Below are 115,343 nucleotides of genomic sequence, written 5' to 3'. Positions count from 1 at the left end.
CACGCGCCACGCGTCCATAGATCTAGAGCGCGCGATTGGGTTGATGAGCATCCTGGCCGAGCAGACCGGAATGCCCAATGGCATATGCGCGGGACAGGGCTGGGAAAGTGAACAGAAAATAGATTTGCGTGCCTATCACAGAGCAAAAACTGGCGCCCTTTTCGTTGCAGCAACACAAATGGGTGCAATTGCAGCTGGCCAAGATGGCGGGCAATGGGATGAGCTGGGATCGCGCATTGGCGAAGCCTTTCAGGTGGCCGATGACCTACGCGATGCTCTTTATAGTGAGGCCGAATTGGGCAAGCCCGCCGGGCAAGACGACCTGCATGGCCGGCCAAACGCGGTTGCAGAATATGGCATCGAAGGTGCGATTTCACATATGAAAAATATTTTAGGCGGCGCAATCTCTTCGATACCATGCTGCCCCGGCGAAGCCATGTTGGCCAAAATGGTCAATGCTCAGGCTGAGATGCTAACGCCAGTGAAATGGCGCAACAAACACTCAAATCTTCACCCTGGTGAGTGATGCGCGGTGAGCGTAAGGCTGGCGCGTGGTATGGGATTTCCAGCTGGTCAAACCGTCTGATTGCTTCGCGCAGATTCCAAAAATGGGCAGCGAAAAACTTCTTGACTCGTCGGATGGTGCGACGTGAAGGCGCTGCCTTGTTTAATCTTTTAGCGGGGTTTTGCCATTCACAAGTGCTCATGGCACTGGTGCAATTCGACATCTTCAACCTCCTGTTAAAGAGCCCGAAAACACTTGAAGAGCTCGCTGAGACTTGCATGGTGCCACAGGATCGGATGACGATTTTGCTGCGGGCGGCTGTAGCCTTAAAACTGCTGCGCTCGCAGCGCGGCGGGCGCTTTGCGCTCAGCAAGACCAGCGCAGCCTTACTCGGAGTTCCAGGCCTAAGTGATATGATCCGGCACCACGATGTCCTCTATCGCGATCTGCGTGATCCAGCGGCCTTTTTCAGAGGCGATACGCAGACAGAGCTGGCCGTTTTTTGGCCTTATGTTTTTGGTGGCGAGATGGAACCGCAAACGGCCAAAACCTATTCTGACTTGATGGCTCGCAGCCAAGAATTGGTCGCAGAAGATACGATGCGCAGCCTTGATCTCTCCACCGTGGGTACCTTGCTTGATGTGGGCGGCGGCTCTGGCGCTTTTCTGGAGCAGGTCGGCCAGGCGCATCCACATGTGAAATTGATGTTGTTTGACCTGGAGCAGGTCGCACCTACCGCCGCACCGAGATTCGCAGCCGCCGGCATGGACGACCGAGCGCAGATCACCTGTGGATCATTCAAAACTGACCCAATTCCCAAAGGGGCCGATTCTATCAGCCTGATCCGAGTTTTGTACGACCACACCGATGAGACGGTGGCGATGCTTTTGGCAAAATGTTGGGACAGCCTGCCTTTGGCTGGGCGACTGTTAATCTCTGAACCCATGTCAGGGGGCGCTCACCCAGAACCGGCGGGAGATGTCTATTTCGCCCTGTATACATTGGCGATGCGCACCGGAAAAACGCGCTCAATTCAGGAAATTTCGTCGCTTTGTCGTCAAGCCGGCTTTGAGGTGACCCAGACTCCGAAACCGGCTCGCCCCTTCGTCACGCGCTGTTTAGAGGCCCGCAAGCTTGCCTTTCCATAGTTGTCAATATTAGTTGACAGTTAAATGTGTCAGTTTTAAAGTACAGTATATGAGAAATTTCAGACTGGCATGTGCCCCGTCATGAAATCCAAAGGGAGTTTTATTGTGCAGACAACTGCTGTCGTCTTAAATGGGCCCAGAGACATCCGTCTCGATACGCTCACTGTGGCTGCGCCACAGGCGAGAGATTTGGTTGTGCAAATTAAGCATTCCGGCATCTCCACAGGAACTGAAAAACTGTTTTGGTCCGGGCAAATGCCACCTTTCCCAGGCATGGGATATCCCCTTGTGCCAGGATATGAGGCAACTGGAGAAGTGGTTGAAGCGCCGCAATCCAGCGCCTTTAAAGCCGGGGATACGGTCTTTGTGCCGGGCGCCAACTGCTATGATGGCGCTTTCGGACTTTTTGGCGGTGCCGCACGTTATCTGGTCAGCAATGAAGATCGCGTTACAAAATTGGACGGGGCTATGGGCGCCGAAGGGGCTTTATTGGCCCTAGCTGCCACTGCCCGGCACGCTATGGCTGGACCTGGAAAATCCGTACCAGACTTAATCATAGGTCACGGGGTCCTAGGGCGGTTATTGGCCCGCCTCACCGTCGCCGCTGGCGCACCGCCACCAACAGTTTGGGAAATTGACCCTGCCCGCCGCATGGGCGCCAAGGGCTATAAGGTCGTGGCACCAGAAGATGATCCAAGAAAAGATTACAAATCTATCTATGATGCGTCCGGTTCCACTGATGTCCTGGCTCAATTGATTGGACGCCTGTCCAAAGGTGGCGAGATTGTCCTGGCTGGCTTTTACACCGACCCTATAAGCTTTGCCTTTCCACCAGCCTTTATGAAAGAAGCCAAATTTCGCGTGACCGCAGAATGGGACCGCGATGACCTAACCGCAACGCGTGCATTGGTTGAGAGCGGCGCTCTGAGCCTCGGCGGGTTGATCACGCATTCATCATCAGCAGCCGATGCGCCAGAGGCCTATCAATCAGCCTTTCAGGATTCGTCATGTTTGAAAATGATGCTCAATTGGGAGAAACCGTCGTGAAAGATGAAGTGCCAAATCTAAAGAATTTCGATCAGCGTTTACGAGATGAGGCCCATGAAGATATCTCTCTTGAGGTGCCTCAGGGCGAACCTACTAGCAAAACTCAAATTATCGCCATCTACGGAAAAGGCGGCATCGGCAAATCTTTCACCCTCGCCAATTTGAGCCATATGATGGCCGAGCAAGGCAAGCGGGTATTGCTGATTGGATGCGATCCGAAATCAGACACAACATCCCTGCTCTTCGGCGGTAAGGCCTGTCCTACGATCATTGAAACCTCCGGCCAAAAGAAGATTGCCGGTGAAGAAGTGAAAATTGGCGACGTGTGCTTCAAACGTGGCGGCGTGTTTGCCATGGAACTCGGCGGCCCAGAAGTTGGGCGCGGATGCGGCGGCCGAGGGATTATTCACGGATTCGAATTACTGGAAAAATTGGGGTTCCACGATTGGGACTTCGACTATGTTCTACTCGATTTCTTGGGCGACGTTGTCTGTGGCGGATTCGGCCTGCCCATCGCCCGCGATATGGCACAAAAGGTCATCCTGGTGGCATCCAATGACCTGCAATCTCTTTACGTGGCCAATAACGTTTGCTCAGCGGTTGAATATTTCCGCAAACTTGGCGGAAACGTCGGTGTCGCTGGGTTGGTTATCAACAAGGATGATGGCAGCGGTGAAGCCGCGGCCTTTGCAAAAGCCGTCGATATCCCGATTTTGGCAGCGATTCCCCAGGATGATGATCTGCGTAAAAAATCGGCAAACTATCAGATTGTCGGAACCGCTGAATCGCAATGGGGTGGCTTGTTTGGCCAGTTGGGAGAGGCCGTTGGCCTTGCGCCGCCCGTGCGCCCAACTCCTCTGGATCAAGATGGTCTTTTGAGCCTGTTTGACGCCAAAGATACGGGTGGCGATTACCAATTGGTACCCGCAACAGACATGGATATGCGCGGAAAAAAAGCCGCGCCTCGCGCTAGTTTAGAAGTGGTCTATGATGATGTCTGAGGCCGATCGCCAGGGGTTTGACGTCAGTTTCGATGCCTCCGGCACACTGCAAGTCATTGAAGCCAGCGCAGCGTCCAAGGCTGTGGCGGCCGAGGGCGGATGCTCCGCTGGGGTAGATACGCTTCAGGCGGCTGCGCGCGCAGCCGGCAAATCAGAAATTCTCGACCAATACGCTAAAGATTACCCACAGGGACCTCACGAAAAACCACAAAGCATGTGCCCTGCCTTCGGGTCACTGCGGGTCGGCCTGCGCATGAAACGCACGTCAACAATATTAAGCGGATCAGCCTGCTGCGTTTATGGTTTGACATTTGTGTCACATTTCTATGGGGCACGGCGCTCAGTGGGCTATGTGCCGTTCAATTCGGAAACTCTGGTCACAGGCAAGCTGTTTGAAGACATTCGAGAGGCGGTGCATGACATCGCAGATCCCGAAAAGCTTGATGCAATCATTGTCACGAATTTATGTGTACCGACTGCCTCTGGTGTGCCATTACGTCTCTTACCAGAACAGATCAATGGCGTGCGCATTGTTGGCATTGATGTGCCAGGCTTTGGCATTCCAACCCATGCAGAGGCAAAGGATGTGCTGTCTGGTGCTATGCTGAACTATGCCCGCAAAGAGATTGCAGCTGGGCCCGTGCCGATGCCTGCCATGGGCAAATCGGATCGACCCACGGTAAGCCTGCTGGGTGAAATGTTCCCAGCTGATCCTATGGTCATTGGACAAATGCTGGCGCCGCTCGGTCTGGCCGCAGGCACTGTTGTTCCATGTCGCGAATGGCGCGAACTTTATTCCGCTTTGGACTGCGGGGCGGTGGCGGCCATTCACCCATTTTACACCGCTAGCATCCGTGAATTTGAAGCCGCAGGTCGCCCTATTATAGGCTCAGCACCCGTCGGCACCGAAGGCACAGCTGCCTGGCTGGCGGCGATTGGCGCAGCTTTTGCGCTGCCAGCGGATGTCATTGCAGCGGCACAAAACCAATTTGTGCCTCAAATTCGCCAAGCCCTAAAACAAGCACAGATCAAAGGCACAATAACCCTATCAGGCTATGAGGGCAGTGAGCTTTTGGTGGCCCGCCTGCTGATCGAAAGCGGCGCAGATGTTCCCTATGTGGGCACGGCCTGTCCAAAAACACCTTGGTCGGCACAGGATGCCGAATGGCTGGAATCACACGGGGTAAAAGTCAAATTCCGCGCCTCATTGGAAGATGATTGCGCCGCCATGGAAGCCATTCATCCAGACCTGGCCATTGGCACAACTCCGGTTGTCCAGAAGGGTAAGGAGCTGGGAATACCCTCGCTTTATTTCACAAATTTGATTTCTGCACGCCCCTTGATGGGTGCTGCAGGCGCGGGCTCATTGGCGCAGGTGATCAATGCAGCCATGGGGAACAAAGCGCGTATGGATCACATGCGTTCCTTCTTTGAGGGTGTGGGCCGAGGCGATACCAGCGGAATTTGGGAAGGCAAACCCAACCTGCAACCTAATTTCCGAGCGGTGAATCTCAAAAAGCTTGAGAAAAAAGCCCGTGCGGCCAAAGCGGCGGAGATGATTTAATGCTGGTGCAAGATCATGACCGTGCAGGAGGCTATTGGGGCGCTGTTTATGCGTTCTGCGCCACCAAAGGCTTGCAAGTCATCATCGATGGCCCGGTCGGTTGTGAAAACCTACCTGTCACCTCAGTTCTTCATTACACTGACGGACTGCCCCCACATGAATTGCCCATCGTCGTCACTGGATTGGGCGAGGAAGAAATGGGGTCAGGGACCGAAGACTCCATGAAGCGCGCTTGGGATGTGCTGGATCCAGCCTTACCTGCAGTGGTGGTCACCGGCTCAATTTCGGAGATGATTGGCGGCGGAGTCACACCGCAAGGCACCAATATTCAAAGGTTCCTTCCCCGCACGATTGATGAAGATCAATGGCAAACAGCCGATCGTGCGATGACATGGATTTTTAGCGAATTTGGTATGACAAAAGGCCGAATGCCACCCGAGAAAAAGCGCGAGGAAGGTGCGGCGCCAAGGGTCAATATCTTAGGGCCCATGTATGGTGCATTTAATATGCCATCAGATCTTGCTGAGATAAGGCGCTTGGTCGAAGGAATTGGTGCAGAGATCAATATGGTAATGCCACTTGGTGCACATATCGCCGAAATGCGCGGTCTGGTAAATGCCGATGTAAATATTTGCATGTACAGGGAATTTGGCCGAGGGCTTTGTGAGGTGCTCAACAAACCCTATCTTCAAGCCCCTATCGGAATTGAGTCTACCACGAAATTTCTGCGCAGCTTGGGGGAACTTCTGGAGCTGGATCCGGAACCCTTTATAGAGCAGGAAAAGCATTCCACCATCAAGCCAGTTTGGGACCTATGGCGCTCGGTGACACAGGACTTTTTCGCCACCGCCTCTTTCGCCATTGTGGCCAATGACACCTATACACGCGGCATTCAAAACTATCTTGAAACCGATCTTGGCTTGCCCTGCGCCTTTGCCGTCTCGCGACAGCGCGGCCAGAAGACAGATAATGACTCAGTGCGCGCCCTTATGCATGAGAAAAAACCCCTGCTGGTTTTGGGCTCGATCAATGAGAAAATGTATCTGGCCGAAATGAAGGCCGGCTTTGGTCCTGCGCCTTCGTTCATTCCCGCCTCTTTTCCAGGCGCGGCCATTCGCCGGGCAACTGGCACACCTTTTATGGGTTATGCCGGTGCGACCTATCTGTTGCAGGAAGTTTGCAACAGCCTGTTTGATGCCTTGTTTCACATCCTGCCTCTGGGCACAGAAATGGATGCCACGCCGGCCACACCCACCACGCTGCGCCGCGATTTCCCATGGGATGCGGATGCGCAGTCGGCCTTGGACGCGATTGTTGCCTCACACCCAATACTTACAAGAATTTCCGCCGCCAAAACTCTGCGAGATGCTGCCGAAAAGAGCGCCCTCGAAAATGGTGAAGAGCGGGTTTTACTGGAGACCGTAAAAAGCCTTCAGCCAATTTCAGGAGGAATATCATGACTGACTTTGCAAATGAAATGTCTGGACTGTCAAAGCAATCCAGACGTCTTCGGCACTCAAAAAATGAATACCGCGTCTATCTTGCGTTGATTTTTTTGGCCGCTTTGCCGTTTTGCACCGTGATTTGGGCCTATCGCCTGATCCGGCACATGACGCTGCCCACGCTGGGTCCGGTTCAAAGCGCGATCAGCGAAGCGCGCACCATCACACCACGTATTTTCCAAACGTAGGTAAGAGATTCTCCGCGCCCAACGGCCCGGGGTCAAAGATCCGCTCTTCCGCATGGGGCAGTGGAATTAAGGCAGGGGGTGTGCCCTTGTTGTAACCCGGCTGCAGGGGCCTTGCAGCGTCAGTACATATTTTCAGGAGAAGAAAATGGCTGATAAAAATGACCTAAGTTTCACAGGTCTTACAGATGAACAAGCGCAGGAATTGCACTCAGTTTATATGAGCGGATTAACGATCTTCGCGACCGTTGCTATCGTAGCTCACGTGCTGACGTACATAAAACTGCCTTGGTTTGCTTGGTAAAGGGAGAGTATAGAACATGGCACAGTTTTACAAAATCTGGCTGATATTCGACCCGCGTCGCGTCTTCGTGGCTCAGGGTGTTTTCCTTTTCTTGCTCGCAGCAATGATTCACCTCGTTCTGCTTAGCAACGATGCAACCAACTGGTTTAGCCTCGCTTTTGGCGGCTAACGGGCTGTTCAAAATAACGCTTTGGGCGGCGTGTTTATCCCTCCGGCCAAAGCAAACAGATGAGATTGAAACATAGCTGCGCATCTAAGGCAGCCCAAATGTTTAAGAGGGAGAAAGAAGATGGCATTGCTCAGCTTCGAAAGAAAATACCGCGTTCGAGGTGGAACGCTGGTTGGGGGTGATCTGTTCGATTTCTGGATTGGTCCCTTCTATGTCGGCTTTTTCGGTGTCACGACGATCTTTTTCGCCGCGCTTGGCACATTGTTGATATTTTATAGTGCCGCTTTGGGAGACACATGGAATCCTTGGTTGATTTCAGTCAATCCACCCGCCATTGAAGTTGGCCTGGGCGTCGCACCTTTGGCAGAAGGCGGCCTTTGGCAAGCAATCACCATCTGCGCGACATTTGCTTTTCTGAGCTGGATGATGCGAGAAGTAGAAATCTGCCGCAAACTAGGCATGGGCTTGCATGTGCCTTTCGCCTTTGGTGTTGCCATCCTTGCCTATGTTACTCTGGTGATCATTCGGCCTGTGCTCTTGGGCGCTTGGGGCCATGGATTTCCCTATGGCATCTTTAGCCATCTCGATTGGGTTAATAACGTAGGATACGCCTATGGCAACTTCCACTATAACCCCGCGCACATGATTGCGATCACCTTCTTTTTCACCACCTGCTTTGCTTTGGCACTGCATGGCTCGCTAGTCCTATCGGCTGTAAACCCTGGCAAGGGCAAAACAATTGGCACGCCTGATCACGAAGACACCTACTTCCGCGATTTAATTGGCTACTCCATTGGGCCCTTAGGCATTCACCGCCTTGGTCTTTTGCTGGCACTCAGTGCTGTTATTTGGAGCGCAATCTGCATCGTAATTTCCGGCACGATTTGGTTTGATAGCTGGAGCTCATGGTGGGATTGGTACGCTGAATTGCCCTGGTGGGCGGATCTTTAAGGGGGACTGAAACATGGAATATCAAAATATTTTCACACAGGTTCAAGTGCAAGGTCCTCCCGAAATGGGCATGGACCCTACAGGAGACATCGCTCGTGAACGAACAAAAAAGGCTAGTTTTTCGAAATTAGCTGGCATTTTGGGCAATGCGCAATTGGGTCCACTGCATCTGGGCATGTTCGGCGTGGTATCACTGGCGACCGGTCTGCTTTGGTTCTTTATTGTTGGCCTGAATTTCTGGGCACAAGCGGATTATTCTCCGGCTGTCTTCATTCGCGATCTGTTCTGGTTCTCACTTGAACCACCTTCAGAAGAATATGGTCTTGGCATGGCGCCTTTGAATGAAGGTGGCTGGTGGTTAATTTCCTCCTTCTTCTTGCTGGTCTCAGTCATCTCTTGGTGGATCCGCACCTATCTGCGCGCCGAAGAGCTGGGCCTTGGGAAACATGTCAGCTGGGCCTTTGCCTCTGCCATCTGGCTGTTTTTGGTTCTAGGTCTGATCCGCCCGCTTATGATGGGTTCTTGGTCAGAAGCGGTGCCTTATGGGATCTTCTCACATCTCGATTGGACAAACCTATTTTCACTGACCTATGGCAACCTGTTCTATAACCCATTCCACGCACTCTCGATCGCCTTTCTATACGGCTCTGCCCTATTGTTCGCCATGCATGGCGCCACAATCTTGGCCGTATCACGTTACGGCGGCGAGCGGGAAATTGAACAAATCGTGGATCGGGGTACTGCCTCAGAACGCGCGGCGCTCTTCTGGCGCTGGACCATGGGCTTCAACGCGACCATGGAAGGTATTCACCGCTGGGCGTGGTGGTTTGCAGTCCTGACAACTTTAACAGGCGGTATTGGTATTTTGCTCACAGGTACCGTGGTCGACAATTGGTATGTCTGGGCACAAGACCACGGCTATGCGCCGCTGGATTGATCTTAAGCATAGGGGAAACGGATTATGAGTGATCATCAAGACTATCTCGGAACTGGGAGTGACACAAAATTTCGGCTGCGCGCAGATGTGCTGATGCTGATGTTGAAAGGCGCAGGATACGCAGCTGTGTTTTGTCTGGTGCTCTGGTTTGGACTTATGGTGCTGTATTGGATCGGCCAAGCCTTGCCAGAAGAATCGCGCGACACGCCCGATCCTGGCCAGGCATTTTTGCAACAGCCGTATATCCACACCAAACAAGTATAAGAATTTCCCCAAGCGCTCCGGCGCTTGGGGATCCGAATTCCAGATATCTCAGTCCCTGAATATCTGGAAGCATCGGGATGCAGCATCCTGATATTTCCTGTTGGCTACAGGGGGCAGGTGACTTCTGAACTCAGAGTCGCCTGCACCTGGCCAACAGGGCCAACACGCCAAGATAAGGATCAACCATGCCCTCTTTGCTTGACGAGATAACAACGCCCTCAGATCTCAAGACCCTGAGCGACCAACAACTGGCACAGCTGGCAGATGAATTGAGAGTTGATGTGATCGAAGCCGTATCACGCACTGGCGGACATCTGGGGTCGTCGCTCGGCGTGGTCGAGCTGACCGTGGCGCTGCATGCCGTATTCGACACCCCACAGGACAAGTTGATCTGGGACGTGGGACATCAATGCTATCCCCATAAAGTTTTAACAGGCCGCCGCGCAGGCATGAAAACTCTGCGCCAAGAAGGTGGGCTATCAGGCTTCACCAAACGGAGCGAGTCGCCCTATGATCCCTTTGGCGCCGCCCATTCCTCGACCTCCATCTCTGCCGCTCACGGCTTCACCGTAGCCCGTGATCTTGGACAAGATACCGGCGACGCCATCGCCGTCATTGGCGATGGGTCGATCAGCGCTGGCATGGCCTATGAAGCGCTCAATAACGCCGGGGCTGAAGGCCGGCGGATGTTTGTTATCCTCAATGATAATGAAATGAGCATCGCGCCTCCGGTAGGGGCTATGTCAAAGTATATGTCGGGACTGGCGGACACTGCGCTCGCGCAGCTCAATGCCTTTGGCCAGGACATCGAAACCGTTCTGCCGGGCCCTATGCGTGATCACGCACGTCGCGCCCGCCAATTGGTGACTGGTGCAGCCGCATCACAGGGCACAATATTTGAGAAACTAGGTTTTGAATACATCGGCCCCATTGATGGCCATGATATGAGTCAACTTCTATCCGTTTTGCGAGCTGCAAGAACCCGCGCCAAAGGTCCAGTTTTGATTCATTGCTGTACAGTGAAGGGCAAGGGTTATGCGCCAGCAGAAACCTCTGCTGATAAATATCACGGGGTGGCAAAGTTTGACGTTGCCAGCGGCGCACAAATGAAATCAGGTGCCAATGCCCCCAGCTATACCACTGTCTTCGGTCAAACTCTGACTAAATTGGCACAAAAAGACTCCAAAATTGTTGGCATCACGGCAGCAATGCCCTCCGGTACGGGCCTCGATATTTTTGCCCAGCATTTTGCAGACCGCATGTTTGATGTGGGGATTGCCGAGCAACATGGTGTCACCTTCGCTGCTGGTTTGGCTGCCAGTGGCCTCAAACCCTTTTGCGCAATCTATTCAACCTTTTTGCAGCGCGGCTATGATCAAATTGTCCATGACGTCGCGCTCCAAAATTTACCCGTGCGCTTTGCCATAGACCGAGCAGGATTGGTCGGTGCGGATGGGGCGACTCATGCCGGCGCCTTTGATATCGGCTTTTTGACGGCCTTGCCTAATATGGTGGTTATGGCAGCAGCTGATGAGGCGGAGCTGGTGCATATGATTACAACCGCCGCCGCCCATGACACGGGTCCCATCGCCTTTCGCTACCCCCGCGGCACAGGCACGGGCGTCAGCATTCCAGAAAAAGGTGAACTGCTGCAAATTGGTAGAGGACGCATTGTTCGCCCGGGTGCAGATATCGCTTTACTGTCCTTCGGCGGGCATCTGGCTGAGGCACTGAAAGCAGCAGACCTAATCTCGGCACAGGGCATCAATGCGACAGTAGCGGATGCGAGGTTCGCAAAACCCTTAGATCACGCGCTGATTTCCAAATTGGCCAAAACCCATAAGGTGCTCATCACCATTGAACAGGGCGCGCAGGGCGGTTTTGGGGCCATGGTGCTGCACTATCTAGCCGATACCGGCCTGCTCGACGGGCCATTGGCCGTGCGCAGCATGACATTGCCAGATCGGTTTATTGATCAGGCCGCTCCAGATGCGATGTATGCGGATGCAGGATTAACCGCGACAGATATCGCAGCCACGGCCTTACAGGCCCTCAGACGCACGCCTATCTCAGTCTGATTATGAAGGGCTGTAGGCCTATGTATCAAAAATTAGATCACTGTGTTGCGTCATGTAAATATGCAGCCATGGGGTAAATGCGGTCGGATTGCGATCCAGCTCTTGGCGCAAATCTTGGCGGGTCACCCATTTCACCGCCTGAACCTCACTCGGGTTGAGTGCTATTGGCAGTGAAAAATTGGCTTGGGCCACATAGACTTGCACCACTTCATGTTCAATCAAGCCATTCCCGACCTCCGCACGGTATTCCACCTCCCCACGGGGCTCGAGATCAAGGCCTGTAATGCCCAATTCCTCATTCAATCGCCGCCGCGCGCAGATCAGCGGATCTTCTTCCCAATGTGGATGGGTGCAACAGCTATTCGCCCACATACCAGGTGTGTGATATTTGCCTAAGGCCCGCTGCTGGATCAAAATGTGATCCTCTGCCATTACAAAAATAGACACCGCCCGATGTTTAAGTCCCATTTTATGGGCCATCAATTTTTCAACCGGTTGCAGCGCACCATCTTGCCATGCAGGGATCATGATCGTCATCAGACACGATCTTCCGAAATAAGCCGGGTCAAATGCGCCAAATTTTTCAAACCAATCTTCAAATGCGCCATGGGTCGGGCCGCAACCAAGCGTTTGTTCATATAGGCTTCAAATGTCAGTTTTTGCACATCTATATCGTGGCACAGGGACACAAAACGCTCACGGCGCTCATCGCTGCGATAGTAGGCATTTTGCATGGCGCCTAAGACTTTGAAGACGCTTTTATGTTCGCGCATAAACAGCTTGCGCGCCAATTGCAGATCTTTTGCCCGCCCGGTGGTCAAAAAGGCGCTGGCGGCCGTAGCGGCCACCCGACCGCCAACCATTGCGTAATAGATGCCCTCACCGGAAGACGGCGCAACCACCCCGGCCGCATCCCCAGCCAAAACCACATCAGCGCCATTGTCCCAACGATCTAAAGGACGCAAAGGAATGGGCGCTCCCTCACGCCTGATCGTCTTGCAATCGCTCAATCCGTGCGCAGCACGCAGCTCCGCTGTGGCCTGTTTCAAATCCACACCCTCAATACCGGTGCCCATTCCAACACTGGCAGATTTTCCATGGGGAAAGACCCACCCGTAGAAATCGGGGGATATAGCCCCGTCATAGATAACGTCGCATCTTGTCGGATTATAAGTCAGGCCCTCAAGCGGGGCTTCGATGATTTCGTGATAGGCGATTACATAGGGAATCTTATCACCATTGGGGACTTCTGACTTGGCCACTTTTGAGCGCGCGCCGTCGGCACCAATGATGATTTTGCACGCCAAAGACCGCTCCTCACCACTGTCCTTATCGCGATAGATCACAGAGGGATGGTCCGCATTTCGCTCAATACGCAAAAAGGTGCCGGTCAACCAAATTGCCCCAGCCCCTTGCGCTCGGTGGCGCAGAAACGGGTCAAAATGCTCGCGATCAACCATGCCAACAAAACCATTCTCAATGGGAATATCGACCCTGCGCTGCGTTGGAGAGATCATCCGTGCGGTATTGATTCGCGCTACAATTTGCGAGCTGGGAATTAAGAAGTCCTCAATGAGGCGCGGTGGTATTGCGCCGCCACAGGGCTTAATGCGACCTTCACGATCCAACAAAGCGACCTTATGACCTGAGCGCGCCAAATCTTCAGCCGCTGTTGCCCCTGACGGGCCTCCACCGATCACAACAACATCAAACATAGTTATTCTCCTGCGACTAAATTGGGGGGCAAAGGCTGCCCTTTGTGCTCAATAACCCGCATCGCCATGAGGGCGGCGGCAAAAAACAGAGCGGCTTCGAAGATGAAAACCGCACCAAAAGCGGGACCATCCGCAAAAAAGCTGCGCGTGATATCAACCAAGACTGCGCCCGTAAGACCGCCGAAACCTGCGGCAATAGCCTGCGCCGCACCCCACAGCCCCATGCGGGTGCCCTCACGTTGACCGCGGCCCTCTGAACTGGAGGCAAGTGCCATCATGGCACTGATGGCCGATACAGCGAACATGCCGTTAAAGAACCCAAGGGCCACCACAAGATACGTAAAATTCAGCACTTTCGACATCAGTCCTGACAAACAAATCAGCAGCAAAACCGCGCCCGACCCGTAGCATCCACTCATGACCCATCTGCGCAGCGATCCAATTTTGAAACCCGTGGCCATGATGCCAACGGTGAGCATCCCAACAAAGACCCCACCGTTTTGCGCGCCACTGAGAGATGTTGACTGTCCCGGTGTGAAGCCAAAAACCAATCCCGCGTAAGGCTCAAGGATCAATTCCTGCATGAAATACGCATTCATAGACAAAAAGACGAAAATTGTAAAATTCCGCGTTTTGGATTCGGCCCACAACTCTCGCAAAGCTTCTTGAAACGTATTATTCGGTTCTGAGGCTCGTGAACTGACCGCACGCTCGATGTTCCAAATGGCCAGAACCGTCACCAAAATGGCCAGTAGGGCGATCACGGATACGACCGTCATGAGCCGCTGAGGGGAATAGGGATCCAAGAACTGCCCCGCCACACCTGCCGTAAGCGCTATGCCAAAAATCATCATCAGCCAAGTGATCGTCGCCGCAGCCGCGCGTCGATCTGCAGCCGTTGCAGTGGCCAGAAGAGCCAATAGCGATGTACCCGAAGCTCCAACACCGATGCCGATCAGCCCATAGGACACAATCGAGGCGATAAGCGCGAGCCAATAGTGCACAGCAAATAAGGTCACGGCATAAGTGGCGCCAACGCCGCCCAGCGCCAGGGTCATCATTCCGCCAATAATCCAACGAGTCCGATTGCCGCCCACATCCGACCGGAATCCCCAACGCGGGCGCGACAATTGAATTCCATAATGCAAGCCGACCAAAGCACCCGGCAACAGCGCTGGCAGCGAAAATTCAACCACCATTAAGCGATTGAGTGTGGAAGTGGTCAGAACTACGATGGACCCCAGGGCCATTTGCACCAATCCTAAGCGGAAAATTTGGCTCCAAGACAGGCTCATAGCAAACCTCGCACGGCGATGGCGCTGATCATCATGCCCGAGACATACATAGACACGCCAGTAGCGTTATACCATGGCGCACGCGCCTTCGGATCTGTCAGCATAACCCGCATCGCCCAGAATTGCGCCGCAAGCAGCACCGCAATGATTGCCGCGAACACAGGCCGTTCCCACAAGATCAACAGAGCAATTATGGCCCCTTGGGGCCCGCCCATAATCCAACAGGCCAGCCGCGCGGCGCGGTCGGAACCCAACGTCACCGGCAATGAGTTAATGCCCAATTGGCGGTCCCCTTCGGTTGCCTTAAAGTCGTTCAATGTCATGATCCCATGGGCACCCAACGCATAAAGTCCTGCTAGAAGAATAATCCGCCAATCGGGAGCGCCAGCCGATAAAACCGCCGCTCCAGTAAACCAAGGCAATCCCTCATAGCAAAGCCCCACCAAACCGGGCCCCCACCAGCCAGAAGTTTTAAGCCGCAGGGGCTCTGCAGAATAGGCCCAAGCTGCAAGCACGCCAAAGACGGTGGCCAAGAATCCCCAAGGCCCCAATTGATATCCAACCAAAAGTGACAGCACGGACATCGCCCAAGCGATCCACAATCCCCATTTTCCCGGAATGCGGCCGGACGGGATGGGACGATCGGGTTCATTGATGGCGTCTACATGCCGATCACACCAATCATTTGCCGCCTGACTCATGCCGCAAACAATAGGACCCGCAAGAATAAGGCCCAAAACGATCAAAACCCAATGGCCCGAAAAAGAGGTGCCAGAAGAGACAACTCCACATAAGAAAGCCCACATCGGCGGGAACCAGGTGATAGGCTTGAGCAAGCGCAACATGGCCATCGGCTCAGGCAGTCGCCGTGGCTCTATGGGAATATATTCTGTCATAGTGTAATTTTAGACTTACACTTAACTCCACATCAAGTGTAAAGTTATATTTACGGACGCGGGTTTCTGTTTCGTTAAATACTCGCGACAAATGGTCTTTACCCAAACTAGAAGCACACTAGGTATTTGTTGAGAAAAGGAGTGAGAACGAATGAAAACAATGAAAATGGCCCTACTGGGATTGTTGATGACAGCCGGTCCAGCGCTTGCGGGCGGCCACGCATCCGGGGACGCTGCTGCGGGTGAAACGGTTTTTAAGAAATGCAAAGCATGTCACGCGATCGTCGCAGATGATGGAACAGTGATTGTCAAAGGCGGAAGGAACGCGCCTAACCTATATGGCATCTATGACCGCCAGGCAGCCGTGCATCCTGATTTCAAAAAGTACGGCAAATCATTGGTCGCCGCTGGCGCTCAAGGCCTGATTTGGAATGAAGCCGACTTTGTCGCCTACGTTGCAGATCCCAAAAAGTTTCTAAAGACATATTTAGACGACAAAAAAGCGAAGTCCAAAATGGCCTTCAAGCTGAAAGATGCAGACGATCAGGCCAATGTTTGGGCCTATCTTGTGTCAGTCGCAGAATAGCCTGACCTAATTTCCAGAATGACTTGAGGCCCTTCAACATTGAAGGGCCTTTTTGTTACATGGACCGCACGGTATCTATCATCAATTGAACATTGTCCGGATCCGCATCCGGGGTGATACCATGGCCCAAATTAAAGATATGCGGGCCCTTGGATAGGGCGCCTGCAATACGTTTGGTTTCGGCGACCAGCGCCGCCCCACCCGTCACCATGTGTGAGGAGGCAAGATTGCCCTGCACGCAGCCCGCAGATTGCAAATTATCTGCAACCCATTGAGCGTCGATACCATCGTCAAAAGCAATACAATCTGCACCAATCAAGCGATGCAGACCTGCATATTTCTCACCGGCACCTCGCGGAAAGGCTATGATTGGAACATTGGGGAATTTGGCCTTTAATGTGGCCGTGATACGACGCATGGGCTCGATGGAATATTTCATGAAATCTTCGCCCTTGAGCGATCCGGCCCAGCTGTCAAAGAGTTTTACAACTTCCGCACCCGCATCAATCTGCGCGCTGAGGTAGTGGATTGTGCCCTCGGTGATCAAATCAATCAACGCCACAAAAACAGCTGGATTTTCAGTCTTCAAACGATGCGCCGGTCCTTGGTCTGGTGTGCCTTGCCCCGCAATCATATAGGTCGCCACCGTCCAGGGTGACCCAGCAAATCCTATCAATGTAGTGGCCTCTGGCAATTCTTCAGACAAAATTTTCACTGTCTTATAAATCGGTGCCAGATGTGCGTGAATGTCAGTTGCCGGTTTCAATTTTGCATAATCTTCTTGCGTGGTCACGGTCGACAAACGCGGGCCTTCCCCTGTTACAAACCACAGGTCCGCACCCAGAGCCTGGGGCAGCAACAAAATATCCGCAAACAATATCGCGGCGTCAAAACCGTAGCGCCGTATAGGTTGAAGAGTGACCTCCGCTGCCAATTCTGAGTTGTAGCACAGCGAAAGAAAATCGCCGGCTTGCGCGCGGGTTGCACGATATTCGGGAAGATAGCGGCCCGCTTGGCGCATCATCCAAATAGGAGCCGTTGGAAGTGTTTCTCCTGCCAGAGCGCGCAAGATTACTTTCCTTGATGTCATAGTCGTATTCCCAGATATTTCTTTGCAACATTATGCACAGCATCAGTTCATAGAAGCAAGAGTTGTCAGGCCAAGTTTACATGTTTAGGGATAGGACATGACTTATACATTACCCACTCCGAAGACCCCGCTCAATATCGGCACCCGAGGCTCCCCCTTGGCGCTGGCCCAAGCCTATGAAACACGCGCACGTCTGGCCAAGGCTTTTGACCTGCCACTGGACGCCTTTGAGATTGTCGTCATCATGACCACGGGAGATCGAATCACCGATCGTCCACTGAAGGAAATTGGTGGTAAAGGGCTATTCACGCGCGAAATCGAGCAAGCCATGCTGGATGGATCCATCGACATCGCCGTGCATTCCATGAAAGATATGCCGGTTCAGCAACCAGAAGGTCTGGTGTTGGACACCTATTTGCCACGCGAAGATGTACGCGATGCCTTTATTTCCCTGTCAGGCGGCGCATTGCGCGATTTATCTGCCGGTGCAGTGGTGGGCACCTCGAGCCTGAGACGTCAGGCACAACTCAAATTGCGGCGCCCAGATCTGCAGATCGTAGAATTTCGTGGCAACTTGCAAACACGGCTCAAGAAGCTTGAAAATCAAGTGGCAGAAGCAACCTTTCTCGCCATGGCCGGGCTCAAGCGATTGAAAATGGAAGAGGTGCCACGCCAAGCGATTGAAGTGGACGACATGTTGCCCGCCGTGGCGCAGGGAGCCATTGGCATTGAGCGGCGCATCAATGACATGCGCATGGCCGATATGCTCGCCGCTATTCATGACCACGAGACCGGACAGCGTTTGGCTGCGGAGCGCGCATTTCTTGCAGCATTGGACGGCTCTTGTGAGACACCAATTGCCGGGCTTTCTGAACTTCAGGGCACCACGATGAGGCTGCGTGGCGAAGTGCTTCGGCCCGATGGTTCCGATGCCATTCAGGACGATATGATCATGCCAATCGAAGATGGCGCGCAAGCCGGGCAAGAAATGGCGGCAAAGCTCCTTGAGCGAGCGGGTGAGGGATTCTTTGACTGGCGAGAGAGTTAAACCCACTCCAAACGTCTTGCTCTTCGGCGCGACAGGCACGGCGGGACAAGGGGTGTGCCGCGCGCTGCATCGCGCAGGATATATGGTCACCTGCGTTCTGCGTGACGGCCAGAGTTCGCCCAATGCGGCACAGTCTTTGCATGCCGATATTACCCAGCCTATGCCGCAAATACTTGGCCAGTTCGATGCCGTCATCTCCTGCGTTGCCTCCCGCAGTGGCGGCCGCGCAGATGCCTGGGCAATTGACCACACCGCACAGATGAACATTCTAGAGGTGGCGCAAAGGTTGCAAGCGAAGCAATTTATTTTGCTCTCGGCAATATGCGTCCAAAATCCAAAACTGCCATTTCAATTCGCCAAGCTCACCTTCGAAAAAGCATTGATGGCCTCGGGTCTCACCTATTCCATCGTACGACCGACGGCTTTCTTCAAATCTCTCTCTGGTCAAATCCCGCGGCTGCGCAATGGGAAGGCATTTTTGGTCTTTGGGAATGGTAAGCTCACCGCCTGCAAACCCATCAGCGACGATGATCTGGGCAATTTCATGGTCGATTGCATCACCAACCCGGCCAAACACAATAAAATCCTGCCCATCGGCGGCCCCGGCCCTGCCATCACGCCGCGCGATCAAGCACAGGCCCTGTTTGGTTTACTGGGGCGACCTGTAAAATTACGCCGGGTGCCAGTTGCCCTGTTGCGTATCATCAGCGGCGGGTTGCGCCTAGCTGGTGTCTTGATTCCAGTCGCACAGCGAAAGGCCGATCTCGCCGAAATCGGGCTATATTACGCAACCGAATCAATGCTGGTCTGGAACGGCCCAGAGCAGGGCTATTCGGAAGAGAACACGGCCTCAACCGGAACAGAACATTTGTTTGATCACTATGCAAAAGTCATGCGCTCTGGCGCCGACGTTCCTCGAGGAGACCACTCGGTCTTTTAAGCAACCGCATGGGCAATCGCGCATTGCTTCCATAACGATTCAAGTGCCTCAACCAAATAGGCAATATCAGCGTCTGAATGAAGCGGTGATGGGGTGAAGCGCAAACGTTCCGTGCCTTTTGGAACGGTTGGATAATTGATCGGCTGCACGTAGATGCCCCATTCATCCATTAAATAATCTGCGAGCATTTTGGTCTTCACCGGATCTTTAATCATCACCGGCACAATGTGGCTTTGATTTTCTAAATGTGGAATGCCAGCACGACTCAAGCCAGCCCGCAGTTTAGCAACCTGTTGACGTTGACGCTGACGCTCATTGTTGGATGTCTTCAAATGCTTGATAGACACCCGCGCCGCTGCTGCAACAGCCGGGGGCAAAGCTGTCGTAAAGATGAAACCAGAAGCAAAACTGCGAATGAAATCACACAAGACAGATGATCCGGTGATATATCCCCCAACCACGCCATAGGCTTTTCCCAAAGTGCCCTCGATCAGTGTAATCCGATCCATCAAACCTTCTTGCTCGGCGATCCCTCCGCCCCGTGGTCCATAAAGCCCGACCGCATGGACCTCATCAAGATAGGTCATTGCGCCATATTTCTCCGCCACTTCAACAATCTGACGTATTGGTGCAATGTCCCCATCCATCGAATAGACCGACTCAAAGGCCACTATTTTTGGCGCATCTGCCGGAAGCGCCGCCAATTTGGCCTCAAGATCTTTCACATCATTATGGTTCCAAATGACCTTTTGAGCACGCGAATGGCGAATGCCCTCAATCATCGAGGCGTGATTGCCGGCGTCGCTCAAAATGATACAACCCTCAAGCCGGCTCCCCAGCGTGCTCAACGCCGCCCAATTGGAGACGTAGCCAGAGGTGAACAGCAAGGCTGCTTCTTTGTTATGCAGATCTGCCAATTCCCGCTCAAGCAATAGGTGATCATGATTTGTCCCTGAAATATTGCGTGTGCCGCCGGCGCCGGTGCCGCTGCGCGTGACAGCCTCGCACATCGCCTCAATCACCACCGGATTTTGTCCCATGCCGAGGTAATCATTGGAGCACCAGACCGTCACGTCTTGCACCTTGCCACCGTGGTGACTGGCTGCATGAGGAAACTTGCCGCATTTGCGCTCTAATTCGGCAAAATAGCGATAATTGCCTTCAGATTTCAACGTGTCGATTTGAGCTTGAAAAAGGGCGTTAAAGTTCATGGGATTGTCCTGTCTTAGTGTTCGTAGAAAGTGCGGGAAGCATCCAGCGCCAAAGCTTTGCATCGGGCAATGGAATGACCATCAACCAATGTTCCAGCGTGGCCAAAGCACACAGTGCAAAGAGCAAAGCATGTCCAATCTGTGCCTCCACCGTGCTGGCGGAAAACAGCGCTAAACCGAGGGCAGCAGTGACCAGACTAAGCCCAGTTATCCCAAGACCAAAAACCATGGTCACCGGGCCTTGCTTGAAATATGATGTGAGGTGCAGCAGCGGTTGGGGGATGAATTCAAGATTGATGCGCGGCACGCCAAAAAACAAATTAAGTTTGGCGGAAATGCGCGCTGCAAAAAGGATAAAATAGGCCCAAAATCCAAGCGGATTTGCTGCATCAAACGCGATGAACGCCATGAGAACCAGGCCGCTGAGCAAAAGGGCTTCGTGGTGGCTGACGGTCTGCCAGGCCCTCCGGAATCTGGCCCAGCCCCGAAGCGATTTCGGGCAAGAGTTCCGCAAGGGGCCAGTGATGACCCCAGATAAAAACGCCAGCTCAATCCAACCCCAAATGAGCAAGACTGAGAAAAATGAGATATAGATATTTGCCACGGTCAAAGAGGCGGCGGAGATCACCGCTCCGAAAATGCCCAGCGCTAAGAGTGGCACGCCCCATACGACAGACGCCCCATGGGCCGTCGCACCAGCCACGTCCTTGCGCCGCACAATCAGCAAAATAATCCCGGTGAAGAACCACCAGGAAAAAATTGCGATGAGCGCTGCTATCCAGGGCGATCCGATCATCAGTAAGTCGGCTCCATCCGCGTGCTGGTCGGAACCCTATGGGTCTTAGCGGGGATGGTGAATACGGAGACAAAAGCCGTCGCAGCCTTAACCATTCCGCCCAATCGGCTCATCATACCACCCAGGCCCCCACGAGCTTTTGCGGCGGCAATTTGCCGAGATGCTGCCTCCATCCGATCGAGGTTTTTACGCCAGCGCGGGTGATCGATATCTAATGTCATTGGAAAAATTTGTTTGGATATCTCAGAGGTTTTGCGAAACACCTCTTGGCCGTACCAGGTGACATCGACGCCCAGAGCCTCATGAAACAACGGCCGCTGATGGTCCCGCACCCACATGGTGGAATAAACCGCGGTGAGGAAAAACTTGATCCACAGTTTATTGCCAAAACTTTCAGTCAATTTAGGATCAGATTTCATCAAAAGCGCAAAGGCTTCCCCATGGCTAAACTCATCGTTGCACCACTCGCGAAACCATTTGAAAATAGGATGAAACCGCAGTTCCGGGTTCTCTTCGAGGTGCCGGTAGATGGTTATATAGCGGGCATAGCCAATCTTCTCCGATAAATAGGTAGCGTAATAGATAAATTTTGGGCGGAAATACGTGTATTTCTTCTGCTGAGTCAAAAAGCCCAAATTTACCCGAACCCCGGCTTCACGCAGTGCATCATTGATAAATCCAGCATGGCGCGCCTCATCCCGTGCCATCAATTGAAACAGGGTTGTGATGTCCTCATTCGAACCGCGACGCTTCATCTCTTTGTACAAAACGCAGCCAGAGAATTCGGCGGTGCAAGATGAAATAAGAAAATCGATGAACTCCGCCTTCAGCGCCGGCTCCATCCCCTCCCAATCAACAGTGTCCCACTCTTCATTCTTTTTGAAATGCCCCTTGTTCGGATCGGATTTCATTTGCGTAATCAAGCGGTCCCAGTCTTCACGCACCGAGCTGACATCAACCGCATCCATTTCGGCAAAGTCAGTTGTGTAAAAGCGCGGCGTGAGCAGCGTGTTTTGCATTGCCACCTCTGTGGCTTTTTCAGATGTCATTGGATCATCAAGCGCATCTTGTGCGGCAATTGCCTCTTCAGCGGTATTGGCAAAAGCAGAATGTGTTGGCGCATTCATGACAATACTCCCTCCGAAAAAGAAAATTCGCACAGCTCCATAAATTCAAAATCGCCCGTCGAGCGCGTCCAGAGCCGTTCAATTTTTGAGGCCCGGGTGATCGTAGCGATGCGTTGTTCCTCAACGCAGACACCATAGGGCGCCATGATTTCTGGCCCTTCCACTTGAACGCTGTCTCCTGGATGCACCACGGCACCATTGTTAAATTTCACATGAGCAGAAAGCTCCTCAAACCGATGTGAAATCGTCACGGTGCAGGGTGCGGTCTCTTTTGATCTCGTAAATAATCCCATCTTCTGTCCCCTTGGTTCAGTCGATCAGCTTGGCGAAAGCTGCGACATTGTCTTGGCCATATCCGATCAATTCGATCGACCAGCCGGTTGTGTCGTCAAGAATGGCCACATGCCCATTTGCTCTGCGCACCAAGCGCAGGGGCGCTTGCGTATCTGCGTTGTGCACAATGCGTTCGCGCGTGGTGGTGACCCAAATCACATCGATAAACCCAGATTTATGATCATTGGAATGGGCAATCTGTCTGCCCGTCGCGTCCAAAACCGCCACGCCATCACTCCTATTACCCACCAAAGTGATCGGAATTTCCGCCACGATATCGCTGTGTGGGGCCACGCCAATAACAGGACGGTCCGTAAGCCGGGCATAAGCGACAAGAACGACTGCGGCGATCATCAAAGTGAACATCGCTTGAACCAAGACCTTGGGCACCATGTCCCGATCTCGGTGTTTCATTTGAGCGGCAAGTGAGTTGGTGGTGGGCATGAGCTTTACTCCGCAGCGATGCTGTCTGTTTTGGTATAGTCGCGCTGAGCGACCTTCGGCATTGACACTCGTGTCTCGGCGGCCTCTGCAAAAAGGGCTGCGACCCGTTCAGCATCTGGTATGGATCGGAAGGCCGGTTGGGTGCGGCTCATGTGCCATGGGCGCACATGCGGCCAGGTCATTAGATACGACAAGCGAGTCTCACCGATGAGCTCAAAAGTGATTGTGCCCAAACCCGACTTTCTCAAGGCCACTTGTGCATTTCCGATACACACATATGGCAGGTTCAATGTCATCGTCAGCGCAGCACCGATGCGCAGACATGCACGTTTATTGGTAAGCGTATATACCGTGCTTCGAGCTTGTACCGTTGCCACCCCAAATAAGATTAAGGCCGTCAACGCGCCAGCCACTAGAAACGGAATGCCCTGCGCCATAGCAGACGTCAGGCTCATCATATCCGATACGGTAATAACTCGGATCACCGCCAGGGCGATGAAATACCCAACCACCCAGTTGAGGCCCCAAGCATCCTTGGCCAGCCGCAGGCTGTTAGGCCGCCCTTGCCAGAGGATATGTTCGTCAGCGGGCAATGCTTCAGGCAATCCGCGGATCGGTTCGAAATTAAAATCGTCGTGGCTCATGTCTTTAGTCCCCTATCGTCTGAACGCTGGGCCGTGGCTGCGGCCCAGCGTTGGTCGTTTACAGTTTTGGCTCTGAGCGTTCAGGATCGGCATAAAGTGTGCCGCCGCCGTAATAAGCCATGATCTTTTCTTCCTCGAGCAAGCTGACTTCTGAAGTCGACTTGTGCTGAGGCACTCCTGCAAAATTGGCGCTATAAATTGAACGAACCGTCACCCGGTCTTCGCTAATTTTGCAAAAATTGATTGGGATTAGGCGGGCCTGGCCCGTGCCCTCTGGATTGAGATCCACAGTTAGGTAACGCACCATCTGTTCTGGCACATCAATCCACATATCATTGATACGGCCGATCACCTCGCCGTCGCCCGCCACCACAGGTTTACCCCGTGGATCACGGCCAGCTGAAACATGGAAATCATCGAGCTGTGACATGGGCTTGATCTTGGCATGACCATGCGCGTCCAACTCGGCGTGATCCTGACGCGGAGCCCATGCGCCTGGCCCAACACCAGCGAGCATCGGGTCGCCGATTGGTACAAAAGGCGAGCCAGTCGCATCAGAGGTGGCTTCAAGTGCTAAATCTGAACGATCCCCACGTTGACCGGAGGGAACAGTCACGTCACCGCGCCCATGGGGCAGGTGAAACGTCTTGTCACCAGGCAGGGAAAAAAGGCCGCGATGGGCAGATCCAGAGGGATCATCGGCCTCCAGCGGATATCCTTCGCGCATGTTCTCTGTTTGAAGATAATAAACAAGCAAAGCAAAAAAGATCCAGAACATCCAGATCGCAGCGCTTGCGAGATCAAAATTACCGAAAAATTCATTGCCTACCATGGTCGTCTCCTTTGACTATCAAGTCGGAAAATCCGTCAGCTCCAAGCGCTGCGGTGTGTTTGCACTGATGCCTTTGGTCCGTAGAATCGGGCCAAGGGCGATGAGGGTAATGAAGAGTAGAGCGATCTCAATTTGATAAACGACCGAATACCCAACAACCGGGGTGTTAAGGGCGTCGCCCAAAATGCCGCTATGCGCCGCTTGCGTGATCATATCGCGAATAGCGCCACCTAAAAAAATGGACAGGCCTGCGCCTGTGGCCTGCGCAGCGCCCCAAACGCCCAGCGCCAATCCACGCCCAGCCGCTCCAGGCACATTGATGGTCATGGCGGCAGTCAGGGTCGCCACTGCAAAGGTACCGCCACCCAGCCCAATCAAAAAGGCACCTGAAAAAAACAAAAATGGCGAGCCAAAAACAGAGGATAAAAGAACTGCCGCAAAAGCGAAGATGCCGACAACAACTCCCCGGCCCGCAATACGAATGGGATCAATTGATCGCGACAGCCATCGCGCCGACAGGCCCAAACCGATCAAAGCGCCCAAAGACCACATGGCGGTAAGCTGCGTTGTCGCCGAAACGGAAAGGCCAAGAATTTCGCCGCCATAGGGTTCGAGCAGCACATCTTGCATATTAAAAGCAACCGTGCCGGCGAAAATTGTGAATATTAGCCGCCGCACCGTCGTTTGACCGGTAAAGTCCGCCCAAGCGGTCTGAAAACTGGCCTTCGGCGCCTGGCGTGCAGCCTGGCTCATCGGCGCCATTTTTTCCTGCTTCCAAAGAGCAATAACATTCAAAACCATGGTGAACACCGCCGCGCCTTGCACCACTTGAACCAACAGTAACGAGGAGTAATCATGCAGCAACGTACCAATGATAACGGCTGAAACCCCCATTCCCACAAGATACATAACGTAGAGCATTGAAACGACTTTTGCGCGAGTCTGTTCGGTTGCGCGATCAGCGGCCAAAGCCAGCCCTGCGGTTTGCGTCATATGCATTCCAAGCCCAGTCAAAAGAAACGCCAGCGCTGCGGCAATCTCGCCAAACAGTCCCGCATCAATTGCTGAGTCTCCGGCCAAAACCAAAAGAGCCATCGGCATGATCGCCAATCCGCCAAACTGCCAGAGGCTGCCAAACCACAAATAGGGCACGCGTTTCCAACCGATTGCGGAGCGGTAATTGTCAGACTTAAACCCAAGAAGCGCACGAAAAGGCGCGATCAGCACGGGAATTGCAATCATCGTCGCCACGATAAAGGCCGGCACCGACAGCTCAACAATCATCACCCGGTTTAAGGTGCCAAGCAACATCACCGCTGCCATGCCCACAGAAATTTGAAACAAGGATAGACGCAACAATTGCCCAAGCGGCAGCTCATCGCTGGCCGCATCGGCGAAAGGCAACATCCTTAAGGTCAGGGTTTTGACAGCACTCTTTGGGATCATGGGCGGAATTCCAAAGCTTGGCTGATGTAAAATCCAGACGTCACCCGATCAATGTCACTGATCTTACCCACGGTAGACTTGGCAATTTGTGCCGCTTGGTGTGGAACCATCATGGGCGAGCGATCGCCACGAGGGAAAAATTTGCCAATCCGCCACATCGCCATAAGAAGCGGCGTGCGCGGCGCAACCGTGAAGACCATATTTGTCAATATACGGCTACTCACCCGATCGAGGGTCGCGCCAATATCTTCAGCTGAATAATAGATCAAACTGTCCATTGCCACGATATGATCGAAATGCCCTAGGCCCGGATCAAACATATCGCCAGCCATCAGCCTAAGCGAGCCGCTGACTTCGGCGGGTTGGCGCTGCTTGGCTATCGTGATGAGCTTTGGCGAGATATCCACCGCCACAACATCTGCGCCAGCCTGGGCCAATTGAAAGGCCAAAGCCCCTGTGCCGCAGCCCGCATCTAACACGCGCGCCCCGCGCAAATCCGCAGGCAATTGCGACAGCAAGAGCTGCCGCATCCGGTTACGCCCCGCGCGCACAGTGGCGCGAATGCCCGACACAGGCGCGTCAGAGGTCAATCGCTCCCAGGTCTTTGTCGCCGTGCGATCAAAGTAAGTTTCAACCGTGTTGCGGGTCGATTCGTAGGTCATCAATCAAATCCCAGCAGTTCAAAGATTTCGCGATCAGGCAATGGCGCCGGTGCAAGTGGCAGCGTGCCGTTCCAAAGCGTTTCGGCCAGACGCAAATATTCTTTGCGGACCTGGACGATTTCTTCATCATCGGGCATTTCAAACAGAGTCTTCTTTTTCAGCCGAGACCGGCGGATCGCGTCGAGATCTGGCATATGGGCAATTCGGTTGAACCCCACAGTCTTGCAATACCTGTCCACCTCATCCGTATCTTTCGACCGATTGGCGACACAGCCGGCAAGCCTCACTTTGTAATTGGCAGATTTCGCCTGAACCGCAGCAATTATCCGGTTCATCGCATAGATGCTGTCGAAGTCATTGGCGGTGACAATCAAAGCTCGATCGGCATGCTGCAACGGCGCTGCAAACCCGCCGCAAACGACATCCCCGAGGACATCGAAAATCACAACATCCGTGTCTTCAAGCATATGGTGTTGCTTAAGCAGCTTCACCGTTTGCCCAACCACATAGCCGCCGCAGCCAGTTCCCGCGGGCGGCCCGCCAGCTTCTACGCATTTCACACCATTATATCCCGTTGCAACATAATCTTCTGGGCGCAGTTCTTCGGAGTGAAAATCCACGCTTTTGAGAATATCAATCACCGTGGGTTGCAGCGTGCCGGTTAAAGTAAAGGTGCTGTCATGCTTGGGATCACAACCAATTTGCAGCACGCGCTTTCCCATTTTAGAAAAGGCCGCCGAAAGGTTTGACGAGGTGGTTGACTTGCCAATGCCCCCCTTACCGTAGACGCTGAATACTTTTGCACCATCAATTTTCGCGGTTTCGTCCTGATGCACCTGCACCGATCCTTCGCCGTCACCGGTCAAATTGGGAATGTTTCTATCAAGTGGGCTCATGTCTGTAGTCCCTTCCTATAACTGCGTTTTGGGTCATTCGGCTGCAATGCCCTCAAGTTGATCTTCAATGGCATCCGCGGCACTTTGCAGCGCGGCCAAAGTGGTTTCGTCTGGTTTCCAATAGGCACGATCTGACGCCTCTAGCAGGCGATTTGCCATGCGCATGGAGGCTTGTGGGTTCAAGGCGGACAGGCGTTTGCGCATGTCTTCATCCAAAACAAATGTTTCAGACAGCTCTTGATACACCCATTCATCCACCTTCCCTGTCGTCGCAGACCAACCGACGGTATTGGTGATATGCGCCTCAATGGCACGCACGCCTTCATGACCATGCTGCAAGAGCGGTTCATAAAATTTTGGGTTTAAACTGCGGGCGCGAGTTTCCAACGCCACCTGTTCACGCAGGGTCCGTACCTGCGCGCCACCGCGGGTTTGATCTCCGATGTAGACGGGTGTTTCGACACCGCCCTTGGCGCGTTTCACAGCCGCTGCAATGCCGCCGAGTGTATCAAAATAATGATCCACAGTGGTGACCCCAAGCTCAACGGATTCGAGGTTCTGATAGGCAAGTTCCACATTCTTTAACGTGTCTTGTAGCAATTGCGATTGCTGACTGGCCTCGCCATCCTTGCCATAGGCAAAACTTTTACGCGCCTGGTAGGCATCTGCAAAGTCGCTGTCGTCTTTAAAAGCGGAGCTGTCGACCAATTGGTTCACGTTTGAACCATAGGCGCCTTCGGAATTAGAAAAGACCCGCAGCGCTGCTATTTCTAGGCTACAGTTTTGTGCCTGGGCAAACTCGAGAGCATGGGCGCGAATGGGATTCATCTCTAAAGGCTCATCGGCCATCGCACATTGCAAGGCGGCATCAGCCAGCATTTTAGTTTGCAGCGGCAATAGATCCCGGAAAATTCCCGAGAGGGTGATGACCACATCAATCCGCGCCCGCCCCAGCTGCTCAAGAGAGATCAGATCAGCGCCACAAAGACGGCCATTTGCATCAAAGCGCGGCTTGGCGCCCATCAAAGACAGCGCCTGTGCGATCGGCCCACCGTTAGATTTAATATTGTCAGATCCCCAGAGCACCAATGCAACAGTCTTGGGCAACCCCTCATGAGTTCGCAGCAACTCTTCCGCCTGCTGCGCGCCGTCTTGCATGGCAAAAGCTGTCGGCATTCGGAAGGGGTCAAAGGCATGAATATTCCGACCCGTCGGCAGGATATCTGGCGCACGGATCACATCTCCGCCAGGAACCGGCTTGATGAATTGGCCGTTTAAGCCCCGCATCAATCCATCCAGCTCGTCGCTGCCTTGCAAATGCGATTTGGCGATCTGGCGCGCTTGTGGGGTGTCAAAGCACATCAAATCCAACAGAGCTTCGATTTTATGCTCAGGCAATTTTTGACCAATGATGTGCAACCCGTCGGGGATCAAAGCATCTTCTGTTTCCAAAAGAGTGATCCAAAGCCGGTTCAAATCTGTGCCATCCAGATGCACAATCTCAGCCTGAGCCGCAATCAACGCCTCCAAGGGCTTGGCAGCTGCATCGCCCGGCGGCAACGCTCGCCACTTGCTGAGACTGTCTTTCAAATCAGCAAGACCGCGATAAAGACCGGAAGCCTGCAACGGCGGCGTCAGATGGGTTATGGTAATCGCATTGCTGCGGCGCTTCGCCAAAGTGGCCTCTGACGGATTATTGGCTGCGTAAAGATAAATATTGGGCATATTGCCAATCAACCGATCTGGCCAATCTTTGCCACCGCAGCCGTTTTGCTTGCCCGGCATAAATTCCAACGCCCCGTGCATGCCAAAATGCAATAGCACATCGGCTTTATACTGATGCTTCATGAATTGATAAAACGCGCTGAACGCATGGGTAGGCGCAAACCCGCGCTCAAAGAGAAGGCGCATGGGATCGCCCTCATAACCAAAGGTTGGCTGTACGCCGACGAAAACTTTTCCAAACTGAGCACCGAGAATGAAAAGGTCGCTGCCATTGGACTGAATGCGCCCTGGCGCGGGACCCCAAATCTCTTCGATCTCGTTTAACCAAGGCGTATGCGTTACGATATAATCGGCCGAAACCTTGGCCGCGACGTTGGCCTCCTGCCCATAGATCGATGCATTCCCTTGCAAAATGACCTTGCGCAGGTCGTCAACAGTTTCGGGTGGGGTCACATCGTAACCGTTTTCAGCCATTGTCTGCAAAGTATTATGTAAACTTTCAAACACCGAGAGATAGGCCGCTGTACCAATCGCGCCTGCATTGGGCGGAAAGCCGAAAAGCACGATTCCAACATTTTTTTCAGAATTTTCTTTGCGGCGCAAAACCGCAAGATTTCGAGTTTTTTCCACCAAAGCATCAATACGCTCTGGGCAGGGCGCCATGGCTTTTACGGTGCCCGCCGCTGCGCAGGCATAAGCGCATCCGTCACAGCCATCCGGCCCGTGCCGACCTGCAAACACTGTTGGGTTTGTGGCGCCATCAATTTCGGGCAAAGCCACTAGGATTGTCGCCTCAATCGGGCTCAACCCCTGGCCACCATTGGCCCATTGCGACAGGGTTTGAAATTCCAAAGGTTGCGCCGCAATATAGGGAACGTCGAGCCCGCTGAGGGTTTCAACCGCCGCTTCGCTGTCATTATAGGCGGGTCCGCCAACCAGAGAAAATCCGGTCAGAGAGACCAAAGCGTCGATCTTGCCCATGTGATAGGCTTCGATTGCTGGTCGACTGTCGAGCCCACCAGCAAAGGCCGGTATGACCCGCATTCCCGCGGCTTCAAAGCGCCGAATGACATAGTCAAAATGCGCCGTGTCTCCGGCCAAAATGTAACTGCGCAACATGGCCAGCCCAATGGTTGGGCCAGTACCCGCTTGTGGCAGATCAGCTATATCTGTGGTGATATGGTGGCCGGGCAGGTCTGGATGATAAAGACCCACTTCAGGGTATTCAACCGGAGCCGGAGCCGCAACACCACGCCATTCCAGCCGAGATGCGTAGCGCGAAATCAAAAAGCGCACGAGGCTTTCGATATTATCATCAGATCCGCCGAGCCAATATTGCATGGTCAAGAACCACGCCCGCAGATCCTGACTCTTACCAGGAATAAGCTTTAAAATTTTGGGAATTCGGCGCAGCATCTTGGCCTGGCCTTCGCCTGTGCTGGTAGATTTCTTCGCTGGTTTCAGCTTCTTCAAAAACCCCATGACGCCAGAAGCGGGCCGCATCATGTCGAGGTCGCCCATTTTGGTCAGCTGCACAATGTCCTGATCGGCAATTATGCCCACCAAAGCATCACAAGCAGCACGCCGCGCTTTTAGATCGGGCAAGATAGCCTGCACATGATCTTCAAGAAATAGAACGGAGGACACAATCAAATGCGCCGTCTCGATATCAGCTTTAGCACTGGCCAAGGCCGCTGGATCTTTGGCCCATTCCGCGGCGGCATGTATTTTAAGCTGCAAGCCTGGAAAATCCGCCGCCAGCTTGGGCAAAGCCCGCGCTGCTGGACCAGCCGCGTGGCGGTCCAATGTCATTAGCACGACATTATACGAAGGATATATCAGCTCATCGCGCATAAAAGGCCTTCGCTTCATACAGGGTATCAACAGAGATTTCCGACAACCCTTGCGAGGTCGCATAGGTCTCGGTGTTGCGGCGGGCCTTGCCCCGGACGAAAAAAGGTATTTTTTTCAACTCTTTTTCCGCTTCCGCCAACCATATCGCCACATCGCCGCCGGTACTTAGAACAGCAGACTGCTCTTCCGTCGCTGCCACGCGCAATTGGTTCGATCCGATCCCTGCAGGTTGGTGCCCACCATGATGGCTGGGACCCGCAGCGTCATTGAATTCAAAGTCTTCACGAAACATGTGCAGCAAATGCTCTTCAAGACCCATCACCAGTGGATGAATCCAAGTGTCAAAGATTACATTTGCCCCCTCAAACCCCATTTGCGGCGAATAGCGGGCAGGAAAATCTTGGACGTGGACCGGGGCAGAAATAACTGCGCAAGGTATACCCAGCCGCTTTCCAATATGGCGCTCCATTTGCGTGCCTAAAATCATTTCTGGCTGTAGCGCTTCGATGGTTTTTTCGACCAACAAATAGTCATCTGTGATCAAGGCTTCGACACCGAACTCTTTGGCAATTGTCCGAATGTCGCGTGCGTATTCACGGTTATAGCATCCCAGCCCCGCAACCTCGAAGCCCATCTCATCCCGCGCAATCCGCGCGGCGGCTTTGACATGGGTGCCATCGCCAAAAATGAAAACCCGCTTGCCTGTCAAATAGGTGCTATCGACTGAGCGCGACCACCAAGTTTGCCGCAAAGCTTGACTGTCAAGCGGAGCAGTGCTTCCGCTGAGCGCACGGATCTCAGCAATGAAATCTTGCGTCGCGCCGGCCCCGATAGGCACGGTTTTCGTGTAGGGCTGATCGAATTCTTTTTCACAATAACGCGCCGCAGTTTCACCAGTTTCCGGATACAACAGCACATTGAAATGCGCCTTTCCCATTTGCACGATATCGCTGGGTGTAGAGCCCATCGGCGCTGTGACATTCACCTCAATACCAAGCTCGAACAAAAGATTTGTGATCTCAGCCACATCATCCCGATGCCGAAAACCCAAGGCAGTAGGGCCAATAATATTGCAGCTGACACGCTCTGTTTTAGCTTGTGGCTTTGCCAAATGTTTGACCAATTGGAAAAAGGTCTCATCCGCGCCAAAGTTCTCTTTGCGTTGATAACTGGGCAACTCAAGCGGAATGACCGGAATGGGAAGCCCCATGGTTTCTGCAAGACCGCCAGGATCGTCTTGAATCAATTCAGCAGTGCAAGACGCTCCAACGATAATGGCCTCCGGTTGGAACCGGTCATATGCATCTTGGCAGGCTTGTTTGAACAGGCCCGCCGTATCCGCGCCTAAGTCCCGCGCCTGAAATGTGGTATAGGTCACCGGCGGCCGGTGATCGCGCCGCTCAATCATCGTGAACAATAGATCGGCATAGGTATCGCCCTGCGGCGCATGAAGAACATAGTGAAGCTTTTTCATGCCAGTGGCGACACGCATCGCACCGACATGAGGCGGGCCTTCATATGTCCAAACAGTAAGTTTCATTCTGCGGCCACCTTCAAAATCGATTTGCGGCGCAGAGGTCGGGCGAACAGAGCGGCAAGATCACCGGCTTGCTCGTAAAAATGCACGGGCGTGAAAACCAACTCAATCGCCCATTTTGTGGCGAAACCTTCCGCTTCAAGCGGATTGGCCAAACCCAAGCCACAGACGGTCAAATCCGGATGCGCCGCGCGGCAGCGATCCAGCTGGAGATCGACATCTTGGCCTTCAGAAATTTGAGGCCCCGCTGGCAATAGATCCAAATCCGGGCCGTGCAAGGCGTCGTGGATGTAAGGCGAGCCAACTTCCAGCGCGGTCATCCCACATTCCCGGCTCAAGAAACGCGCCAAGGGAATTTCCAATTGACTATCCGGAAAGAAAAATACGGATTTATCATTGAGCGGTGCAGCGGCTTGGCCGATCGCGTGCCGGGCCCGACGACGGGGCGCCTCAGTCACGCGATCAAAGACCTCGCAGGAAATATTGAACTCTTCAGCAATGGCCGACAACCAGGCTGTGGTTCCCTCTTCACCAAAGGGGAAAGGCGCCGCGATATGGCGAGCACCTCGGCGGCTTAAGGCCGCATGGGTGTCGCCCAAGAATGGTTGTGTCAGGGCAAAAACCGTATTGGGGCCAACGGCAATTTCATCTTCGATTGTCCGGGCCGGCAAAATACGCAATGGACCAATGCCAAGATCAGTTAAAAGCGCAACCATCTGATCTTCGACCACATCTGGCAATGCGCCAACGACAATCAATTCCCGCGCATCGGTTTTCGGCAGAACGGGCACCATGGCCGCCAAACAGGCATCTTCCCCTTGGGTAAAGGTCGTTTCGATTCCAGAGCCAGAATATTCCAATACTCGGACTTTCGGGGCATAGGTCTGGGTCAATCGCTCGGCGGCGCGGTTCAGATCAAGCTTGATAACCTCGGAAGGACATGACCCCACAAGAAAGAGTTGCCGAATGTCCGGCCGCCGGGCCAGAAGCTCTTCGACCGTGCGGTCCAACTCCGCTTGTGCGTCTTTTAGCCCCGCTAAATCTGCCTCTTCCAGAATCGCTGTCCCGAATCGTGGCTCAGCAAAAATCATGACTCCGGCTGCCGACTGCAACAGATGCGCGCATGTGCGCGATCCAACAACAAGGAAGAAGGCATCTTGGATCTTTCGATGCAGCCAAATAATACCGGTCAAGCCACAAAACACTTCGCGCTGACCACGCTGCTTCAACACCGGAGAGGTTCGACATCCCGTAGCGGGCGGTGGCGGCATAAGTTCAGTCATGAGGCGCCCTCCATCTGGAGGCGCGCGACGCGCAGTTTCCACAGGAACTGTCCAGCATTGACCACATAAGAGGCATAGGCCGCCAAGATGATCCACACCAAAGTATCCGCAGGGATGCTCCCTTGAATTAATCCATAAATATAAAGGCTATGCAGCGCGATGACGCCAAAACTGACCACGTCTTCCCAAAAGAATGCTGGTGCAAAGAGCCATTGTCCAAAAACAACTTTTTCCCAAATCGCACCAGTGATCATTATGAGATAAAGCAGCAAGGTTTTTGCAATGATTGAAAGGGTCATAATTTCATACCCCAGGCCGGTGATCATGTAACGGATCACCAAAAAGAGAGAGACCAAAAAGACCAGGAATTGCAAAGGCGCAAGAGCGCCTTGCACCACCGTCCAAGCCGTTGCGTCACGCCGACTGCGCTGGTCCTGTGTATAAAGGCCAGAGGGTTGCAGATTTTGTGACGAGGTCATTGTCATACGGTTTTCCAATTCGCCAATAGGCTGGTCAAAATTTGGCAGGCGCGGCGCAGTCTGTCAACTTTGATTTACACTTATTGTCAGAAATTCTGTCTAATTATTTTTACTTTTCTCAAAAATTTGCGGAATCTATCGAAGTTTTCCCACAAAATGTAACAAATTATTGACATTTAGGCCGCGATACCCGAGCATCTCTGTCATCTTTGATAAGCACTGAGGTCATCGTGGCCTGCTGGCAGTATTCGGAAGGTCATTGTGACTCATCACCAACACACAGATCTCGTGAGTATAGGGGATGAAGCTGCCCAGGTCGCTCAAGTTGCTATCAAGGTTCTGGCGCGCAATTTAAGTCAAGCCAGCAGGCTGGGCGGGCTTGCGCCCTTGGTTCCTGCAATCAGCGCAAGCCAAGCGGCCCAACGTTTGGTCGATGCTTCTCTTGATCCGAAAAGATCAGCCGTTTCTATTGCCATTCATGAGCTACAGACCGTGGGCTTTTCAGACTTTATCCTATTTTCAGAGATTATACCCGCTGCAGTCCGACAATTGGGCGTCGCTTGGGAAGAAGATGACCTGTCCTTCTTCTCCATGACGCTCAGCGCAAGTCGCCTACAGATCGCGGTGCACGGTCTTTCTGAAACAGAGGTTCCGGCCGGCATAAGTCGGCTGCGTAAGGAATTGAGTTTGTTAATTATCGTTCCGGAAGGAACACAACATACATTAGGTGCGATTATCCTAGGCAAGATACTAAGATGTCTTGGCGCGCGCGTTAAGCTGGAGATGGATGTCACAGCCAGTCGAGTTCATCAGGTGGGGGCAATTGAGCAATTCGACGGCGTGTTTATTTCTGCGTCAGCAGACAGCAGTACCGAAAAATTATCTGAAATAATTTCAAATGTTAGATGTAATTGGAGCACAGCAAAGGTTATTTTGGGGGGCGGCATTCTAAGCGCTCAAATTAACATTGATGCGGTTACGGGAGCAGATTACATATCCAACGATTGGAAAGCCGCGGTTGCTCAATGCTTTTGAAAGTTAAATTCCAGGTATTTGACAGTACGATTGCCACGTGGGTGCATCTAGAAATGCAAATCGAACGAAGGGCTTTTGCAAATGACGTCGCTTGGTAAAACAGAATGGTCCGAGCGCCTTATCCCAAATTTGGATCAGGCTGCCACTGCGGACGTAATTTCGCGGCTGTGCGATTTTGCTTTTGTCATCTCCCGCGATGGCGAGATCACCCACACCATGTCCAGCCCTTTTTTGGCGCCCAGATTGGATTTGGCTACGTGGCATGGTCAGCAATTTAAAGACACGCTGACCAAAGAGTCTGTACCAAAGTTTGAGGCCCGGCTCGCAGAATTCAAAGAGGGCCAACAAGAAACGCGCCCCGTCGAGTTGAACCATCGCGCCACCGATCAGCAAGCCGAATTGCCCGTCCGATACACCTATCATTGCGCCGCAGCAAACGGGTCTACATTGCTTTTAGGATCGGATTTACGGCCCGTCGCAGAAATGCAGCAACAGCTGGTAGAAGCACAAATTGCTCTTGAGAACGATTATGACGCCCGTCGGGATCATGAAATCAGACTAAGGGTATTGATGGAATCATCAGACGTCGCAACAGTGTTCATCGCACTTGAAACGGGCCTGATTTCATCTTGCAATAGCGCCGCGGAGGTTCTGCTCGGACGGTCCCGCAATGAATTTATTGATGCGGCTTTCGCTTTGGAGTTTGAAGACGAAGGTCTTACGGGGCTGATCGACCGAATGGTGACCGCCGCCTCGGATTCCTCGATGACTGCCATTTTGGCCAAATCAGCGCTGGGTGGCCAGTCCTACCGTCTCAATCCAACTTTGTTTCGCGGCGCAACCTCGCAAATGTTGCTTTGTAAAATTGAGCCCGAGGATTCGACCCTAGAGCCCGTTGATTTACTCGCAACCCATTTGGTCAGTTTTTTCCACAAGGGGGTCGACCCAATTGTGTTTGTAAATATGTCAGGCCAGATAATGAGTGCGAATGAGGCCTTTGTCTCCTTGGCCAATGTGACTCATCCGCAAACACTGAGTGGGCGCAGCATGTCCGAATTCTTTTCCCGTGGGTCAGTCGATCTCAATGTAATTTTAGAAAGCGCGCGCCGCACTGGTAAGATGCGGCTTTATTCGACAAAGATTTTAAACGAACATGGCGACGAGCGCCCCGTCGACATTTCGACCACACAAGTCCGCACAGAACGTGAACCAATTTGTGTGCTGCTCCTGCGCAATGCCCGTCGTGTCGAGGCGGTCTCGACGTCCTCCAGTCAAATGTCAAAAGAAGAGATTAACTCCGTTGTTGAACTAATTGGCAGCCAATCACTCAAGGATATTGTCGCGCGCAGCACCGATGTGGTTGAAAAAATGTGTATAGAAACCGCGATTGGCATGACCTCGAACAACCGCGTCGCCGCAGCCGAGATGCTCGGATTGTCACGGCAATCACTCTATGTAAAATTACGGAAATACGACCTGGTGTGAGAGATTAAATTACCCCTCAGCCTGTGACAACCGCGTGAAATGCAGCCTTGCCTCTTCTATGGTTGCGGCGATCCCATCGACACCCATGAGGTCCAAAATAGCGCGAAACTCTTCGGCCTCATGGCCACAAACCACAATTGACAGATGCGGCGCGCAAATGTGAAGCGCGACAATCAGCTGTGACAGCGCTTCAAGCGAATGTTCACCGCTGAATGAAAGACCTATGATGTGGCTGGAAATCTGAGAGATTTCAGCAAGCAGATCATCATGGGAAAGGCCCACCAGTAGAGAAATATTCCATCCATCATTTCGGAAAAAATCTGCTGCCATACGAACCCCAAGCGTGTGAGTCTCGCCCGGCACAGAGGCGAAAATAACCTCCGGCTCATCGGGTAGGGCAGCAGTTTTAAACATGTGCCGCATTGATCGCATAATCGCAAAAATGCGACCGGAGCCAACCGTCACCTGCGCAAATGTGATGTGATCGCTGTTCCACATATCGCCCAATTGTCGCGCAGCTGGCGCCAAGAAATTGACGTAGATGTCCTCCACCGGACGACCAGCTTTGCGTTCCGCAGCAATGATCTTTGCGGCGCTTTTGGGACTGTCGGACGCGAGCGCCGTGCTGAATGCCAGCAACGCCTCTTGCGTCACTGGGCGCGCGGCCGCGCCGGCAGCTACAGTCCTTGATGCCACGCGCAAAATTACCTCTCGCGCCAGGCTGGCAACTAGGTCTTCCGGCAGCTTTTTGCTGAGTTCAAATATATTTGTTTCGCTATTGTGATACACTTCCCATTCGAAGGCATCTGTCGACTGCACTCCTGAAGCGGAGCCTTGTTGTTTCGACATTCATGTGTCCCCTATCACTCGTTACCCACATGGAGACCGGTACTCACGCTGCATCAGATTACGAAATGACGGTTACCTTGGCGAGAGGGCCGCTCATTTCAAATCAATTGGGGGCTACAATCCTTTGTAGCAATACTCCCATACAGCAGGTTCCATGTTAAAACTCGATTTCATCCTCCAAAAAATCACGTTATCGTATAAACTCAGGCTGAAGGCCAAATCATAAGGCTTTCATTTATTAAGTAGAAGCTCGTATTCTTTGCCAATGTCCGAGCAAACGCATCGACACCGACAAAATCTTTAGAGCACAGAACGGACTGTGGCATAATTAGGGAAAGTACTTAGGTAATTATACTTAGTTTCTGCCCTTAACCAAACATTCGGACCAAATCTACAATCCGGCGTGCCTGTGTCTTTTCGCGTATGCGGGCACGATGCGCTTCGATTGTGCGCTGGCTCACATTTAGGTCCACAGCGATCTCTTTGTTCAGCTTTCCTTTAAGGAGATGTTCTAAAACCTCGCGCTCGCGCTCCGTCAAGGAACGCAAACGCTGTGCAATGATTTGCTGCGAAAGACGGTTTGGCTCTCTGTCAAATATGAGCTCCGAAGCAGTGCCGATGGCCTCCAATAATCGAGAGTCAGGCGCCGGCTTTTCGATAAAATCTACAGCTCCAGCCCGCAGAGCTTTCACCGCGAGGGGCACGTCGCCATGAGCTGTTAGTATCACGATTGGAATATCCAGCCCGTTGGAGGCTAGATAATCCTGCAGCTCGCTGCCCGACATTCCAGGCAACCGCAGCTCCATAACCACACAGGCTTTACTTTCTATATCAAACAGTTTCAAAAATTGCTCAGCAGAGTTGCAGGGAAACGTGGTATGACCCGCTGCGCTCAACACTGCTGTGTGGGTTTCCAACGCCCATGAATCGCCATCAACAACATAGATCGAAATCCGCTCATGCGGCATGCGCCAACCCCACCGATATGACCGATAAAAATGAGCCGCAAAATGCAAGGAATGGCGATAAATCCATCACAAGGTTAATCCGCTGACAGGTCTCGGGGTGCAACCGTGGGATTCAGCTGTGCAACCCGGTAGTTTAATGCAGCAGCTACGGTGACCCAGATCATATAGGGCAAAAATGCCAGGCCAGCGGCCCAATCCAGCTCAAACATAGCTAGGGTCGCTCCGAATACCGATAGCCACAGTGGCAACATCACCAATAGCGCACCACGCAATCGCCGCAGCCCAAAAAACACCGGTGTCCATAGGGTCGAGAACCCTGCCTGCATAGCCCAAAAGGCTAGGGCAACAGCGTTGCCCTGCATATCTGCCACGCGAGCGCCCGCGAAGGAAACGGAAAAATAGATGGTCGTCCATGCCAACGGAAAAGCCCAGTTGGGCGGAGTCCAGACAGGTTTGCTGAGCGCCTGATACCAGCTTCCAGGTTGAAACAATGCCCCAGTTGCGCCAGCGGCAAAACATGTGCCCAACAAAATAACAAACACGAGAACGTCCATTCTTAATACATAGGGAGCAATTCGCCGAGTGACCAGCGAATTCATTGGCTGGGCAATAGGCCTTATCGCGCCGTACCGACTGGTGTGAGCCCATCCTGCGAAAGAGTGTAATTTTACGCTTGTATATTATCAATCGTTTATATATGAAAATTGGAATATCAAATATGGCATAACAAGGGGCCAATTATGGAAACCGAGTTCACACCACTTCTGTCACTTTTGGGAGGCGGCCTTATCGGTGCTTCAGCAGTCTTATTGATGGCGACCCATGGTCGTATTGCTGGGATCAGCGGCATCCTCTCACGCATGCTGCCCCCCGCCAGCAAAGATCAATCACTCCCGCAGGGTCTGATCTTTATAATCGGTCTCTTACTCGCCGCACCCCTTTGGATCACAATCAACGGTCAAGCCCCGCTACAAACTGTTTCAAATAACCTGCCGCTTTTGGCCCTGGCCGGCGTTCTGGTCGGTTTTGGATCGGTCTGGGGCAATGGCTGCACAAGTGGCCACGGGGTATGCGGCATTTCTCGTCTTTCCAGTCGCTCCATTTTTGCAACATTAACCTTCATGAGCACCGGCTTTGTTGCCGTTTTGTTGCTTCGTCATGTTTTTGAGAGCTAGGACCATGAAAAATCTCCTTACACTCATTTCCGGTCTTTTGTTTGGCTTCGGTCTCTTGCTATCGGGCATGGCCGATCCAGCTAAGGTCCAAAATTTCCTTGACCTCTTCGGCACATGGGATCCAAGCCTTGCCTTCGTTATGGGCGGCGCGATTGCTGTCACCATGCCTGGATTTTGGTTGGTCATCCGCCGCAATAAGCCATTTTTCAACAACGTCTTCCATCTGCCCAGCCGCACCGATTTGGACGCACGTTTAATTACAGGTTCTGCGATATTCGGTGTGGGTTGGGGCTTGGGCGGATTCTGCCCCGGTCCAGCAATGACTGCGCTGCCACTGGCCGCTGAAGGCACATTGATCTTTGTCGCCACAATGTTGACAGGGATGGCCGCATCCAAATACGTTCTTCAACGGCGAGACAGCCGCGTTTAAACTTTGCGATTACAGGTTATCCAGAAAGGCGATCCAATGTCTGATACAAAACCGAGCACCCTGGACCAGCCGGAGGTTACGGCCTTCTTTGATGCGCAGACCAACACCATCAGCTATATTGTAAAGGAGCCGAGCGGCAATGCCTGCGCCGTCATCGATTCCGTCATGAATATGGATTATGCGGCTGGCCGGATCACCTTTGAAAGCGCCGATGACATCATCAAAACGATCAAAGATCGTGGTCTAGAGCTCCAGTGGATCATCGAAACCCATGTGCACGCCGATCACCTTTCCGCTGCGCCCTATTTGCAAGAGAAGTTGGGCGGCAAAATAGGGATCAGTGAGAAAATCATTCAGGTGCAGGAGACCTTTGGTAAGATCTTCAATGAAGGAACCGCTTTCCAACGTGATGGATCACAATTTGATGCGCTGTTTGAAGATGGGGACAGCTATCACGTGGGACAAATGCAAGCCAGCGTCATCGCCACGCCCGGACATACCCCAGCTTGTATGGTGCATGTCATGGGGGATACAGCTTTCGTTGGCGACACATTATTCATGCCTGATGGGGGGTCTGCGCGCGCGGATTTTCCCGGTGGTGATGCGGGGATCTTATATGATTCCATCCAAAAAGTGTTGAGCCTGCCAGATGAAACGCGCTTGTTTATGTGTCACGACTATGGGCCCAATGGGCGCGATATTCAGTGGGAAACCACCGTGGCAGAAGAACGCGCCTTCAACATCCATGTTGGTGGCGGTGCAACCCGCGATGCCTTTGTGAAAATGCGCACCGAGCGCGACGCCACCTTGGTAATGCCGAAGCTGATCATTCCAGCCCTGCAAGTCAACATGCGAGCGGGCGAAGTTCCTACAGATGACGAAGGGCGCCCGAGCCTGAAAGTTCCAATCAACTCTTTGTAAAACCGCCGCTCACTTTTGAAACACAATTGCCCGATTAACAATCGCGGCAAAAGGATAAGCCATGTCTATGAAAAAGCTCTCGGATCAGTTCTATGTTGGACCCCAGATTGAAATTGATGATATCGAAGATCTTCAAATCTCTGGCATCAAATCAGTTATTTGTCTGCGCCCTGATGGCGAGGGGGCCGGTCAACCGGCATTTGAAGCCCTGAAAACGCAGGCCACGTCTTTGGAGATTGCAGCGCATTATCTGCCCATCGTTCCCGGTCAAATTTCTGACGCGCAAATCGCGGAATTTGCGGATATGGTCACAAAAAGCCCAAGTCCCATTTTCGCCTATTGCCGCAGCGGCATGCGCGCAACCGCCCTTTGGGCTTTGCATCAAGCCCAATTTGGGCAATCCGTGGATGATATTCTTGCAGTCGCAAAATCTGCTGGACATGATCTGACCGCACTCACCCCAAGGCTCTCCGCGGCCGCCCTTTAGAGCAGCGTTCTCACCGTAAAACCGGTTGCGCGCAAAAATCGTGACATGCGCCAACCACCCGCCGATCATGACCGGAACACTGACATGAAACTCACAGCGATATTCACCCAATATCTGCCAATTCTGACTTGGGGCAAAACATACAATCGCGCGTCATTTACCAATGATCTCTCCGCGGCGGTGATTGTGACCATCATGTTAATTCCGCAGTCCTTGGCCTATGCTATGCTCGCAGGCCTGCCACCGCAAATGGGTCTTTACGCATCCATCATGCCCATCACACTTTATGCAGTATTCGGCACAAGCCGATCTTTAGCCGTCGGCCCGGTGGCCGTCGTGTCCTTGCTGACCGCAGCCTCAATCTCACGCATCGCCGCTCCAGGCAGTGAAGACTATATCTTTGCCGCCATCGCCCTGGCCTTTTTGTCAGGCATCTTCTTGGTCGCAATGGGGGTATTTCGCCTGGGTTTCATGGCGAACTTCCTGTCACATCCTGTCATCGCTGGGTTTATCACAGCCTCCGGGCTGATCATTGCTGCCAGTCAACTAAAGGCCATTTTCGGCATTCAGGCCGAGGGCCATAATCTGTTGCAATTGGCAGAGTCTCTTTGGGCATATCGACAGGACATCAATTGGATCACCACCCTGATTGGAGGCCTTACAACAGCCTTTCTATTCTGGGTCCGCAAAGGTTTGCTGCCGCTCTTAGTGATGCTGGGCCTCGCCGAGCCTGTGGCCAAAATCATGGCAAAGACGGGGCCAGTTGCCGCAATTGTCGCCACCACCGCAGTGGTGTGGCTGCTCGACCTGCAAAGCTTGGGCGTAAATATTGTAGGCGCGGTCCCACAGGGTTTGCCGCCCCTCACATTGCCAAAATTTTCACTTGATCTCTGGAGCAGCCTTCTGACGTCAGCCATATTGATTTCTGTCATTGGTTTCGTAGAATCCATCTCCGTAGCGCAAACTCTAGCGGCAAAAAAACGCCAACGTATTGATCCAGATCAAGAGCTGATCGGCCTTGGCGCCGCCAATATTGGTGCGTCCCTTACATCTGGCTTTCCCGTAACGGGCGGTTTTTCGAGATCGGTCGTCAATTACGATGCAGGCGCCGAAACACCAGCGGCCGGAGTCTATACGGCAGTGGGCCTGATCTTTGCCTCCCTATTTCTAACACCCCTCATCTTCTTTCTGCCCAAAGCCACTTTAGCCGCAACGATCATCGTCGCCGTGCTCTCTTTGGTGGATTTTAAGATCTTGGGGAAAGCCTGGCGTTATTCAAAGGCAGATTTCACTGCCGTTGCAGCCACTATGGCTGGAACGCTAGCTGTGGGCGTTGAAACTGGGGTGATCACGGGCGTCTTGGTTTCGATCTTGATCCATCTCTACAAATCCTCACGACCCCATATCGCAACCGTGGGGCAAGTGCCAAATTCGGAACACTACCGAAATATTCTGCGCTACGATGTCATCACCCAACCTCATATTTTATCAATTCGCGTGGATGAAAGCCTCTATTTCGCCAATGCGCGCTTCTTGGAAGATCACCTGTTTGCACGCGCCACACAGCAGCCACAATTGCGGCATGTGGTTTTAATGTGTTCCGCTATCAATGACATTGATATGAGCGCGCTAGACTCCTTAGAAGTGGTAAATGCGCGGCTTCGAGATATGGGCGTGTCCTTCCATCTGTCAGAGGTGAAGGGGCCGGTCATGGACCGATTAACGGGAACGGAGTTTCTTGCGCAGCTCACGGGAGACATTTTTTTGAGCCAAAAACGGGCTATGGACCAACTTATCCCTTTGACTTTAGCCATCTCCACCTATGATGCAGTCATTAAGCTATCACGTTAAGGGTGCATATAATGACATCAGATCCGTTATTCACTGGGCCAGAACTTTGTGGACTTGAAGCCCATGAAATTGTCAACCTGCTGAAAGCCAAAAAAATTTCCTCGGCAGAACTGATAGATGCGGCTGTGGCGCGTATTGACCAGACTGGCCCAATGATCAATGCCACACCCACCCTGTGTGAGGCGCGCGCGCGGGCTGTGGATTTATCAAACCAAGACACCGCCCCGGCCGGTTGTCTGGCGGGCTTGCCGATCACGATCAAAGACCTCAGCGCCGTCGCCAATGTCCGCACAACTTTCGGAACCAAAGGGCTGACGGAATTTATACCGCAACACAATGATCCTTTGGTGGATCAATTGGAACGGCACGGGGCAGTGATTTTGGGCAAAACCAACACGCCCGAATTCGGCGCAGGCGGCAATACATTCAATGATGTCTTCGGACAAACCCGAAACCCTTGGAATACCGCACTCAATCCAGGCGGATCATCAGGCGGCGCGGCAGCCTCTTTGGCCGCAGGGGAAATTTGGCTGAGCCAAGGGTCCGATCACGGCGGCAGCCTGCGCACCCCAGCCGCCTATTGCGGCATCGTAGGTTTGCGCCCAAGTCCAGGCATTGCCGGCGGACCAGGACAGGACACGGCTTTCATTATTGAAGGGGTGCAGGGCCCGATGGCCCGTTCCGTAAGAGATTGCGCATTGTTTTTAGATGCAATGGCAGGTTTTGATCCACAGATCGCGATTTCCTATCCTGCGCCTGAAATTCCCTATCAGGAGGCTGTCATTCGCGCCGAGGGGAAGCTGAAAATTGCCTTTGCCCCGGATTTGGGAGGCTTTGGACAGGTCGATCCCGAAATGGCCCTGCACCTTGCGGCAGTGATGCGACAACTTGAGAAAAATGGCGCCCGCATCGAAGAGACCTGCCCAGATCTTGCTCATCTTGAGCGCAGCTATCACACGCTGCGCGGACTTATGTGGGCCACAGCAGCAAAACGTCTCCCCCCAGAGGTCCAGGCACATTTCAAATCTACCCTGGCTGAAAACACTGCCTTTGGACAGGCGTTGACTATCGAAGATATTATCGCCGCCAATCTGAATCGCTCCATCCTGTTCAACAATATGCTAAGTTTGTTTGAGACATTCGACGTGCTTGCTTGCCCAACGGTGGGTTGCATGCCGCATTTGGCCTCTGAAGAGTGGGTGCGCCATGTGGGCGGTGTTGAGCTGACCAACTATATGGATTGGTTGCGCTTTGCCTTTCTGGCTACAACCACCAGCCTGCCGGCAATATCCGTGCCCGTAGGACGCGGCCCACGCGGCCTGCCGGTGGGGCTGCAACTGATCGGGAAGCCGCGGGGCGAAGCCACGCTTTTGGCCGCAGCGCGCCAGGTCGAATTAACATGCGGCGGCCCACTTGGCCCGATCGATCCCATAATTCCTTCGTAAATTAAAAAAACGCATGTTTTACTGGTCAATGCCGCATTAAGATTTGTATAAAATCACACCAATCGCTGCTCTAGATTCGTCTAGTATATTTTAAATTTTGCAATTTATTTAATGGAATGCCGCCATGTGGCTCGAAGACCCCATAACACAACTTGAGAAAGCCGCCCATGCAGCCTGGCCAGGTGTTTTGGAGGAGGCTCAGCTGCCTATTGTGCGCTGCTCTTATGTGTTGCTGTCAAAACATGAAGAGAAAGATCGGGCCCGTATTTCTTATTTGGTCGAGCACCCAAACCACGGGCTGTTCAAATATCGGCTGCAACTGCGACCCCCGCGCACAGGCCGCCTTTGCCGCGCATTATCTGCGGTTGGGAAAAGCATCTCGCGCCTTTCAACGCACTGGGCGCGTGTCTCTAATCAAACCCATGTGTTTGGATATCGCCAAGCAGCTTGAACTGTTGCAAATGGCTGGAGAATGGTTGGATACTTATCATCGAACCAAAGTCTCTGAGATCCGCATTTTTCAGCCAAAGCATGCGGTGAATTACTACCATGATCTGGGAGAAAAATTCAGTCTGGAGACCTGAAAGTTGTCGCCAAACCTCTTATTTTGAACGGGGTTGAACGGCTATCTGAGCTCGCGGTAAAATATTCCAATTAACAGACTGTATCTGCGGTTCAATATGGCAATTTTCATATGCGCAATCTCATCTTTGATGGCACCTGTTTGACCGGAACCAATATATCAAAAAACCAACCAGCGCCCGTGGGTCATGACATCGCCTGACTGTTGCTTGATTATAAAGCTATTCTTCGCAGCTCCGAAGATCTTGAGAACGGGCAAATCATTCCTGCTGATGCCATAGAGGCCTTTTTTCGGTGGCTATAGGCTTGTAGGCCCCGATGATCCAAGTGTTCAGTTTTTGTCCTATACAAAAATTTTGGGCTCCTTCGTCAGTGTCCCACAGCGACGCAATGATCGCTCCAAAGCCAAACAAAAAATTCTAGAGCGGATGCGCCCTATTGCGCAGGTGGCCTTCGCTTAAACTGATGCACTCGGAATTTTGATCAAGAAGTCAGTGCTCAAGCTATTATTTTGTTGATAGAATCAGTGAAAACCACGACAGTGAGACCTTAAAGTTGCTTGGGTTGACCTCATTTGCATCGTATTTTGAGCATAGGGCTATGGGCTGCGGCCTGCTTTTTCGGGAGCATCGGCACGGCGTTCGCGGATCCCGTCGAGCTGGTTTTGCGCGATGGTTCTTTTTCAGTTTCTGGCACGCTGACCTCATTCGATGGGGAAATCTATCAAATTCAATCCGAGTTTGGGCCATTAACCTTAGCGGCTGAAATGGTGGTCTGCCGAGGGGCGACCTGTCCCACCTTGAGAGCATCACCCGAAAACGTCACATTCTCGGGTGACGGTTCATTGAATTCCGCGCTGCTCCTGCCGCTTATTCAATCCTTTGCAGAACATCAGGGCTATACCTATCAGCTGTCTCAAGAATTGGCGGGCCAAATCACCTTATTTGATCCAAATAATGACGAGGCACATGCGGTTTTTACGCTGTCTGATCGCAATAGCGGGGATGCGATTTTAGATATTTTAAATGACCAGGCTCATTTTGCGTTGATGCTGCGCGACGCGACGCCAGAAGAGCAAGCTGCCCTCAAAAAAGATATGTTCGGTGCCTTGGACCATCCGCAAAACTCTCTGGTTGTAGGGTGGCAAGATCTGTATTTATATTCCCAGCCCAGCAATCCCAACAGGATCATCACCATGAGCCAATTGGTAGCGATGTTAGGTGAGAAGCCCAGGCTTTGGCCACTTGCCGCAGGCAGGCAGTACCCAGCCATTCTCACAGGACAAGAGGATCAAACTTTGGCGCTCAAGCAACTCTTGAGAGTTGTTGATGACATCCGGCCGATGCCGCCCAAGGGCGTACACACCCCCGGTCGCTTAACGGTAAGCACCGATCAGGTGACACAGGACACATTGGTCCAAGTGAGCGTGGGATGCGGTCCACAGGCGATGCCCGCCGAAGTCCAAACCCACGCGCATCCTTTGCAAACGCCGATCTACCTGATCGCCGCACCCAAGAAGATGCAAAACTTCACCCGCGCCTTTTGGGCCTTTTTGCTGACGCCAGAGGCGCAAGACGCGGTGCAGAGGCTGGGTTTCACCAGCCGCAGCCCCGAAAAGACCGAGATTCATGGGCAATCCGGCCTCTTGATTAATGCAATTTTAAACACGGATATGGACATGCGCACTGAGGACTTGCGCCAAGCTGTGCTCAACCTGAATGGCTATGAGCGAATGTCTCTCACCTTCCGCTTTTTAGAGGGTACGCAGATCATGGACGCTGGCTCGCAATCCAACTTCCAGTTCCTCAAACGATTGTTTGTGAATGGATATTTTGAAGGTCGCAAGATCTTGTTTGTTGGTTTCAGCGACAGCCAAGGAAGTGCGGATGGCAATGTGCAAATTTCTCTCGACCGCGCCCGCGCTGTGCGCGCCACCATCGCCACACTGCTAGATGATGCCCAGCTCAGTGACGAGTTTGAGGTTCTCGGATTAGGGGAGGGCTTGCCACTGGCCTGCAATGATACCGCCTGGGGTCAAAATCAAAACCGCCGGGTTGAGATTTGGGTCAAATAAAAGCCCAGCGCTACTCTTATCAAACGCTAGGCTTTGCACTTTATTCTTGACCCTTAACCCCATCCCAAAACCGTTTGACCTTTTTAAAAAAGCCTTGGCTCTCGGGGCTGTTGTCACTTGAGAGCGCTTCAAACTCTTTCAGAATTTCTTTTTGACGCGCTGTCAAATTTACTGGCGTTTCTACCTGTAGCTCAATGAACATGTCGCCCACGCCACCGCCACGCACAGAGGGCATGCCCTTAGAACGCAACCGCATTTGCCGGCCGGATTGGCTACCACTTGGGATCTTAACCCGGCTGCGGCCCCCGTCGATATTAGGCACTTCGATATCGCCGCCCAATGCAGCAGAGGTCATCGACACGGGTACGTTGCAAAACAGATTGTTGCCCTCGCGCTCAAAAATCTGGTGATCTGCCACCTCAATGAAAATATAAAGATCACCTTGAGGTCCTCCGCGTGCACCCGCCTCGCCTTCGCCCGACAGGCGAATGCGCGTGCCAGTTTCGACACCCGCTGGGATATTGACGGACAGCGCCCGGTCTTTTTCAACCCGCCCAGCGCCATGGCAGCTCGAGCATGGGTTTTTGATCACCTGTCCTGCGCCAGAACAGCTGGGGCAGGTACGCTCAACAGTGAAAAATCCTTGTTGCGCGCGTACTTTACCCATGCCCGAGCAGGTGCCACAGGTCGCTGGTTCGCTACCAGAAGCCGCGCCTGTCCCCGAACAATTTGCACAGGACACAGCCGTTGGCACATTAATGGTTTTTTGTAACCCGCCAAACGCCTCTTCGAGGGTAACGCGCATATTATAACGCAAGTCCGCACCACGCGCCGCACGTTGCCGGCCACCGCCACCACGTCCACCCATGAAATCGCCAAAAAGATCGTCGAAGACATCGGAAAAGGCACTAGAGAAATCTCCTTGTCCGCCAGGCCGGCCACCACCGCCGCCGCCCATGCCGTCTTCGAACGCCGCATGACCGTAACGATCGTAGGCGGCCTTTTTATTGCTGTCTTTGAGAACTTCATAAGCCTCATTCGCCTCTTTGAAGAGATCCTCAGAGGCTGGATTATCTGCGTTGCGATCTGGATGAAGCTCCTTCGCCTTGCGACGATAGGCTTTTTTAATTTCCTCCGCCGTGGCCCCTTTCGAGATCCCGAGCGTTTCGTAGTAATCGCGTTTTGACATCTAAACTATCCCCTCTGGAACGGAAAAACCGGCCGACAAAATCGCTGGCCGGTTTAGACTGATCCTTACTTGGCGTTAGGTGCGTTTGTCGCCGTCCAGATCTTCGAAATCTGCATCCAAGATGTCATCATCCGCAACAGGACCATCGTCAACATCGCCATTAGCTTCGGCTTCTTGGCTGGCTTTATAAATCGCTTCCCCAAGCTTCATCGCCGCCTCAGTTACGTTTTGGATGCCAGCTTTGATTTTACCCGCATCTTCTGATTCCAGATCATCGCGCAATGCCGCCATAGCCAATTCAATCGCTTCGATTGTAGTTGGGTCGACCTTGTCGTTGTGCTCTTCCATCGCTTTTTCAGTGGAATGAATCAGGCTTTCCGCCTGGTTCTTAGCTTCCACGAGCTCGCGGCGGTCTTTATCTGCATCCGCGTTGGCTTCCGCATCTTTAACCATAGCCTCGATATCTGTATCTGACAGACCACCCGAAGCTTGGATGGTGATTTTTTGCTCCTTGCCGGTGCCCTTGTCCGTCGCACCAACCGATACGATCCCATTGGCATCAATGTCGAATGTCACCTCAATTTGCGGCATACCGCGCGGCGCGGGTGGAATGCTTTCCAGATTGAACTGACCAAGGATCTTATTGTCAGCTGCCATTTCCCGCTCACCCTGGAACACACGAATGGTCACTGCGTTTTGATTGTCTTCTGCAGTGGAGAACACTTGTGATTTCTTGGTTGGGATGGTGGTGTTGCGGTCGATTAAGCGTGTGAACACACCGCCCAAAGTTTCGATACCCAAGGACAAAGGTGTGACGTCGAGCAAAACAACGTCTTTCACATCACCTTGCAAAACACCGGCTTGAATGGCCGCGCCCATGGCAACAACTTCATCAGGATTCACGCCTTTGTTTGGCTCTTTGCCAAAGAATTTGGTCACTTCCTCAATCACTTTTGGCATGCGGGTCATCCCACCAACCAAAACGATTTCGTCGATATCGCTCGTAGACAGGCCGGCGTCTTTCAGCGCTGCTTGACAGGGCTTCAAAGACGCTTTGATGAGATCGCCCACCAAGCTTTCCAATTTGGCCCGTGTAAGTTTCACGACCAGGTGCAAAGGCTGACCAGATGCCCCGTCCATTGAGATGAATGGCTGATTAATTTCTGTTTGGCTGGAAGAGGACAATTCAATTTTTGCCTTTTCCGCCGCTTCTTTTAAGCGCTGCAAAGCCATTTTATCTTTGGTCAGATCAACGCCATTTTCCTTTTGGAATTCTTCCGCAAGGTAGTTAACGATACGCATGTCAAAGTCTTCCCCGCCAAGGAAGGTATCTCCATTGGTAGATTTGACTTCAAACAGGCCGTCGTCGATTTCCAAGATGGTGACATCGAATGTCCCACCGCCAAGGTCATAGACGGCAATGATTTGCGATTCTTTTTTGTCCAAACCATAGGCTAGGGCCGCAGCCGTTGGCTCGTTTATAATGCGCAGAACTTCAAGGCCAGCAATCTTGCCTGCATCTTTCGTCGCTTGGCGCTGCGCATCATTGAAATAGGCCGGCACGGTGATGACCGCTTGTGAAACATCTTCGCCAAGATAGCTCTCGGCTGTTTCTTTCATTTTTTGCAAAATGAATGCCGAAATTTGAGACGGGGAGAATTGATCGCCCTGTGCTTCAACCCAAGCGTCCCCATTGCTACCACTAAAGACCTTGAAAGGAAGGTTTTTTCTATCTTTTTTCAGATGAGCATCGTCATACCGACGGCCAACCAAGCGCTTTACGCCAAAGACCGTGTTTTCTGGGTTGGTAACAGCCTGGCGTTTTGCAGGTTGGCCCACAAGGCGCTCATTTTCGGTAAAGGCAACAATTGACGGCGTGGTTCGTGCGCCCTCTGCATTTTCAATTACCCGCGGTTGCGATCCGTCCATGATCGACAAGCAGCTGTTTGTTGTTCCAAGGTCAATTCCAATGACTTTAGCCATTTCTTAGCATCCCTTCGCTCTGGCGACACCGAGGCTTTCGGCCCGCAGTACGGCGCCTGTGCCCCAATTAATTCAGCAGTTCATCTAAACTACCAGCTCATCGCGCTATATAGGTGTGTCAAACACCCCCTGCAACCACTTGGAGGCAATGAAATTTGGATTTCATAAAGTTAAATAGGCAAACCACACCAAGCCACACCCTAAGTGTGGGGGGAATATCTGTTTTTAAAGAATTTTTACCCTCAAGCGATCAATTACGGCTAGTCGAGGAGCTACGAGCGGTGGCCGCTCAAGCACCCGTTTTTTCGCCAAAAACAAAATCTGGGAAACCGATGTCTGTACGACTAACGGCCGCTGGTGACTTTGGCTGGTTTTCAGATCAGCGTGGATATCGATATGAAAAGCACCACCCGTCTGGCGTGAATTGGCCAGCAATTCCAGACTCGATCATGGCCATCTGGCGGGCAGTCGCAGGAGAGGTTCCAGACCCAGAATGCTGCTTGATCAATTTCTATGGCGAAGGCGCGCGCATGGGGCTGCATCAAGATCGGGATGAAGCCAATTTTGATTGGCCCGTTGTGTCCATATCTTTGGGGGATGATGCCCTGTTTCGCGTGGGCGGCACCGAGCGCGGCGACAAAACGGAATCAATTTGGCTACAGTCCGGCGATGTTGCGGTGATGGGCGGTCCCGCAAGGCTCAACTATCACGGCATTGACCGGATCAAATTCGGCAGCTCATCTCTTCTAAAAGAGGGGGGACGGCTCAATATCACTCTGCGCGTGGTGCGTTGACGTCCTTATCGAGTCGATCCCCAGCTCATAGAGGCACGTTTTCGGGTAAAAAATTCGCCCATAAGACCCTGGACCACAACAACCAAAGCCACCTTCAATGAATAAGATAAATTGGAGTGCATCGGTGAATAATTGATGAACATCATACCGCGCACTTGGTCCACGCAGTGAAACAAAGGGTTCCAGTCGAACATGACCAACATGAAAGATAGTAATGTATTGGCAACGAATATTTTCCCTGATGCCAGCATATTCACTCGGCGATAGACCATCAAAAGAATATTAACGAGTGGCTGGTGCCAGGGCGTTAAGGCCAAAAACACCATACCAATGGCCACGCCAGTAAACCAGCAAAGCAAAAACACACCGACCAAGCCTATTGAGTTAAAAATATCCACTGGGTTGAAAGCAAGATGGTAAATTAGAAGGATTGTTCCGATGGTAATGGTTTGTTGATATAGACTTTGCAGCGCTGCCGAACATACAGCAATCATCGTATTCATTGGCGCATGTTGCATCATGCCAGAGGTCGGCCCTTCCGCCTTGGACACAGATTGCACAGCTGTATTATTTGTCATGAACATGGCGATGTCTGAAATAATATAGAGCATATAATCGCCCTTGATTGGCGACGTCCTGACCCCCATCAGCTGAAACATAAAATAGAAGGCCATAACAAACACAACCGTCTGAGCCATGGACCCAATCAATCCGAGCACAGCGTTCCAGCCACTGGATTTGCCCATGCTGCGCACTGTGCCAAAATAGACCTGCTCGAAAAAAGTAAGGGTTCCCGATATATCGGAGCGTGTATGGCGAGGTTTAGCAAACATTTGTAGTTTTTCAAAAATATAAAAAAAGTCGAATTGCAACTTTGACGAATGCGCCGTAAGTTACAAGAAAATATGAATTAATTCAACAATCGGGCAAGGAACGTTTAAGTTTTGGATTTTACCGCATTACAACAGGTCATGCGCAGGCTTGCCCTTGAAGCGGGCTGCGCGATCATGGAGATTTATAATGGCCCAGATTTTGAGGTCAAAACCAAATCAGATTCCAGCCCGGTGACCGCCGCCGATGAAGCTGCGGATGCGATTATTTCCGATGGTTTGCAGGCCGCCTTTCCAGATGTCGCCTTAATCACAGAGGAGCAAGCGGACAGCCATTCTTTAAAAGGCACGGAGTTTTTTATCGTCGATCCTTTGGATGGCACAAAGGAGTTTGTCCATCGCCGCGGAGATTTTACAGTAAATATTGCCTATGTGGTCGACGGCACCCCCATTCGGGGCATCGTCTATGCCCCTGCAAAACACAGGTTGTTTTATACAGATGCCCAAGGGCAATCTCGTGAGGAAACTGGCCCATTCGAGTTGGAAAAAATCGGCACCTGCCAAAATATCTCCGTGGCCGTTCCGAACCCTGATGGTTTGCGCGTTGTCGCCTCGAAATCACACAGAGACCCAGCAACAGATGCCTATATTGCAAAATACCCAGTATCCGACTTAAAAAGCGCGGGTTCGTCACTCAAGTTTTGCCTAATCGCAACCGGTGAAGCTGATCTTTACCCACGCGCAGGCCGCACCATGGAATGGGACACAGCAGCTGGGCATGCCGTTTTGAACGGGGCCGGCGGCGGTGTTGTGCGGCTTGATGACCTGACGCCTATGACCTACGGCAAGCATGGCTATGAAAACCCATATTTTATTGCCTTTGCCAAGGGGATAACCTTACAAAAACCATGAGCTCAAAACAAAGACCACATGTGCAGAAGCCACGAGATTCAAAAGATAAAAGTTTACACAACCCTAGGGTGTTGATCCTACGGAAAGCGAGACAATTTAGAAACGTATATATAGTTTTCTTAGATAATTTTAATCTTTCGCCAAAATTTCGGGCGGCTCGACCATAGTAGAAAAATATTTAGAAAAAATGAAACATAAAGTTACCAAAGCTATTTTCCCAGCCGCCGGCCACGGCAGGCGGTTTTTGCCTGCAACAAAATCCATACCAAAAGAAGTTATGAGGTTAGTGGATCGACCACTCGTGCAATATGCGATTGATGAAGCGAGAGCGGCCGGGATCAAAGAATTCATTTTTGTGACCTCACGCGGCAAAGGTGCTTTAAAAGATTATTTTGATGAAGCCCCAGAACTCGAGCGATCCCGTGCATAACCTCCCTCTTCCCGAGCACCCAGATGATCCACCCTTATCACCCACGCAAACTCGCCTATGCTTCGACGAATTCCTGAAATTTCTGAAATTCAATTTAGTTGGTCAAACCGCGTTGCGGGTTGATGGCGCCTGGGCCAGTCAAACACAAATTATCCAAGTTTTTGCAAATTCGCAGCGCCACATATGATCGTGCGCGCAGACACTTTGGAAGAGGATTTGGAACTATTAACCCAGCAGGCGGGGCTAACCTGGCAAAACCCGCCTACCGCACCCCTGCCGCAAAGCCCGGCGCTCTCGGAAATCTATGTTACGGAGCTCGAGGCTTTGACCCGCGAGGACTATGCTGCGGATTATTCCAATTTTGGCTTTAAACCATTAGAGTTTTAGGCCGCGACCGAGCTTGGGCCTTCCTGCAAGATCGCGAGCAAGGTGCTGGCGCTCTCGTTGTTGCGCAGTTTCATGCAAACATCAGAATCACGCAGCGTCCGCGAGACCAGGGCCAAAGCCTTCAGATGCTCCACACCGCTATTCAACGGGGCAAAGAGGGCAAACACCAAATCGACCGGCTGACGGTCTACGGCGCCAAAATCAATCGGTCGATCCAATTTAATAAAACAGCCCACTATGCGATCAAGATTTTCAAGACGTGCATGGGGCAGGGCGACACCGCGCCCTACGCCAGTTGGACCCAAATTTTCGCGCTCCAGCAGGGCCGCGACCACTCCATCACAATCCATATCATAGACCTGCGCTGCCATGGTGGAGAGGTCGTGGAACAAACGTTTTTTGCTGCCCACAGATTGCGCGCAACGCACGGCGTCGGGATGAATAATTTCAAGTAGATCCATTAATAATCCTAGTTGTATTTTAGCTTAAGTCGGGTCGACCCATCCAATATTGCCATCGTCACGGCGGTATACAACATTCACTCCATTATGACCTTCGTTTTTAAAGACGAGAACCGGCGCCCCCGCGAGTTCCATCTGCATAACGGCCTCTCCTACAGACAGGGATTGGATTTTTTGTTCCATCTCCGCCACAATTAGAGGTTGCAGACTTTCCGGTTCGTTATCGGTCGAATCGTCCTGTTGAGCGAGGATATACGAGGATGCTTCCGAGAATTCAACGGGCTGCGCGCGTTCTTTATGATGATCTTTCAATCTGCGCTTATATCTGCGTAATTGTTTCTCCATTTTGTCAGCAGCAGAGTCAAAAGCGGCATATATTTCATGATCATGCGCTTTGGCTTGCGCCGTTAACCCGGTCGACAAATGTACACTGACCTCACAGACAAATTCATTGGAGCTGCGCGAGAATATAACCGACGCATCCGTTGGTCGCTCTGCGTATTTTGAGGCTATGGCGTCCACAACAGATTTTACATGAGCCTGAAGTGCAGCGCCAATGTCGATTTGTTTTCCGGAAATTTGATATAGCATTTGGTCTCCTTTTTGTCAGCCTCAATATGACCAGCCAGGGGCGCGTTGGGCCATATCAATCACGCCTCACGATCCCATACATGGTCGCAAGCTGCAGCGAGCAGTTTGTTTGAATTGGCTGAATATTATGACAACATGTCACAACTCTATTTGGCCAAATATCCAGGGCAATTGTCAACTCAAAATTGAAAATTAGCTCAATCTGAAATTTTCGCCCAGATAAACACGCCGAACATTTTCGTCCTCAACGATTTCTTTCGCAGTGCCGCTGCGCAGAACCACGCCGTCATGCAGAATATATGCGCGATCGACGATATCGAGCGTTTCTCGGACATTATGATCGGTGATCAACACCCCAAGACCGCGCTTTTTCAGATCTGATACCAAATTGCGAATTTCCCCAACCGCGATTGGATCTACCCCGGCAAAAGGCTCATCTAACAGCAAATATTTTGGGTTTGCCGCCAAGCATCTCGCAATTTCAACCCGTCGGCGTTGACCGCCTGACAGCGCAAGCGCTGGGGACCGACGCAGATGTTCAATAGAAAATTCATTGAGCAATTCTTCCAAGCGCTCTGAGCGTCGATCTCGGTCTTTCACGCTCAATTCCAGGACTGCGCGAATATTGTCCTCAACATTCATGCCGCGAAAAATCGATATTTCTTGCGGTAGATACCCAATGCCAAACCGGGCCCGCCGATACATGGGCAGGCGCGTGACATCGCGGCCATCAATGCTCACCCGCCCCCCCTCGGGCGTGACCAGCCCAGCGATGGAATAAAAACAGGTGGTTTTGCCCGAGCCATTTGGCCCCAAAAGCGCCACAACTTCACCACGGTGCAAATGCATGCTCACGTCACTGATGACCAACCGTTTACGGTAGCTCTTTCGCAGCGACTCTATTTTGAGGCCACCCTTGCCATCTGAAATTTCAAACTGCGGATACGGCATTATTTGGATCCACTTGGCAGCACAGTACGCACGCGACCCTCCATCACGGCGCCCCCCGTATCAAGATCAATTGTCAGAAGATCGGCGGATAGGCTTACAGGGCCCTGGTTGAGCAAAACAGCACCTCGCATCCGCAATTCGCGCCCGGTAAGATCATAATTCGCGCTGTCCGCTTGGGCTGACTCCGTCGGTGACACCAAAAGAACACTTCCGCTGGCAGACAGCCGCGCGATCCCGCCAGCCTCCAGATAGGTGACATCCACAAGATCTGCGGATAGGCGCATATCCCCCTGAGCAATCACAACATTGCCCTCAAACCGCGCGGCGCCATTTGTTTGGCTGACCGTGAGCCTGTCGGCCAAAATTTCAACAGAAGCCTCTGGATCACTTTGAAACCCATCCAAGGACAGGGCGGTTTGCGCCGAAACGGCAAAGGCCCCGCAAGCTGTCGAGAGCAGAAATGTAATGAGCAGCAAAATGTGGCGCACGGATAACCTCAATCAATAAGTTTTGGAGAGTATACCAGCCGCACATCATTTATGAAAACGATTTGCTGATCGTCGGCGGCCATTTGCAGATGCATTTCCCCCGCAGTGATCGCGCCCACGGCGGTCACCCCCTGAAATCCACCTTTGGCAGACGCCACACCCTGCTTGAGATTCATGTCCAAGACCTCGGTTGTCAGCCAAAAATCTGGCAGCGCTGCAATATGAACATTCTTTGAGATCTGCGCGGTTTGCGTTGCCGAGTCCAAAGCGCCCCGCCCCGCGGTAACTTGGACACTATGGTCATTGGTGGATCTGAGCACGACAGATAGATCGGTGATCTCAAGAATTTTTGCATTTTCAACCTGCGGTGAGGCATAGGCCGCAGAGAGGGCAATTTCTATGCCATTGCTGGCGATGCCGGTGAAATACGGCTGTGTAATACGCTGTTCGCGGATAATTTCAGCAACGTTATGTTCGGCATAGGGCAAGGATTGGGTCACGTCCACTTTTCCAGAAAACAGAAAAATCGTCGACAACAGGCCCAGCGCAACGATGGGCAACAGGGTTTTAAGCCATGCTACAAGCGCCGAATAACCGTCGTCGAAGGAAAAATGCATAGGTCTCTCCGCTATCGAATCTCAGCCTAAGAATGGGCAAAGATATCGCTGTCTGGCCAACCTGCGAGATCTAGCTCTGCCCGCGTGGGTAAAAAGTCAAAGCAAGATTGCGCCAACTCCATGCGCCCCTCACGGATCAGCATCTCATTCAGCCGCTCATGCAATTCATGCAGGTAAAGCACATCGGACGCTGCATATTCCACTTGCGCCTTAGACAAATGCGCCACGCCCCAATCGGAAGACTGCTGTTGTTTGGAAATATCCACGCTGAGCAATTCTTGCAGCAGGTTTTTCAACCCATGCCGATCCGTGTAAGTTCGGGTCATGCGACTGGCAATCTTTGTGCAATAGACCGGCGCAGTCAAAGCCCCAAAAGCCTCCTTCATGGCTGCGATATCAAATCGGCCAAAGTGAAATAGTTTGAGAACACTGGGATCTTCCAGCATCCGGCATAGATTAGGCGCCGAAGTTTGCCCCTTAGCCACTTGCACCAAATGCGCATGGCCATCACCGCTGGACAGCTGCACCACACAAAGACGGTCGCGCTTAGGGTTCAGCCCCATAGTCTCACAATCAATGGCCACAATTTGGCCTAGATCCAAGCCTTCCGGCAAATCGCCTTTATAAACATGATTCGTCATTGTGATCCCTTGTATTTGAGCCGGTCCTATCGCCTGCCTGCCCCTCTAGAGCCTTGCTGTCAATTCAATATAGACCCCGAAACGTCGCGCGTCACCCTTCGCCCTTCGCTTTGATATAGCCACTGCCTAAAAAACGATTTATCTGCAGTTTACCAATTCATGCCATCACACGATCAGGAGCCTGAAAATGCGCAACACTGGAAAGACAATTGTTAATAGCTGGAATGAATGGGACCCGCTGCGCCATGTCATAGTTGGCCGGGCGGACGATTGCCATATTCCAGCGGAAGAGCCCGCTCTAGACGCTAAGGTACCAGAAGATAGCGATATGCGTGGCCAATGGGGACGCAGGCCACAAGAAACGATTGATCGCGCCAATGAGTTGCTCGATAATTTCGCCAGTCAGTTGGAAAAACGTGGCATTCGTGTGGATCGTCCCACATCAATTGATCACTCTGTGCCAGTGCAGACGCCAGATTTCTCAACCCAGAGCCAATTTGGCTGCATGCCGCCGCGCGACGTCTTGCTGACCGTCGGATCCGAAATGCTCGAAGCAACCATGTCTTATCGCTGTCGCTGGTTTGAGTACTTGAACTACCGCCCCTTGATGCAAAAGTATTTTGAAGAAGACCCGAATTTTCGTCATGAATCTGCGCCCAAGCCTCGGTTGACGGATGCGGATTATCATCCCGATTACCTATCTGAAAAAATTGGTGTTGAGAAACGGCTAAAATGGACGGCTGAGAAATTCTTTGTCACCACCGAGGAGGAGCCATTGTTCGACGCCGCCGATGTTCTCCGGTTTGGCCGCGATTTGGTGGTTCAACATGGGTTTACCACCAACCTTAAAGGAATCGAGTGGCTGCGCCGCCACTTCCCAGAACATAGGGTGCATGCGGTGAATTTCCCAGGTGACCCCTACCCCATTCACATTGACGCAACATTCACCCCCTTGCGGCCCGGGCTCATCTTGAACAATCCACAGCGCCGCCTGCCTGATGACCAGCGCGAGATGTTCCAAAAGAACGATTGGCAGATTGTCGATTCCGCCCAACCGGCCCATAATGCACCGCCACCTCTATGCTATTCCTCCACATGGCTGAGCATGAATGTTCTCGTCCTAGACCCAAAAACTGTTTGTGTCGAAAAATCTGAGGTCTATCAGGCGGAACAAATGGACAAGCTGGGCATGGAAGTGGTCGAGGTCGACCTACGAGATGCCTATGCCTTTGGCGGCGGGCTGCATTGTTGTACTGCAGATGTTTACCGCGAAGGCGTCTGTGAGGACTACTTTACAAAGGTCTGAACCGGCTCTTTAAGCGCACAACTCGATAGGCCCTTTTCCATTTTGGGGAAGGCCTTTTTGGTGAAACAGTCGTATTTTCAGTTGCACCCAGCTCACAAAAGCCCTGCCCTGCTTTGAAGGCAGCACCGATACATTATGCCTCAATGTACATTGGCAACGTCGGTGATCACATCCGCGCCAGAAGCTCTGCATGTTTCGCCGTAAAGTCTTGCCGCACCTCCAGAGGGGGGCGCAAATGGAGGGTTAAGCTGCCAGCAAGATTGGCGTCCACCCTGCCGAACAGCCGATCCGCTTCCGCCCGCGAAAACCCTGCCAGCTGGGTGGCTTCCAACCATGCACTAATCTTGTCAGCTTTTTTAATCTGCTTTTTTAATGTCGAGGCCGTGACGGCCGGCAGTCCAAAACGGATATGAATGGCAGCGGTCAACCGTTTGTCGAGATCATCATATCCTGGTCCGACCGATGCCTTTACAGGAGAGATCATATCTCCAATAACATATTCTGGCGCATCGTGCAGAAGCGCGGTTAATCGATGCGCAGGCGAGGCCTTAGGATGAAGGCACAAAAAAATCTGTTCAACCAACAAAGAGTGTTCCGCCACAGAATAGGCAAAATTACCAACGGTTTGGCCGTTCCAGCGCGCCACAAAGGCCAACCCATGAGCGATATCTTCCACCTCAATATCAACCGGTGTCGGATCCAGCAAATCCAGCCGACGACCAGAGAGCATCCTTTGCCATGCGCGGGGTTGTTTCATAAGTGCCTGCCCTTTTTCGCGATAGGTTAACTTGCGCCCTGCCCTATTGTCGAGAGAGCAACGCAATGTTATGGCGGCACAAATCTTGAATCCCATAGACAATAGAACCCCATGAGGACCGTTAAATGGCACATGACTATATCGTAAAAGACATCTCTCTGGCTGCATTCGGTCGTAAGGAATTGGATATCGCCGAAACTGAAATGCCAGGGCTAATGGCGTTGCGGAAAGAATATGGGGCCTCCAAGCCTTTGAAAGGCGCACGCATTGTTGGCTCATTGCATATGACCATCCAAACCGCTGTCCTGATTGAAACACTCGTTGATCTTGGTGCAGATGTGCGCTGGGCCTCTTGCAACATTTTCTCCACCCAGGATCACGCCGCAGCAGCAATCGCCGCAGGCGGCACGCCAGTGTTTGCGATTAAAGGCCAGTCCTTGGAAGAGCATTGGGATTATCTCGACCGGTCTTTCATGTTCCCAGAAGGTGCAAACATGATCCTTGATGATGGCGGCGATGCGACGCTCTATGTGCTGTTGGGTGCACGGGTGGAAGAAGGTGAAACCGATCTTATCGAGGTGCCAAAATCCGAAGAGGAAGCGGCCATCTTCGCTCAGATCAAAAAACGCATGTCCGAAACACCCGGTTGGTTCACAAAAACCCGTGCCGCAATCCAAGGTGTGTCCGAAGAAACCACCACAGGCGTGCACCGCCTGTACGAATTGGTCAAACAAGGCCAGCTCCCCTTCCCCGCCATCAACGTGAACGATTCAGTCACCAAGTCAAAATTCGACAATAAATATGGCTGTAAAGAATCACTGGTCGATGGCATCCGCCGCGCCACTGATACGATGATGGCTGGTAAAGTGGCTGTCGTTTTGGGTTATGGCGATGTGGGCAAAGGCTCTGCTGCCTCCTTGCGCGGTGCCGGTGCGCGTGTGAAGGTCACGGAAGTCGACCCCATCTGTGCATTGCAAGCCGCCATGGATGGCTTTGAGGTTATACTGCTTGAAGATGTTGTGTCCAGCGCAGATATCTTCATCACCACAACAGGCAACAAGGATGTCATCCGCATCGAACATATGCGTGACATGAAAGATATGGCGATCGTCGGCAACATCGGTCACTTCGACAATGAAATTCAGGTCGCCAGCCTCAAGAACCACAAATGGACCAATATCAAAGAGCAGGTAGACATGATCGAAATGCCAAATGGCAATCGTTTAATCCTGCTTTCGGAAGGTCGATTGTTGAACCTCGGCAATGCCACTGGCCACCCCTCATTTGTGATGTCCGCCTCCTTTACAAACCAAGTCTTGGCACAAATTGAGCTTTGGACCAAAGGAAATGACTACAAAAATGACGTATACATCCTGCCCAAACATTTGGACGAAAAGGTGGCCCGTCTGCACTTGGATCGTATTGGAGTGAAGTTGTCGAAGCTCAATAACGAGCAAGCCGCCTACATTGGTGTGAGCTCCGAAGGCCCATTCAAGCCAGAGCATTATCGCTACTAAAACACTAAAACAGCCCGGCTTAAATCGCTGGGCTGTTTTTTTGCGTAAAACTTATATTTCAAAAACAGCCCACGGCGTCACTAACGCGGGCTACGTTTTGCCAAGATACGCTGCAGTGTCCGGCGATGCATGGACAGGCGCCGCGCTGTTTCACTGACGTTGCGGTCGCACAGCTCAAACACCCTCTGAATATGCTCCCAGCGTACACGATCCGCGGACATTGGATTCTCTGGGGGCGGGGGCAATTCATCCCCAGTGGCTAGAAGGGCATTCGTGATATCTTTGGCGTCGGCTGGCTTGGACAGATAATCCGTCGCACCAATCTTCACAGCCGCAACTGCCGTCGCAATCGCTCCATAGCCGGTCAAAACCACAACCCGGGAGTCAGGACGCTTCGCGCGCAGGACTTCCACAACATCCAGACCGTTGCCATCTTCCAGCCGCAAATCCACGACCGCGAATGCCGGAGGGCGCGCTGTGGCAATCGCCCGACCTGCGGCGACAGAACCGGCTTGCTCAACCGAAAATCCGCGTTTTTCCATCGCTTTTGCCAAACGCTTTAGAAACGGCTCATCATCATCTACCAAAAGCAAAGATTTATCTTCACCAATGTCCCGCGGCTCATTTGCCATGATCTGATCCTTCCGATTTTCTTTAAGTTAACAAGATGGTTCGAATATGGCTAGTATCAAGGGGCCCTCAAAACACAGGCCAAGCGATCCGCAACCACCTCTGGGGAAAGATCACTGCGCAAGAAGTCAACAAAGCCGACATCTGGAACCATAAAATAAGAAAAACTTGAGTGGTCCATAAGGTAATAGTCCTCACTTTCGCTCGGTTGCTTGCGGTAATAAGCCTTATAAGCTCGAGCTGCTTTCGCAATCTGCTCTGCGGTGCCAGTTAAACCCACCATTTCGGGATGGTTATTGACAACAAAATCTGCCAAATATTCAACTGTATCCCGCGCTGGATCAATTGTGATAAACACTGGCTTCACCTTAAGGCCCGCATCAGCCAAAATTTCGACCGCTACCACATTGCGCGCCACATCCATGGGGCAGACGTCCGGACAAAAAGTGTAACCAAAATAAACCAAAGCGGGTTGATCGAGAACCTGGGCATCCGTCACCATTTGCCCCCTATGATCCATGAGCTCAAACGGCCCACCAATATTGCCACCCGCAACTGAGCCTTCAATACAATCCTCAAATCGCTGTGCAGGCAACATGATCTGGGTCATCGCAAAGGTCACCGCCAGCGTCACAACAACCGCGGAACCAGCAAAGGCTGCGAATTTCGTCACTGACATCATGGCCCCCTTATGGTTTCTAAGATACTCCTATGACATATCTTACAAAGATGCAGCCTCAGATCGTCACGGGAACATAAAATGTCACAGTCCAGAATCGGCTATATCGACCAAAATGCTCGCAGCAATTGGATGCGCTTGCGTACGCTCGTGACCGTGCGTTGGGTGGCAATTACTGGGCAAATATTAGCACTGGCTGTTGGGCAAGAGCTTTATGGCCTCTCTTTGCCGCTGGGCCCCTGCGCTGCAGTGATTGGCCTATCAATCATTGCCAATATTTTTGCGGGTCTCATCTTCCCCGACAATCGCCGCCTGTCTGAAGCTGAAACGGTTTTCACCCTGCTGTTCGACACGCTGCAACTGTCCTTGCTCCTGGCTTTCACCGGAGGACTCAACAACCCATTTGCCCTGCTGATTTTGGCCCCAGTCACAATCGCCGCTACAGTGCTTCCCACCCGCTCAACGCTTCTTTTAGCCTCTTGTGCAGTGGCCATTACCACCGCCGTCGCTTTGGTTCACCTGCCCCTGCGCGCTGCGGATGGGGGGGTACTTGAAATGCCAATGGTTTTTGTATTCGGCTTTTGGGTGGCTATTGTCACAGGCATCATCTTTATCTCGATCTATACCCGTCGCGTGACTGCTGAAATGACCTCGATGTCAGAGGCGCTTTTGGCTACGCAAATGGCCTTGGCGCGGGAGCAAAAACTGACCGACCTCGGCGGCGTTGTGGCCGCCACAGCACATGAATTGGGCACGCCCCTCGCAACGATAAAATTGGTCAGTGCAGAATTGATGGAAGAGCTGAAAGATACCGAACCCCTACATGCCGACGCCCAGCTTATCAAAGAACAAGCCGAACGATGTGGCGCAATCCTTCGCTCCATGGGACGCGCTGGAAAAGAAGATCTGCACCTGCGCACCACATTGTGGTCCGCTCTGGTACAAGAAGCAGCGGAGCCGCACCTTGACCGCGGTAAAACTGTCACCTTCGCTTTTGAAGCCAATCTGGAAACCGACCCCGATCAACCGCTCACCTTCCGCAAGCCCGAGGTGATCCACGGCTTACGCAATTTAATTCAAAACGCGGTGGATTTTTCCCAATCCGAAGTGCGGGTGGATATTCGCTGGAACAAAGACACTTTGGTCGTAACAATTTCCGACGATGGGCGTGGATATGCACCGCAAGTCATCAATCGCATCGGCGATCCCTTTGTCCGCCGCCGCAATCGATCCTCTGCGGAGGGCGCCCGCCCCGGATATGATGGCATGGGGCTTGGACTATTCATCGCAAAAACCCTACTCGAAAGATCTGGCGCGCAGCTGGAGTTTTCCAATGGAACACGGAAAGATCCACTTCGTGGTGCTATCGTGACCAGCACTTGGCCACGCCACAAGCTGGAAGCCAAAAATGGGCCTGTTGGTAAAAACCAACAAATAAAAATTGGTTGAGCGATTAATTCGGTATTAAGACCCTTGCGCCACACTGCGCCCGAAAGGGTCTTAATGTATTGGGAATCGTTGAACAAAATTTGTTGATCTCGGGCTTGGTGTTTCTTGCAACGCTGGTAGCCATGTCTTCGGGATATGCCTTGCTACGCAAGAACCTGAGCGAAGCAGCCCGGGCCCTGCGGGCCGACCATTCGCATCGAAGCACCGGCCAAACTGCCGGGGATTCATATGACCACAGGCCAAATGCAGCTGAGCTGCATCCATATCCCATCTGGATTACCAGCCATGACCGGCGCGTCACATGGGGCAATAAAACAGCTCTGAAAAATCCCTTTCGGGCTGTCTTCAGCTTTGGCAAAAACAGATGTTGCCACATGACGCCTGGAACAAAATGCGCGGAACAGTCTTGAGCCGTGGCGATCGAAAATGTTGGAAGGCTGTTTTATCCTCAAAAAAGGGTCAGCCATTCGCCTTGCAATGTACCCCACAGGCCAATCGTCTCACGTTGATTGAACTTGGCCCGGGCAACCAACCTGCTAGCGTCACCCATCAGCAATCAGTGGCCTAATTTTCGCTTGCAGCATCGGGTGCCCGCCGTATTGTACCCCCATGCACGCCCCGCCCTTGTCTTCCCAACCCAACGTCACGCACAATGGTTCGATCGCGAGCTCTGTTGGCCAACGGCGTAAAGCCACGAGGACGGAGACGTTGGCATGAATCGCAGCGCTGATATTGACGCCTTCCTACAAGCCGCCGGTTGGGACATGGCACAGCGCGCGCCATTGGCGGGAGATGCTGGCAATCGAAAATATGAACGTTTGATCCACCCAAAAAAGGGCCCCGCCATATTAATGGATGCCGACCCAATCAGCGGCGAAGATATCCAGCCCTTTCTTAATATTGCCGCGCATCTGAAAGGATGTGGCCTATCTGCGCCTGAGATTTATGCCGCAAATCACTCTCTTGGGCTGATCCTTTTGGAGGATTTCGGCGATCAGCTGCTTTTTGATGTCGCCAACACCACCCCTGAGCTCGAATACCCACTCTACCAACTGTGCCTCGACGCTCTGAACCAGTTGCACCAAAAGCCGCCGCCGCCGAAGGTCGGATCCTATTTTCCGCAAGCTATGGCGCAGGCTGCTGAGATTACCCTACAGTGGTATTGCAGCCCAGACATCGCAGCGGCCATTGCAACGGAGCTGCGCCAACACTTGGACAGCCTCGACTGGACACATCCCGTTCTCGTCCTGCGCGACTACCATGCGCAAAATGTCGTCTATCGACCTGAGCAATCCGGACTGGCGCAAATTGGGCTCTTGGACTTTCAAGACGCCGAACTCGGCCACCCGCTGTATGACGCCGCTTCACTCATCCACGACGCCCGCCGCAGCTTACATCCCGATGTTGAGCGGTGGCTTAAGGATACGCTGGACCAAACCTACGCCGGCTCAGATGATTTTCACCGTGCATTGTCCACCCTGAGCGCCCAGCGCAACCTCAGAGTTCTTGCCCTATTCGCAAGGCTATGTCTCAGAGATGGCAAGCCCGGATACCTTAAATTGATGCCACATGTTTGGAACAACCTTTGGCGTGATTTATCCCACCCAGATCTGTCCGATCTGTTCCGGCTCTGCCAATCCCTTCCCGAACCCACGCCGGAACTACAATCAGAATTGAGAGCCAAATGCGCCAGCCGCCCGATGAGCTAATGCTATTTGCTGCCGGTTTTGGCAGTCGCATGCAGCCACTCACCGTTGATCTCCCCAAACCGCTGATCCCCGTGGCTGAGGAAAGCCTGCTTGATCGAACATTGACGCTCGCGACAGCGGGCGGAATTACCAAAACTGTGGTCAACACCCATTATCTAGGCGATAAAATCGCAAAACATTTGGAAAATTACCCAGCTCAGGTTGTGCATGAACCCAATATCCTGGACACCGGCGGTGGGCTCAAAAATGCCAGTAAGTTCTTTAACGGGCCAGTAATTTTTACCAGCAACAGCGATGCCATATGGTCTGGGCCCAATCCCTTTTCCTATCTATTTCAAAATTGGCGCGACGACTGCGATGCATTGCTCCTCTGTGCGCCCATAAGCCAAGTCAGCGGCCGCACAGGACCGGGAGATTTCTCCATTTCTCAAGACGGCGGGGTTACCCGGGTTGGGAGTTTTGTATATCTCGGTGTACAGATTATTCGACTGGACACAGTGCAAAACGTTCGAGAAACACAGTTTTCGCTCAATATCATTTGGGATGAATTAATGGCAAAAAACACTCTGCGCGCGTGCCTCTATCCGGGGCAATGGTGCGACATCGGCAGACCCGAAAATATTGCCCTTGGTGAAAAATTGCTGGGTACAAACCATGTTTGATGATCGGCCAAAATTTCGCGTTTTTGGCACCTATTCAGGTCAAGCCTTCCCAGACACATTGCTCGATGGGTTAACCACACGTCTGCAAGAGGGGCCTCCGGAACACTGGGCGCGGGTTGAAGTCTATGTCAACACGCAACGCATGCAGAGGCGATTAGCCGAGTTATTTTTGCAAGGCCCCGCGCGCTTGATGCCAAGGTTTACTTTGGTCACAGATTTGGCGCATGACCCACTTCTGACGGATCTTCCAATGCCAGTCCCAACTCTGAAGCGCAGGCTGGAAATTGCACAGCTGGTGCGCCTATTGATCCAACGCGTTGAGGGGCTGGCGCCGGCAAGCGCTATCTTTGATTTGGCCAATAGCCTGGCAAGTTTGATGGATGAAATGCAAGGGGAAGGCATCGCACCCGCTGTCATTGAAAGTCTTGACATTTCCGATTTCTCAGGCCATTGGGAGCGCGCACTACAATTTATCGCCATCGTGCAACGCTATTTTGAAGGTGGTGAAGCGCCAGATCAAGAAGCCCGCCAGCGGGCCAGCGTTTTGGCCCTTACTCTGCGTTGGCAAGAAAACCCGCCAGACCATCCGATCTTACTGGCCGGCTCAACCGGATCCCGCGGCACAACTTTTCATCTGATGAAAGCGGTCGCAGGGTTGCCGCAAGGTGCCGTGATTTTGCCAGGATTTGATTTTGACATGCCGTGCCGGGTTTGGGCCGAGCTGTCAGATCCAAAAACCAGCGAAGACCATCCACAATATCGATTTTCGCGCCTGCTGAATGCCTTGGATCTTACGCCGGATCAAGTCATACCCTGGACCGAAGCGGCACCGCAGGCGGCGGCTCGCAATCGATTGGTATCCTTGGCTTTGCGCCCAGCGCCAGTGACCCATCACTGGCGGCAGGAGGGGCCATATCTGACAGAGCTTGACCGAGCCACTCAGGATATCACCTGGCTAGAAGCGCCGAACCAAAGAGTCGAGGCAAAAGCTATTGCGCTGCAGCTGCGGCACGCCGCGGGACTGGGGCAAACAGCTGCGGTGATAACCCCCGATCGTAATTTGACCCGGCGCATAGCAACAGCGCTGGCTGCATGGGATATCACCCCCGATGACAGCGCCGGAATTCCCTTGAGCCTGACAGCACCGGGTCGGTTTTTGTTGCATGTCTTAGATCTGGCACAGCCACAGCTCACCTCTGAAACCCTATTGGTCTTGTTGAAACATCCGCTCACCCATTCTGGCGAAGGCCGTGGTCAACACCTACGCAACGCCCGCGAGCTCGAGCTTTATCTACGCCGCCGCGGTCCGGCCTTCCTAACACCACAGACCCTCTTAAAATGGGCTGAGGCCCAAGATCATTATCGCCCATGGGTAGATTGGATCAATGCCAACATCTTTGATCAATGGCCGGAGGGATCTCAGCCGCTGGAGGATTGGATCGCGCATCACCGCAAGCTCGCAGAGCAATTGTCAGCGGGTCTCTTTGGGCAGGATGGCGAGCTGTGGGAACAAGCTCCCGGGCGCGACACGAAAACGGAGATCGAGAACCTTATAAAATACGCCCCAGCTGCGGGAGATGTTGAGCTCATCGATTATAGTGCCATTTTGCGCGGTGTTTTGAACGCTGGACAAACCCGCGACCAAAATCATGTGCATTCCAATATCAGGATTTGGGGTACGTTGGAGGCTCGGGTACAAAGCGCCGATCTGGTCATTCTTGCCGGATTAAATGACGGCACCTGGCCCGAGCCCCCAGCCCCAGACCCTTGGCTGAACCGCAGCTTGCGGTTGCAAGCGGGTCTGCTTTTGCCAGAACGCCGCATTGGTCTGTCAGCTCATGATTTTCAACAGGCCATTGGCGCCAAAACCGTTTGGCTTACGCGATCCTTAAGATCCGATGATGCGGAAACCGTACCCTCCCGCTGGCTCAATCGAATTGAAAACCTATTGAACGGGCTTGAAAAGCTAGGTGATGATTCATGGATGGACCGCATGCGCGCCCGAGGTAAAGATTGGCTTGGAAAAGTCGAAGCCCTAGAGGAGCCACAAGACACTCCGCTGAGCACCAGACCTTCGGTCGCTCCGCCGGTGGCGTGCCGGCCTGAAAGCTTGGCGGTAACGGACATCAAGCACCTGATCCGTGACCCCTATGCAATCTATGCCAAACGCATTTTGAACCTAAAGCGCCTAGACCCGTTGAACAAATCGCCCGACGCCCCGCTGCGCGGGACGCTAATTCATGATCTTTTGGAAGCTTTTTTGCAGACTGGCCCCTGGGCCAGTGCAGAGGCCGCCAAAGCAACGCTCCTAGCCATGGCGGAAGAACGGTTTCAAACCACCGTGCCCTGGCCCGCTGCGCGCAGACTGTGGCTGGCCCGCGTGGTTCGATTTGCTGACTGGTTTGTCACGCAAGAGCTGGTGCGCCAAGCCAGCACCATCATGACCAAAACGGAAATTAAGGGTGAAATTAACCTGCCCGAGCTCAATTTTACACTCAATGGCACGGCTGATCGAATTGACATTTTGAAAGATGGCACAGCCCATATCTACGACTACAAAACTGGCAAGCCGCCAACGCCCGCACAACAATTACATTTTGACAAACAGCTCCTGCTGGAGGTTGAGATCCTGCGGCGCGGTGGATTTCTTGGATTGGGACCACTCAAAGTGGCGGGGGCAACCTATATCGGCCTTGATAATTCACCCTGTGAACTATCGGCTCCGATGGATGAGGCGGATGTGTGGTCAGATTTTTCCAAATTGATCCGCGCCTATCAATCTGCCGAACAGGGCTATACCGCACGACGCGCAATGCTAAAAGCAGACGCTTCGTCCGATTATGACCACTTGGCCCGCTACGGTGAATGGACCACCAACCAACGCGCCACAGTCATCAAGGTGTCAAAATGAAATTGAGTGATGCAAGCCTCCGACAAATCGAAGCCGCCCATCCGGCGCGCTCGACATGGCTCGCGGCCAATGCGGGCTCTGGAAAAACGCGTGTGCTGACAGACCGTGTGGCGCGGCTGTTGCTTGATGGGGTAATGCCGCAAAACATTCTGTGTCTGACATATACAAAAGCTGCGGCGTCAGAAATGCAAAACCGGCTTTTCAAGCGACTGGGTCGCTGGACTATGTTGGACGATGCCAAGCTTTTGGAAGAGCTGGCCAGCCTTGGCGTAGAGCGCGGCCTCGAGCCAGAAGACATTGAACGGGCCCGAACGCTCTTTGCCCGCGCGGTGGAGGCTCCCGGTGGTTTAAAAATTCAAACCATCCATTCCTTCTGCGCCTCAATCTTGCGGCGTTTTCCGCTCGAAGCGGGTGTAAACCCACAATTTGTCGAGATCGACGAACGGGCCCAAAATCTTCTTCTTGATGAGGTGGTGGAAGGCATTGCAGATGGCTCTGGGCGATCCAGCTTTGATGGTATCGCAGAACATTTGACTGGAGCAGAATTACAAAATTTTCTGCATTCAATCTTGCATTTGGATCATCATTTCGACACCTATCCCGACGCAGATGGTATTTGGGAGGCGCTCGGCCTGACGCCCGGATATAATGACGCCGACCTGGCACACGACTTTTTCTTGCCTGACGATCTCCAGCACATTGAAGAGCTTCGAGCGCTCCTGCTGACCAAGGACGAAACGGGCCACGACTTTAAAGCCGGTCTTAAATTACAGGCCATCAACGGCCCAACACTCACAACTGCCGACCTTCCGACGTTGGAATCCGTATTTTTAAACAAGACGGGCAAAGCCCCAGGCTCAGCCAAAATAGGATCGTTTCCCACGAAGGCCACGCGAGCTGAATTGCCCAGCATGGCACAGGTTGAGGCGCTTATGTCACGCGTTGAAGCCGGGCGGCATAGCCGCTTGAACCTGAATGTCGCAAAACGCAGCCTCGCGCTCTATGATTTTGCCACTGAGTTTGTCAGCACCTATCGTGCACGAAAACAGGTGCGGGGATTTTTGGACTTTAATGACCTTATAGTGCGCACACGCCATCTTCTTTCTGATGAGCGTGTCGCCACATGGGTCTTATTTCGCTTGGATGGTGGCATTGATCATATTTTGGTGGATGAGGCCCAAGATACCAGTCCAGCGCAATGGGATGTCATCCGACTCCTCGCACAGGAATTCACATCTGGTGAGGGCGCGCGGGCAGATGTGCCCCGAACAATCTTTGTTGTGGGCGATAAAAAACAGTCAATCTATTCCTTCCAAGGCGCAGACCCGGATGGGTTTGACCGGATGCGTGACCAATTTTCCCAAAAATTGCGTGAAATTGATCAGCCGTTTCAATCGACCACTTTGGATCACTCCTTTCGCTCATCGTCGGCGATCTTGGGTGTTGTGGATCAGGTCTTTGCCAATCGCAACGGACTTGGTTCAGGATCTGCACATTTGGCGTTTAAAAAAGATCTTCCAGGCCGCGTTGATGTTTGGCCTGTGTTTCAAGCCCCTGATAAGGCTGAACCGCACCATTGGACTGATCCGGTCAATGAGGTGTCAACAGATCACCAGGACAAACAATTGGCTGATGCTCTGGCCGAGCATATCTGTGATCTAATCGAAACTGAGACGCTTACTCAGCTAGATGACAAGGGGGTCGCCTTTCAGCGTAAGATCACCGCTGGCGATTTTTTAATTCTGGTTCAGGGCCGTCAAAAACTGTTATTTAGAGAAATCCACCGGGCCTGTAAGGAAGCCCGCCTACCAATAGCTGGAGCCGATCGTTTGAAAGTCGCCGCCGAGCTGGCGGTTCGCGACATCCGTTCCTTGCTGGCCTTTTTGGCGCTACCGGAAGACAATCTGTCTTTAGCCGAAGCGTTGAAATCTCCACTTTTTGGGTGGTCCGAACAAGATCTGTATAGCCTTGCGCAGGGGCGAGACTCGCCCCTTTTGTGGCGCAGTTTGCAAAACCGTGAAGTGGAATTTCCACAGACTGTTCAACGGCTGACTGAGCTCCGCGATCTTGCGGATTTCAAGCGCCCGTTTGAATTAATCGAACATATATTGACCACCCGCGGTGGTCGATCAGCTTTGTTGGGCCAATTGGGGCCAGAGGCTGCCGAAGGGATTGATGCTTTGGTCAGTCAATCTCTTGCCTATGAGCGCAGCAATATTCCCAATCTCACTGGGTTTCTCCTCTGGCTGGACGCGGATGACCTGGAGATCAAGCGCCAGATGGACAGTGTTGGTGACAAAATTCGTGTGATGACCGTCCATGGCGCCAAGGGCTTGGAGGCGCCAATCGTCATTTTGCCCGACACTGCGCCACGCAAAGCCCCCAAGGCGGCCACTGAGTCATGGCCCATAATAATGTCGCTATTTGGCCTCCAAACAAAGATTTCATACCGGCATGGGTTAAAAGCCAGCCTGACTGACATGTGCAAAGTCAGCAAAAGGAAGAGAGCGTGACCGTCTGCTTTATGTTGCCATCACCCGCGCGGAGAGCTGGCTGATTGTTATGGGTTCGGGGGCAATAAAAGAGACGGACGATTGTTGGCATAGCGTCATAAATAACGCTATTTCTACCCTCGGTGCCTCACCATTTGCCGACGATCGCGGGGTTGGGATTACGCTATGAGCCGTTGCAATGGTCCGTGGGTACCCAACGCGATACTGAAAAACCGACAGGTGATAAAACAATCTGTCCCAAGCTGGGCTGTGCCCTTCGCCAAACCGCCTCAAGCCCCTGTGAGCGCCCGCGCGCCATCCGATTTAGGCGGAGACAAGGTGTTGCCAGGTGGCGCGCCTCAAGGCGCTGAAACAGCAAAACGCGTGGGAACGGCGGTGCATCGGCTTTTGGAAGTCTTGCCCAATGCGCCGCAAGATCAATGGGGTAATATCGCCGAGCGGTTAATTGAAGCAGATGTCCGAGCGTCTGCCTGCCAAGAGGCCGGCGCGGTGCTGCAAAGGCCAGATTTGGCACATATTTTTGCGCCTGAAAGTCTAGCTGAAGTCGATGTAACGGCCCACCTGCCAGAGCTGAACGGCGATCCAATACAGGGCTCAATAGACCGGTTGCTCGTCTCACCCACGCGGGTTTTGGCGGTGGATTTCAAAACCAATCAGATCGTGCCAAGCGAAGCTGAACAAGTTCCAAGCGGGCTTTTAAGACAGATGGGAGCCTATGCGGCTGCCTTGTCACAAATCTATCCCGATCATGACATCGAAACCGCGATTTTATGGACAAAAACCCTGGAGCTCATGCCGCTGCCGAAAGATCTCGTGATTTCATCCTTAACAAATACGCCACTCACTTGACGCTGGGCGCTTGCAACTCTAACTCTTGAGAAAGCCTTATAGCATTTGGAGTAACACCATGGCCACTGTCGCCGCTACAGACGCAACTTTTAATAGTATTGTAAAAGACTCAGATCTCCCCGTTGTGGTGGATTTTTGGGCAGAATGGTGCGGGCCGTGCAAGCAAATTGGCCCTTCACTTGAAGAGCTTTCTGTTGAAATGGAAGGCAAAATCAAAGTGGTTAAGGTGGATGTCGACAGCAACCCCTCTGCGGCTGCGGCCCTTGGTGTCCGCGGCATTCCAGCTTTGTTTTTGTTTAAAGATGGCCAAGTCATTTCCAACAAAACCGGCGCAGCCCCAAAGGCGGCATTAAAGAGTTGGATTGACGACGCCATTTAAGTTGAAATCTCAAGTTCTACGAAAGGCGCTCCGTTGAGCGCCTTTTTTCGTGCCCTTGTTGCCAGCACTGGCATTTCCCATATAGCGTCCGTAGTGAGGAGAAGCAGATGAGCGATACAAAATTTCCCGGATGGCACGGCACAACGATTGTTGGTGTGCGAAAAGGCTCTCAAGTTGTGGTTGCCGGCGATGGGCAGGTCAGCCTCGGACCAACGGTCATAAAAGGGTCCGCTCGCAAAGTGCGGCGCCTATCACCCAGCGGAAATGATGTTGTCGTGGGTTTTGCCGGCTCTACAGCGGACGCCTTTACCCTCCTGGAGCGACTTGAGGCGAAGCTAGAAGCCACACCTGGTCAGCTGCAACGCGCCTGCGTTGAACTGGCCAAGGATTGGCGCACAGATAAATATTTGCAGAAACTTGAGGCCATGCTGATTGTCACCGATGGGGCTGAACTCTTAATAATCACTGGCGCCGGTGATGTGCTGGAGCCGGAACATGGAATTGCGGCCATTGGCTCTGGTGGCAACTTCGCTCTGGCTGCAGCACGCGGCCTGCAGGAAACAAATCTCAGCGCAGAGGAAATTGCCCGTAAGGCCATGGCGATTGCGTCAGATATTTGTGTCTACACAAATGGCAATTTAACCGTTGAGGTAATTTCAAAGTGACCGACCTAACCCCGCGCGAAATCGTATCTGAGCTAGATCGCAATATTGTCGGCCAAAATGATGCCAAACGCGCTGTAGCTGTTGCGATGCGCAACCGGTGGCGCCGCAAACAATTGCCAGATGAGCTCCGTGACGAGGTTTATCCCAAAAATATTCTCATGATTGGCCCTACCGGGGTTGGCAAAACCGAAATTAGCCGCCGGTTGGCCAAATTGGCTCGGGCCCCTTTTCTAAAGGTCGAAGCCACAAAATTCACTGAAGTGGGCTATGTCGGCCGGGACGTTGAGCAAATTATTCGAGATTTGGTCGACTCGAGCATCGCCATGACCCGCGATCACATGCGCGAAGACGTCCGTGCGCGCGCAAAAGAGGCTGCCGAAGAACGCGTGGTTGAGGCCATTGCTGGAACAGACGCGCGCGACGCAACCCGCGAAATGTTCCGCAAAAAATTGCGCGGTGGAGAATTGGATGACACGGTCATCGAACTTGAGGTTGCCGATACGTCTAACCCCCTGTCAGCACTGGATCTACCCGGTCAACCTGGCAGTCAAATGGGAATGATGAACCTTGGAGATATCTTCGGGAAAGCCATGGGCGGCAGAACTAGCCGCAAAAAGATGACCGTAGCCGCCAGTTATGACGTTTTACTGGGAGAAGAGGCGGATAAACTCCTCGACGATGAAATCGTCACCAAAGCCGCCCTGACCGCCGTGGAGCAAAGCGGAATCGTGTTTCTCGACGAGATTGATAAGGTCTGCGCGCGCGCCGATGCGCGGGGCGCAGATGTCAGTCGCGAAGGTGTGCAGCGCGATTTATTGCCTTTGATTGAAGGTACAACTGTGTCCACCAAACATGGGCCTGTGAAAACCGATCACATTTTGTTTATAGCCTCCGGGGCTTTTCATGTTGCAAAACCATCCGACCTTCTGCCTGAGCTTCAGGGCCGCCTGCCGATCCGTGTAGAGCTGCATGATCTCACCGAAGAAGATTTTATACGCATTCTTTTCGAAACAGAGAACGCATTAACCCTGCAATATTCTGCTCTGATGAGCACAGAGGATGTCTCTGTCAGCTTTAGTGAAGATGGTATTAAAGCCTTGGCGCAAGCGGCCGCCGAGGTGAACCGCTCTGTTGAAAACATCGGCGCACGGCGTCTTTATACGGTCATTGAACGGGTGTTTGAGGAATTGTCCTTCGCTGCACCAGATCAGGCGGGCTCTGAAGTTGTTATTGATAAGGCTTATGTCGACAAGCATCTCGATAGCCTGCTGCAGTCGACAGATCTGTCTCGTTACGTGTTATAGCTCTTGTCAGCGGTCAGATTTCATCTGACAACAGCGCATGATACGTTTTATTTTCCAAAACAGCCGCTGGCTAACGGCTGGAGCCCTGCTCACTTTAATCTCGAGCTTTGGGCAAACGTATTTCATATCTATATTTGCAGGTGAGATCCGCGCAGCCTTCAATCTATCTCATGGAGATTGGGGTGCGATATACGGCTTTGGCACATTTGCATCCGCAATTGTAATGATTTGGTCCGGTGGGTTAACTGATGTCATGCGGGTGCGGCACCTGGGACCGATTGTCTTAGCCACCCTCGCGGCCTCTTGTTTGTTCATGGCATTTAATCCCTGGGTGGCCTTGCTGCCAGTGGTCATTTTTTGTTTGCGCTTCACCGGTCAGGGCATGTCGACCCATATCGCGGCAGTGGCGATGTCCCGCTGGTTTGTGGCCAACCGCGGCAAAGCGCTTTCTGTTGCCAGCCTTGGGTTTTCCGTTGGTGAAGCCTGCTATCCAATTTTAGTGGTCAGCCTTTTGTTGCTTTTCTCCTGGCAAAGCGTATGGATCTTGGCGGCCGGCGTCACAGCTTTGGCCATTCCCGCGCTGCTTTGGTTGCTGGCAGAAGAGCGCAGCCCTCAATCCAGCGCTACTGAGGGGCAATCTTTAGGTATGGGCGGGCGCCATTGGAGCCGCAATCAGGCACTCCGCCATCCATTGTTTTGGTTCATGATCCCAGCACTGTTGGGACAATCAGCGTTTAACACCGCTTTTTTCTTCCTTCAGGTGCATTTTGCAGAAATTAAAGGGTGGGAACATTTGCAATTGGTGGCCATGTTTCCAGTTTACACGCTGGTTTCTATAGCCGCGATGATCTTATCTGGGATCTTGCTCGACAAATTTGACACCGCCCGCCTGATCCCCTATTTTCAATTGCCAATGATTGGGGCCTTTTTGATTTTTGCATTTGGGCAATCGCTGATGGCGGTTTTGGTAGGATTTATTTTCCTTGGCCTATCCTCAGGTGCAAACGCAACCCTTCCAAATGCTTTTTGGGCAGAATTTTACGGCACGAAACACCTCGGTTCCATCAAGGCGGCGGCAGCGGCTATCATGGTTTTGGGCTCCGCGATTGGTCCCGCGGTAACCGGGGTTTTACTGGATTACGATCTACCCCTTGATATACAATATGTCGCGGTTTCCGTGTTTTTTGGCTTCTCATCTCTTATGATGTGGGCCGGTGTTAAGCGTGTACGCACACGCTTATCCAACTAGCGGCCCCGGCGCAAATAAACATACAACGCGCCAGCGCCACCGTGGCGCTGATGGGCGGGAGTCACTTCTAAAATCACCGAAGACAGCGGTGATTGGCGCAACCAAATCGGAACATTATGCCTCAATACCCCATGACGTTCTGGAATGGGCCCATAATCTGGCTTGGATTTGCCCTTGCCGGTAATCACAAGAACCAATCGGCGCTGCAGTTGCGCGGATCCCAGAATGAAATCTTGCAAGGCTGGGTGGGCTTCCGCCATTGTCATCCCATGAAGGTCGATGCGCCCTTCGGGCCGCAGCTTGCCACGCGTTAACTTCCCAAAAGACTTTGCATCCATCACAGGCGCAGGCTTCACCGGCGCCTGACCTCCGCCAACCAAAGGCGTAGATCGTGATTTTGCACCAATTTTAAAACCCTTGAGGTCCGGCTGTACCGATGCGGGGCGCTCGATCTTTGCTTTTGGCAAAGAGAGGGCGCGCGGCATCTCCATCTTTGCCGGTGGAACCAGGGGCGTTGCGGTATCGGCAACTTTGTTCCAAAGCTCTCGTTCTTCTGGACGCAGTTTTCTGGCCATCTCTACGGTCCCAAAACTCGAGCGCGGGCCTCTTGGATCGGCAGTAATAGGATCATGCGACCCGAATCTTTGGTCAAGCCGGCTGCAATCCCAGCCTGATCGCCCGTGCCAAAAAACACATCAGCGCGCTGCGGTCCTGTTATAGCGGACCCTGTATCTTGGGCGATCATGAGGCGGTTTAGAGGTCTTGATCCCCCCTTTTCAAGCCATATCGGCGCTCCAAGAGTGACGTATTTGGGATCAACAGCCAAAGTACGCAGCGCGGTGAGTGAGCGGTTCATCGCGCCAAGTGGGCCTCGGTCGCTGGACACATCATCAACGCGGCGAAAAAAGACATAGGCTGGATTTTCCCAAACAATTTCTTGTCCCTTTTTAGGGTTATTCAGCACCCATTGTTTTATGCGGTTTGCGGATACTTCATGCTCTTGCAAAACACCCAGTGCAACCAAATGGGGGCCAATGGCCTGATAACGACGGCCGTTGGATCCACCAAACCCAAAGCGAAGGGTGGAGCCATCTTGCAGACGCACGCGGCCCGATCCTTGAATCTGCATAAAGAAAATATCAGCAGGATTTTCCACCCAGGCCAGCTCCAACCCCCTACCCTTCAAAACTTCGTTTTCCTCTATATCTCTGCGCGTTTTCCAAATGCCACCAGCACGAACCTCATCTGGCACACCATAAATTGGATACTGAAACCGCCCAGTTCGCGCGCGAGAGCCATCAATTTCAGTTTCATAATACCCAGTAAACAGAGCTGGTTCTGTGGTCTTGGTTAAGATTGGTTGGAAAAATGTTTCGAAATACAGTCGGCTATTTGCATTTTGATGTGCAACTGCGCAAAGGGCTTGCCAGTCTTCACCGGACATATCTCCGCAAGTAACCTTAAAAGCCTCGAGCGCCGCCGCGTGGTCATCATCTATCCAACCATTGAGCGCCGAAAATGGAATAGGCTGATAGCTGTTGCCTGCGGTCACCGGCAACCCAAAGGCCGCAAAAATGCCGGCCAGAAGCAGTGGCCTAAAGATCATTCGCCCGTAGCAATAAGCTGCCAGTTTGGATCGTCGGCACCCATTGTGCGACCGAACGTCCAGACATCGCGCTGGCGTTTAACCTCGGTTTCATTGCCCTCAATAATATCCCCATCCGCATTGCGCACCACCGAGGTCAGCTCACAGATGAAACGCACGTCAATCTGAGCCGCCTGACTTTTAGGGTCAAAGGTCGCTCCAATTAAGCCAGTATCTCGCACACCAATGAATTCCGCCTCAATCGAAAGTCCCTGTGCCTTGCGGGCCTCTATAACGGAGGCAAATGCGTCATAGACATCTGCATTCAAGAAGGCTTTGACACTGTCCAAATCGCCATTCTCAAAAGCCATTAAAATCATTTCATAGGCGCTTTTCGAACCATATAGAAATTCAGTTACAGAAAATGGCGGCTCGGCTTGCTTCATACCCAAAAGCGCTGATGCTGCGTCACTGCCTTCTGCAACGTGGTCTGTAATGTCCTGATCTGGACCACCTTCAATCACTTCAAGCTTTGGCCGGTAATCAGCGCGCTCAACAATATCTGCTCGTGGACCCTCATGGCCCTCTCTTGTGCCCAGAACACCCCGCAACTTCAAAATAAGATAAATGGCGATACCCGCTAAAGCCAATAATTGTATAATTTGCATGTTCATTGTGATCTGTTGCCCCATGAGGAATAGAAATGTTCGATCTTGATACCTATGTAGGGCAGCAGGTGGTCCAAGTCCACCGGCACACAGATGAATTGGAGAGCCAAAATGCGGTTGTTGATAGCTTTTATAGCGGTGCCGTTAATCGAGATCGGCCTTTTTATCCAAGTCGGTTACACGATAGGCCTATGGTCAACGTTGCTCATCGTTTTATTGACCGCCATTGTTGGAACCGCGCTTGTGCGCAGTCAGGGCGCGCAGGTGTTAAGTGCGCTTCAAGGATCGTTTAAGGCCATGAAAGACCCAACCGAGCCGTTAGCGCATGGAGCAATGATTTTATTTGCCGGTGCTCTGCTACTCACACCAGGGTTTTTCACTGATGCTTTTGGATTCTTGCTTCTCTTTCCGCCCTTCCGGCACCTGATCACAAACATGATCCGTTCAAGGCTGACATCGGCCAATGTGAAATTCTCCACCCACCAGACCAGCTCAGATGATACCGTTATTGATGCGGACTATACAGATATTTCAGAGCCACAAAGCTCCGCTGACCCGACAAAGCATTGAGGGTCACACCGCATTCTGTTATGCGGCTCAAGATATATTTTTAGGAGCGACCAGGATGGCACAAGAACCGATTGAAAATGCTAAAAACGAAGAAGAGGCCGCACCTAAGCCTCTGAAAATGAAAGTTTTAGCACAGTATGTTCGCGATATGTCTTTCGAGAACGTATTGGCTCAAAAGGGCATTAGCGGTGAAGCGCAGCCCGATGTGTCTGTTCAAGTCAATATTGATGCAAAAAAGCGTCCAATCGAAAACCAATTTGAAGTCATCATCAAAACAGAAATTTCGTCCAAAACAAAAGATAAGGGCGAACCGATGTTTTTGTTAGAGCTGGAATATGCAGGCATTTTTCACGTTGAAAACCTGCCAGAAGATCAACTGCATCCCTATTTGATGATCGAATGTCCGCGCATGATCTTCCCTTTCTTACGACGCATCATCAGCGATGTCACACGAGATGGTGGCTTCCCACCGCTTAACCTCGACTCCATGGATTTCGTTCAACTCTATCGCAATGAAATTCAACGGCGCGTTGCTGAAAACGCCAAATCGAAAGCAAACTAAGTCTCTTTTGTCCAAAGAGCAACAGATCCTAAAGCGGCGATGAATGAATCATGCGCCGCTTTTTCTGTCTCTGAGAGTCTGGATGGCAGGGGTTTTGGCCGGGGCGCGGGGCGCCAATCACAAGATGGGGAACCATCCGCCGATGTTTTGACCTCCGGGCCAGATAAAACCAAATCTGGCTGGCGACCACCCACCAGCTCCAAATAGACCTCGGCTAAGATTTCGGAATCGAGCAATGCCCCGTGCAATGTTCGAGAAGAGTTATCAATACCAAACCTGCGGCACAAAGCATCCAGTGAAGCTGGAGAGCCAGGAAATTTACGGCGGGCAATCGCAAGAGTGTCAATTGCTTGATGATTGGGTAAGGCTGGCCGATTTACCCACTTCAGCTCTGCATTTAAAAATTTCATGTCAAAAGAAGCGTTATGTATGACAAGCTTTGAATCTTTAATAAAATCAATGAATTCTTGTGCGATGTCTTTAAATAGTGGTTTATTTGATAAAAATTCTTTACTCAATCCGTGCACATTAAACGCAGCTTCCGGCATGTTGCGTTCTGGGTTGATATATTGGTGATAGGTTCGGCCGGTCGGCAAGTGATTGAACAGTTCTACTGCTCCAATCTCAACAATCCGATCCCCTTCACTCGGCTCAAACCCCGTGGTTTCTGTATCCAAGACAATTTCACGCATTTCTTTGCCTTTTTTTGATATCTTTTAAAATAGCATCGACCGCCTGGGCTGCTGTTTCAAGACTGGTTGTGTCAATTATGTAATCTGCCTCAGCAGCTTTTTTTTCGGCCGGCCATTGTTTGGATCGGATCATCTCAAAATGCTCTTCCGTCATCCCTGATCGTGCCAAAACACGGGATTTTTGCGCCTCAAAACTCAACATTACACATGCCACGGCGTCAAAATCAGTTTGTGAATTGAGCTCAAACAACAAGGGGATGTCAAATACCAAGATAGACTTTGGATTATTGGCAATAAATGCGTACCGATCTTGTTTAACAAGCGGGTGAATGATCGCTTCTAGCTTTGGCAAAAGGCTGGCGTCTTGTGAAATAAGTGCACGAAGCTTTGCGCGATCTACCGCTCCTTGAAGCACGGCGCCGGGGGCAATCTTCGCAATAACAGTCACAGCCATGCCGTTTTTGCTATAGGCGCGGTGAACAGTGCTGTCGGCGTCCCAAATTTTGCACCCGCGGTCGGCGAATAACTGGGCAGTTGTTGATTTGCCCATGCCGATAGATCCGGTTAATCCCAATAAAAAACTCATGTAAGCATCAACGCCTCTAGCTCTTGATCCACCTCGGGCCGGGTGCCAAACCAAGCTTCAAAACCAGGCACAGCTTGATGCAGTAACATACCAATTCCGCCCACCACTTCACATCCACGTCCACGCGCGTCTTTTAAGAGCTGGGTTTCTAAAGGCGCGTAAATGAGATCTGTTACGAGTGCATGTGGGTTTATGTCGGTCAAGTCAAAATCTAGAGCCGCTTTGCCCGTCATACCAAGAGAGGTGCTGTTCACCACGGTGAACGCCTCTGGTAAAACATCTTCTTTATCCTGCCAATCAATCACTTCAATAAGGTCAGATATTTCAGCGGCCAGGTCATCAGCGCGGGCACGGGTCCGATTGGAAAGATAGATTTTTGGGACGCCCACGTCCAAAAGGGCAACCAAAATCGCTCGCGCAGCGCCACCTGCTCCCAAAACCAAAGCAGGGCCAGCCTTCGGTTGCCAGGTCTCACTTTGCGTGGATAGGTTGGTTATGAAGCCGTAACCATCTGTATTATCTGCACGAATATCACCGATGTCCGTTTTTATCAGTGTATTGGCTGCGCCTATGCGTTGCGCTCTCGGGCTCATGTGATCGGCGAATGCCAATGCTTGTTCCTTATGCGGAATGGTGACATTAAATCCTGAGAATCCAACGTCAAAGAGCATATTTAGAGTGTCATTAAAATGCGCAGGGGGAATATCTATCGCGATATAATCCCCTGATATGCCATTTTTTTCAAGCCAGTGCCCGTGTATCCGAGGTGACTTACTTTGAGCAATCGGATGACCCAAAACAGCCGCAAGTTTCGGATTTTGGTATGGGTTATTTGTGTCGATTTGATTTAAAAACCCTATGATTGGCCCGATCGAAAGCCCCATGATGTCAAACCAATTACCTCGAACAGCAAAAAAGAGATCTGGTGTTCTTTCGAAGTGATAGCCGCCCGCGGCTTGTTTCACCTCCTGCCAATATGTTGCAACGTAAGCGTCTATTTCAGCCGCACTCATGGACCGCATCGACATATAGCTGATAGCGATATGTCGCCACTGAGGTTTGCAATCCTTGTAAATAACATTGGCAGTTATCAATCTATGCGTTTGTCCAGAAAGGCGAGATAGAGAGTCTTTTAGCGCTTCACGAGAGGCGGGCTTTCCAAATATTTCTCCTTCAAAGACCAATATTTGATCACAGCCAATCACCCAACAGTCTAGATTCTTTCGAGATATTTTTAGTGCTTTATGTTCTGCTAAAGTATCGGCAATGTCGCGCGGCGCGGCCTGCTCTGCGCTCAAAGATTTCGTAATATTTTCTTCATCAATCTGTGGTGACATAAACCGAGCACTCATTCGTGCCGAGTTTAAAATGCGGCGGCGCGTGGCAGATTGAGACGCGAGGATAAGATCCATGTAAGATAAACCTGTGGATATGTTTGCTGTGACCTGTGACTGAACTGTGGGGGTAATCGTGGTCTTTTGCAAATACAAGAATTCTTACTGAGTTTCATTCAAATTTAGAATCTCTCAGTGAATTTATCTTCTGTGGATATGGAAAATTCTTTGCTGATGATAATTTTTTCTTTGGTATGTTTAATGGCTTTAATCAACAGGATTATACACATGTATATTTTTTAAGCTCTTGTTTTTATATAAATAATTTTCATGTTGTGTTTTTGTTGTTGTTTTTATCCACCTGTTCATAAACACATAGATAAAATTTAATCCACAGAATTCACCAGCACTACATCTCTCTACTAAAATCATCTAATATTATTATTATTATAAAGTGGAGAAGGTACCGTGAAATGATAGATTACTTAGTTGCGATGTACCCATGGTTGAAAGCTGGCCATATAATTTCGGTAATTTCCTGGATGGCTGGAATTTTTTATCTGCCACGCCTTTTTGTACATCATAGCGAAAAAGTAGAGGTTTATTCTCAGACTGATCGTTTGTTTTCTATGATGGAATCAAAATTGTTAAAGGTCATTATGACGCCTGCTATGTTCGCGACTTGGGGTTTTGGGCTGTCTTTGGCGGTGATACCTGGAGTGTTAGATTGGTCGGACGTCTGGCCTTGGGTTAAACTAATTTCCATTATAGCTATGACATGGTTTCATTTTTGGTTAGCCAAACGGCAAAGAGGTTTCGAGCTGGGTGACAATCAGCTGACTGGCAAAACTTACAGAATAATGAATGAAGTGCCGACAGTCTTGTTGTTGGCAATCGTTATTATGGTTGTGGTTCGTCCATTTTGAATAAGCCTGTAATATTTGACTCATCCTTTGCTTTTAAGTAACGAGAGGGTGCGCCCGTCCGGGATCGCTTTTTCTTAATAACATCTGTGGTGCCTAGGGGAACCTTTGGCAGGAAGAGACTCCATGACAAGTAACCGTGTGACTTTGGCCGAATTAAAGGCAAAAAGCCCAAAAGATCTGCTTTCTATGGCAGAGGAACTGGAAATTGAGAACGCCTCTACCATGCGAAAGGGCGATATGATGTTCTCGATTTTAAAAGAGCGTGCGGAAGACGGCGCAGAGATTTCCGGCGATGGGGTCTTAGAAGTGCTTCAAGACGGTTTTGGTTTCTTGCGGTCACCCGAGGCAAATTATCTGCCGGGTCCAGACGATATTTATGTTTCACCGGAAATGATCCGGCAGTTTTCACTACGAACCGGGGATACCATTGAGGGTATCATTAAGGCGCCAGAGGATACTGAGCGTTATTTTGGTATGACTAAGGTTGAGAAAATCAACTTTGAGAACCCAGAACATGCACGTCATAAGGTGGCATTTGAAAACCTGACGCCGCTTTATCCGGATGAGCGGTTAAATATGGAGCTCGAAGACCCAACAACGAAGGATCGTTCGGCACGGATTATTGACTTGGTTGCGCCGATTGGTAAAGGTCAGAGGTCTTTGATCGTTGCGCCGCCACGCACGGGTAAAACTGTTTTATTACAAAACATTGCCAATTCGATAGAACGAAACCATCCGGAATGTTATTTGATTGTTCTATTGATTGATGAGCGGCCGGAAGAGGTGACCGATATGCAGCGGTCCGTGAAGGGTGAGGTTGTGAGCTCTACCTTTGATGAGCCTGCGACGCGTCACGTTGCTGTGTCTGAAATGGTGATTGAAAAAGCAAAACGTTTGGTTGAGCACAAACGTGATGTTGTCATCTTGTTGGATTCAATTACTCGATTGGGTCGGGCGTTTAACACGGTTGTGCCTTCATCAGGTAAAGTCTTGACCGGAGGTGTGGATGCGAATGCTTTGCAGCGGCCAAAGCGCTTTTTTGGGGCGGCTCGAAATATCGAAGAGGGCGGCTCTTTGACCATTATTGCGACAGCTTTGATTGATACTGGCAGCCGCATGGATGAAGTTATTTTTGAGGAATTCAAAGGTACTGGCAACTCCGAAATTGTTTTGGATCGCAAAGTAGCTGACAAGCGGGTGTTCCCGGCAATGGATGTTTTGAAATCAGGTACGCGTAAGGAAGATTTACTGGTCGATAAAGTCGATTTGCAAAAAACCTATGTGTTGAGGCGGATTTTGAACCCGATGGGAACGACAGATGCGATTGAATTCCTGATTTCTAAGTTGAAACAGACGAAATCTAATTCGGAATTCTTTGATTCTATGAACACCTAAGTGTCTGTGATGGACACTATTTTTGCGCAGGCAACAGCGACGGGCCGGGCAGGGGTCTCTGTTATTCGTGTATCAGGGCCCCAAGCTTTTGATATTGCGTCAGTATTTTGCGACCTGCCTGATGTAGGCCGCACCGGTTTGCGGGCGGTTCGAGGTTGTGATGGGGCGCTTATAGACCGTGCAGTTGTGCTTTGTTTTGAGAATGGTGCGAGCTTTACAGGGGAACGTGTCGTTGAGTTTCAAGTTCACGGTGGGTTGGCCACTGTAGCGCGACTGTTGTCGGAGCTTTCGGCACAGAAGGGCTGTCGTCTGGCAGGGCCTGGAGAGTTTACCCGCCGCGCGCTTGAAAATGGTCAGCTAGATCTTAATCAGGTCGAGGCATTATCGGACTTAATTGACGCTGAAACCGAATCGCAGCGTCAGCAGGCTATTCGTGTCTTGGATGGAAGTTTCGGGGATGCTGGAGAGCGGTGGCGTGGCAAGCTGTTGCGCGCAGTGGCTCTTTTAGAGGCCAGCATCGACTTTTCGGATGAAGAAATTCCGGATGATCTTTCTATTGAGGTGATCCAGTTGGTCGAAGAAACGCACGCTTCTATTTCTGCTATTTTGGAGCGATCTACTGTGGCGGCTAAAATTCGCACTGGTTTTACGGTTGCGATTATTGGTGCGCCGAATGTTGGTAAATCCACTTTGCTCAACTCTATTGTAGGGCGACAGGCCGCGATAACTTCAGATGTGGCTGGAACGACGCGAGATGTCATTGAGTGTCGGGTGGATTTGCAGGGGCTTGCGGTGAGCTTCTTGGATACAGCGGGTTTGCGCGACTCTAAAGATGAGATAGAAAAACTAGGTATTTCAAAGGCCTACGAAATGGCGGATGTTGCTGATATTCGTGTGTTTCTGATAGAAGAGGAAGGAGAGCCTCTTCCGATTACAATGCGCGATGGTGATATTGTTCGGCTGAATAAGGGAGATGAGCGTGGTTTTGATTTCGAGGCGATCTCTGGGAAAACCGGTCAAGGCGTATCAGAGCTATTGAACCTAATTGCTGAACGATTAGCGGTGAAAACGCCAACGGATGTGGTTGCCATTCGAGAACGGCAAATCACTGGGTTGCGCTCGGCAGAATCTTTTCTTGCGCGGGTTTTGGCACTTGTCCAATCCGACCCGCTGCCGTTTGAGCTTGCCAGCCAGGAGCTCTATTTTGCACTTAGTGAATTGGATTTTGTTTTTGGTCGGATTGATATAGAATCTGTGTTGGATGAAATCTTTTCAAGCTTTTGTTTGGGGAAGTAGGGGGCGCGTTTCACGTGAAACATTTTGATGTTGTGATTGTAGGTGGAGGCCACGCAGGTTGTGAAGCGCTTCATGCGGTTTGCAGGTATGGCTTGCGGGCTGCGCTTGTGACCTTGGATCAGAGCAAAGTCGGCGTGATGTCATGTAACCCGGCAATTGGGGGGCTGGGTAAGGGCCATTTGGTTCGCGAGATTGATGCTCTTGATGGGATCATCGGCACAGCAGCCGATTTGTCTGGCATCCAATTTCGTCTGCTTAATAGAAGCAAAGGCCCCGCTGTACAGGGCCCACGGACACAATCAGACCGAAAGCTGTATTTACAGGCGATACAGGCCTTGCTGGCAAAACAAGACTATATACTGATCGAAGGAGAGGCGGCGGACCTAATGTCAAGTGGCGGCGCTGTGACAGGTGTTCGTTTGGCTGATGGCTCAGAAATTCTTGCCCATACGGTTATTCTGACTGCTGGGACTTTCATGCGGGGCGTTATACACATCGGCGATAAAAGAGTTTCTGCCGGTCGCATGGGAGAAAAAGCGGCTGACGTGCTGTCGCAGAAGATGGAATCTTTGGGCGCTGTATTTGGCCGATTGAAAACGGGTACACCACCACGTCTGAATGGAGATACCATTGATTGGCGTCAGTTGGAGCTTCAACCTGCGGATTTTGATCCAGTCATGTTGTCGTTTCTTTCTAAAGGACCAACGGTGCGGCAGGTAAGCTGCGGCATCACCCATACAAACAGCCAAACCCATGATATTATTCGGGAAAATATTGATAAATCGGCAATGTATGGCGGGCATATAGAGGGTATTGGGCCGCGGTATTGCCCTTCTATTGAAGATAAAATAACCCGCTTTGCCGATAAATCTAGCCACCAAGTGTTTTTGGAGCCTGAAGGGCTTACGACAAATTGCGTGTATCCTAACGGCATTTCGTCGTCTTTGCCGCAAGATGTTCAAGAAGCCTATGTCAGGTCGATTGTGGGGCTGGAGAATGTTGAAATTCAACAACCGGGCTATGCCATAGAGTATGATTTTCTTAATCCTCAAGGCTTATCAAGTGATTTGGAATCAAGCTTGATGGGTGGATTGTTCTTGGCGGGCCAAATTAATGGAACCACAGGGTATGAGGAGGCCGCAGCCCAAGGCTTAGTTGCAGCCATTGGTGTTGCGAAGCGGCTTAAGGGCGTGTCGCCCATCACATTTGATCGTAGTACCAGCTATATTGGGGTGATGATTGACGATTTAATAACACGCGGCGCAACTGAGCCTTATCGGATGTTTACATCACGGGCGGAGTTTCGATTAAAGCTCCGCGCTGATAACGCTGATCAGCGGTTAACCGAGCAAGGTTACACGTCCGGCCTCGTGTCGGAATCTAGGTTTGGCGCCTATCGGGAAAAGATGACGCATTTAGACGAGTGCCGTGCCCTATTGTCATCAATGGCTGTTTCACCCAACCAAGCCCGTAAGGCAGGAATAGATCTTGGTCTCGACGGGCGTCGTCGCAGTGGGCATGAGTTGCTTTCGATTCCCGGGGTGACGGTTTCTAATCTTTCCAGTCTGGCCCCAGGGTTAGCTGATTGTGATGCGGAGTCTTTGGTCCAGGCCGCACGAGAGGCGCTCTATGTAACTTATATTGAGCGCCAGGGCCGCGATATTGATGCCTTAGCTCGGGATTTGAGCGTTAAGATACCAAAAAGTTTTCATTACGTGGGGGTTCCTGGTTTGTCGTCTGAGCTGATTTCAAAACTAAACGCGGCGCGTCCAGAGTCGCTTGGTGCCGCTAAGAATATCGAGGGGGTGACGCCGGCAGCTTTGACGGCTGTTTTGTTAAGTATCAAGTCCAAAGGGTTGAAAAATACCGGATGACTAGGCAAGAAAAACTCACCAGCCTGAGTGTTTCACGTGAAACAACGGCGCAGCTCAATGAGTTCGTTGCGCTCGTTAAAAAGTGGAATCCGGTTATCAACTTGATCGCAAAGGGCAGCATTTCAAACATCTGGAGCCGTCATATTGAAGATTCGGCACAAATCATCGCATTGGCGAAGCTGTCTGATTGTTGGATAGATATTGGCAGCGGTGGTGGGTTTCCCGGCATCGTTGTGGCGATTTGTTTGAAAGAAATCTCTCCCTCCACTTGCGTTATATTGGTTGAAAGTGACCTGCGAAAGGCCGCTTTCCTTCGTCAGGCTGCGGCTACTTTAGAGTTAAATTGTGAAATCCACAGCTTTAGGGTTGAATCTTTAACCCTTGCTCGGGCCGCTACCGTTTCGGCGCGTGCTCTCGCAGCTTTGCCCAAGCTTTTAGAATATGCAGAAACTCTTGTTGAAACGGACGGCGTGTGTTTGTTCATGAAGGGGCAAAGTCATCAGGATGAACTTGTGGCGGCGCAAAAATCATGGTCATTTGAGCACGACATCGTGCCGAGCCAGACAGACATTCACGCAGCGGTGTTGAAAATCAGGAATATTCGACGTGCAGCAGCCTAAACAAAAAATATTCGCCATCGCCAATCAAAAAGGTGGGGTCGGGAAGACAACCACAACCCTAAATTTGGCAGCAGCAATCGCGGAAGCTGGTTTTAAAGTGCTGGTTATGGATCTTGACCCCCAGGGAAACGCGTCAACCGGGCTTGGCTCTCATGCGGATGCGCGCGCGTTCACAACCTATGATGTTTTGATCGGCACCCAAGTGGAGCCCCGGTTTATTCAAAAAACAGATATCGAAAACATCGACCTTGTTCCATCGACAACAGATCTCAGCTCTGCGGACATTGAATTGGCCAGCGCGAAAAACCGAAGCGAGATGTTGCGTAAAGTTTTGAGCAACTCAGATCTGTTAAAATACGATTATATATTGTTGGATTGTCCGCCGTCACTCAACGTCCTAACAGTAAACGCCTTGATTGCAGCCCACGCCCTTATCATTCCTTTGCAAAGCGAATTTTTCGCTTTAGAGGGTTTGTCGCAATTGTTAATGTCCGTGCGAGAGGTGCGAGATCTTGGCAACCCAGATCTTCGAATTGAAGGGGTGGTGCTGACAATGTACGACGCGCGCAATCGCCTATCCTTGCAGGTCGAGGAGGATGCGCGGGAAAACTTGGGTGAATTGGTTTTTAAAACGGTCATCCCGCGAAACGTGAGAATAAGCGAGGCGCCGTCCTTTGCGATGCCCGTGTTGAGTTATGATAGCCGATCCAAAGGTGCAGAGGCCTATCGCGCCCTCGCACAAGAAATTTTGGCACGCAGATGATAAAGAGTTAGGATATAAAATGGCCAATACCCCCAAACGCCAAAGAGGTCTCGGTCGGGGCCTATCGGCGCTGATGGCTGATATTGAACAGACAGTCGGTGACACAGGGCCCAGCAGCTCTGAGCGGCGCAGTGATATGCTTGTGCCGATCGAAAATGTGCACCCCAATCCGGACCAACCGCGTCGGCATTTTGATGTTGATGAATTAAACGATCTTGCCGGGTCAATTCGTTCGAAGGGTGTTATTCAGCCGCTGGTCGTGCGTGCGCATCCAGACAAAACCGGCGAATATGAAATCGTCGCGGGGGAACGGCGGTGGCGGGCCTCCCAGCTCGCCCAGCTACATGAATTGCCCATTGTGGTGCGGGAATTTTCTGATTCGGACGTTCTCGAGATCGCAATTATCGAAAATATCCAGCGCGCAGACCTCAACCCCATCGAAGAGGCGATTGGATATCGCCAGCTCATGGATAAATTTGGTCATACGCAAGAGCAGATGGCAGAAGCGCTTGGCAAATCGCGTCCACATATCGCAAATATTCTGCGCCTTCTGGCACTTCCAAAAGATGTTCAAGCTCTTGTCATCAATGGCAGCCTGTCAAGTGGTCACGCCCGCGCATTGATTACGGCGCACAATGCCTCTGATTTGGCGCGTGTTGTTGTGGCGCGTGGGTTGTCTGTTCGACAGACGGAAAAATTGGTGAAAGAGCCGAAAGCGCCCAGCAAAGGCCGCATGCCAAAATCTGCCAAAGACGCAGATACGCGTGCGCTTGAAGGTGATCTTTCCGCAGCTCTTAAAATGGCGGTCTCCATCACGCATAACCCGGGACAAGAGGGCGGCTCGATTACCATCCGCTATAAAAATCTAGAGCAGCTCGATGAGCTTTGTCGCCACTTAGCAGGGCTTTAATACATCAGGGCTTGGACCAGTTGATTCAAAAGCGGGCGACCGGATTTTGTGGCGCGAAGTTGATTTTCAGAGAGGTCTAGCAGGCGCATGTCCAGCAGGTGACTTGGAATATCGAGCGGCGCATTGGCGATGCTCTCAATGCGCGTTCGAGAAATCCCATCTAATATTCGTAATCCCATCATGATAAGCTCATTGGCGTGATCTCGCGGGGTTAATGTTTCTTGGTGACTGGTGCCGCTCTTTTGCAACTCTACCCGTTCCAACCAGGTCTGGGGCGCTAGGACTGTTCTTGTAGCGTGGCGTTTTCCTGACAGGGTCAAGCGGCCATGGGCCCCGGGCCCTATTCCGATATAATCGCCACCGCGCCAATAAATTTTATTATGTTTAGATTCCAATGACTTGTGTGAATAATTGGACACTTCATAGGCGTATAGACCCGCTTTGGCGCAGATCTCATTGGTTGCGTCAAACATATCAGCGCTTAAGTCTTCATTGGGCAACCCTGCCAATTTCCCTGCCTGCGCCCGAAAGCCAAAGGCCGTTCCAGGTTCAATTGTAAGTTGATACAAAGATAGGTGCCCCGCGCTCATATCTATGGCTTCGCTTAGCTCCTTTTGCCAGGCCTCAAGCGTTTGATCTTGCCGCGCATAGATCAAATCAAAACTGACCTGGTCAAAATATGTCTTCGCGACAGTGAGAGCGGATCGCGCCTCTGCCGCGGAGTGCAAACGACCGAGGCGCTTCAAGTCGGGATCGTTTAGCGCCTGAATTCCCATGGATATACGGCTCACCCCGGCGGCGCGAAAATCAGCAAGGCGCGAGGCTTCAACCGAGGACGGATTGGCCTCAAGCGTGATCTCAATATCATTTGCGAAAGACCAATGCACCCGCGCGCGATCAATCAGGCGCTCAACCATTTTGGGTGGCATCAAGCTTGGCGTACCCCCTCCGAAAAAAATTGAATTCAACAGACGACCCCGGGTAAGGACCCCATGGCGATCCAGTTCGCTCAGGAGAGCCTTTTCCCATACATCGTTGTCTACCGCCGCGTTGACATAGGAATTAAAGTCACAATATGGGCATTTTGCTTCACAAAATGGCCAATGGATATAAAGTCCAAACCCGCCATGGTGCCAATCTTCCATCATGTGAGGCAGCCAGACACCAGTTTTTTGAAGGCATCCGCCCGATGACTGATCGGGTGTTTATGTTCTGGGAGCATTTCAGCAAATGTTTGATCATACCCATCGGGTTGAAACATGGGATCAAAGCCAAACCCATGAATGCCACGCATTGGCCAGACCACTTGGCCCGGCACGATACCAGCAAAAACCTCATCGTGACCGTCTGGCCAAGCCAGGCACAATGTACAATTAAATTGCGAATGGCGCGGAAAAGGCGCATCGGCCGCTTCCAGCTCTTCCCAAGCCCGCGTCATGGCCATCGTAAAATTGCGACCATTGGAGGTTTCCGCCCAATCAGCCGTGTAAACCCCTGGAGCGCCACCTAACCCGTCGACACAGATGCCACTATCGTCAGACAGAGCTGGCAAACCTGTTGCTTGGGCCGCAAAATGCGCCTTCAGGCGCGCATTTCCTGCGAAACTTGTTTCTGTTTCCGCCGGCTCGTCCAGGCCCAGATCGCCAGCACTTACACATGCGACACCAAAGGGTGCCAAAAGCGCCTGAATTTCGCGCAATTTGCCTTTGTTATGACTGGCTAGAACAATCTTTGGTTCGGTGAGCGCTCGCATCAGCCAACGGCCGCCAATTGAGTAGCTACCAATTGCGCCACGCCAGCTTCAGCCAGATCAATCAGTTGCCCCATTTGGTCGCGTGAGAATGTTGAGCCCTCAGCCGACATTTGGACTTCAACCAATTTGCCCGATCCCAACATAACGAAATTGCCATCAACCCCGGCTTCACTGTCCTCGGGGTAGTCTAAATCCAAAACTGCTTGGCCGGCATAGATACCGCAGCTCACTGCAGCCACAGGATCCAAAAGCGGATCGCTTATAACATCCCCGGCCTTCATGAGTTTTTGCACGGCAAGCTTAAGCGCAACCCAGCCACCTGTAATCGCAGCGCAGCGTGTTCCGCCATCCGCCTGGATCACGTCACAATCGATACTGATCTGCCGCTCACCCAGGGCGACGCGATCCACACCGGCGCGCAAACTCCGCCCAATGAGCCGCTGAATCTCTTGCGTACGCCCAGATTGACCGTTTTTGGCCTCTCGGCGCATTCTTGTATGGGTGGCGCGGGGCAGCATCCCATATTCTGCCGTTACCCAACCCAACCCCGAGTTCCGAAGAAAAGGCGGCACGCGCTCTTCCAAACTGGCTGTACAAAGCACATGTGTGTCGCCAATCTTGATCAAACAAGATCCCTCTGCATGTCGGGTGACGTGTGTTTCAATCACAATGTCACGCATTTGATTTAATTCTCGATTGGATGGTCGCATAGCTTGTCCTCTCACTGTTCATGCGCGAATATGCGAAGAGGACCACAAATAGCAAGGCTTAGGTGAATGGACTCGTCGACAGAGTTATTTTCAGAAATGGATGCCCGCAGCCGTGAAGTGTTTCAACGGGTTGTGGAAAGCTACCTGTCTTCGGGAGAGCCGATGGGCAGTAACACGTTAACTCAGCATATGACCGAGACCGTGAGTGCCGCCACCATTCGCAATGTCATGAAAGACTTAGAACTTCTTGGCCTGCTCGATAGCCCGCATACTTCTGCTGGCCGTCAGCCGACGGAACTTGGTTTGCGTATGTTTGTCGATGGAATCTTGGAGGTTGGCGAGCCCGATAAGGCCACGCAGCGCAAAATTTCCGCTACGATGGACGAAAATGACAGTATAACAGGCATGCTTGATCGTATGTCCAGCGCCCTATCTGGGCTTACTCGTGGCGCATCTTTGGTTCTGGCGCCAAAAAAATCTTCGCCCATAAAGCATATTGAATTTGTGTCTTTGGCTACTGATCGTGCGCTCGCGGTTTTGGTTTTTGCCAATGGTGAGGTTGAAAACCGGGTATTTCGCCCACCTTTGGGTCAAACTCCGAGCCAAATACGCGAGGCTGTGAATTTTTTGAATGCCATTGGTCAGGGCCGGACATTGCAAGAGTTGAAATCTAGTATTATCGTGGAGATCGAAAAACATCGCTCCGAATTAGATGTTTTGACCACGGGTCTGGTTGAGGCTGGGGTGGCCGTCATGCAGGACGCTGGCGGTGATAATGAGCGATTAATTGTCCGCGGCAGATCGAATCTCCTCGAGACCACCGGCACAGCGGAGGATTTGGAGCGGGTACGGGTCCTCTTTGATGACCTCGAACGCAAGCGAGATATAGCGGAATTCTTGCAATTAACCGATGAAGGCGAGGGTGTTCGCATTTTTATTGGCTCTGAGAACAAACTATTTTCACTTTCGGGTTCCTCTTTGGTGGTTTCTCCCTATATGAACGCTGACCAAAGGGTGGTTGGCGCCATTGGAGTAATCGGACCCACGCGTCTGAATTACGGTCGGATCGTGCCAATCGTGAATTATACCGCTCAAATGGTCGGGCGGGTTTTATCTGATCGAGGTTAGGTCCAGATGGCAAAAGAACATGAAGACGAGTTTCTCCAGGACGTTAGTCTTGCTGAAGAAGAAGAATATGGTGACGAAGAATACACCGAAGAGGAGTTAGAGCTTGATGCTCTGCGCGCCGAACGTGATGATCTCAAGGATCGGTGGATGCGGGCTCTTGCAGATGCGGAAAATGCCCGCAAACGCGGTGACCGTGAACGCAGAGAAGCCGAAAACTATGGCGGCTCAAAGCTCGCCCGTGATCTACTGCCGGTGTACGATAATCTCAAACGCGGCCTTGAGGCAGCGACAGATGAACAACGTGAAGTTTCGGCCGCGTTGATTGAAGGGGTGGAGCTGACCATGCGGGAAGTTGTCAATGTTTTTAAAAAACATGGCATCGAACCCATTTCGCCAGAAATTGGCGAGCGTTTTGATCCACAAAACCATGAAGCAATGTTTGAAGCGCCCGTTCCGGGAACAAAAGCAGGGGATATCATTCAGGTGATGACCGAAGGCTTTATGCTGCACGATCGCCTTCTGCGCCCCGCGCAAGTAGGTGTGTCTTCAACGCCAGGCTAGGGCCCTACAATAATCTTTATGATAACGAAGGGCGGCTCATCGGCCGCCTTTTATGTTTTAAATTTGGATTTCAGCTCATAAATGAGATCCAAGGCCTGTTTGGCGCTCAAACTATCGGGCTGAATCGCATTAAATGCCTCCTCAAGCTCTGATTGAGCCGAGGGAGCGGGCGCTGTCGTCGCCACCGCGGAAAAAAGGGGCAAATCGTCGATGAGGGCTTTTTGCTTGATATGTCCTTCGCGCTCGCCCCGCTCTAAAGTTTCAAGTACCACTTTTGCACGCTCTAAAACGGAATGTGGCAGACCGGCTAATTTAGCCACTTGCACCCCATAGGATCGATTCGCAGCGCCTTTTTTTACCTCATGTAAGAATACCACATCTCCTTGATACTCCCGAACGGTAACGGTTGCATTGTCCACATGGTCAAGTTTGGCAGTGAGCTGGGTGAGCTCATGGTAATGCGTGGCAAATAAGGCGCGGCACTGATTGACGTCGTGCAAATGCTCCAGTGTTGCCCAGGCGATAGACAGCCCATCATAGGTTGAAGTGCCACGGCCAATTTCATCCAAAATCACCAAGGCGCGGTCATCTGCTTGGTTCAAAATGGTGGCGGTTTCCACCATTTCCACCATAAAGGTCGACCGTCCGCGGGCCAAATCATCGGCTGCCCCAACGCGGCTAAAAATTTGTGAAACAATGCCAATTTCAGCCCGAGCAGCCGGTACAAAGGAGCCGGCCTGTGCCAAAAGAGCAATCAAAGCATTTTGACGCAAGAATGTTGATTTACCGGCCATGTTCGGTCCGGTGAGCAACCAAATCATGTCTTCTGTGCTGGTCAAATGGCAATCATTGGCAACAAACACCGTTTCCGCCTGCGCTTTGATGGCAGCCTCGACCACCGGATGGCGGCCCTGCTCAATGATAAAGTCGCGGCTGTCATTCAAAACGGGTCGGATCCAGCCCTCGACCATGGCCAATTCTGAAAAAGCAGCCGCCACGTCAATTTCTGCAATCGCCACCGCCAAAGCTTGCAGCGGGGCGGCATGATCTAAAACCTGCGCGCAGAGACCGGCAAAAACTTCTAGCTCCAACCCTGTCGCCCGGCCGGCGGCATTTAGGGTTTTGGTTTCCATATCGCCCAGTTCGACCGTCGTAAAGCGAACAGCATTGGCAGTGGTTTGTCGGTGAATAAACGTATCACTCAAAGGCGCCGCCACCATGCGCTGGGCATGGGTCGCGGTGGTTTCAATGAAATATCCCAGCACATTGTTATGCTTTATTTTTAGAGATGGAACTCCGGATTGATTGGCGTAATCGGCTTGCATGCTCGCAATGACCGACCGCGCTTCATCCCGAAGGGCGGTTATCTCATCTAGCTCCGTCGAATAGCCAGTGGCGACAAAGCCACCATCCCGCGCCAGAAGGGGCGCCTCGGAGACCAAGGCGCGATCCAATTCATCGAACAGGTCCTCAAAACCCTTCAAATCATCTGCAGCATTTTGCAGGAGTGGCGGTAAATCGTGTTGGGCTAAAAGCGCTCGCACCTGCGCGGCCTGGGTGATGCCGCTCCCAAGTGCCAGCAAGTCTCTTGGACCACTGCGCTCCAGAGCCACACGCCCCAAGGCGCGTTCAACATCGGGCAATTGCTTCAAAGCTGAACGCACCGCTCCGCGCAAACCGCTTTGTCCACAGAAAAACGCCACAGCCGAAGCGCGCTCCTCGATGGTTGCCAGGCGTTGAGATGGTGTTGTGATGCGGCGAGACAGAAGCCGCGCCCCTGCAGCGGTCACAGAACGATCCACAACGGACAACAAGGAGCCAGATCTTTCCCCTGAGAGCGTTTGGGTCAGTTCAAGATTTTTGCGCGTCGCCGCATCAATCGCGACAAAACCATCTTGGGCTTCACAAACAGGCTGGCGCAGAAGTGGCAGTTGGCCTTTCTGAGTGGCGGAGAGGTATTCAATCAGCCCAGAAATTGCTGCGATATCTGCACGACCAAATTTTCCAAGACCGCCAAGGTCTCCAACACCATAGGCCTTGCAAATCTTGTCTGCGCCGGCGGTGCTGTCAAAAATGTCTTTTGGCAACTCGGTCGCTGCTGCGCCGCACTCTTGGATAATTTCTAAAATTTCATTGGAGGCCCGCTCAGCCACGAGCACTTCCGCCGGGGCAAGCCGGGCAAGCTCTGGCCCCAAACGCACGGGCGGGCAGGGGCTATAGCGCAGATCTCCGGTCGAAATATCTACCCAGGACAGGCAGCTCTGGTTGCGCACCTGAACAAAACTGGCCAGAAAATTACTCTCCCGCGGGTGGAGCAGCGTATCTTCGGTTAAGGTGCCCGGGGTGACCAAACGAACCACGCCCCGTTTCACAACGGATTTCGCGCCGCGCTTCTTTGCCTCTTGCGGGTTTTCCAGCTGTTCACAGACCGCAACACGAAACCCTTTTCGAATGAGGTTGAGCAAATAACCTTCCGCTGCATGCACTGGCACGCCGCACATTGGGATATCCGCGCCCTGATGTTTGCCGCGTTTCGTTAGGGTAATATCGAGCGCCTGTGCGGCAGCGACAGCATCGTCGAAAAACAGCTCGTAAAAATCCCCCATGCGATAAAACAATAGGGCGGAGGGGTGGTCCTCCTTGATTTTAAGAAATTGTGCCATCATGGGCGTGACTGACTGGTCGGGCTTGCTCACAGATTTATCTCCATTTATGGCAAGTATTAGGCAAAACCTGCGATGAAAGAAAGCGATCATCGGAATGGTTTTTGAATTGGTTTGACCTCAGGTTGGCGGTGGTTCATTCTGGTGCGAAGGTGGCGCAGGGTTGGTGCGCAGCGCACCAAAGCACAAGCGGCGCAGTTGCTCCGTATTGGGGGGCTGTCAAAAACTGAATTGCACCAGAGAAATAGATAGTTTAATATTAAACTAATTTTAAACGGAGCGCTGCAATGCCTAATAATAAAGTCACAGATGCTGATGCGCTGGCCTACCACTTAGAGCCAACGCCCGGTAAATTTGAGATTACCGCTTCTGTGCCAATGACAACACAGCGCGATCTTTCCTTGGCCTATTCGCCGGGTGTTGCGGTACCGTGTTTGGCCATCGCTGATAAACCTGAACTGGCCTATGACTATACCAACAAGGGCAACCTTGTGGCGGTAATTTCCAATGGGACGGCCGTGTTGGGTCTTGGTAATCTTGGAGCCTTGGGTTCTAAGCCCGTTATGGAAGGTAAGGCGGTTTTATTTAAGCGCTTTGCGGATGTGAACTCCATCGATATTGAGCTGGACACCGAAAACCCAGAAGAATTTATCAATGCCGTGAAGCTCATGGGCCCAACTTTTGGTGGTATCAACCTCGAAGACATTAAGGCACCCGAGTGTTTCATCATCGAGCAAGCCTTGAAAGAGGTGATGGATATACCGGTTTTCCATGATGACCAACATGGAACAGCTGTGATCTGCGCGGCAGGTCTGATCAATGCGCTGCATCTATCTGGTAAAAAAATTCAGGATGTGAAGATTGTTTTGAATGGAGCTGGAGCGGCTGGGATCGCTTGTATTGAACTTTTGAAATCCATGGGTGCTAAACATAATAATTGTATTGTGTGTGACACTAAAGGCGTGATTTATCAGGGGCGTACTGAGGGTATGAACCAATGGAAATCTGCCCATGCTATTTCAACAGAGTTGCGCAGTTTGGATGATGCTATGGTGGGCGCAGATGTGTTCTTGGGTGTTTCCGTTAAGGGTGCAGTTACGCCGGCAATGGTGGAAAGCATGGCCCTGGACCCAGTGATTTTTGCCATGGCCAATCCCAATCCTGAAATCACGCCTGAAGAGGCACATGCCGTGCGTCCAGATGCGATTGTGGCAACAGGACGGTCTGATTATCCCAATCAGGTCAACAATGTTTTGGGCTTCCCCTATTTGTTCCGTGGCGCGCTGGATATTCACGCTCGAGCGATCAATGATGAGATGAAGATAGCCTGCGCGCGCGCGCTCGCGGATTTAGCCCGTGAAGAGGTACCCGATGAAGTGGCTCTGGCCTATGGCACGAAGTTGAGCTTTGGCCGGGATTATATCATCCCTACGCCCTTTGATCCGCGTTTGATCTACCGCATTCCGCCCGCGGTTGCGCGTGCTGGAATGGACACTGGCGCGGCCCGCCGGCCGATTGTGGATATGGACGGTTATGAGCTGTCTTTGAAAACCCGCATGGACCCCACTGCGAGTATTTTGCGCGGGATCAATGCGCGCGCACGTTCGGCGCAGGCTCGGATTATCTTTGCCGAAGGGGATGACGAGCGTGTCTTGCGCGCTGCTGTATTGTATCAACGCCAAGGATTTGGAAAATCCATTGTCGTGGGTCGGGAAAGTGACGTGCATCAAGGATTGGAGGCGGCGGGACTTGGTGATGCCGTCGGTGAGCTGGAAGTGGTGAATGCCGCGAACACAGAACATTTGGAAGATTACAAAAATTATCTCTATCAACGCTTGCAACGCAAAGGTTTTGATAAAACCGACGTGCATCGTCTTGCGGCTCGGGATCGTCACGTTTTTGCATCGTTGATGCTTGCGCATGGGCATGGTGACGGTCTGGTCACGGGGGTGACGCGCAAATCGGCTCATGTTTTGGAATTGATCAGCCATGTTTATGACGTGGGCCCACATGATGGCGCGGTTGGGGTAACCGCGGTTTTGTCCAAAGGCAAAATCACTTTGATTGCTGACACATTGGTGCATGAATGGCCCGATGAAAATGACCTTGCCGACATCGCCGAACGCGGTGCGAGCGTGGCGCGCGCCTTGGGCTTAGAGCCGCGCGTGGCTTTTGTGAGTTTTTCAACCTTCGGCTATCCGGTTTCAGAGCGTGCTGAAAAGATGCGCATTGCTCCGGATGTCTTGTTGAAACGTGGGGTCGATTTTGAATTTGAGGGCGAGATGGCTGTGGATGTCGCGCTCAACGTCAATGAGATGAAGAAATATCCCTTCAGCCGCCTAACTGGCCCGGCGAATGTCTTAGTGGTTCCAGCGCGGCATTCGGCTTCGATCTCGGTGAAGTTGATGCAGGAAATGGGTGGCGCGACAGTGATCGGACCTATTTTGACGGGCATCGATAAGCCAATTCAAATTTGTTCGACCGTGTCTTCTGTGAATGACATTCTCAACATGGCGGCGATTGCTGCCTGCAACATCAGATGACGAGCTACAATTTTGGCTCTATCAACGCCAGTTATTTCTACAAGGTGCCCCATATCCTGGCACCTGGGGAAACCTTTCAGCGACCGTTTTAGATCAGGTCTTTGGTGGTAAGTGAGCCAATCAAACTGTAGCCATGGCTCAAGCGGGTGCGGATGTGGGGCACTTAGGAGCGGTGGGCCATGATGGGGTGTGGCTGCTTGAGCTGCTTGTGTCTTTGGGTGTGGCAAGTGATGCAATTGCCCGCCTGTCCTGTGCCTCTGGTCATGCAATTATCACGGTGGCCGCGGATGGTGAAAATGCCATTACGCTATATTTAGGAGCCAATACGGCGATGAGCGAGACGCAGCTCACCCAATGGCTGGCCCCGATCCGTGTGGATGGTTGGCTGGTGATGCAAAATGAAACTGCCCATCAGGTTTGTGCAGCCCGCATGGCGCGGGCTCAAGGCACGCGCGTGGTGTATTCGGTCGCCCCATTCGAGGCGAAGGCAGCGGAAGAGGTTTTGCCCTTTGTGAATATTTTATGTGCGAATGAACATGAGGTAGAAGCTTTGCAGCAGGCTCAGCGCATGTCCAGTTTAGCCAGCCTTGGGCTTGATGGCATGCTTATCACCTATGGTGCAAAAGGAGCCGCCTATCATGATTTTACGCAGATCAGGTATTTGAGGTTGCGGGAATTCCCGTCACCCCCGTCGATACCACCGGAGCGGGCGACACGTTCTGCGGATATTTTATAGTGCGATTGTCACTCGGAGAAGACCCTCAAACCGCCCTAACCTGCGCGAACCGCGCCGCTGCGCTTCACCCCACCCTGCGAGTTTTCCCTCTTGGCTCAAAATGTCTCTAAGCCTAGGATTGATATATGACGGATCATGTAACAACCCACCAAGCTGCGGACGATGCTCGCAATGAAGATATTTTGATTTACCTCAATGGGCAGTTGCTGCCTAAGGAGCGGGCGGTGGTCAGCGTGTATGACAGCGGCTTCATGCTTAGAGATGGGGTTTGGGAAGGGTCGCGCCTTTATAATGGCACATGGGCCCTTATGGATGAACACCTGAACCGCTTGTTTGATGCGGCGAAGGCAGTGGATATTGATATTGGTATGGGTCGCAATGAGGTGGTGCAGGCCCTTCGTGACACGCAAGTGGCCAAAGGGATGCAGAGCGATGCGCACGCTGGGCTTATGGTCACTCGGGGGATGAAGATCCGTCCGTTCCAGCACCCAGACCTGTCACAATCTGGCCCGACATTTACAATCACCATGGCGCACACAAAGCCCAGCCTGCTCATGACACAGGACCCAAAATTAAATTCGCATTCCAAACTCAACAGCATTTTGGCTTGTATTGCCGCACAAAAGGCGCGAGCGGATGAGGCTTTGATGTTGGATGTGCATTGGTTTGTGAACATCACCAATGCCTGCAACTTTTTTATTGTGCGTGAAGGAGCTGTTTGGACGATTACAGGAGACTATTGCGTGAACGGCATCACCCGGCAAAAGGTCATTGATCTGTGCCGCGCTCATGACATCCCCGTGTTTGAGCGCAATTTCAGCCTGGTGGACACTTATGGCGCGCAAACCCCTGTGATCGAGATTGATGGCCGCCTCATAGGGGATAGTAACATGGGGCCAGTCACGCGCCGTATTCATGTTCTGTTTCAAGATCTTATGTCTCAGGTTTGCGCATGAAGATCGCTATGTGGTCTGGTCCACGCAACCTGTCGACAGCGATGATGTATGCTTTTGGCAATCGGGCAGATACGCAGGTTGTCGATGAGCCATTTTATGGTGCCTATCTTCGTCATTCAAATGCGGATCATCCGATGCGGGAGGACATTATTGCAAGCATGGCCTGTGATCCAGCGCAGGTGAGTGCCGCGCTGGCAGGTCCGGTGCCTGGTGGCGCGGCGATTTGGTATCAAAAGCATATGACCCATCATATGCTGGAACATTTTCCAATGGATCTATTGGCCAACCTGCGCAATGTCTTTCTCATTCGTGATCCCGCGCGGGTGATTGCCAGCTATGCGCGCAAGCGCGCGCATGTGACGCTTTACGATCTTGGGTTTGTGCAGCAAAAGCAAATTTTTGAACATTGCTTAGCGCTGGGCCAGCAGCCGATTGTGATCGATAGTGACGATGTTTTGGCCAATCCAAAATCTTCACTTATGGCGCTCTGCGCGCGGCTGGAAATTGCCTTTGATCCTGCGATGCTGCATTGGGCGGCTGGACCGCGGCTGCAGGATGGTATTTGGGCGACCCATTGGTATGATGCGGTGCACCGCTCTACCGGATTTGGACTCGCGCCGGGACCCGCGCCAAGACTTGAAGCTGATTATGAGGCGCTATGGCACCAAGCGCAGGCGATCTATAATCAGCTGCAAGCCGCTAAATAATCTCCCGCGCTCGTGGTTTAGCGGATCCGATTTTTACGTGCGGCCAAAAGCTTGAGGCGCAGTGCGTTGAGCTGGATAAAGCCGGCGGCATCTTTTTGATCGTAGGCGCCCGCATCATCTTCAAACGTCACATGCGCTTCAGAATATAGGCTGTAATCTGACCAACGGCCCATAGTGCGGGCCGAGCCTTTATAGAGCTTCAAGCGCACTGTTCCGGTGACATGCTCTTGAGACTTGTCAATCAAAGCCTGAAGCATTTCCCGCTCTGGGCTGAACCAAAAGCCATTGTAAATCAGCTCAGCATATTTTGGCATCAATTCGTCTTTTAGATGTGCCGCGCCTCGATCCAAGGTGATGGATTCAATGGCGCGATGTGCCTCTAGCAGCAACGTGCCGCCAGGGGTCTCATAAATACCACGGGACTTCATGCCCACGAAGCGCCCCTCCACCAAATCAAGACGGCCAATACCATGTTGACCGCCAAGCCGGTTTAATTCCGTCAAAATTGTTGCAGGCGACATAACAATGCCATTGATGGAAACCGCATCTCCCGCTTGAAAGCCAATTTCAACATATTCTGGTGTGCCTGGTGCATCCTCTGGATTAACTGTGCGTTGATAGACGTAATCGGGCGCCTCAACGGCTGGGTCTTCCAAGACTTTACCTTCAGAGGACGTATGCAGCAGGTTGGCATCAACACTAAACGGCGCCTCGCCACGCTTGTCCTTGGCGATTGGGATTTGATTTTTTTCGGCGAAATCGATCAACTTGGTGCGGCTTGAAAGACCCCATTCACGCCAGGGGGCGATGACTTTGATATCTGGGTTCAGCGCATAGGCGGCCAACTCAAACCGTACTTGGTCATTGCCCTTGCCTGTCGCACCGTGGGCGACAGCATCGGCCCCTTCAAGCTGTGCAATTTCAACCAGGCGCTTGGAAATCAATGGGCGCGCAATAGAGGTACCCAGCAGGTAAAGACCTTCATAAAGCGCATTGGCTCGGAACATGGGGAAGACAAAATCGCGCACAAATTCTTCACGCACATCTTCGATATAGATTGAGGAGGCGCCCATAAGTTCCGCCTTGGCGCGGGCGGGCTCTAGCTCTTCTCCTTGACCTAAATCTGCCGTGAAAGTGACCACTTCGCAGCCATACTCGGTTTGCAACCATTTGAGGATGATCGAGGTGTCTAATCCGCCCGAATAGGCCAGGACAACTTTTTTAGGGGCTGACATGCGTTTTCCAATCCAAATGTGACACAGCGTGGTCGGCGCGGAAGTATATGGTTTTTGTTTGCGCGGCAAGTTGGTGAGCCGCAATTTTGTAAAGCCCGTGGCATAATCTCCCGATGGCTTGATTGCTTGCGCAATTTCACAGTTTGAGCCACTAATCTCCCATGACAGATTTTAGCATCCAAGCCGCTGAGGCCACCAAACGCATGCGCCAGTTGTTTCTTGCAACTCCCCTGCAGCGCAACGATCATCTTTCGAATGTGTATGATGCGGATATTTGGTTGAAGCGTGAAGATCTATCGCCGGTGCGTTCTTATAAATTGCGCGGTGCATTTAATGCCATGGGCAAACAGGCGGATAAAGATGTGTTTGTCTGTGCCAGCGCTGGCAATCATGCGCAAGGTGTCGCTTATGTGTGTAGGCATCTGCAGAAAAAAGGCGTGATTTTTATGCCTGTCACCACACCAGAACAGAAAATCCGCAAAACCCGACTGTTTGGGGGTGATTGGGTGGAGGTGCAATTGGTAGGGGATTATTTTGATGACACGCTCCGCGCGAGCCAAGCTTATTGTCAGGATGTTGGTGGGCATTTTTTGTCGCCTTTTGATGATCTGGATGTCATCGAGGGGCAGGCGACCGTCACCTATGAGATGCTCGAACAGCTGGACGGTCCCCCAGATGTTTTTGTGGTGCCAGTCGGCGGGGGCGGCCTGTCTTCTTCTGCGCGGCGTTTGTTGTCAGAGCGCGCGCCTGAGACTGAAATTTTTTATGTGGAGCCCTCTGGCGGCAAAAGTCTGGCAGCAGCGGTTCAAGCCGGCGCCCCCGTCGCGCTTGTGCAGGTGGATACATTTGTAGACGGGGCGGCGGTGGCAATGATGGGCGTGAATACCTTTGCCGAACTAAAAGGGATTGATGCAGATCATGTTTTGGATATCCCTGAAGATCGCATTTGCACCACAATATTGGACATGCTGAATACAGAAGGCATTGTTTTGGAGCCTGCGGGGGCTTTGGCTTTGGATGCTTTGAAGGACTTAAAAGAGCAGATCAAAGGCAAAACGGTTGTCTGTGTATCTTCGGGGGGCAATTTCGATTTTGAAAGATTGCCCGAGGTGAAAGAGCGGGCCCAGCGCTATGCCGGCCTAAAGAAATATTTTATCTTGCGCCTGCCGCAACGACCTGGAGCGCTGAAGGATTTTCTGGCGCTCTTAGGGCCAGATGATGACATTGCGCGTTTTGAATATCTCAAAAAATCAGCGCGTAACTTTGGAACTGTTTTACTCGGAATAGAAACCTCAAATCCAGAAAATTTTGCGCTTCTGTCTCAGCGGCTCGAGACGGCTGGAATGTCAATCCGCGACATCACCGGAGATGAGGCGATGGTGGACTTGATTATCTAAACCCTGGATGAGATCGCGTCGAAAAATTGTGCGACAGCCTGGCGATCGCCGTCGCTGGCCAAATGGCTCACGGCCGCCTCGATCGGCAAGATCACTGAATGATGATCTGGCTCCGTGGGGGCCGATTTGCGGTACACAGGGCGTGCGACATAGATGGTGCAAACCTTCTCGGCCCAAAGATCGTAGTCCGGCATAAAGCAAAAGGTTTTAAAGCGAAAAAACACGTGAGGCTGCGCAATGCACCAACCGGTCTCTTCAAACACCTCTCGATGCAACGCCTGTAGGGGCGACTCGCCCGGATCCACACCACCGCCAGGCAATTGATATTCTTGATTTTTCCCCCCTTGATAGGTGGCTAAAAGCTCGCCTTGATACGGCAGAATTGCATAGACGCCGGGGCGCCGCGCGTAGTGTTGATGGGGATCTGGTCTGGTGCCAAAACGTAGCAATCGTATCTCCAAAATTTGGTGTCAGCCTAGACGCGCTTATATGGACAGTTTATGGCAAGGCCAACCTATGGAAAGATATCATGACGCAAACTGCAAAAATAAGTTGGGATGATACGGTTTTGCCGTTTCAACTGGACGCCTCCGATATTCGTGGCCGTGTAGCGCGGCTCGACGGAGTGTTGGATCAGGTGCTTGCGCAGCATGATTATCCGTCTGTGGTGGAAGCGCTTGTAGCAGAGATGGCTTTGCTCACAGCATTGATAGGTGAAAGCATTAAGTTGCGTTGGAAGCTCTCGCTTCAAGTGCGCGGCAGTGGAGCGTTGCGCTTGATTGCCACTGACTACTATGGCCCAACAGAAGACGGCGCGCCTGCGCGTATCCGGGCCTATGCAAGCTATGATGATGAAATTCTGAAAACAGAAGCACCGGGCTTTGAACAAATCGGCAGTGGGTATTTTGCCATATTGATTGATCAGGGGCAGGATATGCAGCCCTATCAAGGAATCACGCCGATTTCTGGCGCCTCTCTTTCGGCCTGCGCTGAGGCATATTTTGCACAATCTGAACAAATACCGACTCGTTTTGCTTTGGCATTTGGGTACTCACAGGAGGCGGATGGCACGGATGGCTGGCGGGCCGGCGGCGTGATGCTGCAACATATGCCGGGGGTAGGCTCGCATGTGATCTCAGGAGAGCCACAGGGCGAAGACGGTCTACTTTCGGCGGTGGATATTTTGGATGCCGAGGGGAGTGAAAATTGGAATCGGGTGAATATTTTGCTCGACACCGTGGACCAGCTTGAACTGGTCGGGCCATCCATTGAGCCGACGCAATTGCTGCTGAGATTGTTTCATGAAGAGCAACCGCGGGTCTATGGCACGCAACCGGTGACCTTTGGTTGCACCTGTTCATCTGATCGTGTGCGCCAAAGCCTGTCGATTTATTCAGCCAAAGACATTACGCATATGACCACAGATAACAATGAAGTCACCGCCGATTGTCAGTTTTGCGGTGCGCATTACAGCTTTGATCCCGATACACTTGGGTTTGAGGCCAAAGCTCCCGTTGAAAATGATTCCGCAGCAAGCTGATATTCTCCGTGCTCTGGCGCGGCCGGGTGGCGCTTCCTCGGATTTTGATCTTAATCCGGGGGCGGAATCGCCCGGACCAGCAAAGAAAGAGGCGGGTGTTTTGGTGCCCTTGATTGAACGCGCCTCTGGCGTTCATGTGGTTCTAACCAAACGCGCCGCGCATTTGTCCTCTCATCCCGGGCAGATCGCCTTCCCTGGCGGTAAGCGTGACGTGGGCGATGTGGATATTTCCGCCACAGCGTTGCGCGAGGCTCATGAGGAGACCGGGCTTAATCCATCCTTGGTACAAATCTTGGGACAATTACCAGCGCATGAAACGGTGACGGGGTTCAATGTGATTCCAACCATCGGTTGGATCAACGCGCCCTGGGTCGTCAGGGCGGATCCCGGCGAGGTGGCTGAGGTGTTCGAAGTGCCCTTGTCTCATGTGGTAATGGCGCAGAATTTTCAAATTCAATCGCGGATCTGGCGCGGACAGAAGCGCTCTTATTATTGTGTCCCTTATGGGCCCTATTACATTTGGGGCGCGACCGCGCGGATATTGCGTGGCCTGGCCGATCAGATGAGTCCGCTATGAAGATTGATCCCACCACGCTTGACATCCAGACACTCGCACCGCTTTTTGCGGCTTTTGAGGAGTCTGGCGCGCGGCTATTGTATGTGGGCGGCTGTATTCGCAATGCGGTGATGGGCGTTGCGGCGACGGATATTGATTTGTCCACTGATGCCACGCCAGATCAGATGTGGCCGATTGCTCAAACCCATGGAATAAGGGTTGTCGACACTGGAGCAGATCATGGGACATTGACGTTTTTGCTTGGTGGAAAATCCTATGAAATTACCACCTTTCGCAAAGATATAACGACTGATGGTCGGCATGCTGAGGTTGTGTTTGGAACATCGCTGGAGGACGATGCTGCACGCCGCGATTTTACGATGAATGCTCTTTATGCAGAGGCTTCTGGTCAGGTGATCGACCCATTGGAGGGGCTTGCCGATGTCCAAGCAGGTCGCTTACGCTTTATTGGGGAGCCGCAGGCCCGCATTGTGGAAGATTATTTGCGGATCTTGCGGTTCTTTCGGTTTTGGGCGTGGTATGGCGATCCCCTCGAGGGCGTTGATGCTGAGGCACTTGCCGCCTGTGCGGCTTTGCAATCGGGCTTGGACCGAATTTCAAAAGAACGGATCGGTGCGGAGGTGCTCAAGTTATTGGCTGCCACCGACCCGGCCCCGGCGCTGGCGGTAATGGAGGCTGCCGGTATCTTGGGGCGCGTGCTGCCTGGCGCTTCGGCGCGCCCGGTTCCGCTTTTGGTGGAGCTAGAGCAGGGGCTTGCCCCGGATGCGCTGCAACGCCTGGCTTGTCTTGGTGGTGAGGCGGTTCAAGAGAGTTTACGGCTGTCAAATTCACAGGCGCGCCAGGTTGAGGCGCTGCGGTTTCACGGGCAAAATACGTCAAAAGCTTTGGCGCATGGATATGCGCTGGGCGCGGAGCAGGGCTGGTCGTCGTGGCTTCTGCGCGCGGCTTGGACAGAGCATCGGGTTACAGAGGCGGAGCAAGAGGCGGTGCGCCGCGGCGCTCAGTCTGTTTGCCCCGTTTCAGCTGCCGATTTAATGCCAAGGCATCAAGGTCCAGCGCTCGGGGTTGCTTTGCGGCGCGCGCAAGACATTTGGATTGCGCGGGATATGCATATGACCAAAGATGAGATTTTGGCGTATTTAGACGATCTTGTGTGAAATGCTCTGAATTTGAGGGCTCCTATAACTATATTATTTCATTTGCAAAAATTTATAGCCACAGTATTCTGTGCGGCTATGTTTAGATTTTTTGAGAAATTGGTTGATCCCTATCAACCTTACCCAGTCAGCAATCGCCCATCGCGCGCGCTTTTGCTCTTTTTGCGTGACTATCTGCGACCGTTCAAAAAGATATTTGGCTTTTCCATTTTTTTCCAGTCGCTTGTTGCGACGGTCCAGATTTTTCTGATCTGGTATTTCGGGCGTCTGGTTGTGCTGATGACTGAGGCAAAGCCGTCTGAATTTTGGGGCAATCATTGGGTAGAGCTTTCTGTGGTCACCGGGTTTATCCTCTTGATTCGACCTTTGATTGAGACGCTTTCAACCCTTTTGCTTAACAATACAATTTTGCCAAATGTGGGCACCTTGGTGCGTTACCGCGCGCATCGTCATGTGCTGGGGCAGTCTGTCGGCTGGTTTGAAAATGATTTCGCTGGACGCATTGCAAATCGAATTATGCAAACCCCGCCTGCGACAGGCGAATTTGTTTATCAGCTGATTGACGCGGTCACCTATTCGTTTGTCTATTTAATCGGGGCCTTTTTCCTATTGGGAGAGTCTGACCCTCGTTTAATGATCCCACTTGCGATATGGACGGGGCTGTATTTCGCTTTGGTCGTCTGGACCGTGCGGCGCGTTAGCCCGGCATCGGCGGCGGCGTCGAACGCGCGCAGTGCCGTGACGGGTCGTGTGGTGGACAGCTATACCAATATTCATGCGGTCAAAATGTTCTCACAGAACGATCAAGAGCTGACCTATGGAGTCGAGGCGATTGAGGAGGCGCGGGTGACCTTTCAAAAGGAAATGCGGCTTTATACGACCATGGAATTTGGTTTAATTCTGTTGGACGGTTTTTTGGTTGTTAGCGTTGTGGGTTGGGGTGTCTACCTCTGGAGCATCGGCAGCGCAGATGTGGGCTTGGTTGCCGCTGGTGCAGCGCTTACCTTACGGATGAGCGGCATGTCTCATTGGATCATGTGGGCATTGACCACTCTTTTCAGAGAAATGGGGGTTATCCGCGAGGGGATGGAGACAATTTCTGCTCCGATTGAGCTGGTTGATGCTCCGGGCGCTCGGGAGTTGCAGATGAAAGCAGCGCATATATCCGTTGCCAATCTCACCCATCGCTATGGCAAGGACATGGGTGGGCTTGAGGATGTTTCACTTGAAATTAAAGCAGGTGAGAGTCTGGGATTGGTTGGGGCTAGCGGTGCAGGCAAATCAACCTTCATCAAGCTACTGCTGCGGTTTTATGATGTGGAATCCGGGGCCATATATTTTGATGGGCAAAATATTTCTGAGGTCACACAGAACAGTTTGCGGGCGCAAATTGGTGTGGTGCAGCAAGACAGCTCATTGCTGCATCGCTCTGTGCGGGACAATATTCTTTACGGCAAGCCCGATGCGACTGAGCAAGATATGATTGAAGCTGCGAAAAAAGCAGAAGCGCATGACTTTATTTTGCAGCTGGAAGATCTTGAAGGGTGTAAAGGCTATGATGCGCGGGTCGGTGAGCGGGGTGTGAAACTCTCAGGCGGTCAAAGGCAGCGGGTTGCTTTGGCGCGGGTGATTTTAAAAGATGCGCCAATTTTGGTGCTAGATGAGGCCACCTCAGCACTGGACAGTGCGGTGGAGTCAGAGATTTTGGAAACACTTTATCGTGTGATGAGTGGCAAGACTGTGATTGCAATTGCACACCGCCTTTCAACCATTGCGCGTATGGATCGCATTGTGGTGCTTGACGAAGGCCGCATTGTAGAAGAGGGAACTCATGCCAGCCTGTTAGAAGCCAATGGGGCCTATGCTGGATTTTGGAAGCACCAATCTGGTGGCTTTTTGGCAATGGAAGAGACCTAATGGAACTCACAATCGAACGTTTAGGGCACCTGGGCGATGGTTTGGCCGCAGGACCGATTTTTGTTGATCGTGCGTTGCCGGGTGAGGTGGTTTCTGGGGATCTGCTGGGTGATCGGTTGCACGATACACGAATTGTCACGCCCTCCGAGCACCGCATTACTCCTCGGTGCAGCGCATTCAAGCGTTGTGGTGGCTGCGCCTTACATCATGCACACCCTGATTTTGTGGCGCTGTGGAAACAAGAGGTTGTCGTGCGGGCCTTGGCGGCGCAGGGAATTACAGCGAAAGTCCAAGCGATTCACACGTCGCCAGAAAACTCCCGTCGCCGCGCCAAACTCACAGGCCGGCGCATGAAGAAGGGTGCCACCGTGGGATTCTTCGGCAAGGCCAGCGACACGATTCAGCCGATTGAGCCCTGCCGGGTTCTGGTTCCTGAGATTTTGAACATCATACCGGCGCTTGAGCAATTTACGGCGCTATTTGGGTCTCGCAAAGGCCAGCTTGATTTATGGGTATTGGCGTCAGAACGCGGGGTTGATGTATCTGTCGAGGGATTGGGTCACCTTGCGGACACTGATTTTGGTCCATTTGCCCAATGGGCTGGATCCAATGGGCTTGCGAGGTTGTCCGTGGGACATGAAATCATTTGCCAGCATCAGGCGCCACAAATGACTTTTGGAAAGGTGAAAATCACTCCACCACCCAGGGCGTTTACACAAGCCACTGAGGCGGGCGAGCGTGCGCTTCAAGCCGCGGTAGCGCGAGCATTGGCGGGGGCGGATCGGATCATTGATTTGTTCTCTGGCGCTGGCACATTGGGATTGCCATTGGCGGATGTGGCGACGCTGCAGTGTTTTGAAAACGATGCCGCGCTGCTTGAGGCTTTGGCCCATGGCGTACGGCACACACAGGGGATCAAGACTGTAACAACGTCCACCCGTGATTTGTTTCGCAATCCTATTGACCACACGGATCTCAAACCGTTCAACGCCGCCATAATCGATCCGCCCCGCGCGGGTGCAGAGCAGCAAGTGGGGCAATTGGCACGAAGCGATCTGCGCGATATTGCTATGGTGTCGTGCAATCCCGTCAGTTTCGCGCGGGATGCGGCCTTGCTGTGTAACGGCGGTTATTCGCTAAAATGGATTGAAGTGGTTGATCAATTTAGATGGTCGCCACATATCGAGATTGTTGCTCATTTCAGCAAGGTTTAAAATCTGATGACATCTCTTCAAACAACCCTCGAGCCAGCGCGAGTCCGTAAATTTATTACTGCTGTCATTTGTTTAATGCGGTCATTCTTGAGTTAGAGACGTCTGACATGGCCATGGCGAAGGCTGGCATGCTTATTGGAGTTTTGGATCTCATTTGTTTGGCAATATTTGTGGTGGAGCTGGTTCTGAAGCTGTTGGTTTCCCGCTTGAGGTTTTTCCGCGATGGGTGGAATATCTTTGATTTTGCGCGTGGTTTCAGTGGCACCGCGCTTGCGCCGGGTGGTTGAGGGCTTCATCACCGCCTTGCCGGGTATGGCGTCCGTCTTTTTGTTGATGGGGATTATTTTTTACATTGGGCCGGTGATTTCGACACAACTCTCTAGCGCTGATTTTCTGCAGTGGTTTGGCTCGCTTGCGCAGTCGGCCTATTCTTTACTTCAGATCATGACATTGGAAAGTTGGTCGATGGGAATCGTGCGCCTGGTGATGGAAGTATACCCCTATGCTTGGGCGTTTTTCGTACCCTTTATCATGGTGACGACTTTTGCTGTGGTGAACCTGATAGTGGGTTTGATTGTAAACTCTATGCAGGATGCCTATTCTGAAAAAGCAGATCAAAAAACAGATACCTATCGTGACGGGGTCTTGGCCCAACTTAAGGCGATTGAGGAACGCATGGCTCAAAATTGATGAGTTGTATTTTAGTGATCCTAAGGTAGAGATTGGCAAGGTAGTTGGGGTGAGTGCAATGAGAGTTTTTAAAATCGTCGCGATGTTGTGCACCGCGTTGGTATTGGCCGCCTGTTCCGATCCCAAGCCCATTGTGCGGACCGATCTTCCGAAAGCGACGGCTTTGGTTTTATACAAGGCGGACCGCCGCATGTTCCTGTTCCAAGGGAATACGGTTATCAAAGAATATGACTTTAAATTGGGCTTTGCCCCCATTGGTCATAAGCAATTTGAAGGCGATGGAAAAACCCCAGAGGGGCAATATGTCATTGATCGCAAAAACCCTAACAGCCAATTTCACCTATCTGTAGGCATATCTTATCCCAACGCGGCTGATCGACGGGCTGCTGGAACGCGAAGTCCGGGTGGTGATATCTTTATACACGGAACGCCCCGCTCCTATCGCTTCTTTTTCAAAGATTGGACTTGGGGTTGTGTGGCTGTGAGTAACCGTGAAATTGAAGAAATTTATGCGATGGTTGATATTGGCACACCAATTTGGATTTTTCCCTAGCGTCCGTCTGGGGCGTGCAATTTGCATCGCAGGGTCGCGCGTTATGTTCTAAATCGGCGCTTCTATGCCGGTGACCAAAGTCCACCAAATTTTGCCACCTGGTTCTTGATACCAGCTAAAACCCATTTCCTGCGCGTCTGGCGCGAGGATGATTGTCCGCGTGGCCGGGGTGTCCATCCAGGCTGCGAGAGTCTCGAGTTCAGTCTCAAAGGTTTCGGAAATATTTTCGCCCAGAAGCGTTCCTTCGTATCCGACGCGCTCCATACGGTCGAGCGGAGAGGAACCATCCGAGCCAAAATGCCAGGCGCGGTTTTGCACCGCCATATCGCGCGCATGTGTGGCGGCAGCGGCATTGAGCTTGGCATTGAAGATCAAGGTTTGCAGGCCACCTGCGCGCCGAAGGCTGTTTATACCATCTAAAATGCTATATTGTATACGCGCTGCATCCGAGGGTTTGATGACATATATCGGACGTAACGGGCGATCTCCGGGCCCGGTATTGGAGCCGGTTCCCTGTGTACATGCCGTCATTAGAAGCAAGCCAATCGCTAGAACGACCCGATAAATCATGTTAATCCCTCAATGCTGTGCAGCGTACATAGCGGCAATGCGTTGCTAATCAAACCCAATATTAAGACAAATGCTGCAAATCACGCGTGTTTGATTTGTGTCTTGTCGAGTTTCTTTGTAAGCACCCTCAACACATGTGGAGTAAATAACATGGGCCGAGCAAAATTATACTTACCAAGACGGGCGTTTTTGACGGGGGCGGCATCTTTGACGGGTACGCTCGCCCTGTCGCAGGAGACAGGGCTTCTCGATGTTGGCGAGGCTGACGCAGATTCCAGCAAGACAGCCCTGCGCAATATCAGCAGTTTTAGAATGTTGGATTGGCGCCCCTATTTTGATACGCTTAAAAACGGGGCAATTTTGTCTGATATAGACTCGCGCACTCTGCATTACTGGTCTGAGGATGAATCGATTTACAAACTCTATCCCACATCTGTTCCGATGACCGCCGATTTAACACGCAAAGGCCGGACGAAAGTTGTGCGCAAGGTTGTTGGCCCATCCTGGCGACCAACTCCCGAGATGCGCAAACGCAACCCGGAATGGCCTGAATTTGTCGGGCCAGGGCCGGACAACCCATTGGGAAGCCACGCGCTGTATCTTTCTTGGACCTATTACCGCATTCACGGAACCCATGATACGCGCAAGATAGGCCGCAGGTCCTCGAATGGGTGCATCGGGCTTTACAACGAGCAAATTGCAGAACTATATGATTTGACTAAGGTTGGCACTCAGGTGTTGCTAATTTGACGAGTGTCGCACTTTTGGCGAAAATATGCCGAAACTGCATTTGCAAAAACAAATTTAATTTGCTTTATCCGGATCGTAATCTGGGCGGGCTAACTTTTAGGTTCTGCATGAGAGTCGTGAGAACCAAAATGAAAGGAGACGGAAATGAAAAAACTAATTTTGGCGACAGTCTTTGCGGCAGCCGCAACCACTGCTTTCGCAGGCGGTATGAGCGAGCCGGTCATGGAAGCACCTGTTGTTGCATCCACAATGGATCAAGCAGCTGGTTCTGCAAGCACGTTGCTGATTCCACTGGCATTGATCGCAATCGTGGCACTGGCAATTAACTAACCGGTAACCAAATAAATAGTTGTTTATAAGTATAAATTTGAAAAGGGCCGCTGTTTCAGGGGCCCTTTTTTGATTGGATCCAGCCTCGTAGATTTTCTGAAATCACATTGCTCAAAGTTTCAATATGTTCCTGACTGTCGTTCAAGCAGGGGATATATGTGAAATGCTCGCCGCCGGCGTGCTCAAAGCTTTCTTTGATCTCTTCGTTAATTTCTTCCAGCGTTTCTATGCAATCGGCTGAAAAAGCTGGGGCGCAGACAGCAATATTTCTCTGGCCCTTCTCAGCCATACGCGCCACTTCTTCGACCGTATAGGGTTGCAACCACTCCTCTGGACCGAATTTTGATTGAAAGGTGGTTACGATTTGTGTGTCATCCCAACCCAGGCGCTCTTTCAACAGGCGCGTGGTTTTTTGGCACTGGCAATGATAGGGATCACCCTGCATCAAATAACGCTTTGGCACACCATGATAGGAGCATACTAAAACCTCTGGACGCACATCTGCCCTTTCATAGGCCCGTTCAATGGAGGTGGCCAATGCGTTGATATAATCGGGACGATCAAAATAAGGGCTGACAGTCCGAGCGGCCGGTTGCCAAGTTTGCTTGATCAAGCTGCGGAAAAACTCATCATTAGCCGTGGCAGAGGTGGCCCCAGCGAATTGCGGGTAGAGTGGAAAGAACAGAATTTTCTGGCAGCCAGCGTCGACCATTTTTTGCACAACGGATTGGGTGGAAGGATTGCCGTAGCGCATGCAATATTCAACCATAACATTACCGTCGTGGCGTTTCGAAATTTCTGCCCGAACGGCCTCGGTTTGCGCCTTTGTTATGGTGGCCAGGGGGCTTTCATTTGCCTCCATATTCCAAATTGATTTGTAGGCCGCGCCAGAAGAAAACGGTCGCTTTGTTAAGATGATGAGCTGGAGCAAAGGCTGCCAAAGCCAAGGGCTATAATCAATCACCCGCCGATCCGACAAAAATTCGCCCAGGTATCGGCGCATGGACCAATAGTCATAATTGTCTGGTGTGCCCAGATTGGACAGCAAAACCCCAATCTTTGGCGCCTTCACCTTTGGGTGATCTGCTGGTGCAGCGGATAAGGGCAGATAGGTGGTCTCTTGATCTGTCACGGTGCTCTCCTGAACTTGTTCCCTGCAAATAACTGGAAAATGGGTCTCGTCAATTCCCCAAGGAGCTTTTTGCCCCCTCTAGGGCTTCTTGGAG

General features: G+C 52.0%; 113 protein-coding genes and 4 pseudogenes (2 of these 117 cut by a window edge). 67 read left to right on the top strand and 50 right to left on the bottom strand.

From position 1 onward, the window contains the following. The 13 genes from ABLW18_RS07105 to dxs all read left to right on the top strand — a co-directional run. A protein-coding gene (locus ABLW18_RS07105; protein ID WP_347824132.1) for a polyprenyl synthetase family protein crosses the window boundary here: on the top strand, positions 1-526 show its 3' portion. The gene continues 362 nt to the left of window position 1, outside the view; the window shows 526 of its 888 coding nt (coding positions 363-888); the start codon falls outside the window, past its left edge; its stop codon occupies positions 524-526. Between the two features lie 137 nt (positions 527-663). After that, complete coding sequence (locus ABLW18_RS07100) at positions 664-1,653, top strand: methyltransferase (protein ID WP_347824131.1); 990 nt, start codon at positions 664-666, stop codon at positions 1,651-1,653. A 105-nt stretch (positions 1,654-1,758) separates the two neighbouring features. Further along, positions 1,759-2,700: a chlorophyll synthesis pathway protein BchC gene (bchC, locus tag ABLW18_RS07095; protein ID WP_347824130.1), complete on the top strand. Its 942-nt coding sequence runs from the start codon at positions 1,759-1,761 to the stop codon at positions 2,698-2,700. Continuing rightward, positions 2,697-3,701 (top strand): chlorophyllide a reductase iron protein subunit X, encoded by a 1,005-nt coding sequence (locus ABLW18_RS07090; protein WP_347824361.1) that lies wholly within the window; start codon positions 2,697-2,699, stop codon positions 3,699-3,701. Before bchC ends, ABLW18_RS07090 begins: the two co-directional genes overlap by 4 nt. Beyond that, positions 3,691-5,265, top strand: a complete 1,575-nt coding sequence (bchY, locus tag ABLW18_RS07085; protein ID WP_347824360.1) for a chlorophyllide a reductase subunit Y — start codon at positions 3,691-3,693, stop codon at positions 5,263-5,265. The genes ABLW18_RS07090 and bchY overlap by 11 nt, the downstream gene beginning before the upstream one ends. Then, positions 5,265-6,725 (top strand): chlorophyllide a reductase subunit Z, encoded by a 1,461-nt coding sequence (gene bchZ / locus ABLW18_RS07080; protein ID WP_347824129.1) that lies wholly within the window; start codon positions 5,265-5,267, stop codon positions 6,723-6,725. Before bchY ends, bchZ begins: the two co-directional genes overlap by 1 nt. Next, complete coding sequence (gene pufQ / locus ABLW18_RS07075; protein ID WP_347820854.1) at positions 6,722-6,955, top strand: cytochrome PufQ; 234 nt, start codon at positions 6,722-6,724, stop codon at positions 6,953-6,955. The genes bchZ and pufQ overlap by 4 nt, the downstream gene beginning before the upstream one ends. A 145-nt stretch (positions 6,956-7,100) precedes the next feature. After that, a complete protein-coding gene (gene pufB, locus ABLW18_RS07070; protein WP_347820855.1) occupies positions 7,101-7,256 on the top strand; it encodes a light-harvesting antenna LH1, beta subunit in 156 nt (51 codons plus the stop codon). A 16-nt stretch (positions 7,257-7,272) separates the two neighbouring features. Beyond that, on the top strand, positions 7,273-7,425 hold the full coding sequence (gene pufA, locus ABLW18_RS07065) for a light-harvesting antenna LH1, alpha subunit (protein WP_044051007.1): 153 nt from the start codon (positions 7,273-7,275) through the stop codon (positions 7,423-7,425). Positions 7,426-7,545: 120 nt separating this feature from the next. Further along, positions 7,546-8,376, top strand: coding sequence for a photosynthetic reaction center subunit L (gene pufL, locus ABLW18_RS07060; protein WP_044051008.1), 831 nt, complete (start codon positions 7,546-7,548; stop codon positions 8,374-8,376). A 13-nt stretch (positions 8,377-8,389) separates the two neighbouring features. Further along, positions 8,390-9,313, top strand: coding sequence for a photosynthetic reaction center subunit M (gene pufM / locus ABLW18_RS07055; protein WP_347824128.1), 924 nt, complete (start codon positions 8,390-8,392; stop codon positions 9,311-9,313). Positions 9,314-9,337: 24 nt separating this feature from the next. Beyond that, the gene (pufX, locus tag ABLW18_RS07050) at positions 9,338-9,577 is read left to right on the top strand and encodes an RC-LH1 core complex protein PufX (protein ID WP_347824127.1); all 240 of its coding nucleotides are present in this window, start codon (positions 9,338-9,340) and stop codon (positions 9,575-9,577) included. 185 nt (positions 9,578-9,762) lie between these two features. Next, positions 9,763-11,655 (top strand): 1-deoxy-D-xylulose-5-phosphate synthase, encoded by a 1,893-nt coding sequence (gene dxs, locus ABLW18_RS07045; RefSeq protein ID WP_347824126.1) that lies wholly within the window; start codon positions 9,763-9,765, stop codon positions 11,653-11,655. An 18-nt stretch (positions 11,656-11,673) separates the two neighbouring features. On the opposite strand, the gene idi is transcribed toward dxs, so the two are convergent. From idi to chlG, 4 genes are read right to left on the bottom strand one after another with little or no spacing between them, the layout of a single operon-like run. Next, positions 11,674-12,192 carry an isopentenyl-diphosphate Delta-isomerase gene (gene idi, locus ABLW18_RS07040; RefSeq protein ID WP_347824125.1) on the bottom strand — a complete coding sequence of 173 codons (519 nt, stop codon included), beginning with the start codon at positions 12,190-12,192 and terminating at the stop codon, positions 11,674-11,676. Further along, positions 12,192-13,370, bottom strand: a complete 1,179-nt coding sequence (locus ABLW18_RS07035; protein ID WP_347824124.1) for a geranylgeranyl diphosphate reductase — start codon at positions 13,368-13,370, stop codon at positions 12,192-12,194. Before ABLW18_RS07035 ends, idi begins: the two co-directional genes overlap by 1 nt. 2 nt (positions 13,371-13,372) lie before the next feature. Further along, a complete protein-coding gene (locus tag ABLW18_RS07030) occupies positions 13,373-14,665 on the bottom strand; it encodes a BCD family MFS transporter (RefSeq protein WP_347824123.1) in 1,293 nt (430 codons plus the stop codon). Next, positions 14,662-15,561, bottom strand: a complete 900-nt coding sequence (gene chlG / locus ABLW18_RS07025; RefSeq protein WP_347824122.1) for a chlorophyll synthase ChlG — start codon at positions 15,559-15,561, stop codon at positions 14,662-14,664. Before chlG ends, ABLW18_RS07030 begins: the two co-directional genes overlap by 4 nt. A 151-nt stretch (positions 15,562-15,712) precedes the next feature. Between chlG and ABLW18_RS07020 the strand changes: the two genes are divergently transcribed. Next, the gene (locus tag ABLW18_RS07020) at positions 15,713-16,147 is read left to right on the top strand and encodes a c-type cytochrome (protein WP_347824121.1); all 435 of its coding nucleotides are present in this window, start codon (positions 15,713-15,715) and stop codon (positions 16,145-16,147) included. Positions 16,148-16,202: 55 nt separating this feature from the next. Here ABLW18_RS07020 and hemE read toward each other — a convergent pair whose 3' ends face one another. After that, positions 16,203-17,237, bottom strand: a complete 1,035-nt coding sequence (gene hemE / locus ABLW18_RS07015) for a uroporphyrinogen decarboxylase (protein ID WP_347824120.1) — start codon at positions 17,235-17,237, stop codon at positions 16,203-16,205. A 97-nt stretch (positions 17,238-17,334) separates the two neighbouring features. Here hemE and hemC point away from each other — a divergent pair, with 97 nt between their 5' ends. Both hemC and ABLW18_RS07005 read left to right on the top strand, forming a co-directional pair. Next, entirely contained in the window at positions 17,335-18,285 is a 951-nt protein-coding gene (hemC, locus tag ABLW18_RS07010; protein WP_347824119.1) for a hydroxymethylbilane synthase, read from the top strand. After that, complete coding sequence (locus ABLW18_RS07005; RefSeq protein ID WP_347824118.1) at positions 18,266-19,225, top strand: NAD(P)H-binding protein; 960 nt, start codon at positions 18,266-18,268, stop codon at positions 19,223-19,225. The genes hemC and ABLW18_RS07005 overlap by 20 nt, the downstream gene beginning before the upstream one ends. Here ABLW18_RS07005 and hemA read toward each other — a convergent pair. From hemA to bchF, 14 genes are read right to left on the bottom strand one after another with little or no spacing between them, the layout of a single operon-like run. Next, a complete protein-coding gene (gene hemA, locus ABLW18_RS07000; RefSeq protein ID WP_347824117.1) occupies positions 19,222-20,436 on the bottom strand; it encodes a 5-aminolevulinate synthase in 1,215 nt (404 codons plus the stop codon). The two genes, ABLW18_RS07005 and hemA, sit on opposite strands and share 4 nt — an antisense overlap. Continuing rightward, a complete protein-coding gene (gene puhE / locus ABLW18_RS06995) occupies positions 20,426-21,232 on the bottom strand; it encodes a putative photosynthetic complex assembly protein PuhE (RefSeq protein WP_347824116.1) in 807 nt (268 codons plus the stop codon). Before puhE ends, hemA begins: the two co-directional genes overlap by 11 nt. Further along, complete coding sequence (gene acsF, locus ABLW18_RS06990; RefSeq protein ID WP_347824115.1) at positions 21,232-22,359, bottom strand: magnesium-protoporphyrin IX monomethyl ester (oxidative) cyclase; 1,128 nt, start codon at positions 22,357-22,359, stop codon at positions 21,232-21,234. Before acsF ends, puhE begins: the two co-directional genes overlap by 1 nt. Continuing rightward, entirely contained in the window at positions 22,356-22,652 is a 297-nt protein-coding gene (locus tag ABLW18_RS06985) for a hypothetical protein (protein WP_347824114.1), read from the bottom strand. Before ABLW18_RS06985 ends, acsF begins: the two co-directional genes overlap by 4 nt. A gap of 16 nt (positions 22,653-22,668) precedes the next feature. Continuing rightward, positions 22,669-23,136: a photosynthetic complex assembly protein PuhC gene (puhC, locus tag ABLW18_RS06980; RefSeq protein ID WP_347824113.1), complete on the bottom strand. Its 468-nt coding sequence runs from the start codon at positions 23,134-23,136 to the stop codon at positions 22,669-22,671. Positions 23,137-23,141: 5 nt separating this feature from the next. Continuing rightward, positions 23,142-23,780: a photosynthetic complex putative assembly protein PuhB gene (gene puhB, locus ABLW18_RS06975; RefSeq protein ID WP_347824112.1), complete on the bottom strand. Its 639-nt coding sequence runs from the start codon at positions 23,778-23,780 to the stop codon at positions 23,142-23,144. Positions 23,781-23,838: 58 nt separating this feature from the next. Beyond that, positions 23,839-24,612, bottom strand: coding sequence for a photosynthetic reaction center subunit H (gene puhA, locus ABLW18_RS06970; protein WP_347824111.1), 774 nt, complete (start codon positions 24,610-24,612; stop codon positions 23,839-23,841). An 18-nt stretch (positions 24,613-24,630) separates the two neighbouring features. Further along, entirely contained in the window at positions 24,631-26,058 is a 1,428-nt protein-coding gene (locus ABLW18_RS06965; protein WP_347824110.1) for a PucC family protein, read from the bottom strand. Then, complete coding sequence (bchM, locus tag ABLW18_RS06960) at positions 26,055-26,720, bottom strand: magnesium protoporphyrin IX methyltransferase (protein ID WP_347824109.1); 666 nt, start codon at positions 26,718-26,720, stop codon at positions 26,055-26,057. The genes ABLW18_RS06965 and bchM overlap by 4 nt, the downstream gene beginning before the upstream one ends. Beyond that, positions 26,720-27,616 (bottom strand): ferredoxin:protochlorophyllide reductase (ATP-dependent) iron-sulfur ATP-binding protein, encoded by an 897-nt coding sequence (gene bchL, locus ABLW18_RS06955; RefSeq protein ID WP_347824108.1) that lies wholly within the window; start codon positions 27,614-27,616, stop codon positions 26,720-26,722. Before bchL ends, bchM begins: the two co-directional genes overlap by 1 nt. Positions 27,617-27,649: 33 nt before the next feature. Then, positions 27,650-31,195 (bottom strand): cobaltochelatase subunit CobN, encoded by a 3,546-nt coding sequence (locus ABLW18_RS06950; RefSeq protein ID WP_347824107.1) that lies wholly within the window; start codon positions 31,193-31,195, stop codon positions 27,650-27,652. Next, entirely contained in the window at positions 31,185-32,735 is a 1,551-nt protein-coding gene (bchB, locus tag ABLW18_RS06945; protein WP_347824106.1) for a ferredoxin:protochlorophyllide reductase (ATP-dependent) subunit B, read from the bottom strand. Before bchB ends, ABLW18_RS06950 begins: the two co-directional genes overlap by 11 nt. Further along, positions 32,732-34,015, bottom strand: a complete 1,284-nt coding sequence (locus ABLW18_RS06940; RefSeq protein ID WP_347824105.1) for a ferredoxin:protochlorophyllide reductase (ATP-dependent) subunit N — start codon at positions 34,013-34,015, stop codon at positions 32,732-32,734. Before ABLW18_RS06940 ends, bchB begins: the two co-directional genes overlap by 4 nt. Next, positions 34,012-34,500 carry a 2-vinyl bacteriochlorophyllide hydratase gene (bchF, locus tag ABLW18_RS06935; protein WP_347824104.1) on the bottom strand — a complete coding sequence of 163 codons (489 nt, stop codon included), beginning with the start codon at positions 34,498-34,500 and terminating at the stop codon, positions 34,012-34,014. Before bchF ends, ABLW18_RS06940 begins: the two co-directional genes overlap by 4 nt. Before the next feature lie 381 nt (positions 34,501-34,881). Between bchF and ABLW18_RS06930 the strand changes: the two genes are divergently transcribed. Both ABLW18_RS06930 and ppsR read left to right on the top strand, forming a co-directional pair. After that, positions 34,882-35,529, top strand: coding sequence for a hypothetical protein (locus tag ABLW18_RS06930; RefSeq protein ID WP_347824103.1), 648 nt, complete (start codon positions 34,882-34,884; stop codon positions 35,527-35,529). A gap of 81 nt (positions 35,530-35,610) precedes the next feature. Continuing rightward, entirely contained in the window at positions 35,611-37,014 is a 1,404-nt protein-coding gene (gene ppsR / locus ABLW18_RS06925; RefSeq protein WP_347824102.1) for a transcriptional regulator PpsR, read from the top strand. A 9-nt stretch (positions 37,015-37,023) separates the two neighbouring features. Here ppsR and ABLW18_RS06920 read toward each other — a convergent pair whose 3' ends face one another. From ABLW18_RS06920 to ABLW18_RS06910, 3 genes are all read right to left on the bottom strand, one after another. Beyond that, complete coding sequence (locus ABLW18_RS06920; protein ID WP_347824101.1) at positions 37,024-37,863, bottom strand: cobalamin-dependent protein; 840 nt, start codon at positions 37,861-37,863, stop codon at positions 37,024-37,026. Between the two features lie 368 nt (positions 37,864-38,231). Further along, positions 38,232-38,831, bottom strand: coding sequence for a response regulator (locus ABLW18_RS06915; RefSeq protein WP_347824100.1), 600 nt, complete (start codon positions 38,829-38,831; stop codon positions 38,232-38,234). 74 nt (positions 38,832-38,905) lie between these two features. Further along, positions 38,906-39,373 (bottom strand): TspO/MBR family protein, encoded by a 468-nt coding sequence (locus ABLW18_RS06910; protein ID WP_347824099.1) that lies wholly within the window; start codon positions 39,371-39,373, stop codon positions 38,906-38,908. A gap of 198 nt (positions 39,374-39,571) precedes the next feature. On the opposite strand from ABLW18_RS06910, the gene ABLW18_RS06905 reads away from it, so the two are divergent. The 8 genes from ABLW18_RS06905 to ABLW18_RS06870 all read left to right on the top strand — a co-directional run bounded on the left by ABLW18_RS06905 (position 39,572) and on the right by ABLW18_RS06870 (position 47,796). After that, the gene (locus ABLW18_RS06905; protein ID WP_347824098.1) at positions 39,572-40,006 is read left to right on the top strand and encodes a YeeE/YedE thiosulfate transporter family protein; all 435 of its coding nucleotides are present in this window, start codon (positions 39,572-39,574) and stop codon (positions 40,004-40,006) included. A gap of 4 nt (positions 40,007-40,010) precedes the next feature. Continuing rightward, on the top strand, positions 40,011-40,436 hold the full coding sequence (locus ABLW18_RS06900) for a YeeE/YedE family protein (protein ID WP_347824097.1): 426 nt from the start codon (positions 40,011-40,013) through the stop codon (positions 40,434-40,436). 36 nt (positions 40,437-40,472) lie between these two features. Continuing rightward, positions 40,473-41,357 (top strand): MBL fold metallo-hydrolase, encoded by an 885-nt coding sequence (locus tag ABLW18_RS06895; protein WP_347824096.1) that lies wholly within the window; start codon positions 40,473-40,475, stop codon positions 41,355-41,357. A 61-nt stretch (positions 41,358-41,418) separates the two neighbouring features. Further along, on the top strand, positions 41,419-41,844 hold the full coding sequence (locus ABLW18_RS06890) for a TIGR01244 family sulfur transferase (protein ID WP_347824095.1): 426 nt from the start codon (positions 41,419-41,421) through the stop codon (positions 41,842-41,844). Between the two features lie 84 nt (positions 41,845-41,928). Continuing rightward, entirely contained in the window at positions 41,929-43,695 is a 1,767-nt protein-coding gene (sulP, locus tag ABLW18_RS06885; RefSeq protein ID WP_347824359.1) for a sulfate permease, read from the top strand. An 11-nt stretch (positions 43,696-43,706) separates the two neighbouring features. Continuing rightward, positions 43,707-45,140, top strand: a complete 1,434-nt coding sequence (locus ABLW18_RS06880) for an amidase (RefSeq protein ID WP_347824094.1) — start codon at positions 43,707-43,709, stop codon at positions 45,138-45,140. 242 nt (positions 45,141-45,382) lie between these two features. Next, positions 45,383-45,724 (top strand): hypothetical protein, encoded by a 342-nt coding sequence (locus ABLW18_RS06875; RefSeq protein WP_347824093.1) that lies wholly within the window; start codon positions 45,383-45,385, stop codon positions 45,722-45,724. Positions 45,725-46,296: 572 nt separating this feature from the next. Beyond that, positions 46,297-47,796, top strand: coding sequence for a phosphate ABC transporter substrate-binding/OmpA family protein (locus ABLW18_RS06870; protein WP_347824092.1), 1,500 nt, complete (start codon positions 46,297-46,299; stop codon positions 47,794-47,796). A gap of 40 nt (positions 47,797-47,836) precedes the next feature. On the opposite strand, the gene dnaJ is transcribed toward ABLW18_RS06870, so the two are convergent. Both dnaJ and dnaK read right to left on the bottom strand, forming a co-directional pair. Then, positions 47,837-48,985, bottom strand: coding sequence for a molecular chaperone DnaJ (gene dnaJ / locus ABLW18_RS06865; RefSeq protein WP_347824091.1), 1,149 nt, complete (start codon positions 48,983-48,985; stop codon positions 47,837-47,839). 75 nt (positions 48,986-49,060) lie between these two features. Next, positions 49,061-50,968 carry a molecular chaperone DnaK gene (gene dnaK / locus ABLW18_RS06860; protein WP_347824090.1) on the bottom strand — a complete coding sequence of 636 codons (1,908 nt, stop codon included), beginning with the start codon at positions 50,966-50,968 and terminating at the stop codon, positions 49,061-49,063. A gap of 206 nt (positions 50,969-51,174) precedes the next feature. Between dnaK and ABLW18_RS06855 the strand changes: the two genes are divergently transcribed. Then, complete coding sequence (locus tag ABLW18_RS06855) at positions 51,175-51,762, top strand: alpha-ketoglutarate-dependent dioxygenase AlkB (protein WP_347824358.1); 588 nt, start codon at positions 51,175-51,177, stop codon at positions 51,760-51,762. 5 nt (positions 51,763-51,767) lie between these two features. Here the strand turns inward: ABLW18_RS06855 and ABLW18_RS06850 are convergent, their stop codons facing one another. Next, entirely contained in the window at positions 51,768-52,595 is an 828-nt protein-coding gene (locus ABLW18_RS06850) for an ABC transporter permease (RefSeq protein WP_347824089.1), read from the bottom strand. A 111-nt stretch (positions 52,596-52,706) separates the two neighbouring features. Here ABLW18_RS06850 and cysQ point away from each other — a divergent pair, with 111 nt between their 5' ends. From cysQ to ABLW18_RS06835, 3 genes and pseudogenes are all read left to right on the top strand, one after another. After that, complete coding sequence (gene cysQ / locus ABLW18_RS06845) at positions 52,707-53,504, top strand: 3'(2'),5'-bisphosphate nucleotidase CysQ (RefSeq protein ID WP_347824088.1); 798 nt, start codon at positions 52,707-52,709, stop codon at positions 53,502-53,504. Between the two features lie 187 nt (positions 53,505-53,691). Beyond that, a pseudogene (locus ABLW18_RS06840) lies at positions 53,692-53,922 on the top strand (sugar phosphate nucleotidyltransferase); the annotation flags it as partial. A 195-nt stretch (positions 53,923-54,117) separates the two neighbouring features. After that, complete coding sequence (locus tag ABLW18_RS06835; protein ID WP_347824087.1) at positions 54,118-54,321, top strand: hypothetical protein; 204 nt, start codon at positions 54,118-54,120, stop codon at positions 54,319-54,321. On the opposite strand, the gene ABLW18_RS06830 is transcribed toward ABLW18_RS06835, so the two are convergent. The 6 genes from ABLW18_RS06830 to ABLW18_RS06805 all read right to left on the bottom strand — a co-directional run bounded on the left by ABLW18_RS06830 (position 54,318) and on the right by ABLW18_RS06805 (position 58,070). Continuing rightward, entirely contained in the window at positions 54,318-54,782 is a 465-nt protein-coding gene (locus ABLW18_RS06830) for a PTS sugar transporter subunit IIA (RefSeq protein ID WP_347824086.1), read from the bottom strand. The two genes, ABLW18_RS06835 and ABLW18_RS06830, sit on opposite strands and share 4 nt — an antisense overlap. A 24-nt stretch (positions 54,783-54,806) precedes the next feature. Next, a complete protein-coding gene (gene raiA, locus ABLW18_RS06825) occupies positions 54,807-55,373 on the bottom strand; it encodes a ribosome-associated translation inhibitor RaiA (RefSeq protein WP_347824085.1) in 567 nt (188 codons plus the stop codon). Between the two features lie 192 nt (positions 55,374-55,565). Further along, positions 55,566-56,324 (bottom strand): LPS export ABC transporter ATP-binding protein, encoded by a 759-nt coding sequence (lptB, locus tag ABLW18_RS06820; RefSeq protein ID WP_347824084.1) that lies wholly within the window; start codon positions 56,322-56,324, stop codon positions 55,566-55,568. Then, on the bottom strand, positions 56,324-56,812 hold the full coding sequence (locus tag ABLW18_RS06815; protein ID WP_347824083.1) for an LptA/OstA family protein: 489 nt from the start codon (positions 56,810-56,812) through the stop codon (positions 56,324-56,326). The genes lptB and ABLW18_RS06815 overlap by 1 nt, the downstream gene beginning before the upstream one ends. An 8-nt stretch (positions 56,813-56,820) precedes the next feature. Beyond that, complete coding sequence (lptC, locus tag ABLW18_RS06810; RefSeq protein ID WP_347824082.1) at positions 56,821-57,429, bottom strand: LPS export ABC transporter periplasmic protein LptC; 609 nt, start codon at positions 57,427-57,429, stop codon at positions 56,821-56,823. Positions 57,430-57,455: 26 nt separating this feature from the next. Beyond that, complete coding sequence (locus ABLW18_RS06805) at positions 57,456-58,070, bottom strand: ribonuclease D (protein ID WP_347824081.1); 615 nt, start codon at positions 58,068-58,070, stop codon at positions 57,456-57,458. A 187-nt stretch (positions 58,071-58,257) separates the two neighbouring features. On the opposite strand from ABLW18_RS06805, the gene ABLW18_RS06800 reads away from it, so the two are divergent. Beyond that, positions 58,258-59,376: a serine/threonine protein kinase gene (locus ABLW18_RS06800; protein WP_347824080.1), complete on the top strand. Its 1,119-nt coding sequence runs from the start codon at positions 58,258-58,260 to the stop codon at positions 59,374-59,376. Between the two features lie 166 nt (positions 59,377-59,542). Here ABLW18_RS06800 and ABLW18_RS06795 read toward each other — a convergent pair whose 3' ends face one another. Then, on the bottom strand, positions 59,543-60,133 hold the full coding sequence (locus ABLW18_RS06795) for a hypothetical protein (protein WP_347824079.1): 591 nt from the start codon (positions 60,131-60,133) through the stop codon (positions 59,543-59,545). A gap of 125 nt (positions 60,134-60,258) precedes the next feature. Here ABLW18_RS06795 and ahcY point away from each other — a divergent pair, with 125 nt between their 5' ends. Continuing rightward, positions 60,259-61,650, top strand: coding sequence for an adenosylhomocysteinase (gene ahcY, locus ABLW18_RS06790; protein WP_347824078.1), 1,392 nt, complete (start codon positions 60,259-60,261; stop codon positions 61,648-61,650). Positions 61,651-61,730: 80 nt separating this feature from the next. Here ahcY and ABLW18_RS06785 read toward each other — a convergent pair whose 3' ends face one another. Beyond that, positions 61,731-62,282 (bottom strand): ActR/PrrA/RegA family redox response regulator transcription factor, encoded by a 552-nt coding sequence (locus ABLW18_RS06785; protein WP_347824077.1) that lies wholly within the window; start codon positions 62,280-62,282, stop codon positions 61,731-61,733. A 56-nt stretch (positions 62,283-62,338) separates the two neighbouring features. Continuing rightward, positions 62,339-62,959: an SCO family protein gene (locus ABLW18_RS06780; RefSeq protein ID WP_347824076.1), complete on the bottom strand. Its 621-nt coding sequence runs from the start codon at positions 62,957-62,959 to the stop codon at positions 62,339-62,341. A gap of 81 nt (positions 62,960-63,040) precedes the next feature. Between ABLW18_RS06780 and ABLW18_RS06775 the strand changes: the two genes are divergently transcribed. The 10 genes from ABLW18_RS06775 (at position 63,041) to ABLW18_RS06730 (ending at position 76,649) form a co-directional block, all read left to right on the top strand. Further along, positions 63,041-64,408, top strand: a complete 1,368-nt coding sequence (locus ABLW18_RS06775) for a sensor histidine kinase RegB (protein WP_347824075.1) — start codon at positions 63,041-63,043, stop codon at positions 64,406-64,408. Between the two features lie 713 nt (positions 64,409-65,121). Continuing rightward, positions 65,122-66,117, top strand: a complete 996-nt coding sequence (locus tag ABLW18_RS06770) for a phosphotransferase (protein WP_347824074.1) — start codon at positions 65,122-65,124, stop codon at positions 66,115-66,117. Next, on the top strand, positions 66,093-66,779 hold the full coding sequence (locus ABLW18_RS06765; protein ID WP_347824073.1) for a nucleotidyltransferase family protein: 687 nt from the start codon (positions 66,093-66,095) through the stop codon (positions 66,777-66,779). The genes ABLW18_RS06770 and ABLW18_RS06765 overlap by 25 nt, the downstream gene beginning before the upstream one ends. Then, complete coding sequence (gene addB / locus ABLW18_RS06760; protein WP_347824072.1) at positions 66,772-69,690, top strand: double-strand break repair protein AddB; 2,919 nt, start codon at positions 66,772-66,774, stop codon at positions 69,688-69,690. Before ABLW18_RS06765 ends, addB begins: the two co-directional genes overlap by 8 nt. Beyond that, positions 69,687-72,203 carry a double-strand break repair helicase AddA gene (gene addA / locus ABLW18_RS06755; RefSeq protein WP_347824071.1) on the top strand — a complete coding sequence of 839 codons (2,517 nt, stop codon included), beginning with the start codon at positions 69,687-69,689 and terminating at the stop codon, positions 72,201-72,203. The genes addB and addA overlap by 4 nt, the downstream gene beginning before the upstream one ends. Positions 72,204-72,368: 165 nt before the next feature. Beyond that, entirely contained in the window at positions 72,369-73,052 is a 684-nt protein-coding gene (locus tag ABLW18_RS06750) for a PD-(D/E)XK nuclease family protein (protein WP_347824070.1), read from the top strand. 58 nt (positions 73,053-73,110) lie between these two features. Beyond that, entirely contained in the window at positions 73,111-73,431 is a 321-nt protein-coding gene (gene trxA / locus ABLW18_RS06745) for a thioredoxin (protein ID WP_347824069.1), read from the top strand. 107 nt (positions 73,432-73,538) lie between these two features. Continuing rightward, the gene (hslV, locus tag ABLW18_RS06740; protein WP_347824068.1) at positions 73,539-74,096 is read left to right on the top strand and encodes an ATP-dependent protease subunit HslV; all 558 of its coding nucleotides are present in this window, start codon (positions 73,539-73,541) and stop codon (positions 74,094-74,096) included. Next, positions 74,093-75,400 carry an ATP-dependent protease ATPase subunit HslU gene (gene hslU, locus ABLW18_RS06735; RefSeq protein WP_347824067.1) on the top strand — a complete coding sequence of 436 codons (1,308 nt, stop codon included), beginning with the start codon at positions 74,093-74,095 and terminating at the stop codon, positions 75,398-75,400. The genes hslV and hslU overlap by 4 nt, the downstream gene beginning before the upstream one ends. A 37-nt stretch (positions 75,401-75,437) precedes the next feature. Beyond that, positions 75,438-76,649 carry an MFS transporter gene (locus ABLW18_RS06730; protein ID WP_347824066.1) on the top strand — a complete coding sequence of 404 codons (1,212 nt, stop codon included), beginning with the start codon at positions 75,438-75,440 and terminating at the stop codon, positions 76,647-76,649. On the opposite strand, the gene ABLW18_RS06725 is transcribed toward ABLW18_RS06730, so the two are convergent. From ABLW18_RS06725 to ABLW18_RS06715, 3 genes are read right to left on the bottom strand one after another with little or no spacing between them, the layout of a single operon-like run. Continuing rightward, entirely contained in the window at positions 76,646-77,224 is a 579-nt protein-coding gene (locus tag ABLW18_RS06725) for a Smr/MutS family protein (protein WP_347824065.1), read from the bottom strand. The genes ABLW18_RS06730 and ABLW18_RS06725 overlap by 4 nt on opposite strands. A gap of 2 nt (positions 77,225-77,226) precedes the next feature. Next, positions 77,227-78,255, bottom strand: a complete 1,029-nt coding sequence (locus ABLW18_RS06720; RefSeq protein ID WP_347824064.1) for an MltA domain-containing protein — start codon at positions 78,253-78,255, stop codon at positions 77,227-77,229. Then, positions 78,252-78,908, bottom strand: coding sequence for a Tim44/TimA family putative adaptor protein (locus ABLW18_RS06715; protein WP_347824063.1), 657 nt, complete (start codon positions 78,906-78,908; stop codon positions 78,252-78,254). Before ABLW18_RS06715 ends, ABLW18_RS06720 begins: the two co-directional genes overlap by 4 nt. Positions 78,909-79,013: 105 nt before the next feature. Between ABLW18_RS06715 and ABLW18_RS06710 the strand changes: the two genes are divergently transcribed. Beyond that, positions 79,014-79,472 carry an FxsA family protein gene (locus tag ABLW18_RS06710; protein ID WP_347824062.1) on the top strand — a complete coding sequence of 153 codons (459 nt, stop codon included), beginning with the start codon at positions 79,014-79,016 and terminating at the stop codon, positions 79,470-79,472. Positions 79,473-79,527: 55 nt separating this feature from the next. Further along, positions 79,528-80,034, top strand: a complete 507-nt coding sequence (gene secB, locus ABLW18_RS06705) for a protein-export chaperone SecB (protein WP_347824061.1) — start codon at positions 79,528-79,530, stop codon at positions 80,032-80,034. Here the strand turns inward: secB and dnaQ are convergent. The 4 genes and pseudogenes from dnaQ to ABLW18_RS06685 form a co-directional block, all read right to left on the bottom strand. Then, positions 80,031-80,726 (bottom strand): DNA polymerase III subunit epsilon, encoded by a 696-nt coding sequence (gene dnaQ, locus ABLW18_RS06700; RefSeq protein ID WP_347824060.1) that lies wholly within the window; start codon positions 80,724-80,726, stop codon positions 80,031-80,033. The two genes, secB and dnaQ, sit on opposite strands and share 4 nt — an antisense overlap. Beyond that, a complete protein-coding gene (gene coaE / locus ABLW18_RS06695) occupies positions 80,719-81,312 on the bottom strand; it encodes a dephospho-CoA kinase (protein ID WP_347824059.1) in 594 nt (197 codons plus the stop codon). The genes dnaQ and coaE overlap by 8 nt, the downstream gene beginning before the upstream one ends. Continuing rightward, entirely contained in the window at positions 81,309-82,154 is an 846-nt protein-coding gene (locus ABLW18_RS06690; protein ID WP_347824357.1) for a shikimate dehydrogenase, read from the bottom strand. Before ABLW18_RS06690 ends, coaE begins: the two co-directional genes overlap by 4 nt. Positions 82,155-82,166: 12 nt before the next feature. Next, positions 82,167-82,724 (bottom strand): annotated as a pseudogene (locus tag ABLW18_RS06685) (nucleoside triphosphate pyrophosphatase); the annotation flags it as partial. 395 nt (positions 82,725-83,119) lie between these two features. Between ABLW18_RS06685 and hemJ the strand changes: the two are divergent. The 7 genes from hemJ to ABLW18_RS06650 all read left to right on the top strand — a co-directional run bounded on the left by hemJ (position 83,120) and on the right by ABLW18_RS06650 (position 90,430). Continuing rightward, positions 83,120-83,572, top strand: a complete 453-nt coding sequence (gene hemJ, locus ABLW18_RS06680; RefSeq protein WP_347824058.1) for a protoporphyrinogen oxidase HemJ — start codon at positions 83,120-83,122, stop codon at positions 83,570-83,572. Between the two features lie 123 nt (positions 83,573-83,695). After that, positions 83,696-84,967 (top strand): transcription termination factor Rho, encoded by a 1,272-nt coding sequence (gene rho, locus ABLW18_RS06675; RefSeq protein WP_347824057.1) that lies wholly within the window; start codon positions 83,696-83,698, stop codon positions 84,965-84,967. A 9-nt stretch (positions 84,968-84,976) separates the two neighbouring features. Next, the gene (mnmE, locus tag ABLW18_RS06670) at positions 84,977-86,263 is read left to right on the top strand and encodes a tRNA uridine-5-carboxymethylaminomethyl(34) synthesis GTPase MnmE (protein WP_347824056.1); all 1,287 of its coding nucleotides are present in this window, start codon (positions 84,977-84,979) and stop codon (positions 86,261-86,263) included. A gap of 14 nt (positions 86,264-86,277) precedes the next feature. Continuing rightward, positions 86,278-88,137 carry a tRNA uridine-5-carboxymethylaminomethyl(34) synthesis enzyme MnmG gene (mnmG, locus tag ABLW18_RS06665; RefSeq protein ID WP_347824055.1) on the top strand — a complete coding sequence of 620 codons (1,860 nt, stop codon included), beginning with the start codon at positions 86,278-86,280 and terminating at the stop codon, positions 88,135-88,137. After that, positions 88,134-88,757, top strand: coding sequence for a 16S rRNA (guanine(527)-N(7))-methyltransferase RsmG (gene rsmG, locus ABLW18_RS06660; RefSeq protein WP_347824054.1), 624 nt, complete (start codon positions 88,134-88,136; stop codon positions 88,755-88,757). The genes mnmG and rsmG overlap by 4 nt, the downstream gene beginning before the upstream one ends. After that, positions 88,735-89,520 carry a ParA family protein gene (locus ABLW18_RS06655; RefSeq protein WP_347824356.1) on the top strand — a complete coding sequence of 262 codons (786 nt, stop codon included), beginning with the start codon at positions 88,735-88,737 and terminating at the stop codon, positions 89,518-89,520. The genes rsmG and ABLW18_RS06655 overlap by 23 nt, the downstream gene beginning before the upstream one ends. Before the next feature lie 19 nt (positions 89,521-89,539). Then, a complete protein-coding gene (locus ABLW18_RS06650) occupies positions 89,540-90,430 on the top strand; it encodes a ParB/RepB/Spo0J family partition protein (protein WP_347824053.1) in 891 nt (296 codons plus the stop codon). On the opposite strand, the gene hemW is transcribed toward ABLW18_RS06650, so the two are convergent. Genes hemW through rph form a run of 3 tightly spaced genes read right to left on the bottom strand, consistent with a single transcriptional unit; the run spans position 90,427 to position 92,893 of the window. Continuing rightward, a complete protein-coding gene (hemW, locus tag ABLW18_RS06645) occupies positions 90,427-91,575 on the bottom strand; it encodes a radical SAM family heme chaperone HemW (RefSeq protein ID WP_347824355.1) in 1,149 nt (382 codons plus the stop codon). The genes ABLW18_RS06650 and hemW overlap by 4 nt on opposite strands. Next, on the bottom strand, positions 91,575-92,183 hold the full coding sequence (rdgB, locus tag ABLW18_RS06640) for an RdgB/HAM1 family non-canonical purine NTP pyrophosphatase (RefSeq protein ID WP_347824052.1): 609 nt from the start codon (positions 92,181-92,183) through the stop codon (positions 91,575-91,577). The genes hemW and rdgB overlap by 1 nt, the downstream gene beginning before the upstream one ends. Beyond that, complete coding sequence (gene rph, locus ABLW18_RS06635) at positions 92,183-92,893, bottom strand: ribonuclease PH (protein WP_347824051.1); 711 nt, start codon at positions 92,891-92,893, stop codon at positions 92,183-92,185. Before rph ends, rdgB begins: the two co-directional genes overlap by 1 nt. Before the next feature lie 66 nt (positions 92,894-92,959). On the opposite strand from rph, the gene hrcA reads away from it, so the two are divergent. Both hrcA and ABLW18_RS06625 read left to right on the top strand, forming a co-directional pair. Continuing rightward, positions 92,960-94,021 (top strand): heat-inducible transcriptional repressor HrcA, encoded by a 1,062-nt coding sequence (gene hrcA, locus ABLW18_RS06630; RefSeq protein ID WP_347824050.1) that lies wholly within the window; start codon positions 92,960-92,962, stop codon positions 94,019-94,021. 6 nt (positions 94,022-94,027) lie between these two features. Continuing rightward, the gene (locus ABLW18_RS06625) at positions 94,028-94,582 is read left to right on the top strand and encodes a nucleotide exchange factor GrpE (RefSeq protein ID WP_347824049.1); all 555 of its coding nucleotides are present in this window, start codon (positions 94,028-94,030) and stop codon (positions 94,580-94,582) included. Between the two features lie 50 nt (positions 94,583-94,632). On the opposite strand, the gene mutS is transcribed toward ABLW18_RS06625, so the two are convergent. Further along, positions 94,633-97,248: a DNA mismatch repair protein MutS gene (gene mutS, locus ABLW18_RS06620; RefSeq protein WP_347824354.1), complete on the bottom strand. Its 2,616-nt coding sequence runs from the start codon at positions 97,246-97,248 to the stop codon at positions 94,633-94,635. Positions 97,249-97,532: 284 nt separating this feature from the next. Between mutS and ABLW18_RS06615 the strand changes: the two genes are divergently transcribed. The 4 genes and pseudogenes from ABLW18_RS06615 to ABLW18_RS06600 all read left to right on the top strand — a co-directional run bounded on the left by ABLW18_RS06615 (position 97,533) and on the right by ABLW18_RS06600 (position 102,187). Further along, entirely contained in the window at positions 97,533-99,788 is a 2,256-nt protein-coding gene (locus ABLW18_RS06615) for an NADP-dependent malic enzyme (RefSeq protein WP_347824048.1), read from the top strand. 127 nt (positions 99,789-99,915) lie between these two features. Then, a pseudogene (locus tag ABLW18_RS06610) lies at positions 99,916-100,524 on the top strand (PfkB family carbohydrate kinase); the annotation flags it as partial. A gap of 125 nt (positions 100,525-100,649) precedes the next feature. After that, the gene (locus tag ABLW18_RS06605; protein WP_347824047.1) at positions 100,650-101,480 is read left to right on the top strand and encodes an aminotransferase class IV; all 831 of its coding nucleotides are present in this window, start codon (positions 100,650-100,652) and stop codon (positions 101,478-101,480) included. Then, complete coding sequence (locus ABLW18_RS06600; RefSeq protein ID WP_347824046.1) at positions 101,477-102,187, top strand: HAD family hydrolase; 711 nt, start codon at positions 101,477-101,479, stop codon at positions 102,185-102,187. The genes ABLW18_RS06605 and ABLW18_RS06600 overlap by 4 nt, the downstream gene beginning before the upstream one ends. Before the next feature lie 17 nt (positions 102,188-102,204). On the opposite strand, the gene ABLW18_RS06595 is transcribed toward ABLW18_RS06600, so the two are convergent. Further along, positions 102,205-103,422, bottom strand: a complete 1,218-nt coding sequence (locus tag ABLW18_RS06595) for an argininosuccinate synthase (RefSeq protein WP_347824045.1) — start codon at positions 103,420-103,422, stop codon at positions 102,205-102,207. A gap of 161 nt (positions 103,423-103,583) precedes the next feature. On the opposite strand from ABLW18_RS06595, the gene ilvA reads away from it, so the two are divergent. After that, positions 103,584-104,819: a threonine ammonia-lyase IlvA gene (ilvA, locus tag ABLW18_RS06590; protein ID WP_347824044.1), complete on the top strand. Its 1,236-nt coding sequence runs from the start codon at positions 103,584-103,586 to the stop codon at positions 104,817-104,819. On the opposite strand, the gene ABLW18_RS06585 is transcribed toward ilvA, so the two are convergent. Further along, complete coding sequence (locus tag ABLW18_RS06585; RefSeq protein WP_347824043.1) at positions 104,816-105,268, bottom strand: NUDIX hydrolase; 453 nt, start codon at positions 105,266-105,268, stop codon at positions 104,816-104,818. The genes ilvA and ABLW18_RS06585 overlap by 4 nt on opposite strands. A gap of 80 nt (positions 105,269-105,348) precedes the next feature. Between ABLW18_RS06585 and ABLW18_RS06580 the strand changes: the two genes are divergently transcribed. The 7 genes and pseudogenes from ABLW18_RS06580 to ABLW18_RS06550 all read left to right on the top strand — a co-directional run bounded on the left by ABLW18_RS06580 (position 105,349) and on the right by ABLW18_RS06550 (position 112,467). Continuing rightward, entirely contained in the window at positions 105,349-106,359 is a 1,011-nt protein-coding gene (locus ABLW18_RS06580) for an Hsp33 family molecular chaperone HslO (RefSeq protein ID WP_347824042.1), read from the top strand. Next, positions 106,340-106,936 carry a CoA pyrophosphatase gene (locus ABLW18_RS06575; RefSeq protein WP_347824041.1) on the top strand — a complete coding sequence of 199 codons (597 nt, stop codon included), beginning with the start codon at positions 106,340-106,342 and terminating at the stop codon, positions 106,934-106,936. Before ABLW18_RS06580 ends, ABLW18_RS06575 begins: the two co-directional genes overlap by 20 nt. Continuing rightward, entirely contained in the window at positions 106,933-108,093 is a 1,161-nt protein-coding gene (locus ABLW18_RS06570; protein WP_347824040.1) for a CCA tRNA nucleotidyltransferase, read from the top strand. Before ABLW18_RS06575 ends, ABLW18_RS06570 begins: the two co-directional genes overlap by 4 nt. A 78-nt stretch (positions 108,094-108,171) precedes the next feature. Continuing rightward, positions 108,172-110,010 (top strand): ABC transporter ATP-binding protein, encoded by a 1,839-nt coding sequence (locus ABLW18_RS06565; protein WP_347824039.1) that lies wholly within the window; start codon positions 108,172-108,174, stop codon positions 110,008-110,010. After that, entirely contained in the window at positions 110,010-111,224 is a 1,215-nt protein-coding gene (locus tag ABLW18_RS06560; protein ID WP_347824038.1) for a class I SAM-dependent RNA methyltransferase, read from the top strand. Before ABLW18_RS06565 ends, ABLW18_RS06560 begins: the two co-directional genes overlap by 1 nt. Positions 111,225-111,230: 6 nt before the next feature. Continuing rightward, positions 111,231-111,914, top strand: a pseudogene (locus tag ABLW18_RS06555) (ion transporter). A gap of 58 nt (positions 111,915-111,972) precedes the next feature. Then, positions 111,973-112,467: a L,D-transpeptidase family protein gene (locus tag ABLW18_RS06550; protein WP_347824037.1), complete on the top strand. Its 495-nt coding sequence runs from the start codon at positions 111,973-111,975 to the stop codon at positions 112,465-112,467. A 48-nt stretch (positions 112,468-112,515) separates the two neighbouring features. On the opposite strand, the gene ABLW18_RS06545 is transcribed toward ABLW18_RS06550, so the two are convergent. Next, on the bottom strand, positions 112,516-113,037 hold the full coding sequence (locus tag ABLW18_RS06545) for a CAP domain-containing protein (protein ID WP_347824036.1): 522 nt from the start codon (positions 113,035-113,037) through the stop codon (positions 112,516-112,518). A gap of 150 nt (positions 113,038-113,187) precedes the next feature. Between ABLW18_RS06545 and ABLW18_RS06540 the strand changes: the two genes are divergently transcribed. Both ABLW18_RS06540 and ABLW18_RS06535 read left to right on the top strand, forming a co-directional pair. Beyond that, positions 113,188-113,787, top strand: a complete 600-nt coding sequence (locus ABLW18_RS06540) for a L,D-transpeptidase (RefSeq protein ID WP_347824035.1) — start codon at positions 113,188-113,190, stop codon at positions 113,785-113,787. Between the two features lie 144 nt (positions 113,788-113,931). After that, positions 113,932-114,117 (top strand): hypothetical protein, encoded by a 186-nt coding sequence (locus ABLW18_RS06535; RefSeq protein ID WP_347824034.1) that lies wholly within the window; start codon positions 113,932-113,934, stop codon positions 114,115-114,117. A gap of 55 nt (positions 114,118-114,172) precedes the next feature. On the opposite strand, the gene hemH is transcribed toward ABLW18_RS06535, so the two are convergent. Then, complete coding sequence (gene hemH, locus ABLW18_RS06530) at positions 114,173-115,249, bottom strand: ferrochelatase (RefSeq protein WP_347824033.1); 1,077 nt, start codon at positions 115,247-115,249, stop codon at positions 114,173-114,175. 49 nt (positions 115,250-115,298) lie between these two features. Next, on the bottom strand, positions 115,299-115,343 hold the final stretch of the coding sequence (locus tag ABLW18_RS06525) for a methyltransferase domain-containing protein (protein WP_347824032.1). It continues 771 nt past the right edge of the window; 45 of the gene's 816 nt are visible here — the last part of the coding sequence; its start codon lies off the right edge, out of view — the gene reads right to left on this strand; it ends in the stop codon at positions 115,299-115,301.

The sequence above is a fragment of the uncultured Planktomarina sp. genome (assembly GCA_943788425.1).
GTDB lineage: Bacteria > Pseudomonadota > Alphaproteobacteria > Rhodobacterales > Rhodobacteraceae > Planktomarina.
Note: the sequence above shows the minus strand (reverse complement) of the source record. Positions and strands in the feature narration are given on the sequence as shown.

Coding starts and splice junctions, on each gene's coding strand:
- ABLW18_RS07035 (WP_347824124.1), bottom strand. CDS start 13,370: ATGTTTGATGTTGTTGTGATCGGTGGAGGCCCGTCAGGGGCAACAGCG.
- ABLW18_RS06545 (WP_347824036.1), bottom strand. CDS start 113,037: ATGATTTATCGGGTCGTTCTAGCGATTGGCTTGCTTCTAATGACGGCA.
- ABLW18_RS06785 (WP_347824077.1), bottom strand. CDS start 62,282: ATGGCAAATGAGCCGCGGGACATTGGTGAAGATAAATCTTTGCTTTTG.
- ABLW18_RS06950 (WP_347824107.1), bottom strand. CDS start 31,195: ATGCGCGATGAGCTGATATATCCTTCGTATAATGTCGTGCTAATGACA.
- ABLW18_RS06595 (WP_347824045.1), bottom strand. CDS start 103,422: ATGTCAGCCCCTAAAAAAGTTGTCCTGGCCTATTCGGGCGGATTAGAC.
- ABLW18_RS06985 (WP_347824114.1), bottom strand. CDS start 22,652: ATGGGATTATTTACGAGATCAAAAGAGACCGCACCCTGCACCGTGACG.
- dnaJ (WP_347824091.1), bottom strand. CDS start 48,985: ATGTCAAAACGCGATTACTACGAAACGCTCGGGATCTCGAAAGGGGCC.
- ABLW18_RS06880 (WP_347824094.1), top strand. CDS start 43,707: ATGACATCAGATCCGTTATTCACTGGGCCAGAACTTTGTGGACTTGAA.
- bchB (WP_347824106.1), bottom strand. CDS start 32,735: ATGAAACTTACTGTTTGGACATATGAAGGCCCGCCTCATGTCGGTGCG.
- ABLW18_RS06580 (WP_347824042.1), top strand. CDS start 105,349: ATGACGCAAACTGCAAAAATAAGTTGGGATGATACGGTTTTGCCGTTT.
- ABLW18_RS06730 (WP_347824066.1), top strand. CDS start 75,438: ATGATACGTTTTATTTTCCAAAACAGCCGCTGGCTAACGGCTGGAGCC.
- ABLW18_RS06540 (WP_347824035.1), top strand. CDS start 113,188: ATGGGCCGAGCAAAATTATACTTACCAAGACGGGCGTTTTTGACGGGG.
- ABLW18_RS07030 (WP_347824123.1), bottom strand. CDS start 14,665: ATGAGCCTGTCTTGGAGCCAAATTTTCCGCTTAGGATTGGTGCAAATG.
- sulP (WP_347824359.1), top strand. CDS start 41,929: ATGAAACTCACAGCGATATTCACCCAATATCTGCCAATTCTGACTTGG.
- hemW (WP_347824355.1), bottom strand. CDS start 91,575: ATGGAAGATTGGCACCATGGCGGGTTTGGACTTTATATCCATTGGCCA.
- ABLW18_RS06915 (WP_347824100.1), bottom strand. CDS start 38,831: ATGCCGCATGAGCGGATTTCGATCTATGTTGTTGATGGCGATTCATGG.
- raiA (WP_347824085.1), bottom strand. CDS start 55,373: ATGCTATATCAAATTTCCGGAAAACAAATCGACATTGGCGCTGCACTT.
- ABLW18_RS07020 (WP_347824121.1), top strand. CDS start 15,713: ATGAAAACAATGAAAATGGCCCTACTGGGATTGTTGATGACAGCCGGT.
- ABLW18_RS06795 (WP_347824079.1), bottom strand. CDS start 60,133: ATGAAACAACCCCGCGCATGGCAAAGGATGCTCTCTGGTCGTCGGCTG.
- ABLW18_RS06560 (WP_347824038.1), top strand. CDS start 110,010: ATGGAACTCACAATCGAACGTTTAGGGCACCTGGGCGATGGTTTGGCC.
- hslV (WP_347824068.1), top strand. CDS start 73,539: ATGAGCGATACAAAATTTCCCGGATGGCACGGCACAACGATTGTTGGT.
- ABLW18_RS06800 (WP_347824080.1), top strand. CDS start 58,258: ATGCGCAACACTGGAAAGACAATTGTTAATAGCTGGAATGAATGGGAC.
- pufM (WP_347824128.1), top strand. CDS start 8,390: ATGGAATATCAAAATATTTTCACACAGGTTCAAGTGCAAGGTCCTCCC.
- ABLW18_RS06905 (WP_347824098.1), top strand. CDS start 39,572: ATGGAAACCGAGTTCACACCACTTCTGTCACTTTTGGGAGGCGGCCTT.
- ABLW18_RS06550 (WP_347824037.1), top strand. CDS start 111,973: ATGAGAGTTTTTAAAATCGTCGCGATGTTGTGCACCGCGTTGGTATTG.
- bchF (WP_347824104.1), bottom strand. CDS start 34,500: ATGACAATGACCTCGTCACAAAATCTGCAACCCTCTGGCCTTTATACA.
- ABLW18_RS06650 (WP_347824053.1), top strand. CDS start 89,540: ATGGCCAATACCCCCAAACGCCAAAGAGGTCTCGGTCGGGGCCTATCG.
- ABLW18_RS06600 (WP_347824046.1), top strand. CDS start 101,477: ATGAAGATCGCTATGTGGTCTGGTCCACGCAACCTGTCGACAGCGATG.
- hemA (WP_347824117.1), bottom strand. CDS start 20,436: ATGAACTTTAACGCCCTTTTTCAAGCTCAAATCGACACGTTGAAATCT.
- ABLW18_RS06900 (WP_347824097.1), top strand. CDS start 40,011: ATGAAAAATCTCCTTACACTCATTTCCGGTCTTTTGTTTGGCTTCGGT.
- acsF (WP_347824115.1), bottom strand. CDS start 22,359: ATGAATGCGCCAACACATTCTGCTTTTGCCAATACCGCTGAAGAGGCA.
- addA (WP_347824071.1), top strand. CDS start 69,687: ATGAAATTGAGTGATGCAAGCCTCCGACAAATCGAAGCCGCCCATCCG.
- ABLW18_RS06565 (WP_347824039.1), top strand. CDS start 108,172: ATGTTTAGATTTTTTGAGAAATTGGTTGATCCCTATCAACCTTACCCA.
- dnaQ (WP_347824060.1), bottom strand. CDS start 80,726: ATGCGTGAAATTGTCTTGGATACAGAAACCACGGGGTTTGAGCCGAGT.
- ABLW18_RS06615 (WP_347824048.1), top strand. CDS start 97,533: ATGCCTAATAATAAAGTCACAGATGCTGATGCGCTGGCCTACCACTTA.
- bchM (WP_347824109.1), bottom strand. CDS start 26,720: ATGACCTACGAATCGACCCGCAACACGGTTGAAACTTACTTTGATCGC.
- lptC (WP_347824082.1), bottom strand. CDS start 57,429: ATGCATTTTTCCTTCGACGACGGTTATTCGGCGCTTGTAGCATGGCTT.
- trxA (WP_347824069.1), top strand. CDS start 73,111: ATGGCCACTGTCGCCGCTACAGACGCAACTTTTAATAGTATTGTAAAA.
- rsmG (WP_347824054.1), top strand. CDS start 88,134: ATGACTAGGCAAGAAAAACTCACCAGCCTGAGTGTTTCACGTGAAACA.
- puhB (WP_347824112.1), bottom strand. CDS start 23,780: ATGAGCCACGACGATTTTAATTTCGAACCGATCCGCGGATTGCCTGAA.
- mnmE (WP_347824056.1), top strand. CDS start 84,977: ATGGACACTATTTTTGCGCAGGCAACAGCGACGGGCCGGGCAGGGGTC.
- pufX (WP_347824127.1), top strand. CDS start 9,338: ATGAGTGATCATCAAGACTATCTCGGAACTGGGAGTGACACAAAATTT.
- ABLW18_RS06830 (WP_347824086.1), bottom strand. CDS start 54,782: ATGGATCTACTTGAAATTATTCATCCCGACGCCGTGCGTTGCGCGCAA.
- ABLW18_RS06715 (WP_347824063.1), bottom strand. CDS start 78,908: ATGAACATGCAAATTATACAATTATTGGCTTTAGCGGGTATCGCCATT.
- ABLW18_RS06965 (WP_347824110.1), bottom strand. CDS start 26,058: ATGATCCCAAAGAGTGCTGTCAAAACCCTGACCTTAAGGATGTTGCCT.
- dxs (WP_347824126.1), top strand. CDS start 9,763: ATGCCCTCTTTGCTTGACGAGATAACAACGCCCTCAGATCTCAAGACC.
- ABLW18_RS06710 (WP_347824062.1), top strand. CDS start 79,014: ATGCGGTTGTTGATAGCTTTTATAGCGGTGCCGTTAATCGAGATCGGC.
- puhC (WP_347824113.1), bottom strand. CDS start 23,136: ATGCCCACCACCAACTCACTTGCCGCTCAAATGAAACACCGAGATCGG.
- ABLW18_RS06570 (WP_347824040.1), top strand. CDS start 106,933: ATGAAGATTGATCCCACCACGCTTGACATCCAGACACTCGCACCGCTT.
- ABLW18_RS06850 (WP_347824089.1), bottom strand. CDS start 52,595: ATGTTTGCTAAACCTCGCCATACACGCTCCGATATATCGGGAACCCTT.
- mutS (WP_347824354.1), bottom strand. CDS start 97,248: ATGATGGCACAATTTCTTAAAATCAAGGAGGACCACCCCTCCGCCCTA.
- pufQ (WP_347820854.1), top strand. CDS start 6,722: ATGACTGACTTTGCAAATGAAATGTCTGGACTGTCAAAGCAATCCAGA.
- dnaK (WP_347824090.1), bottom strand. CDS start 50,968: ATGGCTAAAGTCATTGGAATTGACCTTGGAACAACAAACAGCTGCTTG.
- ABLW18_RS06725 (WP_347824065.1), bottom strand. CDS start 77,224: ATGGCCAGAAAACTGCGTCCAGAAGAACGAGAGCTTTGGAACAAAGTT.
- ABLW18_RS06625 (WP_347824049.1), top strand. CDS start 94,028: ATGGCAAAAGAACATGAAGACGAGTTTCTCCAGGACGTTAGTCTTGCT.
- hemC (WP_347824119.1), top strand. CDS start 17,335: ATGACTTATACATTACCCACTCCGAAGACCCCGCTCAATATCGGCACC.
- pufL (WP_044051008.1), top strand. CDS start 7,546: ATGGCATTGCTCAGCTTCGAAAGAAAATACCGCGTTCGAGGTGGAACG.
- ABLW18_RS06890 (WP_347824095.1), top strand. CDS start 41,419: ATGTCTATGAAAAAGCTCTCGGATCAGTTCTATGTTGGACCCCAGATT.
- bchY (WP_347824360.1), top strand. CDS start 3,691: ATGATGTCTGAGGCCGATCGCCAGGGGTTTGACGTCAGTTTCGATGCC.
- bchL (WP_347824108.1), bottom strand. CDS start 27,616: ATGAGCCCACTTGATAGAAACATTCCCAATTTGACCGGTGACGGCGAA.
- chlG (WP_347824122.1), bottom strand. CDS start 15,561: ATGACAGAATATATTCCCATAGAGCCACGGCGACTGCCTGAGCCGATG.
- ahcY (WP_347824078.1), top strand. CDS start 60,259: ATGGCACATGACTATATCGTAAAAGACATCTCTCTGGCTGCATTCGGT.
- pufB (WP_347820855.1), top strand. CDS start 7,101: ATGGCTGATAAAAATGACCTAAGTTTCACAGGTCTTACAGATGAACAA.
- rho (WP_347824057.1), top strand. CDS start 83,696: ATGACAAGTAACCGTGTGACTTTGGCCGAATTAAAGGCAAAAAGCCCA.
- hemE (WP_347824120.1), bottom strand. CDS start 17,237: ATGACATCAAGGAAAGTAATCTTGCGCGCTCTGGCAGGAGAAACACTT.
- addB (WP_347824072.1), top strand. CDS start 66,772: ATGTTTGATGATCGGCCAAAATTTCGCGTTTTTGGCACCTATTCAGGT.
- ABLW18_RS06765 (WP_347824073.1), top strand. CDS start 66,093: ATGCGCCAGCCGCCCGATGAGCTAATGCTATTTGCTGCCGGTTTTGGC.
- ABLW18_RS06770 (WP_347824074.1), top strand. CDS start 65,122: ATGAATCGCAGCGCTGATATTGACGCCTTCCTACAAGCCGCCGGTTGG.
- rph (WP_347824051.1), bottom strand. CDS start 92,893: ATGCGACCATCCAATCGAGAATTAAATCAAATGCGTGACATTGTGATT.
- ABLW18_RS06920 (WP_347824101.1), bottom strand. CDS start 37,863: ATGTCGAAACAACAAGGCTCCGCTTCAGGAGTGCAGTCGACAGATGCC.
- ABLW18_RS06750 (WP_347824070.1), top strand. CDS start 72,369: ATGAGCCGTTGCAATGGTCCGTGGGTACCCAACGCGATACTGAAAAAC.
- idi (WP_347824125.1), bottom strand. CDS start 12,192: ATGACGATCATGATCCCTGCATGGCAAGATGGTGCGCTGCAACCGGTT.
- ABLW18_RS06575 (WP_347824041.1), top strand. CDS start 106,340: ATGATTCCGCAGCAAGCTGATATTCTCCGTGCTCTGGCGCGGCCGGGT.
- ABLW18_RS06720 (WP_347824064.1), bottom strand. CDS start 78,255: ATGATCTTTAGGCCACTGCTTCTGGCCGGCATTTTTGCGGCCTTTGGG.
- ABLW18_RS06835 (WP_347824087.1), top strand. CDS start 54,118: ATGATCGTGCGCGCAGACACTTTGGAAGAGGATTTGGAACTATTAACC.
- ABLW18_RS06895 (WP_347824096.1), top strand. CDS start 40,473: ATGTCTGATACAAAACCGAGCACCCTGGACCAGCCGGAGGTTACGGCC.
- ABLW18_RS06940 (WP_347824105.1), bottom strand. CDS start 34,015: ATGACTGAACTTATGCCGCCACCGCCCGCTACGGGATGTCGAACCTCT.
- ppsR (WP_347824102.1), top strand. CDS start 35,611: ATGACGTCGCTTGGTAAAACAGAATGGTCCGAGCGCCTTATCCCAAAT.
- lptB (WP_347824084.1), bottom strand. CDS start 56,324: ATGCCGTATCCGCAGTTTGAAATTTCAGATGGCAAGGGTGGCCTCAAA.
- puhE (WP_347824116.1), bottom strand. CDS start 21,232: ATGATCGGATCGCCCTGGATAGCAGCGCTCATCGCAATTTTTTCCTGG.
- ABLW18_RS06775 (WP_347824075.1), top strand. CDS start 63,041: ATGTCACAGTCCAGAATCGGCTATATCGACCAAAATGCTCGCAGCAAT.
- ABLW18_RS06875 (WP_347824093.1), top strand. CDS start 45,383: ATGAAGAGAAAGATCGGGCCCGTATTTCTTATTTGGTCGAGCACCCAA.
- ilvA (WP_347824044.1), top strand. CDS start 103,584: ATGACAGATTTTAGCATCCAAGCCGCTGAGGCCACCAAACGCATGCGC.
- rdgB (WP_347824052.1), bottom strand. CDS start 92,183: ATGCGAGCGCTCACCGAACCAAAGATTGTTCTAGCCAGTCATAACAAA.
- ABLW18_RS06780 (WP_347824076.1), bottom strand. CDS start 62,959: ATGTCAGTGACGAAATTCGCAGCCTTTGCTGGTTCCGCGGTTGTTGTG.
- bchZ (WP_347824129.1), top strand. CDS start 5,265: ATGCTGGTGCAAGATCATGACCGTGCAGGAGGCTATTGGGGCGCTGTT.
- secB (WP_347824061.1), top strand. CDS start 79,528: ATGGCACAAGAACCGATTGAAAATGCTAAAAACGAAGAAGAGGCCGCA.
- ABLW18_RS06605 (WP_347824047.1), top strand. CDS start 100,650: ATGACGGATCATGTAACAACCCACCAAGCTGCGGACGATGCTCGCAAT.
- pufA (WP_044051007.1), top strand. CDS start 7,273: ATGGCACAGTTTTACAAAATCTGGCTGATATTCGACCCGCGTCGCGTC.
- puhA (WP_347824111.1), bottom strand. CDS start 24,612: ATGGTAGGCAATGAATTTTTCGGTAATTTTGATCTCGCAAGCGCTGCG.
- ABLW18_RS06805 (WP_347824081.1), bottom strand. CDS start 58,070: ATGACGAATCATGTTTATAAAGGCGATTTGCCGGAAGGCTTGGATCTA.
- ABLW18_RS06535 (WP_347824034.1), top strand. CDS start 113,932: ATGAAAAAACTAATTTTGGCGACAGTCTTTGCGGCAGCCGCAACCACT.
- hrcA (WP_347824050.1), top strand. CDS start 92,960: ATGGACTCGTCGACAGAGTTATTTTCAGAAATGGATGCCCGCAGCCGT.
- hemJ (WP_347824058.1), top strand. CDS start 83,120: ATGATAGATTACTTAGTTGCGATGTACCCATGGTTGAAAGCTGGCCAT.
- coaE (WP_347824059.1), bottom strand. CDS start 81,312: ATGAGTTTTTTATTGGGATTAACCGGATCTATCGGCATGGGCAAATCA.